91 protein-coding genes and 2 riboswitches (1 of these 93 cut by a window edge) are annotated in these 89,812 nt (G+C 62.3%); of the genes, 28 read left to right on the top strand and 63 right to left on the bottom strand.

What is annotated here, in order from left to right; translation table 11 throughout:
- On the top strand, nucleotides 1-244 hold a 244-nt coding region (locus WOB96_RS05135), incomplete at its 5' end, for an SGNH/GDSL hydrolase family protein (protein ID WP_341370209.1).
- 151 nt (nucleotides 245-395) lie between these two features.
- Here the strand turns inward: WOB96_RS05135 and WOB96_RS05130 are convergent.
- The 9 genes from WOB96_RS05130 to WOB96_RS05090 all read right to left on the bottom strand — a co-directional run bounded on the left by WOB96_RS05130 (nucleotide 396) and on the right by WOB96_RS05090 (nucleotide 9,486).
- Nucleotides 396-1,103: a DUF305 domain-containing protein gene (locus WOB96_RS05130; protein WP_341370208.1), complete on the bottom strand. Its 708-nt coding sequence runs from the start codon at nucleotides 1,101-1,103 to the stop codon at nucleotides 396-398.
- A gap of 156 nt (nucleotides 1,104-1,259) precedes the next feature.
- Complete coding sequence (locus WOB96_RS05125; RefSeq protein WP_341370207.1) at nucleotides 1,260-2,642, bottom strand: NADH-quinone oxidoreductase subunit N; 1,383 nt, start codon at nucleotides 2,640-2,642, stop codon at nucleotides 1,260-1,262.
- 3 nt (nucleotides 2,643-2,645) lie between these two features.
- Complete coding sequence (locus tag WOB96_RS05120) at nucleotides 2,646-4,115, bottom strand: complex I subunit 4 family protein (protein WP_341370206.1); 1,470 nt, start codon at nucleotides 4,113-4,115, stop codon at nucleotides 2,646-2,648.
- 4 nt (nucleotides 4,116-4,119) lie between these two features.
- Entirely contained in the window at nucleotides 4,120-5,982 is a 1,863-nt protein-coding gene (locus WOB96_RS05115) for an NADH-quinone oxidoreductase subunit 5 family protein (RefSeq protein ID WP_341370205.1), read from the bottom strand.
- Nucleotides 5,982-6,287 carry an NADH-quinone oxidoreductase subunit NuoK gene (gene nuoK / locus WOB96_RS05110; protein WP_341370204.1) on the bottom strand — a complete coding sequence of 102 codons (306 nt, stop codon included), beginning with the start codon at nucleotides 6,285-6,287 and terminating at the stop codon, nucleotides 5,982-5,984. The genes WOB96_RS05115 and nuoK overlap by 1 nt, the downstream gene beginning before the upstream one ends.
- Nucleotides 6,277-6,933: an NADH-quinone oxidoreductase subunit J family protein gene (locus WOB96_RS05105; protein ID WP_341370203.1), complete on the bottom strand. Its 657-nt coding sequence runs from the start codon at nucleotides 6,931-6,933 to the stop codon at nucleotides 6,277-6,279. The genes nuoK and WOB96_RS05105 overlap by 11 nt, the downstream gene beginning before the upstream one ends.
- Nucleotides 6,930-7,895, bottom strand: a complete 966-nt coding sequence (locus WOB96_RS05100; RefSeq protein ID WP_341370202.1) for a complex I subunit 1/NuoH family protein — start codon at nucleotides 7,893-7,895, stop codon at nucleotides 6,930-6,932. Before WOB96_RS05100 ends, WOB96_RS05105 begins: the two co-directional genes overlap by 4 nt.
- Nucleotides 7,892-9,133, bottom strand: a complete 1,242-nt coding sequence (locus WOB96_RS05095) for an NADH-quinone oxidoreductase subunit D-related protein (RefSeq protein WP_341370201.1) — start codon at nucleotides 9,131-9,133, stop codon at nucleotides 7,892-7,894. Before WOB96_RS05095 ends, WOB96_RS05100 begins: the two co-directional genes overlap by 4 nt.
- Nucleotides 9,133-9,486 (bottom strand): NADH-quinone oxidoreductase subunit A, encoded by a 354-nt coding sequence (locus tag WOB96_RS05090; protein ID WP_341370200.1) that lies wholly within the window; start codon nucleotides 9,484-9,486, stop codon nucleotides 9,133-9,135. Before WOB96_RS05090 ends, WOB96_RS05095 begins: the two co-directional genes overlap by 1 nt.
- A 1,402-nt stretch (nucleotides 9,487-10,888) precedes the next feature.
- On the opposite strand from WOB96_RS05090, the gene WOB96_RS05085 reads away from it, so the two are divergent.
- Nucleotides 10,889-11,581 (top strand): cytochrome b/b6 domain-containing protein, encoded by a 693-nt coding sequence (locus tag WOB96_RS05085; protein ID WP_341370199.1) that lies wholly within the window; start codon nucleotides 10,889-10,891, stop codon nucleotides 11,579-11,581.
- 75 nt (nucleotides 11,582-11,656) lie between these two features.
- On the opposite strand, the gene WOB96_RS05080 is transcribed toward WOB96_RS05085, so the two are convergent.
- From WOB96_RS05080 to WOB96_RS04930, 31 genes are all read right to left on the bottom strand, one after another.
- A complete protein-coding gene (locus WOB96_RS05080) occupies nucleotides 11,657-12,280 on the bottom strand; it encodes a copper-binding protein (RefSeq protein WP_341370210.1) in 624 nt (207 codons plus the stop codon).
- An 85-nt stretch (nucleotides 12,281-12,365) separates the two neighbouring features.
- Entirely contained in the window at nucleotides 12,366-13,085 is a 720-nt protein-coding gene (locus WOB96_RS05075; protein WP_341370198.1) for a potassium channel family protein, read from the bottom strand.
- Between the two features lie 211 nt (nucleotides 13,086-13,296).
- Nucleotides 13,297-13,491: a copper-binding protein gene (locus WOB96_RS05070; RefSeq protein ID WP_341370197.1), complete on the bottom strand. Its 195-nt coding sequence runs from the start codon at nucleotides 13,489-13,491 to the stop codon at nucleotides 13,297-13,299.
- A complete protein-coding gene (locus tag WOB96_RS05065; RefSeq protein WP_341370196.1) occupies nucleotides 13,488-13,667 on the bottom strand; it encodes a hypothetical protein in 180 nt (59 codons plus the stop codon). The genes WOB96_RS05070 and WOB96_RS05065 overlap by 4 nt, the downstream gene beginning before the upstream one ends.
- Nucleotides 13,668-13,779: 112 nt before the next feature.
- Nucleotides 13,780-14,226 (bottom strand): helical membrane plugin domain-containing protein, encoded by a 447-nt coding sequence (locus tag WOB96_RS05060; protein ID WP_341370195.1) that lies wholly within the window; start codon nucleotides 14,224-14,226, stop codon nucleotides 13,780-13,782.
- Between the two features lie 12 nt (nucleotides 14,227-14,238).
- Nucleotides 14,239-15,375 (bottom strand): NAD(P)/FAD-dependent oxidoreductase, encoded by a 1,137-nt coding sequence (locus WOB96_RS05055; RefSeq protein ID WP_341370194.1) that lies wholly within the window; start codon nucleotides 15,373-15,375, stop codon nucleotides 14,239-14,241.
- Between the two features lie 30 nt (nucleotides 15,376-15,405).
- Nucleotides 15,406-15,636: a sulfurtransferase TusA family protein gene (locus WOB96_RS05050; RefSeq protein WP_341370193.1), complete on the bottom strand. Its 231-nt coding sequence runs from the start codon at nucleotides 15,634-15,636 to the stop codon at nucleotides 15,406-15,408.
- Between the two features lie 144 nt (nucleotides 15,637-15,780).
- Complete coding sequence (locus WOB96_RS05045) at nucleotides 15,781-16,011, bottom strand: SHOCT domain-containing protein (protein ID WP_341370192.1); 231 nt, start codon at nucleotides 16,009-16,011, stop codon at nucleotides 15,781-15,783.
- A gap of 146 nt (nucleotides 16,012-16,157) precedes the next feature.
- Nucleotides 16,158-16,628, bottom strand: coding sequence for a hypothetical protein (locus WOB96_RS05040; RefSeq protein WP_341370191.1), 471 nt, complete (start codon nucleotides 16,626-16,628; stop codon nucleotides 16,158-16,160).
- A gap of 31 nt (nucleotides 16,629-16,659) precedes the next feature.
- The gene (locus tag WOB96_RS05035; RefSeq protein WP_341370190.1) at nucleotides 16,660-17,028 is read right to left on the bottom strand and encodes a copper-binding protein; all 369 of its coding nucleotides are present in this window, start codon (nucleotides 17,026-17,028) and stop codon (nucleotides 16,660-16,662) included.
- A gap of 94 nt (nucleotides 17,029-17,122) precedes the next feature.
- Entirely contained in the window at nucleotides 17,123-17,671 is a 549-nt protein-coding gene (locus WOB96_RS05030) for a c-type cytochrome (protein ID WP_341370189.1), read from the bottom strand.
- A 17-nt stretch (nucleotides 17,672-17,688) separates the two neighbouring features.
- Nucleotides 17,689-18,309 carry a DUF2231 domain-containing protein gene (locus WOB96_RS05025; RefSeq protein ID WP_341370188.1) on the bottom strand — a complete coding sequence of 207 codons (621 nt, stop codon included), beginning with the start codon at nucleotides 18,307-18,309 and terminating at the stop codon, nucleotides 17,689-17,691.
- Nucleotides 18,310-18,367: 58 nt separating this feature from the next.
- A complete protein-coding gene (locus WOB96_RS05020) occupies nucleotides 18,368-19,150 on the bottom strand; it encodes a copper resistance protein B (RefSeq protein WP_341370187.1) in 783 nt (260 codons plus the stop codon).
- 3 nt (nucleotides 19,151-19,153) lie between these two features.
- Nucleotides 19,154-21,082: a copper resistance system multicopper oxidase gene (locus WOB96_RS05015; protein WP_341370186.1), complete on the bottom strand. Its 1,929-nt coding sequence runs from the start codon at nucleotides 21,080-21,082 to the stop codon at nucleotides 19,154-19,156.
- Between the two features lie 21 nt (nucleotides 21,083-21,103).
- Entirely contained in the window at nucleotides 21,104-24,253 is a 3,150-nt protein-coding gene (locus WOB96_RS05010; RefSeq protein WP_341370185.1) for an efflux RND transporter permease subunit, read from the bottom strand.
- 1 nt (nucleotide 24,254) lies between these two features.
- Nucleotides 24,255-25,778, bottom strand: coding sequence for an efflux RND transporter periplasmic adaptor subunit (locus WOB96_RS05005; protein ID WP_341370184.1), 1,524 nt, complete (start codon nucleotides 25,776-25,778; stop codon nucleotides 24,255-24,257).
- A complete protein-coding gene (locus WOB96_RS05000) occupies nucleotides 25,775-27,109 on the bottom strand; it encodes a TolC family protein (RefSeq protein ID WP_341370183.1) in 1,335 nt (444 codons plus the stop codon). The genes WOB96_RS05005 and WOB96_RS05000 overlap by 4 nt, the downstream gene beginning before the upstream one ends.
- Before the next feature lie 61 nt (nucleotides 27,110-27,170).
- Nucleotides 27,171-27,569 carry a hypothetical protein gene (locus WOB96_RS04995; RefSeq protein ID WP_341370182.1) on the bottom strand — a complete coding sequence of 133 codons (399 nt, stop codon included), beginning with the start codon at nucleotides 27,567-27,569 and terminating at the stop codon, nucleotides 27,171-27,173.
- 80 nt (nucleotides 27,570-27,649) lie between these two features.
- A complete protein-coding gene (locus tag WOB96_RS04990) occupies nucleotides 27,650-28,096 on the bottom strand; it encodes a type I restriction enzyme subunit R domain-containing protein (protein WP_341370181.1) in 447 nt (148 codons plus the stop codon).
- Nucleotides 28,097-28,180: 84 nt separating this feature from the next.
- Nucleotides 28,181-28,702 (bottom strand): hypothetical protein, encoded by a 522-nt coding sequence (locus WOB96_RS04985; RefSeq protein ID WP_341370180.1) that lies wholly within the window; start codon nucleotides 28,700-28,702, stop codon nucleotides 28,181-28,183.
- 14 nt (nucleotides 28,703-28,716) lie between these two features.
- A complete protein-coding gene (locus WOB96_RS04980; RefSeq protein WP_341370179.1) occupies nucleotides 28,717-29,838 on the bottom strand; it encodes a helix-turn-helix domain-containing protein in 1,122 nt (373 codons plus the stop codon).
- A 209-nt stretch (nucleotides 29,839-30,047) separates the two neighbouring features.
- On the bottom strand, nucleotides 30,048-30,674 hold the full coding sequence (locus tag WOB96_RS04975) for a V-type ATP synthase subunit D (protein WP_341370178.1): 627 nt from the start codon (nucleotides 30,672-30,674) through the stop codon (nucleotides 30,048-30,050).
- Entirely contained in the window at nucleotides 30,667-32,055 is a 1,389-nt protein-coding gene (locus WOB96_RS04970; protein WP_341370177.1) for a V-type ATP synthase subunit B, read from the bottom strand. Before WOB96_RS04970 ends, WOB96_RS04975 begins: the two co-directional genes overlap by 8 nt.
- Nucleotides 32,045-33,829, bottom strand: a complete 1,785-nt coding sequence (locus WOB96_RS04965; protein WP_341370176.1) for a V-type ATP synthase subunit A — start codon at nucleotides 33,827-33,829, stop codon at nucleotides 32,045-32,047. Before WOB96_RS04965 ends, WOB96_RS04970 begins: the two co-directional genes overlap by 11 nt.
- Before the next feature lie 8 nt (nucleotides 33,830-33,837).
- Entirely contained in the window at nucleotides 33,838-34,467 is a 630-nt protein-coding gene (locus WOB96_RS04960; protein ID WP_341370175.1) for a hypothetical protein, read from the bottom strand.
- Complete coding sequence (locus WOB96_RS04955; RefSeq protein ID WP_341370174.1) at nucleotides 34,464-34,760, bottom strand: V-type ATP synthase subunit F; 297 nt, start codon at nucleotides 34,758-34,760, stop codon at nucleotides 34,464-34,466. Before WOB96_RS04955 ends, WOB96_RS04960 begins: the two co-directional genes overlap by 4 nt.
- A gap of 15 nt (nucleotides 34,761-34,775) precedes the next feature.
- Nucleotides 34,776-35,120 (bottom strand): ATP synthase subunit C, encoded by a 345-nt coding sequence (locus WOB96_RS04950; protein WP_341370173.1) that lies wholly within the window; start codon nucleotides 35,118-35,120, stop codon nucleotides 34,776-34,778.
- Entirely contained in the window at nucleotides 35,107-36,939 is a 1,833-nt protein-coding gene (locus tag WOB96_RS04945; protein WP_341370172.1) for a V-type ATP synthase subunit I, read from the bottom strand. Before WOB96_RS04945 ends, WOB96_RS04950 begins: the two co-directional genes overlap by 14 nt.
- A 9-nt stretch (nucleotides 36,940-36,948) precedes the next feature.
- Nucleotides 36,949-37,710, bottom strand: a complete 762-nt coding sequence (locus tag WOB96_RS04940) for a hypothetical protein (RefSeq protein WP_341370171.1) — start codon at nucleotides 37,708-37,710, stop codon at nucleotides 36,949-36,951.
- Between the two features lie 4 nt (nucleotides 37,711-37,714).
- Nucleotides 37,715-38,050 carry a hypothetical protein gene (locus WOB96_RS04935; RefSeq protein ID WP_341370170.1) on the bottom strand — a complete coding sequence of 112 codons (336 nt, stop codon included), beginning with the start codon at nucleotides 38,048-38,050 and terminating at the stop codon, nucleotides 37,715-37,717.
- 165 nt (nucleotides 38,051-38,215) lie between these two features.
- Entirely contained in the window at nucleotides 38,216-39,430 is a 1,215-nt protein-coding gene (locus WOB96_RS04930; RefSeq protein ID WP_341370169.1) for a zinc-dependent alcohol dehydrogenase, read from the bottom strand.
- A 59-nt stretch (nucleotides 39,431-39,489) separates the two neighbouring features.
- Between WOB96_RS04930 and WOB96_RS04925 the strand changes: the two genes are divergently transcribed.
- Nucleotides 39,490-39,783, top strand: coding sequence for a hypothetical protein (locus tag WOB96_RS04925; protein ID WP_341370168.1), 294 nt, complete (start codon nucleotides 39,490-39,492; stop codon nucleotides 39,781-39,783).
- 49 nt (nucleotides 39,784-39,832) lie between these two features.
- Here the strand turns inward: WOB96_RS04925 and WOB96_RS04920 are convergent, their stop codons facing one another.
- The 4 genes from WOB96_RS04920 to WOB96_RS04905 form a co-directional block, all read right to left on the bottom strand.
- Nucleotides 39,833-42,931 carry an efflux RND transporter permease subunit gene (locus WOB96_RS04920; RefSeq protein ID WP_341370167.1) on the bottom strand — a complete coding sequence of 1,033 codons (3,099 nt, stop codon included), beginning with the start codon at nucleotides 42,929-42,931 and terminating at the stop codon, nucleotides 39,833-39,835.
- Nucleotides 42,928-44,121 carry an efflux RND transporter periplasmic adaptor subunit gene (locus WOB96_RS04915; RefSeq protein ID WP_341370166.1) on the bottom strand — a complete coding sequence of 398 codons (1,194 nt, stop codon included), beginning with the start codon at nucleotides 44,119-44,121 and terminating at the stop codon, nucleotides 42,928-42,930. Before WOB96_RS04915 ends, WOB96_RS04920 begins: the two co-directional genes overlap by 4 nt.
- Nucleotides 44,118-45,533 (bottom strand): TolC family protein, encoded by a 1,416-nt coding sequence (locus WOB96_RS04910; protein WP_341370165.1) that lies wholly within the window; start codon nucleotides 45,531-45,533, stop codon nucleotides 44,118-44,120. Before WOB96_RS04910 ends, WOB96_RS04915 begins: the two co-directional genes overlap by 4 nt.
- Nucleotides 45,534-45,656: 123 nt before the next feature.
- Nucleotides 45,657-46,145, bottom strand: coding sequence for a Spy/CpxP family protein refolding chaperone (locus WOB96_RS04905; protein WP_341370164.1), 489 nt, complete (start codon nucleotides 46,143-46,145; stop codon nucleotides 45,657-45,659).
- 157 nt (nucleotides 46,146-46,302) lie between these two features.
- Between WOB96_RS04905 and ompR the strand changes: the two genes are divergently transcribed.
- The 12 genes from ompR to WOB96_RS04845 all read left to right on the top strand — a co-directional run bounded on the left by ompR (nucleotide 46,303) and on the right by WOB96_RS04845 (nucleotide 60,336).
- Nucleotides 46,303-47,019 carry an osmolarity response regulator transcription factor OmpR gene (gene ompR, locus WOB96_RS04900; RefSeq protein ID WP_341370163.1) on the top strand — a complete coding sequence of 239 codons (717 nt, stop codon included), beginning with the start codon at nucleotides 46,303-46,305 and terminating at the stop codon, nucleotides 47,017-47,019.
- On the top strand, nucleotides 47,016-48,359 hold the full coding sequence (locus tag WOB96_RS04895) for an ATP-binding protein (RefSeq protein ID WP_341370162.1): 1,344 nt from the start codon (nucleotides 47,016-47,018) through the stop codon (nucleotides 48,357-48,359). The genes ompR and WOB96_RS04895 overlap by 4 nt, the downstream gene beginning before the upstream one ends.
- A gap of 121 nt (nucleotides 48,360-48,480) precedes the next feature.
- Nucleotides 48,481-48,933: a DUF4383 domain-containing protein gene (locus WOB96_RS04890; RefSeq protein WP_341370161.1), complete on the top strand. Its 453-nt coding sequence runs from the start codon at nucleotides 48,481-48,483 to the stop codon at nucleotides 48,931-48,933.
- A 42-nt stretch (nucleotides 48,934-48,975) separates the two neighbouring features.
- Nucleotides 48,976-49,314: a winged helix-turn-helix domain-containing protein gene (locus WOB96_RS04885; protein WP_341370160.1), complete on the top strand. Its 339-nt coding sequence runs from the start codon at nucleotides 48,976-48,978 to the stop codon at nucleotides 49,312-49,314.
- A gap of 107 nt (nucleotides 49,315-49,421) precedes the next feature.
- On the top strand, nucleotides 49,422-50,165 hold the full coding sequence (gene modA, locus WOB96_RS04880; protein WP_341370159.1) for a molybdate ABC transporter substrate-binding protein: 744 nt from the start codon (nucleotides 49,422-49,424) through the stop codon (nucleotides 50,163-50,165).
- Nucleotides 50,166-50,840 (top strand): molybdate ABC transporter permease subunit, encoded by a 675-nt coding sequence (modB, locus tag WOB96_RS04875; protein WP_341370158.1) that lies wholly within the window; start codon nucleotides 50,166-50,168, stop codon nucleotides 50,838-50,840. It begins immediately after the preceding gene.
- The gene (locus WOB96_RS04870) at nucleotides 50,837-51,856 is read left to right on the top strand and encodes an ABC transporter ATP-binding protein (protein WP_341370157.1); all 1,020 of its coding nucleotides are present in this window, start codon (nucleotides 50,837-50,839) and stop codon (nucleotides 51,854-51,856) included. Before modB ends, WOB96_RS04870 begins: the two co-directional genes overlap by 4 nt.
- A gap of 597 nt (nucleotides 51,857-52,453) precedes the next feature.
- On the top strand, nucleotides 52,454-53,710 hold the full coding sequence (locus WOB96_RS04865) for a YeaH/YhbH family protein (protein ID WP_341370156.1): 1,257 nt from the start codon (nucleotides 52,454-52,456) through the stop codon (nucleotides 53,708-53,710).
- Complete coding sequence (locus tag WOB96_RS04860; RefSeq protein WP_341370155.1) at nucleotides 53,707-55,203, top strand: SpoVR family protein; 1,497 nt, start codon at nucleotides 53,707-53,709, stop codon at nucleotides 55,201-55,203. The genes WOB96_RS04865 and WOB96_RS04860 overlap by 4 nt, the downstream gene beginning before the upstream one ends.
- A gap of 88 nt (nucleotides 55,204-55,291) precedes the next feature.
- Nucleotides 55,292-57,211, top strand: coding sequence for a PrkA family serine protein kinase (locus WOB96_RS04855; protein WP_341370154.1), 1,920 nt, complete (start codon nucleotides 55,292-55,294; stop codon nucleotides 57,209-57,211).
- Between the two features lie 187 nt (nucleotides 57,212-57,398).
- Nucleotides 57,399-59,414 carry a hypothetical protein gene (locus WOB96_RS04850; RefSeq protein ID WP_341370153.1) on the top strand — a complete coding sequence of 672 codons (2,016 nt, stop codon included), beginning with the start codon at nucleotides 57,399-57,401 and terminating at the stop codon, nucleotides 59,412-59,414.
- A gap of 115 nt (nucleotides 59,415-59,529) precedes the next feature.
- Nucleotides 59,530-60,336, top strand: coding sequence for a uracil-DNA glycosylase (locus WOB96_RS04845; protein ID WP_341370152.1), 807 nt, complete (start codon nucleotides 59,530-59,532; stop codon nucleotides 60,334-60,336).
- Here WOB96_RS04845 and WOB96_RS04840 read toward each other — a convergent pair.
- The gene (locus WOB96_RS04840) at nucleotides 60,317-61,141 is read right to left on the bottom strand and encodes a cytochrome C assembly family protein (RefSeq protein ID WP_341370151.1); all 825 of its coding nucleotides are present in this window, start codon (nucleotides 61,139-61,141) and stop codon (nucleotides 60,317-60,319) included. The genes WOB96_RS04845 and WOB96_RS04840 overlap by 20 nt on opposite strands.
- Nucleotides 61,142-61,274: 133 nt before the next feature.
- On the opposite strand from WOB96_RS04840, the gene ffh reads away from it, so the two are divergent.
- The 7 genes from ffh (at nucleotide 61,275) to WOB96_RS04805 (ending at nucleotide 66,492) form a co-directional block, all read left to right on the top strand.
- Nucleotides 61,275-62,663: a signal recognition particle protein gene (gene ffh / locus WOB96_RS04835; protein WP_341370150.1), complete on the top strand. Its 1,389-nt coding sequence runs from the start codon at nucleotides 61,275-61,277 to the stop codon at nucleotides 62,661-62,663.
- A gap of 119 nt (nucleotides 62,664-62,782) precedes the next feature.
- Nucleotides 62,783-63,040 (top strand): 30S ribosomal protein S16, encoded by a 258-nt coding sequence (gene rpsP, locus WOB96_RS04830; protein WP_341370149.1) that lies wholly within the window; start codon nucleotides 62,783-62,785, stop codon nucleotides 63,038-63,040.
- A 13-nt stretch (nucleotides 63,041-63,053) separates the two neighbouring features.
- Complete coding sequence (rimM, locus tag WOB96_RS04825; RefSeq protein ID WP_341370148.1) at nucleotides 63,054-63,566, top strand: ribosome maturation factor RimM; 513 nt, start codon at nucleotides 63,054-63,056, stop codon at nucleotides 63,564-63,566.
- Nucleotides 63,566-64,378, top strand: coding sequence for a tRNA (guanosine(37)-N1)-methyltransferase TrmD (trmD, locus tag WOB96_RS04820; RefSeq protein WP_341370147.1), 813 nt, complete (start codon nucleotides 63,566-63,568; stop codon nucleotides 64,376-64,378). Before rimM ends, trmD begins: the two co-directional genes overlap by 1 nt.
- 10 nt (nucleotides 64,379-64,388) lie before the next feature.
- The gene (rplS, locus tag WOB96_RS04815) at nucleotides 64,389-64,736 is read left to right on the top strand and encodes a 50S ribosomal protein L19 (protein WP_341370146.1); all 348 of its coding nucleotides are present in this window, start codon (nucleotides 64,389-64,391) and stop codon (nucleotides 64,734-64,736) included.
- 27 nt (nucleotides 64,737-64,763) lie between these two features.
- A complete protein-coding gene (locus WOB96_RS04810) occupies nucleotides 64,764-65,993 on the top strand; it encodes a hypothetical protein (RefSeq protein ID WP_341370145.1) in 1,230 nt (409 codons plus the stop codon).
- On the top strand, nucleotides 65,971-66,492 hold the full coding sequence (locus WOB96_RS04805) for a methylated-DNA--[protein]-cysteine S-methyltransferase (protein ID WP_341370144.1): 522 nt from the start codon (nucleotides 65,971-65,973) through the stop codon (nucleotides 66,490-66,492). The genes WOB96_RS04810 and WOB96_RS04805 overlap by 23 nt, the downstream gene beginning before the upstream one ends.
- Here WOB96_RS04805 and trxA read toward each other — a convergent pair.
- A complete protein-coding gene (gene trxA / locus WOB96_RS04800; RefSeq protein ID WP_341370143.1) occupies nucleotides 66,484-67,353 on the bottom strand; it encodes a thioredoxin in 870 nt (289 codons plus the stop codon). The two genes, WOB96_RS04805 and trxA, sit on opposite strands and share 9 nt — an antisense overlap.
- Before the next feature lie 97 nt (nucleotides 67,354-67,450).
- On the opposite strand from trxA, the gene WOB96_RS04795 reads away from it, so the two are divergent.
- Nucleotides 67,451-68,083 carry a 2OG-Fe(II) oxygenase gene (locus WOB96_RS04795; protein WP_341370142.1) on the top strand — a complete coding sequence of 211 codons (633 nt, stop codon included), beginning with the start codon at nucleotides 67,451-67,453 and terminating at the stop codon, nucleotides 68,081-68,083.
- 4 nt (nucleotides 68,084-68,087) lie between these two features.
- Here WOB96_RS04795 and WOB96_RS04790 read toward each other — a convergent pair whose 3' ends face one another.
- From WOB96_RS04790 to WOB96_RS04745, 10 genes are all read right to left on the bottom strand, one after another.
- A complete protein-coding gene (locus WOB96_RS04790; RefSeq protein ID WP_341370141.1) occupies nucleotides 68,088-68,642 on the bottom strand; it encodes a hypothetical protein in 555 nt (184 codons plus the stop codon).
- A 145-nt stretch (nucleotides 68,643-68,787) separates the two neighbouring features.
- On the bottom strand, nucleotides 68,788-70,245 hold the full coding sequence (gene gcvPB / locus WOB96_RS04785; protein WP_341370140.1) for an aminomethyl-transferring glycine dehydrogenase subunit GcvPB: 1,458 nt from the start codon (nucleotides 70,243-70,245) through the stop codon (nucleotides 68,788-68,790).
- Between the two features lie 2 nt (nucleotides 70,246-70,247).
- Nucleotides 70,248-71,615, bottom strand: a complete 1,368-nt coding sequence (gene gcvPA, locus WOB96_RS04780) for an aminomethyl-transferring glycine dehydrogenase subunit GcvPA (RefSeq protein WP_341370139.1) — start codon at nucleotides 71,613-71,615, stop codon at nucleotides 70,248-70,250.
- 8 nt (nucleotides 71,616-71,623) lie between these two features.
- Complete coding sequence (gcvH, locus tag WOB96_RS04775; protein ID WP_341370138.1) at nucleotides 71,624-72,013, bottom strand: glycine cleavage system protein GcvH; 390 nt, start codon at nucleotides 72,011-72,013, stop codon at nucleotides 71,624-71,626.
- A gap of 25 nt (nucleotides 72,014-72,038) precedes the next feature.
- A complete protein-coding gene (gcvT, locus tag WOB96_RS04770) occupies nucleotides 72,039-73,142 on the bottom strand; it encodes a glycine cleavage system aminomethyltransferase GcvT (RefSeq protein ID WP_341370137.1) in 1,104 nt (367 codons plus the stop codon).
- Between the two features lie 15 nt (nucleotides 73,143-73,157).
- Nucleotides 73,158-74,051, bottom strand: coding sequence for a lipoyl synthase (gene lipA / locus WOB96_RS04765; protein WP_341370136.1), 894 nt, complete (start codon nucleotides 74,049-74,051; stop codon nucleotides 73,158-73,160).
- A 40-nt stretch (nucleotides 74,052-74,091) separates the two neighbouring features.
- Nucleotides 74,092-74,170, bottom strand: a riboswitch (glycine riboswitch).
- Between the two features lie 5 nt (nucleotides 74,171-74,175).
- Nucleotides 74,176-74,270: riboswitch (glycine riboswitch) on the bottom strand.
- A gap of 115 nt (nucleotides 74,271-74,385) precedes the next feature.
- Complete coding sequence (sodC, locus tag WOB96_RS04760) at nucleotides 74,386-74,937, bottom strand: superoxide dismutase [Cu-Zn] SodC (protein ID WP_341370135.1); 552 nt, start codon at nucleotides 74,935-74,937, stop codon at nucleotides 74,386-74,388.
- A 92-nt stretch (nucleotides 74,938-75,029) separates the two neighbouring features.
- A complete protein-coding gene (locus tag WOB96_RS04755; protein ID WP_341370134.1) occupies nucleotides 75,030-75,617 on the bottom strand; it encodes a cytochrome b/b6 domain-containing protein in 588 nt (195 codons plus the stop codon).
- Nucleotides 75,618-75,682: 65 nt separating this feature from the next.
- Nucleotides 75,683-76,054: an MAPEG family protein gene (locus WOB96_RS04750; protein WP_341370133.1), complete on the bottom strand. Its 372-nt coding sequence runs from the start codon at nucleotides 76,052-76,054 to the stop codon at nucleotides 75,683-75,685.
- A complete protein-coding gene (locus tag WOB96_RS04745; RefSeq protein WP_341370132.1) occupies nucleotides 76,051-76,230 on the bottom strand; it encodes a hypothetical protein in 180 nt (59 codons plus the stop codon). The genes WOB96_RS04750 and WOB96_RS04745 overlap by 4 nt, the downstream gene beginning before the upstream one ends.
- 148 nt (nucleotides 76,231-76,378) lie before the next feature.
- On the opposite strand from WOB96_RS04745, the gene WOB96_RS04740 reads away from it, so the two are divergent.
- Complete coding sequence (locus WOB96_RS04740; RefSeq protein WP_341370131.1) at nucleotides 76,379-77,245, top strand: phosphoribulokinase; 867 nt, start codon at nucleotides 76,379-76,381, stop codon at nucleotides 77,243-77,245.
- Nucleotides 77,246-77,310: 65 nt separating this feature from the next.
- Here WOB96_RS04740 and WOB96_RS04735 read toward each other — a convergent pair whose 3' ends face one another.
- Nucleotides 77,311-77,685, bottom strand: coding sequence for a hypothetical protein (locus WOB96_RS04735; RefSeq protein WP_341370130.1), 375 nt, complete (start codon nucleotides 77,683-77,685; stop codon nucleotides 77,311-77,313).
- 168 nt (nucleotides 77,686-77,853) lie between these two features.
- On the opposite strand from WOB96_RS04735, the gene WOB96_RS04730 reads away from it, so the two are divergent.
- The 3 genes from WOB96_RS04730 (at nucleotide 77,854) to WOB96_RS04720 (ending at nucleotide 81,510) form a co-directional block, all read left to right on the top strand.
- The gene (locus WOB96_RS04730; protein ID WP_341370129.1) at nucleotides 77,854-78,459 is read left to right on the top strand and encodes a hypothetical protein; all 606 of its coding nucleotides are present in this window, start codon (nucleotides 77,854-77,856) and stop codon (nucleotides 78,457-78,459) included.
- A gap of 337 nt (nucleotides 78,460-78,796) precedes the next feature.
- Nucleotides 78,797-80,623 carry a SulP family inorganic anion transporter gene (locus tag WOB96_RS04725; RefSeq protein ID WP_341370128.1) on the top strand — a complete coding sequence of 609 codons (1,827 nt, stop codon included), beginning with the start codon at nucleotides 78,797-78,799 and terminating at the stop codon, nucleotides 80,621-80,623.
- Entirely contained in the window at nucleotides 80,620-81,510 is an 891-nt protein-coding gene (locus WOB96_RS04720; RefSeq protein WP_341370127.1) for a tetratricopeptide repeat protein, read from the top strand. The genes WOB96_RS04725 and WOB96_RS04720 overlap by 4 nt, the downstream gene beginning before the upstream one ends.
- A 145-nt stretch (nucleotides 81,511-81,655) precedes the next feature.
- Here the strand turns inward: WOB96_RS04720 and WOB96_RS04715 are convergent, their stop codons facing one another.
- From WOB96_RS04715 to WOB96_RS04695, 5 genes are all read right to left on the bottom strand, one after another.
- Nucleotides 81,656-82,468: a 5'-nucleotidase gene (locus WOB96_RS04715; protein ID WP_341370126.1), complete on the bottom strand. Its 813-nt coding sequence runs from the start codon at nucleotides 82,466-82,468 to the stop codon at nucleotides 81,656-81,658.
- Entirely contained in the window at nucleotides 82,408-83,541 is a 1,134-nt protein-coding gene (locus WOB96_RS04710) for a bifunctional metallophosphatase/5'-nucleotidase (RefSeq protein ID WP_341370125.1), read from the bottom strand. The genes WOB96_RS04715 and WOB96_RS04710 overlap by 61 nt, the downstream gene beginning before the upstream one ends.
- A gap of 457 nt (nucleotides 83,542-83,998) precedes the next feature.
- Complete coding sequence (locus tag WOB96_RS04705; protein ID WP_341370124.1) at nucleotides 83,999-85,747, bottom strand: bifunctional metallophosphatase/5'-nucleotidase; 1,749 nt, start codon at nucleotides 85,745-85,747, stop codon at nucleotides 83,999-84,001.
- A gap of 170 nt (nucleotides 85,748-85,917) precedes the next feature.
- Nucleotides 85,918-86,394 (bottom strand): YiiD C-terminal domain-containing protein, encoded by a 477-nt coding sequence (locus tag WOB96_RS04700; RefSeq protein WP_341370123.1) that lies wholly within the window; start codon nucleotides 86,392-86,394, stop codon nucleotides 85,918-85,920.
- A 64-nt stretch (nucleotides 86,395-86,458) separates the two neighbouring features.
- Nucleotides 86,459-87,637 carry a pyridoxal-phosphate-dependent aminotransferase family protein gene (locus WOB96_RS04695; RefSeq protein WP_341370122.1) on the bottom strand — a complete coding sequence of 393 codons (1,179 nt, stop codon included), beginning with the start codon at nucleotides 87,635-87,637 and terminating at the stop codon, nucleotides 86,459-86,461.
- Nucleotides 87,638-87,871: 234 nt separating this feature from the next.
- On the opposite strand from WOB96_RS04695, the gene WOB96_RS04690 reads away from it, so the two are divergent.
- A complete protein-coding gene (locus tag WOB96_RS04690) occupies nucleotides 87,872-89,695 on the top strand; it encodes an ATP-binding protein (protein WP_341370121.1) in 1,824 nt (607 codons plus the stop codon).
- Nucleotides 89,696-89,808: 113 nt separating this feature from the next.
- Here the strand turns inward: WOB96_RS04690 and WOB96_RS04685 are convergent, their stop codons facing one another.
- Nucleotides 89,809-89,812, bottom strand: partial view of a TlpA family protein disulfide reductase gene (locus WOB96_RS04685; protein ID WP_341370120.1) — the 3' end only. The gene runs 509 nt beyond the window's last position; 4 of the gene's 513 nt are visible here — the last part of the coding sequence; its start codon lies beyond the right edge, outside the window; it ends in the stop codon at nucleotides 89,809-89,811.

Genomic DNA, 89,812 nt, shown 5'->3' with positions numbered 1-89,812 from the left:
CGCCACTGTCTATGTCATGACCATCCTGCCGCGCAAGGACAGTGTTGATGCCCGCAATCAGCGGGTGAACCAGCAACTACGTGACTGGATCGCCGCCCAGGGCAACAGCCGCATCAAGCTGTTGGACTCGGAAAAAGACTTCCGGGCCCTGAGCAACTGGTCCAGTCTGGTGGGGTCGGATGGTGTGCATTTGGTTCCGCAAGGCTATGCGGAACTGGCGAAGATCATCAACAGGTATCTTTAGATCGCTAGACCACCTGACACCTGCGAAGCTTTCATAAGCAGTACAGACACCCCGGGCGTGCCCGAACAGTCCGGGGTTGTGTATTTAGCAGCTGTGCCCGGCAAGTCTCAGATCTTTTGCGCAAGGCTTGCGGTTAGCGGCATTCGCATACTTACCCCCGATGTTCTGACCCATATTGCCTGGCGTGTTCACCTCTGGGGTTCGGCTGCAGAGTACTCTCGGGCACTAGGTCGCAGACCTTGTACCAATCGCAGAGCCAGCCGCGCATTTGCTTGATTTCCGGTGCCTGCGCGCCGATAACATCCAGGCCCAGCGTCACGAGTTGAGGCGTTTTGAAATGTGGTAGGTCGCGTACCGTCATCTCGATAGCCGCCCAGTGATGCTGGATCATCTGCTGCATGAAGGCCTTTTCATAGGCGGCGCCATTCAAGGCGGCCAGTGCGCGCATGTCACTCATTTCCTGCGCGCTCATTTGCGCCTTGTAGGTGATCTGGTATTTCTGGGCGAGCAGGTTCTTGAGTATCTGGATTTCCTGTTTCTGGCTGGTAACGATGTTCTGACAGAGCGACTTCAACTCTGCATGGCTGGCCTTGCTCAGGCAGGTCTGGGCCATCTCAACCGCCATGTTGTGATGGTCGATCATGTTTTCCATGTACATGATTTCGTAGATGCGCGTCTTCTGAGCCGCAGCACCATGTGCGGGGTTGCCAGAAACAGACGCCGCGGTGCCGGCTGGCGCTTTCTGGTTCCCTTGGGCACTGGCTAAAGTTGGGCTGGCGAAAGCTAGGCAGGCGGCCAGCAGACTGAATCTGACGATGTACTTGCGGGTATCTGTATGGGGCGGATGCTGTAGGGGCATGATGAACTCCAGTGTCAGATAATTGACGGAGTTTCAGGGTAGCAGCACCCGCTTGTGCGCCTATCCGGCAAAGTACCTAGCACACGGACAAAGCAGCCGTCTTTGGGGAGGGACTACTATTTTACGTCAGGATAGCCTGCTTCACTGCATGAAAGCTCAGGTTGCAGGAAAATCCAGGAACAGGTAAACACCCAATCCCAGCAGGAGACTGGCCAGGGCACTAACAGCAGCGACGATTACCGCCCAGGGTTCGGGCTTGCCAGCGTACGCCGGTGGCTGCAGGTACATGGGGGCGATGACGCGCAGGTAATAGTACAGGGACAGCACCGAGTTCAGTGCCGCCAGGATGGCCAGCCATTCATAGTGGGCCTCGAAGGCCACCGTAAAGAGCAGAAACTTGCCGACAAAGCCTGCCAGCGGCGGCAGGCCCATGAGCGACAGCAGCGATACCGCCATCGACAGGGCCAGCAGTGGGTGCCTGCGGGCGAGCCCGGCGCCGTCGCAAATGTTCGGTTTGCCCAGCGCGCCGACTACCGCGAAGGCCCCGAAGTTGGCCGCGAGATAGGCCGCGAAGTAAAACAGCAAGGCGGGCAAGGCCAGCGACGAGTCGGGCAGGGCCACCAGGGCCAGCAGCATGTAGCCGCTTTGGGAGATGCTGGAATAAGCCAGCAGGCGTTGCAGGTTCTCTTGGCGCCAGGCAGCCAGATTGCCCCAGCTCATGGTGACGGCGGCGATGATCGCCAGTACCAGCGGCCAGTCGATGCGCGCCAGCGGCAGCGCCTCCATGACATGCGCCAAGGCCAGGAGGGCGGCCAGTTTGGGCGCCACGGAGAGCAAGGCGGCCACCGGTGTGCTGGCCGCCTGGAGGGCGTCGGGCATCCAGAAGTGGGCCGGCACGAAGCCCGCCTTGAAGCCGATGCCGACCAGCACCAGCACCACGGCGATACTCAGCAGCAGCGTGCTGCCGGGCGCGAGTTGTTCTCCCATTGTGCCCAACTGGGTTGAGCCGCTCAGGCCATATAAAAGTGCAAAGCCGAAAATCAGCGCCATATTGGTCAGGGCACCCACCAGATAGTATTTCAGGACCGCTTCCAGGGCCAGCGGATCGCTGCGCCGGTAGGCCACCAGCACATAACCGCCGATGGAACTGAGCAGCACCCCGAGCACGATCTCCATCATGTCGGCGGCACCTGCCAGCACCACTGTGCCGATCACCGTAAAGAGCAGCAGGCTGTAGAACTCACCTTCCCTGGCGTCATTGCGGAACACCGGGATGGCCAGCAGGATGCTTGCCGCAGCGGTCGCGAACAGCATGAGCTGGGTCCAGACAGTCGCTTCGTCCACCACGAAGCTACCGTCGAAGATCAATGCGTGCGTGCCCCTCAGGGTCAGTGCGGCCACGCCAGCAGCGCCCAGCACCAGCAAGGCGAGCCCGGCGTTCCAGCGCTGCTTGTCGCGCGGCAGAAAGATGCCCACCAGCAGGGTGAGCACCGCCCCAACCAGCAGGATCAGCAGCGGACTGATCAGATCCAGGCGCAAGGTTCAGCTCCCTTTCCAGTGCATGGCAGCATTGATCAGATCGATCAGCCAACCGGGCAGGATGCCGATCAGGATCACCAACAACAGGAGCGGCGCCAATGCGATCAGCTCATGCGCCTTGAGGTCCGCCATGCCCGTCCACTGGGCATTGACCGGGCCAAGAAAGAGCCGCTGCAAGGCACGCAGGAAGAGTGCGGCGGTGATGACGATGCCGAGCAGGGCCACAGCGGCGGCCCAGGGATAGACGCTGAAGGTGCCGACAAAAATCTGGAATTCGGCGACAAAGCCGGACAGACCGGGCAGGCCCAGGCTGGCGAAGGCCAGCAGACCGGTGACTGCGGTAAACACCGGCACGATGCGCCCAAGCCCGCCGAAAGCGTCCATATCGAAGCTGTGGGCACGGGTCCACAGCATGCCACTGATCAGAAACAGCGCGCCGGTGATCAGGCCATGTGAGACCATCTGCAGCACGGCGCCATTATAGGCCAGGGTCCTGGCGGCCTCGCTGCCCTGCCAGACACCCAGGGCGCCAATCCCCATCATCACATAACCCATGTGATTGACGCTGGTATAGGCCACCATGCGTTTGAAATGCGTTTGCGCGAGGGCCGCCAAGGCGCCGTAAATCACGCTGATCACGCCCAGCAGCACCAGCGCCAGCGCGTACTGCCGGAAAGTGTCTGGCAGCATGGGCAGCAGAATGCGCAGGAAACCATAACCGCCCATCTTCAGAAGTACCGCAGCCAGGATGGTCGAACCCGCCGCCGGCGCCTCGGTGTGTGCCAGCGGCAGCCAGGTGTGAAAGGGCACGAGCGGGAGCTTGATGGCGAAACCCAGGAAAAAACCCAAAAAAACCAGCTGCGCCAGCCAGCCGCCAGCCAGAGGCTGCTGCCGGATGATCTCCAGCATGTCCATGCTCAGCGGCTGGGTATTCAGGTAGAGCCCAATGATGGCCAGCAGCAGGGCCAGAGACCCCACCAGCGTGTAAATAAAAAACCAGGTGGCTGCCCGGCGGGCCTGCTCGTGGCCCCAGATGGCGATGATGAAGTACATGCCCACCAGGGTGAGATCCCAGAAAATATAAAAAAGGAAGAGGTCCAGGGCGGCAAAAACACCAAGGCAGGCGCTTTCCAGAAAAAGAAACCAGGCGAAGTACTCCTTGGCCCGCTCTGTTTGCGTCCAGGAAAACACCAGCGCCGACCAGAACAGCAGGGCAGTCATGAGCAGCAGCGCCAGTGACAGGCCATCCACGCCCAGGTGATAGCTGATGCCAAGGCTTTTGATCCAGGGCAGGAATTCCACGAACTGAAACCCTCCGTCGAGCCGGAAATTCAGGCCGATCGTCAGCCACAGTGCAAGTGTCAGGCTGGTGGTAAGATTGGCCGTGTTGCGAATGACCTTTACCCGCGACGCCGGGATCAGCAGAATCAGCAGTGCCCCGAGCAGCGGGAGAAAGATGGCCAGACTTAGCATGTGTTCAGACTCCGGCGGTCCAGAAGGTGAGAGCGAGCAAAAGCAGCATACTGACTACCATCCAAAGGTAATAGCGGTGCAGCAATCCGTTCTGCAGATCGCTTAGAACACGTGAACCACTGCTCAGGGAATTCGCCATGCCTTCGATCAGGCGGTCCCAGCCTTCCCGGTCGGCTCGGCGTGACCATTCGCCCAGATGCAATGTCAGCTTCGGCAACTGCTGCACGCCCCTGGCGAGCAACTGATCATCTGCCTTCGCCAGCTGCTGGGCCAGACGCAGGCCCAGCCGACCCACACCATCACTCAATTGCAAGAGGCCGAACCACTGGCCTGCTGCCGCCCCAAGAACGCCAAATTTCGGCAGGTGCAGGAGTCGACCGCTGACATGGCGGCGCCAGCTCCACAGCAGGCCCAGCAGGACCAGACCCAGAGACAGCATGGTTTCGGCTGACATGATCTGAATGGCGGCCGAGACCCCGGAGGCCCCGGCAATCGGAGGCCAGGCCAGCAGGCCCGAGAAAAGCACCAGCACAATGAGCACACCCATAGCCAGGCGCATGCTCGTGTCCGCCTTTTGTGGATTCGATGGATTGACGGGGGTGTTGCCGGCGAAGGCCAGCAGCCAGGCGCGCGCTATGTAAACGGCCGTCAGAAAGGCACCAAGCATCAGGAAGATACCCAGCAGCCGGTTTTGCTCGCTGACGGCGGCCAGTATCAGTTCCTTGCTGAAAAAGCCGCCCAAGGGGGGAATGGCCGCCAGGGACAGCGCGCCGATGCCGAAAGCGGCAGCCGTCCAGGGCATGGGCCTGCGCAGGCCGCCCATCTCCTGCAGACGCTGCAGACCGCTGTGTACCAGCACGCCTGCGGCCAGGAAGAGCAGGGCCTTGAACAGGGCATGGCTGAAAAGGTGCAGGGTGGCGGCACCTGCATCCGCCGCGCCCAGTGCGGCGAAGATGTAACCATATTGGGACAGGGTGGAGGCAGCCAGGATCTGCTTGATCTCATCCTGGTACAGGGCAATCAGGGCTCCCGTGAGTACTGTCAAGCCACCAACCCAGAGCAGCAGCGGCTGCGCCCAGGTGGTCAGCATCAGCACGGGCAGGAGCTTGGTCAGCAGAAAGGCGCCCGCCGCGACCATAGTGGCCGAGTGCAGCAGGGCGGAGACCGGCGAGGGCCCCAGCATGGCGCCGGATAGCCAGCCGGAAAAAGGCAGTTGGGCCGACTTGCCGAGCGCGGCCAGGATCAGGCCGCCAACCACGAGCTGCAAGGGCCAGCCACTCAGGGTCGCCAGACTGGCAAAGGAAAAACCACCCGTAACGGCGAAGGCGGCCATTGCCGCCAGGTACAATCCGATATCTGCGAAGCGGGTGCTGAGAAATGCGCGGTTGGCGGCGGGCGGGCGACCGGCCTCCGTATACCAGAAGCCGATCAGGGCGTAGGAGCAGGCGCCCACGCTCTCCCAGGCGATCAGCAGCGCGAGCAGATCATCGGCCAGCACCAGCAGCAGCATACTGCCCAGAAACAGGCTCATCAGGCCGAAAAACCGCGCCCGGGACGGATCCTTGGCCATGTACGCCAGGGCATAGATCAGTATCAGGGTGGCCAGCGCCGATACCAGCACCGCCATCGCGGCACTCAAGGGCGTCGCCGCAAGGGTCAGCGGCAAGCTGCGATTCCCGAGCGGCAGCCAGGGCCAGACTGCTGTCGGGTGCGCCTGCAACGCCCAGAGGGCCAGGAGCAGGGTGGAAAATGCGCCGATGGCGCTCAGGATGCCGGCCAGACGATCGAAACGATGTCCGCCCGCCAGCAGAAGCACCCCCAGGCCGAGCGGCAGGGCTGGCAAGAGCCAGAGCAGATTGGTGACCATCAGCCGCGCAGGTCCTTGGCGCCGTCAACGGTGTCCACCATCCGCGCCCGGTAGAGGGCGATCAGGATGGCAAAACCCATGGCCGCCTCGACCGCCATCAAGGTCAGGCCGATGATGGCGAAGATCTGTCCCTTGGCGGAGTAGGGTGCCACGAAGTGCCAGAAGCTCAGAATGCTCAGCAGGATGCCGTTCAGGATCAGCTCCAGTCCCATCATGACCATGACGATGGACTGCTGACTCAACGCGCCGTACAGGCCAATGCCGATCAAGGCAGCAGCGACAATCAAAAAGGCCTCAATGCCCATGCTCGCCTCCGGGTTTTGCCTGTGCGCTGTGGGTGGCGTGGGAGTCCTGGTGATCCTGCGGGTGGGCGGCGGCCTTCCCGTGATTCATGCCCCCGTGGCCACCATGATTTGGCATCGACCGTTTTCCCGGCAGCAGCACCGCATCATTGAACCGGCCGCGCCGAGCCGCCAGCGCAATCACGGCGATCATGCCGGCCAGCAGGGTGACGCCGGCGGTCTCGAAAATCAGCATGGACGAGCCCAGCAGCTCAAAGCCGATGGCGGCGGTGACATCGGCAGGCGCGGTGGCGATGGGCTGCGGGAAGTCTGCTGTCAGGATGGCCACTGTGAGCAGCGCAAAGACACCAAACCCGGCAAACGCCGCGATGCGCGGCTGGTGCACCATGTTCATCGGATTCAAGCCGGCCGGATTCATCATGAAAGCGATCATGAACATGACCATGATGACCATCTCGCCGACCATCATCAGAAAGCTGATGGCGAAGAGGAACTCGCTATCGAGCAGTAGAAAGAGTCCCGAGGTGGCAAGGAAGGACAGCAGCAGGGCATAGGTGGCGCGCACCATGGAATTGAAACGAAACACCAGCCAGCCGGAGACGATGACGAATGTGGATAGCACAATGAAAGCGAGTGTTATGCCACTCATGGTGCCACCCCACGCAGGCCGGGCCAGATCAGCAGTATGCCGCCGACCAGAAAGATGTTGAGCAGGGCCAGGGGGATCAACAGGATCCAGGCCCATTTCATGAACTGTTCCAGCGCGATGCGGGGCAGGCGATGGCTGATCCAGAGCAGGAGCGTGGCAATCAGCAAGGTCTTTAGCACGGTCCAGAGCGGGCCAGGCAGCCAGTATCCCGCCGAACCGCCCAGAAACAGCGGCACGGCGAAGGCGCTCACAGCCAGGAGCAGGCCGTAGTGCCCGAGCTGCCAGACCAGCAGGGGGGCGCCGGACAGCTCGACGTCGACGCCCCCGGCCAGGTCGCTGCTGGACACCACGTTCAAAGGTCCCCAGAAGGCGATGCCTAGCGCGCAGATCAGGTACAGCAGAAAGCCCAGCGGTTGCAGGACAATATTCCATAGATGGCTCTGTGCCGCGACGATGGCGCCCACTTGCAGCGAGCCGGCCGGCAGTGACACGGCAATGATGGTGATGGCCCAAGGCATCTCATAAGCCAGCATCAACCCGATGAAGCGGTAGCCGGCGATCAGCGGATACTTGCTGTTAGGCCCCCAGCCCGCCAGGTAGACCGCCGCCGCCACCAGGGTGAACTGCGCGGTAAAAAAGACGATACCGACCCGCAGATCGGCACCGATCCAGCCTGGCGACAGTGGCATGACCACCAGTGCCGCCATGACCGCACTCAGCAGCAGCACCGGCGCGGTCAGCCAGAGGGCGAGGTCGGGGTGCTCGGTAGGACGGAACTCCTTGAAAATGCTGCGAAATGCTTGCCGCAGGGGCCCTGCCAAAATTCCGCTCTGCCAGCCCTGACCTGCCAGCCGGGCCCGCAGGGCGGCATCCAGCATGGCCAGCAACGCGATTCCGGCCAGTACCAGCAACAACGCCGCTGGCGCGGCCCACCAGACGCTGGCGTGCGCCACGGGGCTCATTGTTCGGCCCCCATGTCCAGACCGAGACTGGCCACGAACAGCACCGCTTGTGACCACTCCAGGCTGGCGAGTTTATGGCGCAGGAGTTCGAGTGTGGCGGGGCTGGGCGCATTGGCCGGGAGACCGGATTGCGCCGCAGCCGGCAGGCGCATATCAGCAGCGCGCTCGATCAGGTCCAGTGATTGTCGGCACTCCCGTGCCCGCACCCGCCAGCGCGCCCAAGTGTCACCCTGCGTTTCGGTGTGCACTTCGAAACCCAAGGCCTGATAGGCGGGCTCACTGCGCCTGCTGTCATGATCCACGCCGCTGGCCTTGGCGGCTGAATCCGGCAGGCCCGCATGCAAGGCTTCTTCCTGCGTGATCACCCCCAGCCCCCGGCAACGGCGGCGCAGCAAGCCACCCCATTCCGCCTGCGCGATCAGACGCTGCACGGCCCGGCGCTCCGGCCGCTCAGCCAGGCGCCGCGCCCGCGCACCCAAGGCCGCCAGACCGGCGAGCTCCAGGAAATCCGCCATCCAACGCAAGTGGCCGCGCAGCCGTTCATTTTCACAGGCTGCCACGCTTGCCGGCGCCGGTGCATTTCCCTGCGGCGCTGCGCCATGCGGGAAGCTGTTTCGCGCAGCCACGCATTCCCGGATACGGTCGCCCTGCACTCGCAGCTCCAGGCAAAGTCCACTGGGCAGGCCGGGAAAATGCGGCCCGAGATAAGTCGGTACATCGTCCAGCATCAATCCGTCTGGATCGTCGGCGTTCATCGCCATGGGCCGGCCGTAGGGTACGCCTCCCATCATCCCCTTGCCGCCCTGCCCATGCGGGCCGATCCCGCGCCAGGGTGCTGGGGGCTCATCCGCCAGTAGCGGCGCATTGGCCGGGTTGCCGGGGGCCAGCAACTGTTCCACAAGTTCAGTCCAGTCGATCTGCATAATGGCCTCGGGCGCGACACTGACCCCTACCGGCAGGCCACTGATCGGCGTGCAGGGCCAGGGCGGCTGCAGCCACAGTATCAGGCGGGGCAGGGCCAAGGTTTCGAACAGGGCGATTACATTCGCCTGCCAGCTCGCCGGGATCTCGCCGGCCAGGACCAAAAGGTCGGCATTGCGCGGCGCCGGTGCCGCCTGGATGCGGTCCCCGGCGCGCAACTGATGCCAGAGCGCGCTACCGCCCCAGCCCAGCACAGGAAAGGCAGTCGGGTGGCCAAAGGCAAAGTGCTGTAGTCCTCGCCGGAGCGCCACGTGCATCAATCCCAATCGAAGGCGCGCTCGCGCCAGGCATACAGAATGCCCAGCACCAGGATGGTGATGAACATGCCCATTTCTGTGAATGCCTTCCAGCCCTCGTCCAGAAAGACCACGGCCCAGGGATACATGAACACCATTTCCATGTCGAACAGCAGGAAAATCAGGGCGTAATTGAGAAAACGCACATGGAAGCGACTCCAGGCGTGCACTTGCGGTGCTTCGCCGGATTCAAAAGGGCGCCTAGCCGGCTCGGTATTGAGCCGGGCGTTCACATAACGCCCGATTCCAAGGAGCACGAGTGCGGTCAGCAACCCGGCCAATGCGAAAAGCAGCACCTGCTGATATGCCGACATGGGTGTTCTCCTTGATTTTGGTTACAGAGTACGGGTAATTCTCCTGCCGCGGTGAGTGTATTTTGTCGGATGTTGTATTTCATGTCGGTTGCTACGGACGCACGTATCAATACCGCTCCGCATACCATGCCCTTGCCCTGAATTGCTTGGAATCCGTATCTCCAGGGAACTTTATGGCGGCTGGGGGGCTTCTAATTGGTGTTCCCTCGCAATAATGTAGAGGGTAAATGCAAAGTTTCTTCCACATTGTTCTGGTCTTGGCAAGGAGAAAAATATGGGATGCTGCAAGAAAAACGAAGAGTACCGGTGTGGTAAGTGCGGTTGCGGTATGCGTGTCACGGAAGAGCCCCGGGAAGACGCTTCCGCTAATCAGGGTGGTGGGCAGGCGCCCAAATGCCCCTGCTGCGGGAGTGGCATGGAGAAGAAAGACTGACCTCAAGCACTGCCGATGGCGGAGCACCCCGGCCGAATGTAATCAACAGCATCTCTACAGCCGGGTTCTGCTCCGCATGGCGCCAAGCGGGATCACTCAAGGTCCCGCTTTCTCTGTTCGTAGCCGAGTAATGCAGCATGGCGATCTCCATGGCCATCAAGCGAGAAATTTGTCGACCGCCCCCTCTTTAGTAGCATCCTGGTTTGGAGTCATTCTGCCAATGTAGCCGACTTTCTGGCCAGCTGCTCTGCAGATCGGCTGGTGCCAGGCCGCCCAGGATCTTGTGCCGCACGCGCACTGTTAGCGGATGCTTGACATGGCTTCTGTTATTTTTAATCATCACCGGAATGAAATGCTCACATAAGCAACAACGCCGGTTTGCGCCCTATTTTTTAGGGTGGTGGACTCTTTTTGTCCTCATGTCCGTCTACTTGCCCTGTAAGGCGCTTGCCAGCGAGTTCTCCAAACCAGCCTGCTTTGCTTCCACCAGCCTGCCTTCCATGCACCGGATGACACCATCTGGCAACGCGTGTGTTTCGATGCATACTGGTGATGCTGATAAATCTCGTATTGACAATTGCCGCAAGAATGACCTCTGCCTTCTTTGTGCTACCCCAGATCTGGCTCAGGAAAGCTTCCAGGTGGAAAGCGGGGAGCATCTGCCAATTTGGTTGCCTGTCGTCACCGGTCTGACAGTGCCTCTATCCAGTATCCAATTTCACGTTCTTGCATCCCTTGCCAAGCCTCCCCGGTATCCTCAAGCAGCCACCCTCCAGCTTCGGCTTTTGATTTAAAATTGTGTCAGGCAGGCGTGCCTGCGAAAAACTTCCCTTCTTGTTCCGTAATCAGACACACGCGCATCGGGCACCGATGTGTCCCGGAACAGGTTTCCAACTGGCACGACAACATGTTCTTTGTGTGGTCATGCCGGTAGCTAATGTTGGTGGTTGATGTTTGAGGAGAGCCATTGTGAAAGCAGCAGAGAAAGACCTGCATTACCGCCTTTATCCCGTATGGGATCCCTTGCTTCGCCTGCTCCATTGGTGGATTGCGTTTACGCTTTTGGCGCAGTTCATCTCTGGATCGATCCTGCTGATTTTGGGCGACAGCATGAGCGATCAGCTCATGGAGAGTTTCGATCTGGTGCACATTTATACCGGTTATGCGCTTGCGGCTGGGCTTGCATTGCGTCTTGTATGGCTGTTCGCGGGCCCCGCTGAAGCGCGCTGGCGCGATCTTTTGCCGCTCACGGCCAGGCAGCGTCGGGTCTGGCGACAAACTCTATCGTGTTATTTGAGTGGATTTCGTCGGCCTGTCGAGCCCTATCGTGGACATAATGCCTTCGCCGCTCCGGCATATCTGGCCTTTTACGGCATTGCTGCCGCGCAAGTCACGCTAGGCTTGATTTTGTCGCGCATGTCAGATGACGAACGCATGAACTCGGTATTGATGAACTGGCACGACTGGGGGTTTTACCTGCTGTTGGGGTTCGCTGTCATTCACATTCTGATGGTCGTCATGCATGAAATAAAGGGGCGGCACAACATGGTTTCCGCCATGATTCATGGCCATAAGGCATTTACGGAGGCTGAAACCCGACAGATGAATGATTCAGCAAGTGCTGGTGCGGATGCAGCTACGAGGACGGCGCGCAAACCTTGAGGTAAATCGTGCCAGAAGGAGCATTGCAAAACTTGGAAAAAGGGCCACGGAATTGCAACCCGTGGCCCACCTTGTTCAATGGCCCATTTGCATGCCGCCCATATCCCCGCTATTTTTCGGAGACGCTGAATTCATCGATTTGCCGGGCTCCATATTACTCTGTCCCTGCATGTTGCCCATTCCGCCCATGCCTTCCATCCCGGATTTCATCTGCTTCATGCCCATCATGTTTTTACGCATCACTTCACGTTGCTCAGCTTTCAGACGCTCTTTTTCTTGCGGTGTTTTGGCATTCTCGATCTGATGCATGAATTCATGCATTTTGATCATGTTATCCTGCATCTGTCGCAAATGCTGGTCCATATTCATCCCTGACATGTTGCCTGACTTTCCAGTCGAGCCCGACATTTCGTGATTGTTGTCCGCTGCCTGAGCGGCAGGGATGATGGAAAGTCCGGCCAGGAGCGCGATTCTTTTCCAGGAAATTAATTTTGACATTTTCTGCCTCCTTGATTGTGATAAGAAATGAAGCTGGCAAGTCACTTGCTTCGCAGGTGCCAAGCGGGTGATCAGATACTGTCCGTTATTACCTTTGATTAAATCAAAGGTAACTTTCTGAGGCGGTTCCAGACCCTGGAGTTCCGCCTTGTGCTTGGTCTGGAAGTCCATGGTCATGGCCGACCAGCCGAGGCTCGGGATGGGCCGTGGGTGATGTGGATCTTTCCGGTGTTCATGTCGAGCAGGTTTGCATACGGGCTCAAAGCAGGTCCTTGCGACCCTCGGCTCAGAAGGGTTTTTCAGGGCTGGAGTGCAAGGTATAGCCGTGATCGGTGCTGACGGCTTCGAATATCTCCTTTGTGGATTTGCCGCTTATAGGGAAGTTGTCCCGCATGTACGCACCGAGCCTGTCAAGTGCGGATGAGAGCAGAATGCCACTGCGCTGGACATCCGTTCTGCTTGATCGTAGTGCCGTACTGCTGAGCTCCAGTGCATAGTGGACGGAGGTGGCCAGGGATATCTGGGGATCGCTTTCGCGGAAATAGTAGAGCTCCGCATTTTGGGTCAGATCGATGCGGATCCGGATGAAGTCCTCGGCCAGAGAATCGAGACTCCGGCTTACCGTGGCTGCCTCAAGCTCATCGAGGCAGCTGGCGTAGCGAGCATCTTCCAGGGCACGCAGCTTCAGGGCAAGCGTGCGGCGACGGGCCTGTATTGGGTACATCTGTGAAAACCAGGAAAGGGCTGCGGTCAACAGGGAGAACCCGATAAGTGCCTCGGCTGGGGAGAAAAGCCGGACCCACTTATCCGCCGCAACGACGTCGCCATAACCTAGGGTTGTCAGCGTCACAAGGGAAACATACAAGGCTTCGGCGAAATCATTGTACTTTGACGGATCCAGGCCTGGTGAGTAAGTGAATCCTTCCGGCATGTGGGGGTAGTAAATCAGGGCCCATCCCAGAACTTGCAGAATCGCCCAAAGTGCGATTACCAGAACCATGCTCATAGGTCCTGCAATGTAACCAAACCTGTGATGCAGACGTTTTGATGCCCACCACATTGCGCTGAAAACCCGATGACTCAGCATTCCTCTCCCGCTTGGATGAAGCAGGGTGTGGAAGACGTCGTTCAATCCCACTGCGATGATTGCGATTCCAAGTACTGTTAACAGAGGGTCGCTCACGGTCTGGTTTCATCCTCGATGCAGTTGTCCGGATTCAGGATTTGGCCGGGCTGATGCGGGTAATCAGATACTGCCCATCAGCACCCTTGATCAGCTCGAAGTTTACTTTTTGTCCCACCTTGACATTGCTCAACTCCGCTTTGTTCTTGGTCTGGAAGTTCATGGTCATGGCCGACCAGCCGAGGCTCGGGATGGGTGCATGGGTGAGATTGACCTTGCCGGTATTCATGTGTCGATGCGGTTGACCGTGCCGGTACCGTGATGAATCTCGGCGCTGACGGCTCTGGGGCTTTCCACGGGCTTGCTGCCCAAGGCTTTGGCGGCTGCTGGGGTATCATCGGCCTTGCCGCAGCCCGCCAGCAGCACGACTGTGCATGCAGCGATCAAGCGTGAATATTTTGGCATCTGCCCTCCAGGTTTCAGGATGCGTCTTTTCGCCATAATAGATCAGAGTCCGTCGGGCAGCTTGAGTTGCCGCCGCTTCCAGTGTCTTGCTGGTGACTCCCGTATCTGCGCCCTAATCTGGCTCCGTTCCAGAATTTCTAAAATGCTTTCCGAAATTCAGGAAGAAGCGGATGGTCTCCTGGTTTTCTGGCTCGCGCAGAATAGCCCAGAAACCGCCCACGCCACCGAGAGCCGCCGGGGCCTCTGCACTTTCCTGCCGCGCTTGCACGAGGCTCCGGCTCAAGCCGTCCAGCAGTTCCCGGTCCAAGCCTTCCATCAGATCCAGCATGCGCGGCAGGAGTCGCTGCAGTCGTTCCAGATCGCCGCTGCCGATCAGCCGTTCCAGGACGGGAAGGGCGTCCAACACGCCGCTGCGGTTCAGTCGATCGAGCAGATCCAGGCTGCCGCTCAGGGTGCCCGCCAAGCGCACGATCATCTCATCACTGAGCGTGTCGCGCACCGCTTCCAGGAGATGCTCCAGATCTGTTCCCGTAGTCAGATCCTGTATTTGTGTGTTCATGGCTGATTCCTCCTAGAGTAGGCCGCGCACGCTGTTCCAGTAGAGCCTGTTGTAGGCCATCTTGAACCAGTGCACGGCCTGGGTCGGCGGCTGCGGTTGCGGTGGATGGTTATAGTCAAAGCTCGCATAGGTGGCGCGGTCCTTGCCCGCCTCGATAAAGCAGAATACCTTGCCTTCATAGGTCTTGACCTCGCTGCCAAGTTTCACCAGCGCCGCGAGGTTCTCGCCCAGGACCTCGGCCTCGTAATGTGCGGTTGAGCCGGCCTTGCTGGTGGCGATATTGGTGGTATCGCCAAGCACAAAGACGTTGTCGCGGTTCTCCATGCGCAGGCTGTTGCGATCGGTGGGGATCCAGCCACCTTTGCCGAGATTGTTCTTCTCGATGACTTCCATGCCCTTGTGCGGTGGGATGGCGATCAGGAGGTCGTAATCCACGCTACTGCCTTCCTCGCTCAAGACCTGCCGTTTGGCGCCATCCACTTCCTTGACATTGAAAAGCGTCTCGTAGCTGATGCCCAGCCGGTCAAATTCCGGGGCGGCCCACTTGGCGACGTTTTCGAGGCTGTGCACGCGGTTGATCGGATAGGTATAGTGGATCTTGACCTTGTCGAGCAGACCCCGATCCTGAAAGTAGTCGTGCAGCAGAAAGGTGATCTCCAGCGGCACCATGGGGCACTTGTGCGGCACCGCAGCGGCAACCACGATCTTGCCGCCCTGGAAGTCGCGCAGGGCCTGAAAGGTCTTGAGCGCGGCGGCTTCCGTATACACATGATGCGCGTGTTCCGCCAGGCCCGGGATGCTCTCCGCTACCGGCCGCGAGCCGGTGGCAATGGCGAGATAGTCATACTCGAAGCTTTTGCCGCTTGCGGTACGCACTGCGTTCGCTTCGAAGCGGAACTCCTCCACAGGATCGACGTGGAACGCGATATCCGGTTCCAGGAGACTCGCCTGATCGCGGTAGATCTCGTCGGGGGTCATGCGGCCGAAGGCGACATAGAGCAGACCCGGCTGGTACATATGCCGGTCGGAGGCCGAGAGCAGGGTGATGCCCACATCTCCGCTGTGCAACTCGTGATTGAGGCGTCGGGCGAGGTTATTGGCCAGGATGGTGCCGCCGATACCGCCGCCGACGATCAGGATGCGTTTCATGGAGATCTCCTTGAGTAGTGGATTGAGCCATTACTTGGTCTTGCGTACCCGAATGTGGTACACGCCCGCGTCCTCGCGCATATTGATGCACTCATGCCCGACCTTGCGCAGCCAGATCGGGATATCGGTGGCGGAGCCTCTATCGGTAGTCAGCACTTCGACTTCCTCGCCAACGTCCATGAGCTTGATGTGAGCAATAAGCTCCATGAGTGGTCCCGGACAGGTCGCCCCTCGTGCATCCAGGATTTGTGGATCTTGCATAGGCAACACCTTGTTCCCACGTTTAACCCGTTTTCCAGGGCATGGCCTCGGCCCGATATGAAACCAGGTATCTCGTAAATCAGGTCTAAGGATCTTCGGTGCCTGCCAAGATGTCCCCTGGCTGGGTTGCTTGATTGGCAATGTTTACTGGAGATCCCGTTTCTTCTGCTCAAACTCTTCGCGGTTGATTTCGCCGCGCGCGTAGCGCTCCTTCAGCACATCCAGGGCCGAAGAAATGTTCTGTCCGCCGCCGCGATTCCGGGTCAAGGCGACAATCAGCCAGACGATGCCGCCAATGATCAGAACCCAGAACAGCAGCATGATGAGTCCGCCCATAGCTCCCATGCCGCCCATGCCGCCAAATCCGTTCATCATTGTCGCCTCCTTGTGGATTGGGTCTCCTAAATCGCTTACAGGGCCGACAGTCGAGCCGGGGATTGCAGCCCCCGGTAACCACATAGGGCTGCGCGTATTCGGCTTTTATCTGCACAGGCCGCGACCTGAAGCCGCGGCCTGCCTGATCAGTGGGCGCCTGAGTTGGACCCGGAGTTCCCGGTGCCATTTGGCATCGGGCTCATGGGCATGCCGCCCATGCCGCTCTGGCCATTGCCTTGCATACCGCCTTGGCCACCGCCCTGCATGCCGCCACCCATCATGCCTTTCATCATAGGCATCATCTGCTGCATGTTTTCGCGCATCATCTGTCGTTGCTGCTGCATGAGTTTCTGGCGTTCCGCGCCCTGCGCCTTCTCGATCTTGTGCATCATTTCATGCATGCGCATCATGCGTTCCTGCTTTTGCTTCAGCATCTGATCGGACATCATCCCGGATTGGCCCTGCATTCCGGATGATGGCGCTTGTTGCCCCGCAGGATGCTGTTGCATGTGGTTCTGGTCGCCTGCCCCGGTCTGCGCTTGGGCGGCTGGCAGGGCTAGCGCCAGGAATGTAGCTGCGATGATCCGGCTCAGTGCTGAAGATTTTGGGTTCTGCATGGTACGCCTCCTTGGGCTAGGGTGGATCCGGTCAGGATTGGACTGGGGTGATGCGGGTAATCAGATACTGTCCATCTGACCCCTTGATCAGCTCGAAGTTTACCTTTTGTCCCACTTTGACATTGCTCAACTCCGCCTTGTTCTTGGTCTGGAAGTTCATGGTCATGGCCGACCAGCCGAGGCTCGGGATGGGTGCATGGGTGATCTTGATCTTGCCGGTGTTCATGTCGATCCGGTTGACCGTGCCGGTGCCGCGGTGAATCTGGGCACCAGCCATACTGGGACTGTGGGCGGGCTGGCTGCCCATGTCCATACCCATGGGCATGGCCTGGGCCCCCAGTGGCAGGAAGCCCACGGGCGCGAGCAGGGCCAGCAGGATAATATGATGCGGTGCTTTCATGTTGATGCTCCTTGATCCAGGTGAATGAAATTAGCAGAAATGTTGAAACGCAAAATCACTTGGCCCTTTTTATAGGACAACGGATGCTTTTGGCTTACTCAGCCTCCGGGTTTTCACGAGTGATGTCCTTCTGAGTGCGCCAGGCTTCATCCGGCCAGAGACTCTTCAGGTACTGGAGAATGGCCTGGCGCTCGGCAGCATTGACCATCTTGCCCATGGGCGGCATGGCGCCTTGATAGGTCGGTCCGTAACTTTGCCCACCATCGCGCATGATGCGCAGCAACAGCTGATCCGGATGGTGCCAGGTGTGGGCCGTACCGTTCAGTGGGGGCGGCGGGAAAGTGCCGTCCGCAAGGCGCTTGCGCCAGTCCGGGGTGCCTTCGCCGAATGCACCATGACAACGCGCGCAGTTTGCCGCGAACAGCTCACGGCCACGCACCACCACGGCAGGGTCGAGATTGCGGGCGCGCAAGCGATCCTGATAGGCCCGCGCATCCAGATTCACACCAAGCTGGGCGGGGTTCGCGAGCGTGGTCGTGGTGCGCACGGGCGGGGCCTTGGCAGCGCCAGAATCAGGCCCGCTTTCGCAGGCTACCAGCACCATGCCCGCGAACACGGCTATCAGGGCTGTAAGCTTAGACATGCATTGCTACTCCACTATTAGGGCGCGTTGTGCGTATGGTTATGTCCATCCTCAGCTGGGGCCTGAGGCATGTTTTCGGCTTGTCCTCCAGGAGGGGTTTCATTCATTTGGCCTGTTGGATTCAAGGTATTTCCATTCGACGCGGGATGCTCGTGCGGTGCTTCTCCGGCTTCATGTTGATGATTACCGGCATGGGGCAGGGACATCACGCCGAGCCCATGACGAAAGACCAGCTCGCCGCCGCGCCAGGCAGTTGAGCCCAAGAGGCCCAGGCTGAGCAACAGGGCAAGCGTCAGCGGCCAGTTGATGGGCTTGCGCGCGCGGTAGCGCAGGATCGACCAGGCGGTCAGCGCCAGGAACACTGCGAAGGTCACCAGGGCCCAGTTGCGGTGATCGGTCATGGCCAGATGGGAAGGCGTGTCATGGGCAACCGTGTTGTAGGCCTGGATACCGGTCGCCACCGTGAGTGCGGCAAAGGCTGTGCCCAGCCAGAGATTCCAGCGCGCTATTGCCGCCCACTGGCATCGCAGGTCTTCGCTGCCCGCCAGTAGCGAGATCGGGTGGAACAATACGCCAATGACCAGCAGTGCTACGGTGAAATGCACGAAGATCGGATGCCAGTTGGGGATGATTTCCACTGCTTTTTCTCCTGTTTGAATGAGTACCGATGAAAGAGGGTACGACTATGTTTGCGCTTCAGTACCAAACCCGCAGGCCGGCAACGATGGCGGTGTTGTCGACATCATAACCGCCCTGACGAGCCATGTCGGCGGTCTGGCCGAACTTGCGATTCCAGGAAATGCCGACATAGGGCGCGAACTCTCGCCGGATCTCGTAGCGCAGGCGCAAACCAAGATCCATGTCGTTGATGCCGGATCCGATATCGAATTCATCCACTTTGCGGGCGGATGCATTCACCTCCAGGCGCGGCTGAGCAATCAGGCGCTGGGTCAGCAGCAGGTCGTACTCGGCGGTGAGCCGGGCGGAGAGATCGCCGTCCTCGCTGATGAACAGGGTCGGCTCGAGATCGAACCAGTAGGGGGCGAGTCCCTGGATACCGAGCACGGCAAAGGTGCGCGAAGAATTGGGTCCCCTGCCAAAGCGCCTCTCATGACGGATGCCGGCCTGAAGATCCCAGTAGGGCGCCACCGACCGGCTGTAGAGCGCCTGTAGTTCGGCTTTGCCCTCGGCGCGCGTGGCCAGGGTATCGCCTTCGGTCTTGAGCCAGAGCTTGTTGTAGTCACCGCCGTACCAGCCCTGTGCATCCCAGTAGACGGTATTGGCTCCCCGGCTCCAGCCGTGCTCCAACTGGTCGATCAGCAGAAACGTGTACGGCTTTTGGTCCATGACGGCCTCGCCGTTCCCGGTCCCGGAATCCTGGGCTGCTGCGGCCATAGGCAGGATCGCCCCCAGTGCGATGGCCCCGGCGAGCAGCCGGCCGAAAGGGGTAGCAAGCTTGTGTTTCGCTGTTTTTGCCATGACTCAGGCCTCCTGCTTGTCGGAAATTTCCACCACCCGGAACATACCGGCTTCCATGTGGTAGAGCATGTGGCAATGGAAGGCCCAGCGACCAGGCTCATCGGCAGTGATCAGCAGGGACAGGCGTTCGGCGGGCTTGACGATGATGGTGTGCTTGAGCGGCCCGTACTCGCCGTGGCCGTTTTCGAGCACCATGAACACGCCATGCAGATGCATGGGGTGCTCCATCATGGTGTCGTTGACCATGATCAGGCGCAGGCGCTCGCCGTAATGGAAGGGGATCGGCTCGGCCTGGGAATATTTCTTGCCATCAATCGACCAAATGAAACGCTCCATGTTGCCGGTCAGATGCAGTTCGATGTCACGCCCGGGTTTGCGCTGATCATGGTAAGGCTTGGGGCTGCGCAGATCGGTGTACACCAGTACGCGCCAACCATCCTGGCCCAGACCGACACCCGGTTCGTCGAGCCGGTTCTTGGTTTCCATTGGCGAAACCTGATTGGCCACGCCCACATCATCCCGTGTGTGCTTGACCGGCGGGTCGCCGGGCAGCGTCTGCGCAGGATCGGCCTGGGTTGAGGCCTTGCCGCCTGCGGCCTTTGCCGCATGGTCGCCAGAGCCCATGTCCATTCCAGCCATGCCGCCACTACCTGAATCCATGCCTGGCATGGCTTCCATGCCCTGTTGCCCGGCTTGCATCTTGGCGCCTTGCCCCTTTGGCTCCATGCCAGACATCTGGTCCGCACCGCCTGGTTTGGCGGCTGTTTGCTGGCCCATGTCCATGCCCGGCATGGACCCCATGCCTTGCATGTCAAACATGCCCATGTCGGCCATGCTGCGTAGCGGGCGCGGGCGGCGCTTCGGGATCTCGGAACTCATGCCCAGCCGTGGTGCGAGCGTACCGCCGGCATAGCCACTGCGGTCCATGGATTCGGCAAAAATGGTGTAGGCCTTGTCTTCGCGGGGTTCGACGATCACATCATAGGTCTCCGCCACACCGATGCGGAACTCATCGACCTCGACGGGCTGCACGTTCTGGCCGTCGGCCTGAACCACGGTCAGCTTGAGGCCGGGGATGCGTACATCAAAAAAGGTCTGGGCCGAGCCGTTGATGAATCGCAGCCGCACCTTTTCTCCCGGCCGAAACAGCGCGTTCCAGTTGGATACCGGTCCCAGTCCGTTCATCAGATAGGTATACGTGTAGCCGGTCACGTCCAGGATGTCCGCCGGGGACATGCGCATGCCGCCCCATTGCAGGCGGTTTTTAATGGTCGCCTGCCAGCCGTCCTTGCCGATATCATGAAAGAAGGTCCCCAGGGTGCGCTGCTGAAAGTTGTAGTAATCCCCCTGCTTCTTGAGATGCGCCATCACACGCTCCGGGTCCTCGAAGGTCCAGTCCGAGAGCATGACCACGTACTCACGGTCATGTTGCACCGGGTCGGGCTCGCTGGGGTCGATGATGATGGGGCCGTACAGGCCACTTTGCTCCTGAAAGCGGGTGTGGCTGTGATACCAATAGGTGCCACTCTGGCGAATTGGATATTGATAAATGAATGTCTCGCCGGCCTTGATGCCGGGAAAGACAACGTTTGGTACGCCGTCCATCCGGTTGGGCACGAGCAGGCCGTGCCAGTGGATGGAGCTGTCGACATCGAGTTGGTTGTGCACGCGCAGGGTGACGGTTTCGCCTTCGCGGAAACGCAACAGCGGGCCTGGTACGCTGCCGTTGATGGTGATGGCGCTGCCATTACGACCATCAAAAGGGTAGGCCTCCTGGCGCAGTGTCAGATCAAACACATTGCCGGGCTGTCGCGGCTGGAAAACCGCGGGGCTGGTGGATTGTGCCCAGGCATAGGCCGGGGCAAAGCGTTCCAGGCCAGCCAGCAAGCCCAGGGCGCCGGCCTGTTGCAGAAAGCGACGTCGAGTGACCATGAATCTCTCCTAGGGTCGGGGTTAAATTGCACTTTGGGAGCGCGGCATTGACGCCGGCCCGTCCGGCAGTTTCAGCTGCCGCTGCTTCCACATGGCGTAGAGCGCCGGAATCACCAGCAGGCTCAGCAGGGGGGCTGTGATCATGCCGCCGATCATGGGCGCGGCAATGCGCTGCATCACTTCCGAGCCGGTGCCGTGGCTGAACATGATGGGCAGCAGCCCGGCCACGATCACCGCCACGGTCATCATCTTGGGCCGCACCCGTAGCACCGCGCCCTCGATGATGGCCGCCTTGAGATCCGCCCGGTTGTTCATGCGCCCTTCGGCCTGATAGCGCTTGAGGGCCTGATCGAGATACAGCAGCATCACCACGCCGAACTCCGCCGCCACCCCTGCGAGCGCAATGAAGCCCACCACCACCGCCACCGAGAGCTGATAGCCCAGCAGGTAGAGGATCCAGATTCCGCCCACCAGGGCAAAGGGCAGGCTGAGCACGATCATCAGCACTTCCGTGACATTGCGGAAATTGAAGTACAGGAGCAGAAGGATCAGCGCCAGCGTCAGCGGAATCACAGTCTGCAGGCGCGCCTTGGCGCGTTCCATGTACTCATACTGCCCAGACCAGATCAGGGAGTAGCCCGGTGGCAGCTTCACCTCCTGCGCCACCGCCTGCTTGGCGCGCGCCACATAGCCCCCGATATCAACCTTGCCGACGTCTACATAAACCCAGCCGTTCAGGCGGGCATTCTCGCTCTTGATCTCGGACGGGCCATCCACCAGACGGATCTTCGCGACCTCGCCCAGGGGGATCTGCGCGCCACTTGGAGTGGCCACGCGGCTGGCCGAAAGATCCGCCAGGGACTGGCGCAGCGCACGCGGATAGCGCAGGTTCACCGGGTAACGCTCGCGGCCTTCCACCGTGCGCGTGGCGTTCTCCCCGCCGATGGCGGCGCGCACCATGTCCTGCACGTCCGCGACATTGAGCCCGTATCGCGCTGCCGCCACGCGATCGATGTCAATGTCGATGTAACGCCCGCCGGTCACGCGTTCGGCGAAAGCCGAAACCGTGCCGGGCTGCTGCTTCATGACCGCCTCGATCTGCGCGCCCACCCGTTGGATGCCCTGAAGATCCGGCCCGGCGATCTTGATGCCAATCGGGGTCTTGATGCCGGTAGCGAGCATGTCGATGCGGGTGCGAATCGGCATGGTCCAGGAGTTGGCCAAGCCCGGAAACTGCACGACGCGGTTCAGCTCATCCTTGATCTTTTCGATGGTCATGCCGGCGCGCCACTGCGATTCCGGCTTGAGCTGTATGGTGGTTTCGAACATCGACAGCGGGGCGGGGTCGGTGGCTGTCTCCGCCCGTCCGGCCTTGCCGAACACGCGCGCCACCTCCGGCACGCTGGCAATGAGCTTGTCAGTCTGCTGCAATATAAAGCTCGCTTCGCCAATAGAGATCGAAGGCAGGGTAGTGGGCATGTACAAAAAGTCCCCCTCGTTCAAGGGCGGCATGAACTCCGAACCAAGCCGGCTCAAGGGATACCAGGCGCTGGCCAGCAGCAGCACTGCCAGCAGGATGGTCAGCCAGCGTAGGCGCAGCACGCCATTGATTATGGGTTGATAAGCTGCGATCAGCAGCCGGTTCAGCGGGTTCTTATGCTCGGGCAGGATGCGCCCGCGGATGAAATAGCCCATCAGCACCGGCACCAGGGTCACCGATAACCCTGCCGCTGCCGCCATGGCGTAGCTTTTGGTGAAAGCCAGTGGCGAGAAAAGACGGCCCTCCTGGGACTCCAGCGTAAAGATCGGCAAAAACGACACGGTGATGATCAGCAGCGAGAAAAAAAGCGCCGGCCCGACTTCCTGTGCCGATTCCCGTACAATGACCCAGCGGTCGGCCTCGGGCCCGGCCCGCTCCAGATGCTTGTGCATATTCTCGATCATCACGATGGCGGCATCCACCATGGCGCCGATGGCGATGGCGATGCCGCCCAGCGACATGATGTTGGCGTTGATGCCCTGGTAGTGCATGACGGTGAAGGCCGCGAGAATGCCCACCGGCAGGCTGATGATGGCCACCAGCGAGGAACGCAGGTGGAACAGGAAAAGCAGCACCACCAGCGCCACCACCAGTGATTCATCCAGCAACTTGCTCTTGAGATTGTCCACGGCGCGCTCGATCAGGGTCGAGCGGTCATAAGTGGGTACGATCTCGACGCCCGCTGGCAGGCTGGATTTCAGTTCCGCCAGCCGTGCCTTGACCCGCGCGATGGTCGCCTGCGCGTTCTCGCCATAACGCATGACGATGATGCCGCCCACCACTTCGCCCTGGCCGTTGAGTTCGGCGATGCCCCGGCGCAGCTCCGGCCCTAGCCGGAGGTTCGCCACATCCCCCAGCGTCACCGGCGTGCCGCCCTGGGTGACCGTCAGCGGCACTTCGCGCAGATCGTTGAGCGAACGGATATAGCCGCGCACACGCACCATGTACTCGCGTTCCGCCATCTCGATCACCGAACCGCCGGTTTCGCTATTGGCGCGCTGGATGGCATCCTTGACCTGCGCGAGCGTGATGTTGTAGGCCAGCAGCCGGTTGGGATCCACCACCACCTGATACTGCTTGACCATGCCGCCGACCGTGGCCACTTCCGCCACCCCCGGCAGGCGTTGCAGCTCGAACTTCAAAAACCAGTCCTGCAGGGAGCGCAATTGCGCCAGATCATGCCGCCCGCTGCGGTCCACCAGCGCGTATTCATAGATCCAGCCGACCCCGGTGGCGTCCGGCCCCAGCGTTGGCACCACCCCCTCGGGCAGCCGGCCCTGGGTCTGATTCAGGTATTCCAGCACCCGCGAGCGCGCCCAGTACGGGTCGGTGCCATCCTGAAACAGCACGTAGATATAGGAATCCCCGAACATCGAGTAGCCGCGCACCGTGGTGGCACCGGGTACGGACAGCAGCGTGGTGGTCAGCGGATAGGTGACTTGATCCTCCACCACCTGCGGCGCCTGGCCGGGGTAGCTGGTCTTGATGATGACCTGCACGTCCGACAGGTCCGGGATGGCGTCCACCGGCGTGCGCGCCAGGGCATAGAGGCCCCAGGCAACCAGAAAAGCCGTGGCCAGCAGCACCAGAAAGCGGTTGTGCAGGGACCAGTCGATCACGCGGCGGATCATGCTAATTCCCCCCGTGCTGCATGCTGCCATGCGTCTTTGGCGCGGGCGCTGGTGTCGGACTGGTCTGTGGCATGGTCGCGCTTGGGGCCGGCACCGTATCCATGCCCGCCGGCGGGGTGGCGCTTTCAGCCGGGGCCGCGTCGCCAGCCTGCAGACGGTTCAAAAGGCCCTTGAGGCTCGCCTCCGAGTCGATCAGGAATTGCCCACTCACTACCACTTTCTGGCCCGCCTGCAGGCCGTCGAGGATTTCGGTAAAGCCGCCACTTTCTGCGCCGATCCTGACCACCACCGGGCGGAAGCGGCCCTCGCCCTCGGCAATCAGCACGACATTGCGGTTCGATCCGCGCAGCACCGCCTCGCTCGGTACCACCAGTCGCTCGGCCTGCGTGCCGGCCTGAATGCGCGCCGTGCCGTACATGCCGGGGCGCAGCACGCCATCGGGGTTGGCGAAGGCCAGCCTCGCCTGCACCGTGCGGCTTTGCGTGTTCAGGGTGGGGTAGAGGTAATCGATACGGCCCTGCCATTGGCGCTCCGGCAGGGACGGGATGCTCAAGGTCACTGGATCATTGGGCCTGATCCAGGGCAACTGGCTGGCATAGATATCCACATTGACCCAGACTCTGGAGAGATCCGCCAGCGTATAAATGCGGGTGTCCGGCGTGACATAACCACCCTGGCGGGCATTGAGTTCGGTGATGATGCCGCCCTGTGGCGCGCGCAAGGGCACGGTGCGTTGCGTCTTGCCGCTGCGCTCCAGGGTCCGGATCTCGGCCTGCGGCAGATTAAGCAGGCGCAGGCGTTCTCGCGCGGCGTCCAGCAGTGCCCGGTTTTCGCTCGCAAGCTGCGGGTCAGCGGTGCGCTGCCGCACCCCGCGCAGGGCCACCAGAAATTCCTCCTGGGCACTCAGCAGGTCCGGCGAATAGATTGTCGCCAGCACCTGCCCGCGCTTGACCGTGTCGCCCACTGCCCGGGCCCGCAGCGTCTCCAGCCAGCCACTGACGCGCGGATTGAGATAGCTGATGCGATGCTCGTCCACCAATACGGTACCAACGGTTTCGATGGCCTGGCCGATGTTGCGGCGCTCCACGGATGCGGTCCGCACGCCGAGATTCTGCACCAGACGCGGATCGATCTTCACCGTGCCGCTGTCCTCGGCTGAGGCGTTTTCATCGGCATAGACCGGGATATAGTCCATGCCCATATCATCTTTCATCGGCACGGGTGAAGTATGGCCGTTGCCCATGGGGTTCCTGTAATAGAGGATCTTGCGATCGGCAGGCTTTTTCTCCTCATCGGCATAGACCGGTATGTAATCCATCCCCATATCGTCCTTCGTCGGTACAGCGGAGGTCTGTCCCGTACCCATCGGGTTTTTGTAGTAAAGAATCTTGCGCTTGGCCGGTTCGGTGCTAGTCTGCGGCATGTCCGCGTGCCCAGAACCCTTGATCCACCAGCCTAGTCCCGCGCCAAGGCTCGTGCTCAGGAGCAACGCGGCGGCAATCAGGATGCTATGTTGACCGTTCATGGCGTCTCCTGGGTCGTACTGGCCAGATAATCGAGATCGGCGGCGGCACTGGCAAGATCCACCCGCGCCCGCCATAACCGCAACTGATAATCCAGGCGCTCCCTGCGCGCCTGTAGCACGCTGGCCATGCTGCCCTTGTTCACGCGGTAGTCGGCCAAGGTTGCGGCCGTGGTCTGTTCTGCCTGGGGCAGCAGACGGTCCTGCAGGAGCTGCACGCGCTTTTGCAGGCGATCATAGCTGGCATAGCTGCTTTGGACTTCCTCGCGCAACTGCAGCAGCATGTCATCGTGCTCGTAGCGTAGGGCAAGTGCCTGCGCCTGACGTTCCTGCAGGCGGGCATCCTGACGTTTTTCAGAAAAGAGGGGCAGGCTCAGGGTGATGCCGGCCGAGACCATGTCCGGCAGCTTTTCGCCATTGTCGCGGGCGAACCGCAGGCCGTAGCTCGCCTCCACGCCGAGTTCGGGGTAGTAGTCGCGCTTTGCCGCCGCCACGTCGATCTGGCGCGCCCGGATGCGCGCTTCCATGGCCGTGGCCTGGGGATGCCGCGCCACCTGGTCCAGCAAAATCGCTTGTGAAGGCAATGCGGGCAGGGGCGGCAAGGTGTCTGGCAGGCGGATGCCGTCCGCGGGCAGTTGCAGCAGCCGGGCAAGCCGGCTACGGGCCGTATCGCGTGCTGTCAGCAGCGTTTGTTCCTGATCGAGCAGGTCATCGCGTGCCAGTTGGGCCCGCAGCACTTCGCTCTCCGGAATGCGATTGACGCGATACTGGCTCAGGTTCGCCCGCGTGATCTGATCCAGCAGTTCGCGATCGTTCTGCAGGACTGCCAGGGCCCGTTCCTGATAGAAGGCATCCAGCCAGGCCTGGCGCACCTCGCGGCGGATCTGCGCGGCGAGATCCATCCGGTCGGCGCGCAGTGCGGTGGTTTCCTCGCGCGCGCTTTGCTGACTCAGGGCCAGTTTGCCGCTCGGGGGAAAGCTCTGGCTGATGCCGCCGACCACCTGCGTCATGCTGTCGCGATCCAGCGCAAAGCGATTCACCGGTACGCTATTGACCCCAAAGCGCAATTGCGGGTCCGGCAGTTCGCCGGCATAGACGGCGCGCGCTTCGGCCGCCTTGATATCCGCCTGACGCTGCGCCAGTTGCGGATGCAGGCTCAGGGCCCGTTGTTCGGCGTCCGCCAAGCTCATGACGGAGACCGCTGCGGGATCGGCGGCAGCAGGGGCCAGCCCGGCATGTAGCACGAGCAGCAGACCGCCTAGCAGCAGCCAGTGTGTTTTGGCCCGTCGCGCCGCAATGCGCGGCAGACAGCCGAAAGAAAACAGCTTGGGCATAATCCCTCCAGGATTGATCTACCAGGCCATACGAGGCCTGACCAGACAAGCGGAGGGTGTGTTAAATCAGCAGGCGAAAGCCCGAGGAGGCGTCGAGAGTAAGGTTCTGGGGGGGAGCTTCAAGGGGAGAGGAGCCTGCGGGCGTCTGCCAGAATGACACAGGCAGGATCAGCGCGGAAAATTGGTTCAGGATCAGCGGTGTGAAGGGCAGGTGAGCCCCGAGCTGCGGGCCATCGGCGGCCACGTCGGGCAGATTGCAGTGCACGTAGCCGTGGGTATGCTGCTGCGTGGGCATCGCTTCCGGGCAGTCGGCCATCTGCGCCATGGCCGGGGCGTCGACCAGTGCATCGGCCAGCACCGTGCAGGGCTGAAAGCCCATGAACAGCACGAGCCCCACCCACAGGCCCATCAGGCCTGGGGTCAGGCGGCGCAGTCGTCGCAGTGAGAAGAGTCCGCTCATGAAGTTAACGTAGTGGAGTATGGGGTGGCTGTCAATATGCTGCATTATCTTATCCAAACAGCTTGGCACCCAAAAAGCCGTTATGGAATATCTACCCGTCCACTGCTGATCGAGAAGCGCTCGTAGACTTGACTGCCGAGCCATTTTGAAACCAGATCCTGCATATCCGGCTTGCCCATATAGTCAGTGAACAGCTCCTCGTTCATGACCAAACCTTCGTAGTCCTGGTGGAAGGCTTCCTGGATTTCGGCGGAATCATTCACGAAGTCCAGGACGAAGGTGTCGTCCTTGAGCGGGTGAATCCGGTTCAGGCGCGAGAGCGTCTGCACGGCCTGAATGCCCGCCAGACGCGTATCCACAGACATCGTGTGCAGCAGCGGCTGATCAAAGCCGGTCTGGTATTTCTCGGCCACTAGCAGCACGCGGAATTCCGGTTTGGCAAAGGTATCGGGCAGGGCCGACTCCTTGAGGCCGCCATTCATTTCGGCCTCCGTGTAGGACTTTTCCGTGATCTTTCCGTCTTCCACCGTGCCCGAGAACGCGGCTACAGGGGCAAACGGACTCTAAACTGCTCTGCTACTCAACATGGGGGGACGTCGTATGTAGGCCCCCTAAGGAATGATTCCAAGCCGGATTTTTACCCGGATCTCATCCAGCCAACCCGCGCGATAGTGACGGGCCAGGGAGTTGAGTTGACCATGTGTTACGCCGGATTCATTGGCCAGATGCTCCAGGGAGGTAAGCGAGTCGAGCCAACCGATATTACCGGTGGCCACGATGGCCGCCTTATCGGCCGTGGAAACGAGGATAAGGGCGTTTGGAAGCAGCCCTTGGGCATCGAGCCAAGCGAGGAGATGCAGTTCGCCATCATCGAGGCCGTGGCATGAAGGATGGGTAAGGACAAGCTTCGCCAGCTCTAGCTTCCCTACCTGGTGCCGGTCGGTAAGTCCTTCCAGAAGGGCGTCCCTGTCGATGTGCACACGCCCGGGATCATCGGGGTTGCCGGTGAGGGCCTCTTCGACGCATTTGTCGACGGTCTCGATAGCGAACTTGTTGCAGATCGCCGTCCAACAGCCCGTCCGGAATGCCTCGATGATGATGTTTGTGTCGATGAATACCCGCGCCTTTGCCATGCCCGGCGCACCCCTTACAGTTCGAAGGGGGCGGGTAGGGAGTGCTCGGCAAACAGGTCCACAAGCTGCGTCAAGGTGGCACCCATGGCTTTTGCCGCCTTGCGAGCGGACAGGTGGCCTCTATCGATTGCGCGGTGCAGCATGTTGATGAAGGCCGGGGAGAACCGCTTCGGCGTACCGGCCACGGATGGGCGCTGGTGCTCCTGTTGAAGGGCATCGCGTGTTTCCGCGCAGATCCAGGTCAGATTGAACAGTCTCCAGGCAAGGGCCACCGGCGCGACACGCAACTGCATGGCCACGTCGGCAAGATGGCTTACGTCATCAATTCGACGTTTGTCGATCAGATTCGCCAAAGAAGCCTGGGGCATCAGCAGAGCAGCGGCAAAGTTGTTGGCCAGCTGCTCGATGCGTTTGCCCTTGGCCCGGTCTTCGATCGAATTGGATTCGCGGTGATCCGGCTTCATGGCATCCCAGGTCAGGGCGTGGAACAGTTCATGGGCCAGGTCGAAGAAGCGACGGGCCTCCGGCTCGTTGCGGTTGATCAGGATCATACCCATGTCCTGGAGATGACAGGTCGCACCGGAGATTGAATCTCCCTCCGGGGTTTCGATCGTGTCGACGTACAGGACCGGGATGTCGAGCTCCTGCTCGATCTTCTCGGCCAGCCGCTCGGCCGGAACAACACCCAGGTCGAGCGCCTCGACCAGGCTTTCGGCACGGGCGATCGCATCCTCGTATGAGGATTGCGCGGTAAGCCGCAGGGTGTGCTTGAGGGGGTTGGGCCGGTCCTGCTCCTTCTCACGCAACCAGCGCAGCAGTCCGATCCACTGTCCGGCCCTCAGCTCGAAACCGTCCAGGCTGTGCTCGGCCAGTCCGGGGGAGGCGCGCCAGGAGAACTGGGCCTCGCCCGCTACCTGGAATGGATCGAGGAAGAAGTCGAGTTCGCGATCCAAGGTGTCGGTCAGCAGGACGAGTTCATCCGGTTTGAGCGCCCGCTTGCCATTCTCGATATCGGAAACGCTCTGGCGGTCTTTCAGGCCCATGGCCTCAGCCAGCCGGTCCTGCGTCCAGCCGGACGCCTCGCGGGCAGCTTTGACGCGATAGCCGATGAGTCGCTGTGACAGATTTTCTAGCATGGCAGGCTCCCTCTTTAAGGGAGGGAGTATAATCTTGCGAAACGTAATTCGCAAGAATTAATTGCATATTTGAGCTTTGCGTAAATCCCCTCGTATATGAGAAGGAATTTTCTTTGCCTGCCTGAATGGTATCGCATTGATAGAGGTCCCCTTAATCAATGTGTCTGTGAAACCCGGGTAAAACCCCACTGCCACAAAGAAGCTGGCGATCACTCGGTCCTCGATCTGGCTCCCAGCCGCACACGCACGATATCCTCCTGATCCGCTTCTTCAAGCTGCGCGGCCATGTAGTTCAGACCGGCCTCCAGTTCGGGCAGGATGACGTCCGCGAGGGCGCGCGCCCGCCGCTCGGTGCGGTGGTACTCATTCAGCAGACGATGCAGGTTGCCGGAGCGGGCGGCGAGAGCGGTGGCGCGGGAGACGAGTTCCTGGAAGAGGGGCGTGCAGCGTTCGGCCTCCGGCGAGGGATTGATCGGCGACGGCGCGTCCGTGGCAGATCCCGGTTGCAGCTCGGCCGTCAGCAGGTGAACACCCAGGAAGTTCCTGGATTTGATGTTCAGCCCGGCATCCCCACTGGCGGGCGCCGGGTAGACTTCAAGCCCATCCAGCCCATGGCGCAGCAGCGCTTCCCGAAGTGCGGTCGCAGCCCTCCGGTGCAGCTCGTGGAATGCCTGCATCTCGCTTTCATAGGCTTGCGTCTGCCGGAGGACCTCAGCGGCAAGGAGCAGCCGTTTTTCGTCGAGGAAACCGTAAGCCTCGCGAACCAGCCGGCGCTCCTCCCGCAGGCGCAGGAGGGCGGTGGGGCTGGGGGGCTCGTTATAAGCGCCATCAGGCATGATGCTGTGCCTTGATATGCCGGTCGATCTGGGCCTCGCTCAACCGGCTCAGTTCGCTGGCAGGCAGACTGCGCAGGATGTCCCAGCCGATATCCATGCTTTCCTGGAGCGAGCGCGCTTCATCCTGGTGGATCAGTTCCTCCTCGAAACGCTTGCCGAAATCGAGATAGATGCGATCCAGATCCGAGAGCCCTTCCGGCCCCACGATGCTGGACAGGGTGCGCACCTGCACGGCCCGGGCATAGGCGGCATACAGTTGCGTGGCCAGGGCCGGATGATCCTCGTCCGTGTAGCCTTCGCCGATGCCGTCTTTCATCAGGCGCGACAGGCTGGCCAGGACATTGATTGGCGGATGGAGGCCGCGACGGTTCAGATCCCGGTCCAGCACGAGCTGGCCCTCGGTAATGTAGCCGGTCAGATCCGGTATGGGGTGGGTGATGTCGTCGCTGGGCATGCTCAGGATGGGGAGCTGGGTCAGGGTGCCCGGCAGATCTTCGATGCGCCCCGCACGCTCATAAATGCTCGCCAGATCGGAGTACATGTATCCGGGATAGCCTTTGCGGCTCGGGATCTCGCCGTGGCTGGCGGAGACCTCTCGCAAGGCCTCGCAGTAGTTGGTCATGTCGGTCATGATCACCAGGACATGTCGCCCCTCGTGAAATGCCAGGTATTCCGCCGCTGTCAGGGCAAAGCGGGGGGTCAGCAGGCGCTGCGTGCTGGAATCACTGGCGAGATTCAGAAAAAGCGCGGTGCTTTCCAGGGCGCCACTCGTCTCCATGGCGCGGCGGAAGTGTTCCGCCGTATCGTGGGAGATGCCGATGCCGGCAAACACGATGGCAAAGGCTTCCGCCTCCGCGCCCAATAGCCGCGCATTGCCCGCGATTTCGATGGCGATCCGGTCGTGCGGCAGCCCGCCGGCGGAAAAGATCGGCAGTTTCTGCCCGCGGATGAGGCTGTTCATCAGGTCCACAGCGGTGATGCCGGTTTGAATGAAATCCCTGGGCATGCCGCGCAAGGCCGGGTTGATGGGCCGTCCCTCCACCGGCAGGTCCTGTTCGGCGGGGATGGGTGGCCCGCCATCGATCGGGCGCCCCACGCCACTGAACACACGGCCGAGGATACCCGGTCCCACGCTGAAGTGGATCGGCTCGCCCAGAAAGCGCACCCGGGTATCCGGCAGGGAGAGCCCGGCGGTGGGCTCCAGCACTTCAATGGTCATGAACTGGGTGTCCAGCGCGGAGATGCGCCCCAGCCGGGGGCGGCCATCCACGCCAATGACTTCAACCGCCTCGTTGAGGCCCACATCGAGGGTCCGGCGCAGGAAGAGTAGTGGCCCCTCGATCCGGGTGGCCGCTCCTGCCACAGTGAGATCAGCGCGCATGATCGCCTTTCTCCAGGAGTGTGGCGAATGCCGATTCCATCTCCGCGGAAAGCTGCCGGAACTGGTCTTCGCTGCCCTCCGGAATCTCCTCCGCCATGCGCTCGAGCTTGCGGAAAACCGGCAGGCCGCCGATTTCATCGGCGCTGGCACCGGCATCGACTGCCTGCTCGGCCAGCTCAGCGAGCCGGACGATGATTCGCATCATGGTGCCTTGACGCGCCGGCGAGGCAAAGCGATCCACCGGTGAGTAGGCCGACTGTCTGAGAAATCCCTCATTGATCAGGCTGGCGGCGAGCAGGGTGACCTGCTGGCGCGGTGGGAGGACATCCTTGCCGATGATGCGCGCCATGCGCTCAAGGTGCGCCTGCTGTTCCAGCAGAGTCAGGAAACGGCGCCGGTCGGATGCCCACTGCGGATTGCCGTTATCACGCCACCACGATTCAAGTACGGGGATGTCTTCGGAGTAGGATTGCAGCGGATCGATGGCCGGGTAGAAGCGGGCATGGGCCCGGCCGCGGTCGAGGGCCCAGAAGGAGCGTACATAACGTTTGGTATGCATGGATACGGGCTCGGACAGATCGGCGCCGGGTGGACTGACGGCGCCGATGATGGTGAGCGATCCTAGGCTGCCATCCAGGCAGCGGACGTGCGCGGCACGCTCGTAGAATTCCGCGAGCCGGCTGCTGAGATAGGGCGGGTAGCCCCCTTCGCCGGGCAGTTCGCCCAGACGACCGGAGATCTCGCGCAGGGCTTCCGCCCAGCGCGTCGTCGAGTCCGCCATCAGGGCAACGTGCAAGCCCTGATCGCGGTAGTACTCGGCCACGGTCACACCGGTGTAGATACTGGCCTCACGGGCGGCGACGGGCATATTGGAGGTATTGGCGATGATGACCGTCCTTTCGAGCAAGGGGCGATTGGTCTTCGGATCCTGAAGTGCCGCGAACTCATGCAGGATGCCTGTCATCTCATTGCCCCGCTCACCGCAGCCCACATACACGATGATGTCGGCCGCGGCCCACTTGGCGAGCGTCTCCTGGAGCACGGTCTTGCCCGTGCCGAAACCGCCCGGTAATACAGCCCGGCCGCCCCGGGCAATGGGAAACAGGCTGTCCAGCACCCGCTGGCCGGTGATCAGCGGACTGTCAGCCGGCAGCCGTTCGGTGATGGGGCGGGGCAGGCGCACCGGCCAGAGATGGCTCATGGCAATGTCATGCTGCCCCCCGTCCGTTGCCTCAAGGGTGCCGATGGCCTGCGTATCGCTGTAATCGCCTTCGGGCAATATTTGCAGCACCCGGCCCTGCAGATCAGGGGGCAGCAGGCAGTATTGCGGCTTGCCCTCCGCAGCGCGCAGCTCCCCGACCCGGCTCCCCGGATCAAGCTGTTGACCATTTTGGACCAACGGCTTGAAGTGGAAGGTTTTGCCTGGCTGGGTGTACATGCCCGCTTGAACATAGTGCGACTGCGCCCCGAACAAGGGCCGCAGCAGGCCGTCGAAAATCCCGCCAAGCAGGCCCGGCCCAAGCCGGATGGACAGGGGCAGCCCGGTCCCCTGAACCAGCACGCCGGGACGCAGGCCACTCGTGCTTTCATAGATCTGGACCACGATCTCCGCACCCTGGATACGAATCACCTCCCCGAGCAGACGCCTGTCTCCCACCAGGACCGCCTCATTGATCTGAAACGGGTCCTCGCTTCGGGCCCGCAACACGGGCCCGCTGATCCACTCGATCAGGGCCGTGGCGTTTTGCCTTTCACTGCCGTTCTGGCTCGCCATCGCTTGCCTCAGTGTGCATCCAGCGCCCGATTGATCTCCCCGAGCAGTCTCGCCTCCACCCAGGCCCGATTCGCCAGGAGGCCCGGGATGCTGCCGTCCACGCAGGTACCATCCAGGCGAATGCGGATGCCTGCCGCTATGCCTTGATCCGCCTGAAATCGCGGGGTCTTGCCGATGCGCTGGACGACGAGTTCCCCGACTGCCTTGATCTCCTGGGCGGACCATGCGGGTGCGTGATGGATGGTCCATTCGCCCGCCGGGAGCACGGCCAGCGCCTCGCGCAGCAGCGCTTCCACCCAGGCCGCACGGCTCGCATCCTGCTGCCATCGCCGCTCCAGCGCCTTGGGGAGCAGTTCCCAGCCACGCTCCAGCCGCAAGCGGCTCAAGCGCAGCTCGCGCTGACGCTGACCGGTCCTCACCTGGGCCTGGGCCATTTCGATCTGACGCTTTGCGCGGGCGCGTTCCTCCCGGATCGCCAGACCCAGGCGCTTGCGGGCGTCCCGGTAAGCCTGTTCGAGCAAGGCCGCGCATTGCTCGTCCGCCTGTTTGCGGGTGGCCTCACAACGCTGATCCCGCTTCGCTTCAAGGATGCGGATCAGCGCCTGCTCCTGGGCGTTCGGATCTGAGGACTGGTTCATAGCCCGATGCCGAGTTGCGCCCGCATGCCCACCACAAGATCAGGCATCTTCACGCGGTGGCGTGCATCGGGGATGACCAGTACCAGGGGCGCGCGGGCGGAGAGCGCGGCCTTGAGCTGAGAGGCCGGCAGCATGCTGGCGTATTCGGCGGTGATCAGCACCAGTTCGGTCTCCGTGCAGGCCTGATGCAGGGCTTGCGCGACGCCTGAGGGCTCGGGCAGCAGAATGCGCAGGCCGGCCAGCCGGTAGCCGGCGGCGGTGACTTCATCCCCGATGAAGATTGGCGCGGGCATGCTCCCTCCTTCGGTTTAAATGCGATTCAGGATCAGGATGGAGATGATCAGGCCATAGATCGCGATGCCCTCCGCCAGGCCGATGAGGATGAGCAGGCGCCCCAGAAGCTCCGGCTTTTCAGCCATGGCGCCGACCGCCGCACTGCCGACCGCGCCGACCGCATAGCCCGCACCCAGGGTCGAAAGCCCGGTGGCCAGGGCGGCGGCCAGATAGCCCCAGTGCGTTGCGCTACTTCCCGGGCTTGCCGGAACCGGGCCCTGGGCATGGGCGCTGGGCATGGAGAAGAGCAGGATAGTTGCGACTGCGGCAAGGGCGAAGGCCAGCACGATGACAATGGTCAGGGCTCTAGTGGATGTCATATCTCGCGCCTCTTTCCCTTAGGTCAGGCGGCAGGATGGGGCGAAATGCGCGCCCCTGCCCACGCCAGAAGCGAATAAAGAACTCGAAAAGAATCAGGCGGGTGGTCTGCACCGACACCACCGCACCCTCCAGGACAATGACCAGGACGTTGCCCAGAATCAGCACCAGCAAGCGGGCCAGCGGATGAGCGCTTGCCTCCGCCAGCAACACGATGGCCAGGGAAAGCCCCGCGTGCGCCAGGGCGAAGGCCCCCACGCGGGCGAAGGAGAGCGTGTTGATGACTAGTTGCATGGTGTTTTCCACGAGCCTGCCCAGCGCGAGCGCCAAGCCTTTGAGGCGCCCGCCAGACTGCAGTGCCCCGATGAGATACCAGAGCAGGCCGATGAAAGCCGGGGCTGCGGCCAAGGGCTCAAGGAAACTGGCGAGGATGCCCAGGTACAGCAGCAGCATGGGTGCGCCCTGCCATAGCCACTGCTCCCAGTCGCCACGCCATAGCCCCTGATAGGCGTCGAGAATCATGCCCAGCACGAGAATGCCGATGCCGCCGATGAGCGGTACCAGCAGCACGGTCAGCGGCGCTTCGAGCGGATGCAGCCAGAGGGGATTGATCAGATTTTCAAGGCTGAAGACGCTCCCGAAGAGCAGGCCGAAAATCATCGAAAAGATGCCCGCCGGAATCAGCAGGCGCAGGGCGGGCCAGCGGGATTTGAGCAGAAAGCCTGCCAGCAGCAGCACAAAGCCTTGCCCCAGGTCCCCAAACATGTAGCCAAAGAGGAGTGGCGCCAGCAGCGACAGGATCGGGGTCGGGTCGGCCTCATTCTGTCCTGGCGTGCCGAGCAGCCTGGTCAGCAATTCAAAGGGTCTGGCCCACCAGGGATTCGCGAAAATCATGGGTGGCCGTTTCCCTTCAGGCGGTGGCGGAAAGCGCAACAGGGCCGGAATCCTTGCCGACTGCAGAGCGGCTTCGAGCCGGGTGCCACTGAGATCATTCGTCCATCCGCTGACCCAGGAAAAGTTTTCGCTTTGCGCCAGGCTCCCGATGGTGGTGTGAAACCACTCGACGCGCGCGATGATGCCCAATGCCTGGGCGAGCTGGTGCTTGCTGTCCAGCGCTTCCAGCTCGCTTTTCAGGTCGGCGATCCGGGCGGCCAGGATCTGCATGCGCTGTTCCACGGCGGCGAGGGCAGTGCTGGCATCCCCGGCAATCCAGGCAGGCAGGGAAATATTCCGGGCTTGCTGTGCGCTCAGTGCCTGTTCCAGTTCCGCCAGGGCCTGGTTCGGCCCGATGACCAGCAGGAACTGATGAGAGGTCCCCTGCACCTGCCTGCTGATCAGGGTGGCGGGTATCGCTGGGATAGGGGCATCCAGCGGAAATGCCCAGCACCGGACCCCAAGCGCTGAATGCGCCAGCAGCCTCAGGTCCAGCGGTGATTGCGCGAGCCCCCGCAGCATCTCCCGCAGAAGTTGCAAGGTATCTCGCTCGCCTTGCAGCGCTTCCAGCTCCCGAATGCGCGGGGCTGCCTCATTGCACCAGGCGCGCAGTTGCTCCAGAGCGCGCGCCAGCAGTTCGGCCGGCTGGCCGCGCCTGCTGACGGCCCAGCCCCCGGCCTGCGGCCAATAGGCCTGATAACGCTGGGCAAGCCGATGGTATTCGTCGAGTTGATCTTGTACGGCGGCCATTGCCGAAGGCCTTGGCGCCTCCTCGAAGAATTCGAGTTCAATGGCGCCCGTTGCAGCCAGGACTTCCAGGGCATGGGCCACCTGCTCCCGTGTGGTGAGCAGCTCGAACCATCTGGCGGGCACTGGCCGCAAGCTCATGCGGGCTCCTTATTCCGTGGCGGGGAAGAGCGCGCGTTCCACCAGCGCGGCACGTAGCCGCTCGAGATCCAGGGCAACGAGGGCAAGGTGCAGGAAAACCGCCATCGGCTGCTGAATATGATGGTGAAATGCCAGGGAAAGTTGCGCTTCCATTGTCTCCCGCAAATGCCAGCCGTCGGCGTCCGCCTTGTCCGCCATGGCGGCCAGGTGATTCTCGATCGCATCCGCCAGCGCATCGAGCCGCGCGCCAAGCGCCTTGGGCGCGGGTGGCCAGAGCCTTCGCCAGTGCTGGCGCCAGCCGGCCAGCAAGGGGATATCCGCCCGCCAGGCATTGGCCAGGGGTGCCAGACCGGATTGCTGGAGCTGCATCAGGCGAGCGCCCGGCTCCGTTTGCGCGTAGGGTTTCAGGGCCGGGTCGTCCGCCATCCAGGGATAAGCGTTGTTCCCGGAGAGGAGATGCTGCAAGGCCGGCAGCAGGGGCAAATGCTGCACCCAGCATACGGCTGGCCGCCAGTCCCGCGGCTGCCAGGAAGCCGTCATGGCGACATGGCGCCGGAATGCCTGGCGCAGGGCCGCTTCCAACTGGTGCACGGTGAATCCAGCTTCAAGCGCCAGGACCCAGGGGCGCAGTGTCGTCTCCCGGGCCTCCCGCAGGAGGGCGGCGAGATCGTGGGTGGCACTCAGGCGACGCCAGGTGTCGGTATCCGGCCGCATTCCCTGGCGCGCCTGCAAGCGGGCCTGGGTGTAGGCAAAGGCCGAGATCCGGTCCATTGTGTTAGCCCGACTCGGCTGGCGCGGTGTCGCTGCTCAGGGTTGCGGCCAGGCGTTCCACCGCCACCGTGATGCCTTCCAGCTCGGCGTCCGGGATCTGCGGCGCACCGGCATCCGCGTTGTCATGCAGCAGCATCTCCACCTGTAATGCGCTCGATTGCGCGCAGCAGGCGCGGATCCTGTCGATTCTGGCATCCGCCTTGTGAGTGATTTGCTGCGCCCGCGCCCGCGCGGTCTCCAGGCGCTGCCGGGCTTCCTGCCGGCACCGCTCAAGCTCCTCCTGCGCCTTCCGCTCGGCGAGCAGGACGGCGTTTATCGCCTCGTCCAGCGATGCTGGCATCGGTGTTTCGTCGGGCAAGGTGAAACCCCCTGACGGTGAACTGCGGCCTTGATGTGTGCTGGGGCATATGACCCTCATGCCAATGATAGGCCGGTTGGCAAGGGGGCTCTATCAGATCAAGGTTTGGGCTGGCCCAGCAAGGCACGCCAGTTCCTGGGGGGCATTTCAATGCACGGGCTGCAGCTCCACCTTGATCCAGCCTGGCTGACGGGTATCGAAGGCCCGATAGGCATCGATGGCATTGCTCAAGGGTTCCTGCTCGGTCAGGATCTTCCCGGGATCGATCACGCCGGTAGCCACCAGCTCCATCAGATGCGGCAGATATTTACGGTGGTTGCAGTTGCCCATCTTGATGGTGAGATTCTTGTTCATGGCCTTGCCCAGCTCGAAAAAGCGGTGCGCCGGCGGATAGACGCCGATGACCGACAGTGTGCCAGCCTTGGCGACGGATTCCACCGCCCAGTCCAGCGCCTGCGAGGGCGCATCACCCGGATGCCAGTTGTCGCCATCGGGCCGGCTTTGCTCAATGATGGCCTCGCGCTCGGTCGCGAACTGCTGCTCCATCTTCGCCGCCTTTTGCGCTGCTGGACCCCGGTGCGGATGATTGGCGTCCACGCCAACGGCATCTATCACCCGATCCGGGCCGATGCCGCCGGTCAGCTCGCGCAGCACTTCCACAGGATCCTCCTCATCGTAGTTGATCACTTCCGCCCCCTGCATGCGCGCCATGTCCAGCCGCGAGGGAATGACGTCGATGGCAAAGATCCGACCGGCCCCCATCAGCTTCGCGCTGGCAATGACAAATTGCCCGACCGGACCACAGCCGAACACCGCCACCGTGTCGCCCGGCTCGATCTCCGCCATTTCCGCGCCGAAGTAGCCGGTGGGAAAGATGTCCGAGAGCATGATGGCCTGCTCGTCACTGACATTGTCCGGAATCCGCACCGGCCCGACATTGGCATAGGGCACGCGCGCGAATTCCGCCTGCAGACCCTGGAAGGGCCCACTGTCCCTGGGCCCACCGAAAAAGGCCGTGCCGGCCAGCTTGCCCTGTGGATTGGCGTGATCACACTGGGCGTAATAACCGTCCCGGCAGTAGGAACAGTAGCCGCAGCCAATCGTGGAGGGTATGACCACCCGGTCGCCGCGCCGCAGATTGCGCACGCCCTTGGCCATTTCCTCGATCACGCCCACGCCCTCATGGCCGAGGATCGTGCCGGGTTCGATGCCGCTGAAGGTGCCCCGGATGAAGTGCAGGTCCGTGCCACAGATCGCGCTTGCCGTGAGCCGTATGATGGCATCGTTGGGGTCCTGTAAAGTCGGTTCGGGGACGTTGTCGAGCCGGATGTCGCCGGTACCGTGGAAAACCACAGCTTTCATGATGACCTCCTGTAGAAGCGGGCCAAGCCGAGCGCCAGCCCTACAGGGTTTAACCGTGGATGGCGAACGAAGTTCGCCGGACTGAGACGGAAGGCGGAGGGGGCTGGATTGGCCTGCGTGGCACGACGGAGCAGGATTTTAAGGGTTCAGGGAAGCGGCTGGTTTCGGCAATACGCCCAAATGCGCTTCATGTGGCGCCTGTCCGCGCACGGATCTCCTCTTGGGGCATGATACCGATCACTAGGCTGGGCCTTGAACACCAGACGAAGCCGGATCACTCCAGCCGTAAGCAGGCTGAGAAAATCGGCAAACGCTTGCCCGAGGAAAAAGCCGCGTTGATGAATGAGACCTGATCTGACTCAGGGCTGATTGCTAGCTTTTGCAGCAATCACGCCCGTTCCCTCAGGATTCCGCCGGCGCCGCCTCCGCCCGCCCCTGGCGCCGCCTCACCCAGCGCAGGCCGTTTTCCAGGCTCACGTAAAAGGCCGGGGTGATGTAGAGCGTCAGCAACTGCGAGAAGATCAGCCCGCCCACCACGGCGATGCCCAGCGGCCGGCGCGCCTCGGCCCCGGCCCCAAAGCCGAGCGCGATGGGCAGGGTGGCGAGGATGGCGGCGAAGGTGGTCATCATGATGGGCCGGAAGCGGATCACGCTGGCCTCGACGATGGCTTCGGCCGGCGGCAGCTTGCGTTCGCGCTGCAACTCCAGGGCGAAGTCCACCATGATGATGCCGTTTTTCTTGACCAGGCCCACCAGCAGGATGATGCCGACGAAGCTGAAGATGTTGAGCTCCTGATGGAATAAAAGCAGCATCAGCAGTGCGCCGAAGGCGGCCAAGGGCAGGGCGGTGAGGATGGTCAGCGGGTGGCCGAAGTGCTCGTAGAGGATGGCGAGCACCAGATAGATCACCAGCACGGTGATGAGCAGCAGCACGGGCAGATCCTGCATGGACTGCTGGAAGCTCTGGGCACTGCCGGTGAACTGGCCGGAGACATTGGCCGGCAGGGTCTGGGCGGCCAGGCTCTGGATGCGCTGGGTGACATCGCCAAGTGCCACGCCAGGGGCGAGATTGAAGGAGAGCGTCACCGAGGGCAGCTGGCCGAAGTGCGCGATGGACAGAGGCCCGGCGCCGAGGTTGAGCTTGACCACGCTGCCCAGCGGCACCATGGCATCGTTCGTTCCCTTGAGATAGATGCCTTCCAGGGCGCTCAGGTCCTGCTGATAGCGTGGATCGACGCTGACCAGCACCGAATACTCATCGGTGGGGCCGTAGATGGAACTGACCCGCCGTTCACCAAAGGCGCTGTTGAGCGTGCTTTCGATCTGCGCCGGGGTGATGCCGAACGCGGCGGCGCGGTCGCGCAGGATCTCGACGTTGATCTGCGGATTGCGCAGTTCCAGGTCGGTATTGACGTCCTGCACGCCGGGGATGCTGCGCAGGCGCTCCTCCAGCGCGCTTGCCGCCTGTTGCAGGGTGGGCAGTTCCGCGCCCTGCAGCACGTACTGGTAGTTGCTGTTGGACTGCATGCCACCGATGTTGATGGCCGGCGGGTTCTGCAGAAATACCTGCACACCCTGCACCTTGCGGGTCTCGCGCCGCAGTTGCTGGATGACCTCGTCGGCGCTCAGTTCGCGCTGATCGGCGGGTTTGAGGCGGATGATGAGTCGGCCGATATTGCCGCCGGTGACGCCGCCGCCACCTTGGCCGGCACTCGACATCACCGCCTGCACGTTCGGGTTTTTCTGCACGATGCCCGCGATCTGCTGCTGTTTGGCGACCATGTCTTCAAAGGCAATGCCCTCGGCGTAGCGGGTGCCGCCCTGAATGAGCCCGGTATCCTGGGTCGGGATGAAGCCCTTTTGCACCACGCCGAACAGCGCCGCGCTCAAGAGCAGCACGCCGCCGGCCACGGTGAGCATCAGGCCGCGGTGGTTCATGGCCCAGACGAGGCTGCGGCGATAGCCCTCGGCACTGCGCTCGAAGCCGCGTTCCAGAAAGCGGGTCAGGGGGTTCTGGCTCTCGCGCAGGCTGAGAAAGCGCGAGGCGAGCATGGGGGTGAGGGTCAGGGACACCGCGCCCGACACCAGCACGGCCACACCGATGGTGACCGCGAACTCGTGAAACAGGCGACCGAGAATGCCGCCCATGAAGACGATCGGGATGAACACGGCAGCCAGCGAGATCGTCATCGAGATCACGGTGAAACCGATCTCGCGCGCGCCTTCCAGCGCCGCTTCCCAGCGGGTCCGGCCCATCTCCATGTGGCGCACGATGTTTTCCAGCACCACGATGGCGTCGTCCACCACGAAGCCTACCGCCAGGGTCAGGGCCATCAGGCTGAGATTGTTGAGACTGTAGCCGAGCAGGTCCATGACGATGAAGGTGCCGAAGATCGAGGCGGGCAGGGCCAGCATGGCAATGATCCCGGCCGAGAGATTGCGCAGGAAGGCAAACAGCACCAGGGCGACGAGAAACACCGCGAGGATCAGGGTGAATTCAACCTCGTGAATGGAGGCCTGGATGAACTCGGAGCGGTCATTGAGGATGGTGAGCCGCGCGCCGCCCGGCAACTGCTGCTCGATCTCGGGCAGGATCTCGCGGATGTGATCGACGACCTCGACCGTGTTCGCCCCCGGCTGGCGCTGGATGGCCAGCACGATGGCGCGATCGCCATTGAGCCAGGTGCGGGCCTTGTCGTTCTCGACGCTGTCGAAGGTATGCCCCAGCTCATCGAGGCGCACCGGGGCGCTGCCGGTGTAGGCCACGATCATGTCGTTGAAGGCCTTGGCGTCTTCGAGCTGGCCATCGACCTCGATGTTATAGGTGCGGCTTTCGCCGCGCAGGGTGCCCGAGGGCTGGTGGGTATTGCCCTGGCCAATGGCGGTGACGACCTGATCGAGTCCGAGCTGGTGGTTGGCCAGCGCGCGCGGGTTGAGATAGACGCGCACGGCATACTTCTGGGCACCGAAGACCAGCACCTGCGCCACGCCGGGCAGGGTGGAGATGCGCTGGGCGATGCGCGTGTCGGCGTACTGGTCGAGCTCCTGCATCGGCAGATAGGGCGAAGTCAGGCCGATGTAGAGGATGGGCGCGTCGGCCGGGTTGACCTTGCGCAGGGTCGGCAGGTCGGTCATCTCGTCGGGCAAGCGCCGGGCCGCCTGGGCGATGGCGGTCTGCACGTCCTGGGCGGCGGCGTCGATATCGCGTTCGAGGCTGAACTGGATGGTGATGCGGGTCGAGCCGCTGCTGCTCACCGAGTTCATCGAGTCGATACCGGCGATGGTGCTGAACTGGCGCTCCAGCGGCGTCGCCACGGCGGTGGCCATGGTATCGGGGCTGGCGCCCGGCAGGCTGGCGTTGACCGTGATGGTGGGGAAGTCCACGTTGGGCAGGTCGTTGACCGGCAGGCCGCTGAAGCTGAACCAGCCGAAGATCAGCAGTGCCAGGGTCAGGACCGTGGTGCTGACCGGACGATGAATGAAGAGGCTGGAGATGCTCATGGCCGCGCCTCTGGCCGCTGGGTTGCATTGGGTCTGGCGCCATCCCCGCCGCCGGCGCCCTGGACGCGGATTGATTGTCCAGGCGCGAGGTTGCGCGGGATCTGGGTGATCACCTGCTCGCCGGGACGCAGGCCCTTGGCGATGACGACCAGCTCACCAATCTGGCGGTCCAGGGTCACCGGTCGCATCTGGGTCTTGCCCTGGGCGGCGACAAAGACATAGCTGCCATCCTGGCCAGTGCGCAGGGCCACGGTCGGGATCACCAGGGCCTCGGGCTGCACGCGCAGGATCATCCGCACCGCCACGAACTGGCCCGGCCAGAGGGTTTGATTCTGGTTGGGCATCTCCGCCTTCATCAGCACCGTGCCGTTCGCGGCGTTGACGGTATTGTCGATGAAGACCAGCGGACCCTCTTCCAGCAGCTTGCCCGTATCCTGGCTCAGTGCCTGCACGCGCACGCTGCCCTGGGCCTGCGCCGCACGCACGCTGTCAAGCTGTTCCTGGGGCAGGTTGAAGGCCACGCGTACCGGCGTGATCTGATTGATGACCACCAGCGGCGTGGTGTCATTGGCACCGACCAGGTTGCCCGCGCGCACCGCGAGATTACCGGCCACGCCACTGATCGGCGCATGGATGCGGCTGTAACCAAGCTGGATTTCGGCCTGGCGCAACTGGGCACGATCGGCCGCCACCGTGGCGGCCAGGGCGCTGGCATTGGCCTGGGCCTGCTCGTACTCCTGGCGGGTGATGTATTCGCGGCTGGCCAGTGGTTGCAGGCGCCGGGCCTGGGCCTGGGCCTCGCGCAACTGCGCCTGATCGCGCTGCAGTGCGGCACGTGCCTGGGCCACGGCCGCCTCGAACAGCGCGGGATCGATGCGAAACAGCAACTGGCCTTCACGCACGGTCTGGCCCTCGGTGAAGTTCACCGACGCCAGCGTGCCGCTCACCTGCGGCCGGATCTCGACCCGATGACCGGCCTCCACGCTGCCGATGGCGTCCAGCGTGACCGGCATGGGGCGGGTCACGGCCTGGGTCACCTGTACCGGCATCGGCCCGCTCATGGCGCCGCCACCGCGGCGGGATTGCGGTCCCTCCCGAGCCGGGGCATCGGGCTTGGTTGCCCACCAGATGCCAAATCCCAGCGCGCCGAGCAGGGACAGAACAAGCAGCGTGATCAATATTTTTTTCATGGATGGGGAGTTTCCGGGGCTTGAATGGTACCGGCGGCATGGGCGAGCGCGGCAAGCGCCGTGTACCAGTTGAGCCGGTTCTGGATGAACTGCGCCTCGGCATTGGCCTGCGCACCCTGGGTGCTCAGCACCTCCAGGATGCTGCCGACGCCGGCGCGATAGCGGGCACGGGCGACCTCGGCGGCCAGGCGTGCGCTGCGCAGCAGTTCCTGGCTGGCGGCGATCGTGTCGCGCGCGGTCTGCTGCTGGTTGTAGCTCTGCCAGATCTCCAGTGCCGCCTGCTGCACCAGGTCATCGCGCTGCGCCGCCGCCTGCGCGGCATTGGCCTGGGACTGACGCACGGCGTAGCGGGTGTTGAAGCCGGTAAAGATCGGAATCTGCAGGCTCAGGCCATAACTGTAAGTGGGAAAGGAGCCGCGTTCCTCGATGGTGCTGCGTGCGGCATTGGCGTTCAGGCTGATGGTCGGCCGGCCCTGGGCGCGGGCGATGCGGGTCTCGGCCTGGGCAGCGCGCACGCGGGCCTCGGCCGCCACCAGATCCGGACGCCGGGCCCGGGCCTGATCGAGCAGACGCTCCAATTCGCTGGCCGCCAGGCCTGGCGGGTCCTGATCCGGCCAGGAGGCAATCGCCAGCGCCGTGTTCACCGGCAGGCCAACGGCGCGGGCGAGCTGTCCGCGGGCATCCAGCAACTGGTTCTGGACCGCTTGCAAGTTGATCCGGCTTTGCGCTCTGGCACTCTCGGCCTGATACACATCGCCCACCGTGGCCACCCCTGAGCGGCGGCGCAACTGCGCGGCCTCGAGATTTTGTTCCGCTTCTTCCAGCAGTTGGCGGTTGGCGGTCTCCAGGGCCTGGAAACCAAGCAGCAGGTAATAATTTTGCTCCACCTGCAGGATCAGGTCCTGAATGTTGCGGTTATAGGCGAGATTGCTGGCCAGCAGGGTGTATTGTGCCGCCTCGCGCCTGCCGGCACGCGCGCCGAAATCCCATAAAAGATAGGAAAGGCTCACCGCCGGGCCATAGCGGGTCAGCAATGGCACCGGATTGCCGGCGGTCGAGGCCGCCTTGCTCTGGGTGTAGTTGAACTGGCCGTTGATCTGCGGCAGATAGGCCGCGCGCGCGAGCCCGACCCCGGCCGCCGCACTGCGTGCCTGCAGCCAGGCGGCACGAGTGGCGGGGTTGTTCTGCAGTGCCAGATCCGTGAGCTGCGCCAGGGTGAGCGGCTGCGCCGGTAGGGCTGCAGGTGCCGGCGATGCGGGTACTGTTGGCAAGGGCTGATCGGGCTGCCAGGGCTTGCCCGGTGACGGCGCGGTCAGCGCATCGGTATGCCAGGGATCTTCCAAGCCATCCGGCAGATGCAGATCAAGCGCCTGCGCGGCCGGGCTGAAACCGCTGGCGACCGTCAGCAGCATTCCAGCCAGCAAATGTTTGCGGCACGAGATTATTGAATGGGGATTCATCCGGTACTCAATGTTGTTGCGCCGGCATGAACTGGCCGGCGCATTGTACTTATGCCATTCTAACTCAACTGACCATCAATTGGCGGGCGGCACCGGTGCCTGATGCTTGTGCGCCTTGCGCTTGTCATCCCAGCGCGCCATACGTTCCTGCATGAGCTGCTTGACCACACCCTTCTGCTGCGGGCTCATGCCGGCATAGAGGGCGAGCGCGTCGTTCTGGATGGCCTGCATGCCCTGATGACGCTTGTTGAACATCTGTTCACGCAACTGCGCCAGATGCGCAAGGTCCGGCGCGGGTTTGGCCATCTCGGCCTGCATGGCCTGACGGAACTGCTGGCCTTCCTGACGCATGCCCTGGCGCAGCTCCTTCATGCGCGCGCGAATGCCCTCCAGTTGCTGGGCCTGTCCGGAAGTCAGTTGCAGTTTCGCCTGCGCCTCGGGGCTGAAGATGCCGCCCATGATACCCATGCCGCCGTGCGCTCCGCCATGCCCCTGTGCCTGGGCAATGCCCAGCAGGCTCATGGAAAGTACGGCGGCGCCCAGAAATGTCTTTGCAATGTTCATGAATGCTCCTTGGTTTGTCTGACTGCCTGGTCAGTCTAGGCCGGGCGTGTTAACGGGGTATGTCAGTCGGGGGGGCAGTTTGTAACGGCATGTTTCAAACACCCTGCCTGCAACATGCTGAAACACGGGCCCGCGCCTCGGAGGGTATGATGAGCGCATGGAAATGACCCAGACCCGAATTCTTGTAGTGGATGATGACCAGCGCCTGCGCGCCCTGCTGGAGCGCTATCTCTCCGAGCAGGGTTTCACGGTGACGCTGGCCGCTGATGGTATTGCCATGGACCGCCTGCTCGCGCGCGAACCCTTTGATCTGATCGTCCTTGATCTCATGCTGCCCGGCGAGGATGGCCTGGCCATCTGCCGGCGCCTGCGTGGCGCGGGGGAGGGGCCGCCCATTCTCATGCTCACCGCCCGCGGCGATGAAGTGGATCGCATCGTGGGTCTTGAAATCGGCGCCGATGACTACCTGCCCAAGCCCTTCAATCCGCGTGAGCTGGTGGCGCGCATCCGTGCCATCCTGCGCCGCCAGGCACCCCGCGTACCTGGTGCGCCGCAGGCCGGCGAGATCCGCTTCGGCGACTTTCGTCTCGATCTCTCGCAACGCGTGCTCTGGCGGAATGATGAGCGCATTGCCCTGACGCAGGGCGAGTTTGCACTCCTGGCTGCGCTGGCCGGCCACCCGCGTCAGCCCATGTCGCGCGAGAAGCTGCTGAAGCTGGCGCGCGGGCGTGATTTCGAGGTCTTCGACCGCAGCATCGACGTGCAGGTCTCGCGGCTGCGCCGCCTGATCGAGGCCGATCCCGCCCAGCCCCGCTATATACAGACCGTGCGCAATCTCGGCTATGTCTTCGTACCCGACGAGGATGCATCGTGACCCTGCTCCCCCGTACCCTGCTGGGCCGCACCGCCTGGGTGATTGCCGCCATCCTGATCGTGAGCCAGCTCGTCTATGCCGAGTTGTTCCGGCTCTATTACAATGACCTGCGCGCCCAGCATACCGCGAACCTGCTGCTGTCCAGCCTGAGCAGCATCGAGCTGGCCCTGGATAACCTGCCGCCGACCGCGCGCCAGCACTATCTGCAGCAATTGGCCGCGCGTGAGGGCCTGCGCCTGGCTGCTGAACCGCCGCGCCCGGTTGCCCGCCCTTCGCCCTTTCTGAGCAGCGTCCAGGACGAACTCCGCACCCGCTTCTCGCAAGCCATGCGGATCTCCCGCGCGGCCGGCCAAACCGTGGTCTGGGTGCGACTCGATCCCACGCCGGCAACGCCCTGGGTGGGTTTGCCTCTGCGCCGCGCCGAGCGGCCCTTCCCCTGGCCACGCATTGGCTGGCTGTTTCTGGTGACGCTCTTGTCCGGGCTTGGGGCCTGGTGGCTGGTGCGGCGCATCAATCAGCCCCTGCAGTCCCTGGCCCTGGCGGCCGGGCGAGTGGGGCGCGGCGAGTTGCCCCCGCGCCTGGACGAAAATGGCCCGCGGGAACTGCAGATGGTGAGCCGTGCCTTCAATCGCATGGCGCAGGACGTGGCCGCCCTGGAACGCGACCGCAAGCTGCTGCTGGCCGGCGTTTCCCACGACCTGCGCACGCCGCTGGCGCGGCTGCGCCTCGCCATCGAGATGCAGCAGGCCGACGCCGAACTGCAACGCGGCATGATCGAGGATGTCGAGGAAATGGACGCCATCCTCGGCCAGTTCCTGGCCTTTTTGCGTGAGGACATCGACGAAAGCGCCAGCCTCGGTGACCTGAACGCGCTGGTGCGGGACGCCGTGCAGCGCTTCCAGCGTCAGGGCGCGGAGATCAGCCTGGATCTCGGGGAGCTGTCGCCACTGTGCTTCCGGCCCCTGGCCATGCAGCGGCTGCTCGGCAATCTGCTGGCCAATGCCCAGCGTCACGGTGGCGGAAAAATCACGGTACAGACGCGCCAGCAGCATGGCGCCGTGGAACTTTGTGTGCTGGATCGCGGACCCGGCATTCCGGCGGATCGGCGCGAGGATCTCATGCAGCCCTTCACGCGTCTGGATGCCGCGCGCAGCGGCAGCGGCGCTGGCCTGGGGCTGGCCATCGTCGGGCGCATTGCCACTGCGCATCAGGCCCGATTCGAGCTGCGCGACCGCCCCGGTGGTGGTCTGGAGGCGCGGCTGATCCTGCCGGCAAGGAACTGTCGAGACAAGGTCAGCCAGACAGCATCCGATGAATCCCGCATGTCGCCTGCGCTGTGAAAGCCTGTTCGACCGGACACTCCCCAAAGGTCCATGGGCCCATGGACCTTTGGTACTTCTCCTTGAAAGTCAGGTTGTTATGCTCGCTGACGGGCACTGACCAATTCCAAGGAGACCTGAAATGCGAACGATGACGGATGTGCATACGGTTCAAAAGGCAGCGTTTTACTTCGGTGTGGCCAACTTGGCAGTCGGTATTGCCGGATTCATCGGACCATTTGTCACTGGCAACGATGACGGTATCATCAACATCAGCCCGGGATACCTGTTTGGAATTCTGGGCATCAACTGGCTGCACGCGGCAACGCACATTCTCTTTGGTGTGGCCGGCATGGCAGTCCGGGCCAGGTATGACTCCTCTGTCGCCTACATGTGGGTGGTGGCCGTGGTCTTCGCGGCGATGGCGGCCATGGGCTTCATGCAGTTTGGCATGCAGCCGGGACTCTATTCCGTCATGGGCATGACCGTGGACCGCAACGGTAACGTGGTCCATACTGTTCTGGCCCTGATTGGCCTGTACTTTGCCCTGCGCCCGCATGCCGGTGAGACGCGCCACCGCGCAGCCACCTATTGAACGGAGACGAGTATTTCACAGGCGGAAAAAGATCAGCCGCGGTTGCGAATCCTGCTGGGCGAGGCCATAGCCATGGGCCCGGGCAAGGCCGAACTGCTGGAACATATTCGTGATACGGGGTCGATCTCGGCAGCGGCGCGGCGCATGAAGATGAGTTATCGCCGCGCCTGGCTGCTGGTCGAGGCCATGAATCAGTGCTTCAGGCAGCCGCTGGTGGAATCCAGCAAGGGCGGGGTGCATGGTGGCGGCGCGCAGTTGACCTCTTTTGGCGAGGAGGCTCTGGCCCGCTATCGCGCCATGGAGGCCGAGGCCTATCAGGCCGTGGCCGCCCGGATGGATGAGTTCAGGATGCTCCTGAGTGGACAGGCGCCGGAGGATTGACATGGCCTTGGGGCCGTGTTTTTATTTGCGTACCGTTATGTACGGTCATATATATCGGTTCGGGGGGTAATTTGCGTCGCCATTTCATTCAATTCTGGCTGTCTCTGATGGCCTGTCTCAGCCTGGCTTTGCCGGTCCAGGCCGCGGAGCAGCTCACCGTGGCGGCGGCTTCGGACCTGCAGTTCGTGCTCGCGGAGCTGAACCAGGCCTTCACGCGCGCGCATCCCGGTGTCAACATCAAGGTCAGCACCGGCTCGTCGGGTAACTTCTTCGCCCAGATCAGCCAGGGCGCGCCCTTTGACCTGTTCCTGTCGGCCGATGTGAAATACCCCAAGTCCTTGGTGGACAAGGGCCAGGCCCTGCCCGACAGCCTCATGCCCTATGCCGTGGGCCGGCTGGCGCTCTGGACCATGAATCCACGCCTCGATCCCGCTCAGGGCTTGAGCATGCTGCGCAATCCCGCCGTCAGGCGCATCGCCATCGCCAATCCGGCCCATGCCCCCTATGGCCGTGCGGCCCGCGAGGCTTTGAGCGAGGCCGGCCTGCTGCCCGCCCTGCAAGGCAAACTGGTGATGGGCGAGAACATCTCCCAGACCGCCCAGTTCGTGCAAAGCGGCAATGCCGATGCCGGCATCGTGGCGCTGTCGCTGTTGCGCTCGCCCAAACTGCAGGGGCAGGGACGCTACTGGCTGATCCCGGCCGATAGTTACACGCCCCTGGAGCAGGCCGCGGTCATCACCCGGTACGGCGCCAAAAACCCTGTGGCGCGCGAATACATGGCCTTTCTGAAGAGTCCGGCGGCGCGTCAGGTCTTTATCCGCAATGGCTTCCTGCTACCCGGAGAGCACTAGTTGCCCGACTTTGCCTCCCCACTCTGGACCGCGCTGGCCCTGACCCTCAGGCTGGCAGCGGTAAGCACCTTCCTGCTCCTGCTGATCGGGCTGCCCGTGGCCCATGCCCTGGCCTTCCGGCGGGGAGCCTTGGCGCGCTTCATTGAGGCCCTGATTGCGCTGCCTATCGTCCTGCCGCCCACCGTGCTTGGCTTCTATCTACTGTTGGCCCTGAGCCCGGAAAGCCCGCTGGGCGCGGCCTGGCAGGCCCTGTTTGGTTTTACCCTGCCGTTTTCGTTTGCGGGCCTGGTGCTCGGTTCGGTGATCTACAGTTTTCCCTTTGCGGTGCAGCCCTTTCTGGCGGGTTTTCGCGGAGTGGACCGCCGCCTGCTGGAAGCCGCGGCCACGCTCGGCGATGGTCCGCTGCGCCGCTTCTTCCGGGTACTCCTGCCGCTCAGCCTGCCCGGCATTGGCGTGGGCGTGGTGCTGGCCTTCGCCCATACCCTGGGTGAGTTTGGCGTGGTGCTGATGATTGGCGGCAACATCCCCGGCCTGACGCAGGTGGCGTCGATTGCCCTCTATGACGAGGTGCAGCAGCTCAACTATGCCGCCGCGCACCAGTACGCGCTCCTGCTGCTGGGGATTTCCTTTTTCATCCTCTTGCTGATGACCGGACTGCAGGGCCGCCGGCGATGAGTGGCCTCTCGGCTCGCTTGAAGTTCTCGCGCTCGGGTTTCGGTCTGGATCTTGATCTTGAACTGCCGGAACGAGGCGTGACCGCCCTGCTCGGGCCCTCGGGGGGCGGCAAGAGTACCCTGCTGCGCCTGCTCGCCGGGCTGGAGCGACCGCAGGCGGGATTCATCCGCTGCCTGGGCGAGGCCTGGTTCGATGCCGGCCAGCAGATCTGGCTGCCCGCCGAGGGCCGGCGCGTTGGCATGCTGTTTCAGGACTATGCCCTGTTTCCGCATCTGAACGCCCTTGAAAACGTCGCCTTTGGTCTGCGCGGTCGGGACCGCCTCGTTCGTGCCCGCGACTGGCTGGCGCGCCTGCACTTGGCGGATTTCGCCAGGCGTCACCCACAGGAACTGTCAGGCGGTCAGCGTCAACGCGTGGCCCTGGCCCGGGCCCTGGCCCGCGAACCCAGGCTGTTGCTGCTGGATGAGCCGCTGTCAGCCATCGATGCCCATCTGCGCCGGCGTCTGCAGGAGTATCTGCGCGAGGACCTCGCCACGCTGGGCATTCCCGTGCTGCTGGTGACCCATGATCTGGCCGAGGCGCGGGTGCTCGGGGATCAACTGGGCATCCTGGCCGATGGTCGCCTGCGCCAGTTCGGCAGTCCCGCCGAGGTCTTCGCACAACCGACCGACCGCGCCTGCGCGGAGATCCTTGGCTGGCAGAATTTCCTGCCGGTCGCCAATTGGCAAGGGTGCAGGGCCTCAGGGGACTGGGGGCGGCTCCAGGTTGCTGAGGCACAGGCCGGCAGGGGGCAGTGGCTAGGCATCCGGCCCGAATCCATCCGCGTGGCCTCTGGGCCCGGATCAAATCATCTGTCGGCGCAACTCTTGCACAGCACCGATTTCGGGGATCACTTCGAGACGCTCTGGCAGATCGGATCGCTGCGCCTGCTCGCGCGCCAGCCGACCCGCATATCGCATGCCCACACCTGGCTGGCCCTGCCAGAACAAGCCCTGCTGGTATTCAGCGAAGACTGAGACGCTCAGACATCAGAACCCTGCTCCAGGGTGAGTGGAAGGTGGCGCCCTGGCCCATGCCGCTCTGCCCGCCATTGCACCACGATGGTGCGGATGTCCTGAAACGGACAGTGGCAGGTTCTTGTCTGGCCCGCAAGTCCGGCATCTGCTGTCGTCGAGCCCTGGCACGAAGAATGCTAGAACCTTGAAGAAAGCCGGTTTTCATATACGGTTTTGAGGGAACCCGGGCACTGATTTTGGACTCTGATATTAGTCGGACCTGCAATGCTTGCTATCCGGAGGCAATGGTTCTAGCTTTAAAACTGCAGGCGCTCATCCGGCAGGGAGGCCAGGCGGTCCGGTCTGATAGTAGTGCTGCTCAGCCCAAGGGGCCAACCGGAGAGCCCTTTTTCTTCCACGTTTTCGGGTAGCGTTTCTACCCATCGGTTGCTCTTTCATTCTGGATCGCTGACTGACGGCAGGCTCTAGTCCCGCTGTCTTTAAAAAACAAGTCAAAACCAGCGCCTTTTCCGTTTTTCTTGGTCTTCCGCCAGCCAGGTCGTGCTTCACCATCAACCAGTGTCAGCCACCTGGCGAGCGGGCGACGGAAGGCAACATATGAAAAAAGTGATTATCGACAGGCGACAGAACGGGGCCGGCAAGAGTGTCGACAACCGTCGCCGCTTCATCCAGCGCTACCGCGAGGCCATCAGCCGCGCCATGGTGGACCTGGTGGATAAGAAGTCCATCAAGGACATGGGCGAGGGCGGCAATGTCCGCATCCCGCGCAAGCTGCTGGAAGAACCGAGCTTCCGAAATGCCCGCGGCGGCCTGCACGAGAACGTGCTGCCGGGCAACAAGAAGTTCCAGACGGGTGACCGCTTGCCCCGGCCGCCAGCTGGGGAGGGCGAGGGGCGCGGGCAGGCCTCGGATGATACCGGCGGCGAGGACGATTTCGTCTTCGAACTCAATCGCGAGGAGTTCCTGCATTTCCTGTTTGACGGGCTGGTGCTGCCGGATCTGGTGAAAAAGCAGCAGGCCAGCATCGAGGAGTGGAAACCGAAACGCGCCGGCTGGGCCACGTCCGGCGTGCCGTCGCAGATGGACATCGTGCGTACCCTGCGCCAGTCCCTGGGCCGCAACATCGCCCTGACCAGCCGCGAGCGGCGCCAGCTCTCCGAACTGCAACGCAATCTGGAGGCCGGGCAGGAGGCTGGTGACAGCGCCGAAACCATCAAGGGCATCGAGGCCGAGATGCAGTCCCTGCGCGACCGCATCAATCGTGTGCCCTTCCTCGATCCGGTGGATCTGCGCTATCACAACCGCGTGAGCGTGCCGGTGCCGAGCACCCGCGCCGTGGTGTTCAACATCATGGACGTGTCCGGGTCCATGGGGCAGCAGGAAAAGGACATGGCCAAGCGCTTCTTCGCCCTGCTCTATCTTTTCCTGCAGCGGCGCTATGAAAGGATCGAGGTGGTCTTCATCCGCCACCACGCCATCGCCCAGGAAGTGGACGAAAACGAGTTCTTCTACGGCACCTCCAGCGGCGGCACCATGGTCTCCAGCGCCCTGCAGCTCACCCGCGGCATCCTCAACGAACGCTATGGCAGCGACTGGAACGTCTATGTCTGCCAGGCCACCGATGGCGACAACTTCATCCAGGACAATGGCACCGCCGTGCGCCTGCTGCGCGAGCTGCTGCCCGCCGTGCAGTACTACGCCTATATAGAGATCGGCGACAAGGCCGTCTCGGACCTCTGGCTGCCCTATGCCCAGGTGGCGGGGGATCATCGGCAACTGCAGATGCGCCGGGTGCGCGAGGTGGCGGACATCTATCCCGTGTTCCGCGAGCTGTTCACGCCGGAGGCCGCATGAAGTATCCCTTCGAAACCGGTGACTGGACCTTCGAGCAGCTCGATCTCGCCGTCAGCGTCATCGGAGAGATTGCCGAGGAATATGGCCTCGATACCTATCCCAACCAGCTCGAAGTCATCAGCGCCGAACAGATGATCGACGCCTACACCTCCATCGGCCTGCCCATCCACTATGGGCACTGGAGCTATGGCAAGGAGTTCATCCGCACCCTGCAGTCCTACCGCCGTGGCGAGATGGGGCTGGCCTATGAGATGGTCATCAACTCCAATCCCTGCATCAGCTACCTGATGGAAGAGAACACCATGGTGCTGCAGACCCTGGTGATCGCCCATGCCGCCTTCGGCCACAACGCCTTTTTCAAGAACAATTATCTGTTCAGGATGTGGACCGATGCCGATGGCATCATCGACTACCTGGTCTTCGCGCGCGACTACATCCGCCGCTGCGAGGAGCGCCACGGCGAGAAGCGGGTGGAGTTCCTGCTCGATGCCTGCCATGCCCTGGCGCCCTATGGCGTGGACCGCTACCAGAAACCCAAGCCCCTGTCCGCCGAGGACGAGGAGCGCCGCGCCATGGAACGTCTGGAGTTCGAGCGCGAGAGCTATGATGAGGTCTGGCGCACCGTGCCCATCGCCATGACGCCTTCGACCAGGCAGCCGATGGATACGCCCGAGGAGAATCTGCTCTATTTCTTCGAGAAAAAGGGCATGAAGCTGCGGCCCTGGGAGAAGGAGATCATCCGCATCGTGCGCAAGCTCCAGCAATACTTCTACCCCCAGGCCCAGACCAAGGTCAGCAACGAGGGCTACGCGAGCTTCTGGCACTACACCCTGGTCAATGCCCTCTATGATCGCGGGCATGTCAGCGAAAAATTCATGCTGGAATTCATGAAGCACCACTCCAACGTGGTCTTCCAGCCCGATTACGACGACCCGCGCTACAGCGGCCTCAACCCCTACAAGCTCGGCTTCTCGATCTACAGCGATATCCGCCGCATCTGCGAGCAGCCCACCGAAGAGGATGCCCACTGGTTCCCGGAGCTGGTCGGCAAGCCCTGGACCGAGGCGGTGCATGAGGCCATGCGCGACTACCGCGACGACAGTTTCATCGCCCAGTTCCTGAGCCCCAAGGTCATTCGCGACCTCAAGCTCTTCATCGCCGTGGATGATGACCGCGATGACAGCGTCGAGATCGGCGCCATCCACGACGAGCGCGGCTACCGCCAGGTACGCGAATCCCTGAGCCGTCTTTACGAGCGCAACAATTTCGTGCCTGACATCCAGATCATTGGTGCCAACTGGGACAGCGACCGCGTGCTGACCTTGCGTCACACCCGGTACCAGCGCCGCCCCCTCGACGAGCGCCAGGCCCAGGATACCCTCCAATACGTGGCCGACCTCTGGGGCTTTCCCGTGGTGCTGGAAAGTGAGGAGGAGGGGCAGGTCATCGAGATGCTCAGCGCCGAACCTGACAGGTCGCTGGACCGGGATTAGGGATGCAAAAGGGGATGAAGCAGTTCGAGGCCCGGCGGGGGGCCGGGTCCCCAGGAATCGCCAAGGCGGCAACAGACGGAGACATCACATGGAAGCATTATTGAGCAGCATCAAACGCAAATTCTCCGAACCGGAAGAGTCCTATACCATCCAGGAATTCCTGGAAATCTGCCGCGAGGACCCGACCGCCTACATCACGCCGGCCGAGCGCATGCTGCTGGCGATTGGCGAGCCGGAACTGGTGGATACCAAGGACGACCCACGCCTGAGCCGCATCTTCTCCAACAAGGTCGTCAAGATGTATCCCAAGTTCCGCGAGTTCTACGGCATGGAAAGCGCTGTCGAGCAGATCGTCGGCTTCTTCAAGCATGCCGCCCAGGGCCTGGAGGAACGCAAGCAGATCCTCTATCTGCTGGGTCCGGTCGGCGGCGGCAAGAGCTCGCTGGCCGAGAAGCTCAAACACCTGATGGAGACCGTGCCCTTCTATGCCATCAAGGGCTCGCCGGTCTTCGACAACCCGCTTTCGCTCTTCGACCCCGAGGGAGATGCCGAATCCATTGAGCAGGAATACGGCATCCCGCGCCGCTATCTGCGCGGCATCATGAGTCCCTGGCTGATCAAGCGGCTCAAGGAGACCAAGGGCGACATTTCCAAGCTGCGGGTGGTCAAGCTCTACCCGAGCATCCATCACCAGATCGCCATCGCCAAGACCGAGCCCGGCGACGACAACAATCAGGACATCTCGGCCCTGGTCGGCAAGGTGGACATCCGCAAGCTCGCCGACTATTCCCAGGACGATCCCGACGCCTACAGCTTCTCCGGCGCGCTGTGCCGGGGCAACCGCGGCATCATGGAATTCGTCGAGATGTTCAAGGCGCCCCTGAAGGTCCTGCATCCGCTGCTCACCGCCACCCAGGAAGGCAACTACAACGGCACCGAGGCCATCAGCGGCATTCCCTTCGAGGGCATCATCCTGGCCCACTCCAACGAAAGCGAGTGGCTGCAGTTTCGCAACAACAAGGCCAACGAGGCCTTCCTCGACCGCGTTTACACCATCAAGGTGCCCTACTGCCTGCGGGTGGACGAGGAGGTCAGGATTTACGAGAAGATGCTCACCCAGTCCTCGCTGGCGGTCTCGCCCTGCGCGCCGGGCACCCTGCGCATGCTCGCCGAGTTCTCGGTGATGACGCGTCTGGTCAAACCCGAGAACAGCTCCCTTTATTCCAAGATGCGCGTCTATAACGGCGAGAACATCAAGGAGACCGACCCGCGCGCCAAGTCCGCGGCCGAGTACCGCGAGCAGGCCGGCGTCGCCGAGGGCATGAGTGGCATCAGCACCCGCTTTGCCTTCAAGGTGCTGTCCAAGGTCTTCAACTATGATGCCACCGAGGTCGCGGCCAATCCCATCCACCTCATGCTCATCCTGGAGCAGGAGATCGTTCGCGAGCAGTTCAGCGAGGAGGTGCAGAACCGCTACCTTGAAATCCTCAAGGAACTGCAGCAGCGCTATGTGGATTTCATTGGCCACGAGATCCAGACCGCCTACCTCGAAAGCTATTCCGACTACGGCCAGAATCTCTTCGATCGCTATGTGCTCTACGCCGACTACTGGATGCAGGACAACGAGTTCCGTGATCCCGACACCGGCCAGGTCTACGATCGCGCCGCCCTGAATGCCGAGCTCGAAAAGATCGAGAAACCCGCGGGTATCGCCAATCCCAAGGATTTCCGCAACGAGATCGTCAACTTCAGCCTGCGCTACCGGGCCAACCACGGCGGCAAGAACCCGCGCTGGGATGCCTACGAAAAGATCAAGACAGTGCTCGAAAAACGCATGTTCGCCAATACCGAGGAGATCCTGCCCGTCATCAGCTTCACCAGCAAGGGCAGCCAGGAGGAGCAGAAAAAGCACGATGCCTTCGTCGAGCGCATGCTCGATCGGGGTTATACGCCGCGCCAGGTACACCTGGTGGTGGACTGGTTCATGCGCGTGCGCAAGAGCTCCTGAAACAGTTTCACTGGCGCTTGGCCGGCCCGTTTGGGCCGGTTTTTTTATCCCTTCCATGTCACTGGCGAGTCTTTCCCGAATAGCCCTGTCCTGATCGCCCGTACTTGACACTCGGCGACCTTGCCACTCATTCTGCCAGCCTGCATTCCCAGACCCGAGAACGTGCATGACTACGCCACTCAAGCAAATGAAAGATATCCTGGAACAGATTGCCGAGGATCCGGCAAGCGGCGATACCGCTCTGCTCCAGCGTCTCTTCGGCCTGTTGAGACCGCGTTACAGCGATGATGTGGAAGCGGCCGCCATGCGCCTGGAAGCTCTCGCGGAGTTGCTGGAAGCTCAGCCGAGCCATGCTGATGCACTGCGCGAGCGTCTGATAAACATGCTGAATCAGCGGCGGCCCTTTCGTTTGCTCATCGACGCCGGGATCCTTTCCGAAAGGGGCTTTCGTCTGGAATTGGGCCGGCGCATTCGCTACAAGCTGCTGCCGCCCGCGCCGAACTCGGACTCCCTGCGCGACTGGCTGGATGGTCTGTTGCGGCCTGGCGACAGACAATGGATTGCCGGGATGGATCAGTCTCTCTGGGTAAGGCTGCTGGCCGCCCTGCATTTCGAGAAGCTGAGTCCTGAAGGCTACGATCGCTTGCAGGATACCATCACGACAGCCATCCGTTCCCTGTCGCACCGGATCGCTTCCGGCGGCCTGAACCCGGAACTGCTGCGCCTGGACCCTTCGCTGGACGCCCATGCCTCGCCATTTCTGTCGCAATACGAAGAAATTTCCTGCTTCCTGAACAGGTGCCAGGAATATGGCGTGAGTTCAGATGATGACGCGGCGCACGCCCTGGTCCTGCTGGAACAGTGTGAGGAGGCCCTGGACAGGGTGCGTCGCCGTGCCCATGTCGCCGGGATCAGCGTGGAGCTGACCTATGTGTCCACCCGGCTGGGGCAGGAAATCGGTCGCCTGAAACAACTCCTGCACATGATGGAGGACAGGCCCCTTGCCGACAAGCTGACCACGCTGGCTGGGCTCATCGTGGAGCTTCTCTCGGTTTCCGAGTCCCGGCATGATGTCCGGGCACTGTTGCGTACCACCACGGGTCGTCTGGCCAACAGGATCAGCCAGCACGTCGCCCATGCCGGCGGTCATTACGTCGCCGAAAACCGCAAGGAACTGTGGGCAATCTTCCGCGCGGCCGCCGGTGCCGGCCCCATCATCGCCATCATGGCGCTGATAAAGATCCTGCTGATGAGTGCCGGCATGGCGCCGCTGACCCAGACCTTCTTCGTCGGGCTGAATTATGCGCTGGGCTTCGTCGTGATCTACATGCTGCATTTTACCGTCGCCACCAAGCAACCCGCCATGACCGCCACCTTCATGGTCAACACCCTCACCCGCATTCGCGGCAGCAGTACGGACAAGCGCATGCTCGGCTGCTTCATCGGCCGGGTATTCAAATCGCAGATGATGTCGATCCTTGGCAATCTGCTGCTGGCCTTTGCCACGGCAGTGGCATTGAGCTATGGCGCAGCATGGCTCCTGGACTGGCACCCGGTTTCGCCTGACGAGGCGCTGCACCTGATCGAGGAGCTCGATCCCTTCGGCTCCCTGGCGCTCTTTTACGCCGGGGTCGCCGGGATAGGACTCTTTCTCTCCGGCATCGTGTCCGGCTATTATGACAACAAGGCCGTCTACGAGCGCATCGCCGAGCGGCTGGCGCGTCTGCGCGGTCCGCAACGTCTGGTGGGCGGGCGCATCTGGAAACGGGTGGCCGATTACATAGGGGATCACCTGGGTGGCATCGCCGGCAATGTCTTTTTCGGCTTTTACTTGGGTATTGTTGGCGCCCTGGGATTTCTCACCGGCCTGCCCCTGGACATCCGCCACATCGCCTTTTCCTCGGCCAATTTCGGCTATGCCTGGCAGGCGCTCGATTTTGCCCTGACGCCAAAGGTCTTCCTGCTGACCACGGCAGGTGTGCTGCTGATCGGTTTCATGAACCTGATGGTCAGCTTCGGGCTCGCCTTCTATGTCGCCCTGCGCGCCATCAATATTCCGCCATTGGCCGCCCGGCGTCAGCTCGGCCGGGCCCTGCTGGGCTTGCTGGTGGCACCCGTGCGCCTCATCGTGCAGCGGGGAGATCTGTGCAGTGAAGCCGCGGCGGAAAAAGTGGCCAATGTCCAGGAATCGGCAAGCAAATAGCCTGACATGACTGGTTGCCCTGAGCCCACCTGCTGAAACTGAGATTTTCGAGTATGCAGAGGGTTGGACCAACAACATTCTTGGCAAGCCCGCCGGGCTGGACTACCATCGCCCCATGGCACGCAAGACGACTTCAGCGGATCGCTGGTCCGCACTACTCAAAACCCTGGAACTGGACCCGCTCTGGACACCGCGGCCGGGTGGCGTTCTGGATCAGTCTGAATCAATCCAGGCAGCGCAGCCGCTACAGGCGACCCCCATCGGGGAGCCTGGCGCGCCCATGGCGGCATCGATGGATGTCGCCGATGCCGCCAGTAAGCCCGATACGCCCAACCGTGCGGAGCTGATCGCCAGGATGGACTGGGCCACGCTGGAGGCCACGGTGGCCCAGTGCGTTGCCTGTCCGCTCTGGGAGACCCGTACGCAGACCGTGTTTGGTGTCGGCGACCGACAGGCGGCATGGATGTTCGTCGGCGAGGCACCGGGCGCGGAGGAGGACAAGCGGGGTGAACCCTTCGTCGGGCGGGCAGGGAAACTGCTGGATGCCATGCTGGCCGCCATGGGCCTGCATCGCGGCGAGAATGTCTTCATCAGCAACGTGCTGAAATCACGGCCGCCCAATAACCGGGATCCGCTGGGGCCGGAGGTGCAGCAATGCGAGCCCTATCTCAAGCGCCAGATCGCCCTGATCCAGCCGAAGGTGATCGTTGCGCTGGGGCGTTTCGCCGTGCAGAGCCTGCTGCATGCCCACACGCCCCTGAGTGAGTTGCGGGGAAGGCCCCATGCCTACGAAGGTATCCCGCTCATCGTCACCTATCATCCCGCCTATCTGCTGCGCAGCCCGCTTGAAAAGCGCAAGACGCTTGAAGATCTGCGCTTGGCCCAACGGGTGATGGCGCAGTTCAGGGACGCTGCAGAATGAATTCCAGCACGAGTTTGACGCCGAAATAGGCGAGCAGGATGATGCCGTAACCCGAAAGAGTCCAGCGCACCGCGGTCTGGGCCCGCCAGCCGAGCTGCGTTCGCCCCCAGAGCAGGATGGCGAACACTGCCCAGGCAAGCAGCGACAGCACGGTATGGTGATCCCAGACGAAGGGCCTGCCGAAGATCTGGTCGGCGAAGAGCAGCCCGCTCAGGAGGCTCAGGCTCAGCAGCACGAAACCGGTCCAGATGATCTGGAACAGCAGGCCCTCCAGTTCGCGCAGCGGGGGCAGGAACTTGAAACTTGTCCCGAAGTGCTTCAGGCGCAGGCTGCGCTCCTGCACCCAGAGCAGCACGCTCTGCACCGCGGCCAGGCTGAGCAGGGCATAGGCCGTGGTCGCCACGAGGATGTGGCCGAGCAGATAGGGGCTGCCCTGCACCCGCACCGGCACCACTGAACTGCCAGTCCAGACCACCTGGCCGAGCAGCACCAGCGCCGCCGCTGGCATCACGCCCAGTCCCAGCAACACCAGTGGCCGCCAGACGCTGGCAATCAGCAGGATCATCACCGCCAGCCACACGAACAGCGACAGCGACTGGCCCAGGTTGAGGTTCAGGGCCCCGCTGGGCAAGATGAGGTTTGGAAACAGCGCGGCGCCATGCAGGGAGGCGGCGACGATCCCGAGCGGCAGCAATTGCCGGCGGGTTGGCGCGCGCTCGCTGCGCACGCGGCGGTATTCGAGCCAGGTGACGCCAAGATAGGCCAGTAGGGCGCCGAGCTGGAGCCAGAGCGTGGATAAAGGCATGCAGGACTTTGTCGTCTCTTGATTGAAGACCTTGTATCATCGGGTTTTGGCCTATCAAGATCAAGCGCTTGCGTCTGTTCCGGACAGCGCTTTTCCTCTAAAATACCTTTTCCACTCGTGCACGGGCACCGATATGTTCGAAAATCTTTCCCAGCGACTCACCCAGACCTTAAAGAACATCCGCGGCCAGGCGCGCCTGAGCGAGGAGAACATCCAGGGCGCGCTGCGCGACGTGCGCATGGCGCTCCTCGAAGCCGATGTGGCCCTGCCGGTGGTCAAGGATTTCGTCAGCCGCGTCCGCGAACGCGCGCTTGGCGAGGAGGTGGCGAAGAATCTCACCCCGGGCCAGGTCTTCATCAAGATCGTCAATGACGAGCTCACCCATCTGATGGGGGATGCCAACGATCGCCTGCAGCTCAATGTCCGGCCGCCCGCCGTGGTATTGATGGCCGGTCTGCAGGGCTCCGGCAAGACCACCACGGTGGGCAAGCTCGGACGCTGGCTGCGTGAGCGCGAGAAGAAAAAGGTGCTGGTGGTCAGTGCCGACGTCTACCGCCCGGCCGCCATCGACCAGTTGAAGACGCTTGCCGCCGAGGTCGGTGTCGAGTTCTTCCCCAGCCGTCCCGACGAGCAGCCGGTGGCAATTGCCGAGAAGGCCCTGGATCATGCCCGGCGCCATGGTTTCGATGTGCTGCTGGTCGATACCGCGGGTCGCCTGCACATCGACGAGCGGCTCATGGCCGAGATCCAGGACCTGCAGAAGGCCCTGAACCCCGCCGAAATCCTCTTCGTGGTCGACAGCATGACCGGCCAGGATGCGGTCAACACCGCCAAGGCCTTCAACGAAGCATTGCCGCTCACCGGCGTGGTGCTCACCAAGACCGATGGCGATGCGCGGGGCGGGGCGGCGCTGTCCATTCGCGCGGTCACCGGCAAGCCCATCAAGTTTCTCGGCGTCGGGGAAAAGACCAAGGCCCTGGAGCCCTTCCACCCCGAGCGGGTGGCCTCGCGCATTCTCGGCATGGGCGACATCGTCACCCTGGTGGAAGACGTGCAGCGCCAGGTGGACGAGGAGCAGGCCATCAAGATGGCCGAGAAGCTCAAGAAGGGCAAGGGCTTCGATCTTGAGGACTTCCGCGATCAGTTGCGCCAGATCGAGAAGCTCGGCGGTGTTGGCTCCCTGCTGGACAAGCTGCCCGGCATGAACGAGGTACCGGCCGAGGCGATGGCGCAGATGAAGGACAACAAGCAGTTCAAGCGTCTGGAGGCCATGATCAACTCCATGACGCCCCAGGAACGCCGCTTCCCCCATATCATCAAGGGCTCGCGCAAGCGCCGCATCGCCCAGGGTTCCGGCACCAGCGTGCAGGAGATCAACAAGCTCTTGAAGCAGTTCGAGCAGATGCAGCGCATGATGAAAAAATTCAGCAAGGGGGGCCTTGGCAAGCTCATGGGCCGCTTCAATCCACGCGCCATGCTGCCGGGCCAGGGGGGCGGCGGCGCGGGCCCCGGTCCTTTTTGAATTCGCAGCCGGTGATAGGGCTTCCAATCCCGGTCGGCTTCAGGGTAAAATGCGCGGTTTCTTGCTGGCCCGGACTCGCATTGTCCGGGTCTTGAATGTTTCTGGGAGATAATGGATTCATGGTAACCATTCGCATGGCTCGGGGCGGCGCCAAAAAGCGGCCTTTCTACAACATCGTCGTAGCCGACAGCCGCAACGCCCGTGATGGTCGCTTCATCGAGCGCGTCGGTTTCTATAACCCGGTGGCCAAGCCCAGCGAGCTGAATCTCGACCGTGAACGCATCCAGTACTGGCTGAGCAAGGGCGCCAAGCCCTCCGACACGGTGGCCGGTTTTCTGAAAGCCGAAGGCATCAAGGCCGGAGCGGCCGAAGCCTGATCCCGGAGCCGGTATGACGACAAGCCCAGAAGACGCGGACTGGGTCATTCTCGGCCGCGTCGAAGGGATCTTTGGCGTAGCTGGCATGGTCAAGGTGTTTTCCTATACCGAGTACCGGCCGGATATCCTGGAATATCCCACCTGGTGGCTGGGGCAGCCAGGCAACTGGCAGCCTTATACGGTGGTCGAGAGTCGTGAGCAGGGCAAGACCCTGGTCGCGCAGCTTGAAGGGGTGGGTGATCGGGAGCAGGCGCGCGCCTTGCTGGGGCAGTCCATCGCCGTACCGCGCGAGCAGTTGCCGGCCCTGGATGATGACACCTACTACTGGTCGCAACTGGTCGGACTGCAGGTGCTCGATCCCGAGGGCGAGCCGCTCGGCATCGTGGATCATCTCTTCGAGACCGGCGCCAATGATGTGCTGGTGGTGCGCGCAGGGGGTGGGGAGATCCTGATTCCCTACACGGCCGTGCTCGAAGTGGATCTGGCTCAAAAGCAGATCCGGGTGGACTGGCGGGCCGATTACTGATGCGCTTCGATGTGCTGACCATCTTTCCCGACATGGTGCGGTCGGCCCTGCGGGAAGGGGTGGTTGGAAGGGCGGTGCAGCAGGGCCGCATCGAGCTGCATTGCTGGAACCCGCGGGATTTTACCCAGGACCGGCATCGCACCGTGGATGACCGCCCTTTTGGCGGTGGCCCGGGCATGGTGATGAAGGCCGAGCCCCTGATGGCGGCCGTGGCCGCCGCCCGGCAGGCCAGCCCCGGGGCACGGGTGATCTATCTCTCACCCCAGGGCCGCGTGCTGGACCAGGCCGCCGTGGCGGACATGGCGCAGGCACCAGGCCTGATCCTGATTGCCGGGCGCTATGAAGGCGTGGATGAACGATTCATCAATGCCTGCGTGGACGAGGAATGGTCCATCGGCGATTACGTGCTCTCGGGTGGTGAATTGCCGGCCCTGGTGTTGATCGATGCCGTCAGTCGGCTGTTGCCGGGAACGCTGGGACATGACGAGTCCGCCGCCCAGGATTCATTCAGTGCGGGCTTGCTGGATTACCCGCACTACACGCGCCCGGAAGAGTTGCAGAGGCAGCGGGTACCTGCGGTTCTGATGTCGGGCGATCATGCCAGGATCGCCCGTTGGCGTAAAAAAGAAGCCCTCGGGCGTACCTGGGAGCGCCGGCCGGATTTGCTGGCCAGGCGTGACTTGACGCCCGAGGAGGCAACCCTCCTTGCCGAATACCGGCAGGAGTGGGAAGCCATGGAAGATTCGCAGCGGAGCGGGGTCGGTCCTTGCGAGCAGAATGCTGAACAGCCGAACCCCGAGCATGGGTTTTAAGGAGAAAATCATGAGCAATATCATTGACCAGTTGAACCAGGAACAGATGCGCAGCGACATCCCCGATTTCGGCGCCGGCGACACCGTGGCTGTCCACGTGCGCGTCCGTGAAGGCGACCGTGAGCGCATCCAGATCTTTGAAGGCATCTGCATCGCCCGTCGCAACCGCGGCTTCGACTCTGCCTTCACCGTGCGCAAGATCTCCAATGGCGAAGGCGTGGAGCGCGTTTTCCCGATGCACTCCAAGCTCATCGACAAGGTCGAGCTCAAGCGTCGTGGTGACGTGCGCCGGGCCAAGCTCTACTACCTGCGCAATCTCAGCGGCAAGGCTGCCCGCATCAAGGAAAAACTTGGCTGATCCGATTCGGATCATGAGCTGCGCCATATGCTGAATCTTCAGCAGTGGCTGGAACTCGATGCCGGGCAGCAGCTCGGCGTGCTGGCTGATGCGCAACAAAGGCAGGCAGTGCTGCAAGAGGCGCTGCCTGCCTTTGCGCGTCGGGTGCTCTGCCAGCCTCTGGGCGAAGCCGGCTGGCTGGACTGGCTGGATTTCCTGGCCCTGGCAGGCCTCTCCGGCGAACTGCCGTCCACGCTCCTGCAAAAAGCGCTGCAACGCCTTGCGCCTGCCCTGGAGTCCCTGCCGCCCTGCATCGCCGGCTGGCCGGATTACAGCCGGTTTCCAGAACCACAGCCGCTGGACATCGAGCTCGACCTGCTGAATCAGGCGCTGGATAACCGTGATCTCGATACACTCGCGCCCCTGGCGCGCAGCATGGCCGAAGAAGCGGACCCGCGCCAGATGATGATGCGCCGTCTGGCGGTGATGGTGGCGGCTGACAACTATGCCAACGGCGAGCGCCTGGTGCTGGCGGATCATGTAAGCGATTTGCAGGAGGTGCTCCCGGCGCCGGCGTTTACCGCGCTCTTTGTCAACGCCGCCTATCTGCATTTCCAGGCGCCACCTGGCCCTTCCGTGGTCGTGCCCGAGGGCAAGGTCAGCCTGACGGCGGACATCCGCACCCCGCTTCTCGTGGCCCTGCGCGAGCGCAATCTCCAGGCTTACATGCATCGTCTGCGAGCCCTGGGTGATGATCCCATCGGCGCTCTGCGTCAGTTGCTGCTGGCTTTCGGATTGTTGATTCTCGAGCGTGGCATCCGCGGCGAGGGGGATCAGCGCCGGCTGGCCATGATCTATCTGCGTCTGGTGGCCTTGCTGAAGATGCATCACTCGAGCCGCCGCCTGGCGCGCCGGGCCTTCTTTGCCGCCGCGGTACAGGTGTTCGAGCTGGCCGGCTGGACTCATGCCGGGCCCTGGCCGGATTACGCCGGACTGCTGCATGCCTATCAGGCTGCGGTCGGGGCGGGGAAGCACGGCAAAGAGGTGCTGAGCTGGGAAACCGGCCTGCATCAGTTGCGCACAGGTGCTATGCAGGACTGGATGCTGGCCATGGCAGGCGAGATAGAGTCCGCGAAGCCCGACCCCCTGTTCTGGAATGTCTGGGGGGCCGCACAACGGGCGCGGGTGCTGACTGCCGGGCCTCTGGCCTGGATCAATGCCCTGATCCCTCTGCGACTCTATGGCGACAAGGCAAGTGGCAACGCACAGGCCGGCTGAATCGGCCATCCAGTTGCTTCATTTCCAGTCACCCCTGGGCTGGCTGGTGTTGCAGGCCAGTCAGGCGAGTATTCACGCCCTCGACTTTCTGGCGCAAGCGCCCACTAGTATCCAGCCGGCACAGACGCCGCTGCTGCAGGTCGCCTCGCAAGCCCTGAGCACCTATTTCGCCAATCCCGACCATGCCAGACCTGCCCCGAATCCCTTCCCAGCTCTGCCACTGGTCCCCTTGCCGGGTACTGCCTTTCAGCAGGCCGTCTGGGCTTACCTTTCAGACATTCCCTTAGGCGAGACGCGCAGCTATGGCGAAGTCGCTCGAGCCCTGTCCAGCAGCCCGCGGGCAGTCGGCCAGGCCTGCCGCCGCAACCCGCTGCCCATTCTCATACCCTGTCATCGCGTGGTGGCCCGGACCGGCCTGGGCGGCTACAGTGGCGCGACCGAGGGCCCGGAAATGCAGCGCAAGGTTTGGCTGCTGGATCACGAAAAAACTTCAATATAGCGCCCGCGCCAACTGGGCGCGGTAACGGCTGACCAGTTCGCCCTGATTGCCGAGCATTGTGAACACCTTCAGCAGGGTCTTGCGTCCGGCGTCATCGCCGTAACTGCGATGCTCGCGCACCATCTCCAGCAATTGCTGCATGGCACCCTCATAGTCATTGCGCAAGACGCGCTTTGCGGCGAGCTGCAGCATGGCCTCGGCACGATTATCGCCCTGGGTGGATTCGATGGTCTTGAGCAGGGTGGCCTCATCCGGGGCCTGAGCGGCCAGGCGCACGAATTCGAGCGCGGCCTGCAGGGCTTCCACTTCGGGCTCCATGCGAAAGGTCGGCTGCATCTGCTCGATCATCGCCGTCGCCTCGGCTTCGCGGCCGGTTTCCACATAAATCCGGGCAAGATCGAGCCGCACCCGATCATTGCGCGGGTCGGCCTGCAGGGCGGCGTGTAGCAGCGATTCGGCCTCACCGGCCTGACCGGACTGGCGCAGCACCGCCGCCTGGGCACGCAGCTTGTCGCCTTCCGAGGGGATGAGCTTGTCCAGGAACTGGCGCACGGCGGATTCGGGCAAGGCGCCGGTGAATTCATCGACCACGCGCCCGTCCAGGAAGGCCTTGACCGCCGGAATGCCGCGCACGCCATATTGCACCGAGAGTTCCTGGTTCTCGTCGGAGTTGACCTTTGCCAGCAGGAATTTCCCGGCGTAATCAGTGGCGAGCTTTTCGAGCACGGGACCGAGGGCGCGGCAGGGGCCGCACCAGGGCGCCCAGAAGTCCACCAGCACCAGCCGTTCGCGGGAACCTTCGATGACGACCTGGTCGAAGCTTGAAACATCGACATCCTGTACGTATGGGCCTTGCGCCATGTTGCACTCCCTTTTGCATTCAGTGGAATATCAGTGGATGATTTAAGAGAATATGGGGACACCGGGCAACTGAGGCAAGCCCCGCGGGAGAGAGTGCATGCAAAACCCTGAATGGATCGATCAACTGGCGGACAGCGGCCTGGTGCTCTGGGATGGCTTCCTGGGCGAGGCACTGGCGCGGCAGGTGCGCGCCGAGGTCCTTGCTCTTTTCGAGGCCGGTCTGGGGCGCCCGGCCCGGGTGGGCCGCAACAGTGGCGAGGCCCTGGCGCCGGCCGTGCGCAATGACGAGATTTTCTGGCTGGATGCGACGCAGGCCTTGCCAGCAGGCATACAGCAGTTCTTCGACAGGATAGAGGATCTGCGCGAACAGCTGAACCGCGAGGCCTTTCTCGGCCTACGCGGCTTCGAGTGCCATGCTGCCCGCTATCAGCCGGGCGCCTTTTACAAGGTGCACCGGGACGCCTTTGCCGAGGGCAGCAACCGGGTAGTCAGTTGCGTGTATTTTCTCAACCCTGACTGGGTGTCGCAGGATGCCGGGGAATTGCATGTGCTGACCCCCGGATCTCGGCGCATCGAACCCCTGCTGGACCGGCTGGTGCTGTTTCGCAGCGCCGACATTCTTCACGAAGTGCTGCCCACCAACGCGGACCGCTACACCCTCACCGGCTGGATGTATGGCGTGGACGAGGGCCGGCGGGAGCAGGGCGGCATTCTCGCCGATCTCGATTGAACCTTTACTGAGGCTGCAGCCGATCGAGTTCCTTCAGAATCGAGAGCACCAGTGTTTCTCCGGTGCTGCTCATGCCCTTGCAGAGCCTGTCGGGGTCGCGCTCGCCATTGACCAGGGGGCGCATGATGGCGGCCAGTCGCGCCATGTCCCCACCGGCGGCCGACATCTGCTCGGCCATGCCGCCGAGCACTTGCAGGGCCTGGGCATTGCCGCGTCCCGCCTCGAAGATCATGCTCGCAAGTCCGGGTGCTGCGAGTGTCGGGTCTGGCTTGGCGTTGAGATCCGGTAGGCTGTTGGGGTTCTGAATGCCCCGCAGGATGGTCTCCACCACCACACGATCATCCTCATCGAGTCCTACGAAGACCCCGGCGTCGCGCCGGCCATTGAGCACCCGGCGGATGGATGTCACCAGTTCGGCCCAGCCATTGTCGCTGGCGATCTGCAGGACCTGCTCCAGATCCGGGACCTGACTGCGGTTGTGGCAGGCGATCACCACGCGGTGGATGAGGCCGGCGTGCGCCTGGATGATTTGCTGGGATTTCTCGGGCAGTGCGGACATGGGCATGCCACTCCTGGGCGGACAATGAAGGAAAGAATTGGCCCATTGTAAGGCGCAGCGGGGCGGGCGCAAACCCTCCATGAAAAAGGCCCGGGTTTTTCCCGGGCCTTTTTCTGAGGACCTGACTGCTAACTCGCGCAGTCATTCAAACACTGGTCTGCCTGTAAGCCAGATCCAGTTGCTTGGCCGCTTTGACGTCGTCCAGTCGCCGTACCGGCAGGGTGTAGGGCGCACCCTTGACCAGTGCCGCATCATTGCGCGCTTCTTCCAGAATGGTCTTCATCACGTCCACGAACTGGTCCAGGGTTTCCTTGGCCTCGGTCTCGGTGGGTTCGATCAGCAGGCACTCGGGCACCAGTAGCGGGAAATAGGTGGTGGGCGCGTGCATGCCGTAGTCGAGCAGGCGCTTGGCCACATCCATGGCGCGCACCCCATACTGCTTGGCTTCCTTCTCAAGCGTCAGGATGAACTCGTGAGTGGCGCGGCGCTCGGGATAGGCCATGTCGAAACCGGCCTTCTTCAGTTCAGCCATGAGATAGTTGGCGTTGAGCGTGGCGAATTCGGCCACCCGGTGCATGCCCTCGCGGCCCAGCAGGCGGGCGTAGATGTAAGCGCGCAGCAGCACGCCGACATTGCCGATATTGGCGCTCATGCGCCCGATGCTCTGCGGCCGGTCGGCCTCGTTGAGCAGGCGGTAACTGCCATCGCTGTCCCTGCCGATCATGGGGATGGGCAGGAAAGGTTCGAGCCGCGCCGAAACGCCCACCGGACCGGCGCCGGGACCGCCGCCGCCGTGCGGGGTGGAGAAGGTCTTGTGCAGGTTCATGTGGATGACGTCAAAGCCCATGTCGCCGGGCTTGACCTTGCCGAGAATGGCGTTGAGATTGGCGCCATCGTAATAGGTCAGGCCACCGGCATTGTGGATGACCTTCTGGATCTCGCGGATGCGCCGCTCGAATACCCCCAGCGTAGAGGGATTGGTGAGCATCAGTCCGGCGGTCTGCGGGCCGACAGCGGCTTCGAGCGCCGCCAGGTCGACGTCACCGTTTTCGTCTGTCGGGATCTCGCGCACCGTGTAGCCGCACATGATGGCGGTGGCGGGGTTGGTGCCGTGGGCGGCATCCGGGACCAGGATCTCGCTGCGCACAGTGTCGCCGCGCGATTCATGGTAGGCGCGGATCATGGCCACACCCGCGAACTCACCCTGGGCGCCGGCGGCCGGCGTCAGGCTGACCGCCGCCATGCCGGTCACGTCTTTCAGATATTCCTGGAGTTCAAAGAGCGTCCGCAGCAGCCCCTGACCGGTGCTGTCCGGCGCATGCGGATGGCGGCCGGTGAAGCCCGGCAGCAACGCCAGCGTGTTGCAGGCGCGCGGGTTGTACTTCATGGTGCAGGAACCCAGCGGGTAGAACTGGGTGTCGATGGAGAAGTTCTTCTGCGACAGGCGCGTGTAGTGGCGCACCGCCTGCAGCTCCGAGACTTCCGGCAACAGGGGCTTGTCCTGGCGGCGCATGGCGGCCGGGATGTCGGAGATGCCAGGATTCCCCGTCAGGGCCTGGGCGCTGTTGACGCGCTTGGACCGGCTGTGTTCGAAAATGAGCATGATCAAACCTCTTGAACGTTGTCCAGCGCCTGGCGCAGCGCTTCGACATAGCGCGCCAGGTCCGCATCGGTCTTGGTCTCGGTGGCGCAGACCAGTAGCGCCTCGCCAAGCTCGGGATAGAAGGGCTTCAGATTGAAGCCGCCGAGCACGCCCTGGGCTTCCATGGCCTTGAGCACGGTCTCAGCACTGCGCGGCAGGCGGATCACGGCCTCGTGGAAGACCGGCCGGTCAAAGGCCACTTCCACACCGGGAATGGCCCTGAGTTGCTCGACCAGCTTGCGGGTCTTGGCATGGCTGGCGGCGGCGACCCGCTCCAGGCCCTCGGGCCCCATCAGGCTCATGTAGATGGTTGCGGCGGTGACCATCAGGCCCTGATTGGTGCAGATGTTGCTGGTGGCCTTGGCGCGGCGGATGTGCTGCTCGCGCGCCTGCAGCGTGAGCGTATAGCCACGCTTGCCATCGAGATCGGTGGTGGCGCCGACGATGCGACCGGGCATCTGGCGCACCAGTGCCATCTTGCAGCTCATGAAGCCGAAGTAGGGGCCGCCCGAGGACAGCGGAATGCCCAGCGGCTGGCCTTCGCCGACGCAGATGTCCGCGCCCTGGCCGCCCCAGTGGCCCGGTGCTTTCAGCAGGGCCAGGCTGGTGGGATTGGCCACGGCAATGGCGAGCATCTTGTTGGCATGCGCCCAGTCCGTGAGCGCATCCATATCTTCCAGCACGCCAAAGACATTGGGCTGCGGGATGACCAGGGCCGCGAAGTCCTGGCCGGCGAAGGCCTCGAGTGCGGCGGGATCGGTAAAGCCACCCTGGCGGTCATAGGGGACTTCGACCAGTTCGATGCCCTGATTCCTGACGATGGCGTGCACCACGCGCCGCCAGATCGGGTGTACCGTGGCGGGCATCAGCACCCGGCGCGCGGACTTGTGCGCCCGCACCGCCATGAGCACGGCTTCGGCCAGGGCCGAGGCGCCATCGTAGAGCGAGGCGTTGGAGGCATCCATGCCGGTCAGGCTCGCGATCATGCTCTGGTATTCATAGATGAGCTGCAGCGTGCCCTGGCTGGCCTCGGCCTGATAGGGCGTGTAGGCGGAATAGAACTCGCCGCGCGTGGTGATCTCCCAGACCGCCGCTGGGATGTGGTGCTCGTAGGCGCCGGCGCCAATGAAAGACAGGGGATGACCGTCCTGCTCGGCGCGCTCGCGCATCAGCCGCTGGACTTCCATCTCCGACAGCCGCTCAGGGACTTTTTCCAGCTTGCCGGCGCGCAGCTCGGCCGGGATCTCGTCAAACAGCGCCTCGATGCTGGGGGCGCCGATGGCGTCCAGCATGGCGCGAATTTCATCTTCGGTATGCGGAATGAAGGGCATATCTACATCTACTCGCTTTCGATCAGGTTCTGATACGCCCCGGCATCCAGCAGATTGTCGTAATCCGCAGGATTGCTGGCCTTGATCTCGAAGATCCAGCCTTCGCCATAGGCGTCCTGGTTGATGGTTTCAGGCGCCCCGGCAAGGGCCTCGTTGCCGGCCGTGATCTCGCCCGCGATCGGGGCATAGACGTCGCTGGCGGCCTTGACCGACTCGACCACGGCGGCGTCCTGCTTGGCATTGAGCTGCTTGCCGACCTGCGGCGCCTCGACATAGACCAGATCCCCCAGAAGGTCCTGGGCGTGGTCGCTGATGCCGACGCGAAACACGCCTTCACCCATGGGTTGGACCCATTCGTGTGTTTCGGTGTAACGGCGGTCGTTGGGGATATTGCTCATCGGGTGCTCCTTTTGAAATGGTTATTCAAAAATTCTTCTGTCCCTGCTTCACGAAGGGTGGTTTCACCACCTGTACCGGCACGGCCTTGCCGCGAATCTCAAGCGCCAGCTCGGCGCCGGGCTCGAACTGGCCCTGCACCCGCGCAAAGGCAATGCCCAGCCCAAGCGTGGGGGAGAAGGAGCCGCTGGTCACTTCGCCGATCCTGTCGCCCTTGCCGTTCAACACGGCCTGATGCCCGCGCGGGATGCCGCCGGCGGGCACCACCAGCCCGATCAGGGTGCGCGGTATGCCATGGGCAAGCTGCTCATCGAGCACCTTGCGGCCGATGAAGTCGCGCCCATCCTTCATCGCCAGCGTCCAGGCGAGATTGGACTCCAGCGGCGTGGTGCTCTCGTCCATGTCCTGGCCATAGAGGTTCATGCCGGCTTCCAGGCGCAGGGTGTCGCGCGCGCCAAGGCCGGCGGGTTTGATACCCGCGGCCAGCAGCCGGTCGGCCAAGGCCGGGGCCTCGGCAGCCGGCAGCATGATCTCGAAACCGTCCTCGCCGGTGTAACCGGTGCGGGCCACAAAGTATTCACTGCCATTGACATCGAAAAAGCCACCGACGAAGGGCTTGAGGGCATCGAGCGCGGGCAGACCCAGCACTTCGATGACCCTGGCGCGGGCCTCGGGGCCCTGCACGGCGAGCATTGCCAGATCCTTGCGCGGCTGCATGGAAACATCCGGCGCGAAGCGGGCGCGCTGCTGTTCCATCCAGGCCAGATCCTTGTCGGTGGTCGCGGCATTGATGACCATGCGATAGAAATCCGGGCGGATGAAATAGACGATGAGATCATCCACCACACCACCGCTTTCATCGAGCATGCACGAATAGAGCGCCTTGCCAGGCGTCTTCTGGATCTTGGCAATGTCATTGGCGAGCAGCTTTTGCAGGAAGGCGCCGGCCTGCTCGCCATTGAAATCCACGGGCGTCATGTGTGACACATCGAAAATGCCGCCACTGCGGCGCACCTGATGGTGTTCTTCGAGCTGCGAGCCGTAGTGCAGGGGCATGTCCCAGCCGCCGAAATCCACCATCCTGGCGCCCTGCGCCACATGCCAGTCATAAAGGGGGGTACGCAAGCCCATCGGTCTTCCTCTTGTTCAGTCTTCGGCGTGATAGCTGGAACGTACCAGGGGGCCGGCCTTGACCCAGGAGAAACCCATCTCCCGGGCGGCCTGCGCCAGGTACTCGAATTGTGCGGGTTCAATGTAGGCCCGGACCGGAAGGTGCTGCATGGAGGGGCGCAGATACTGGCCCAGGGCCAGGCGCTGCACGCCAATGGCACGCAGGTCGCGCAGCACGTCAAGGACCTCATGCTCGGTTTCGCCCAGGCCCAGCATCAGCGCGGTTTTGGCCTCGATTTCGGGAAGCCTTGCCGCGGCTTCGAGAAGACGCAACGAACGCGCATAGTCCGCGCCGGGGCGCACGGTTTTGTAGAGATTCGGGGCGGTCTCGACATTATGCCCCCAGACCAGGGGTGCAAGTGGCGCGATGCGCGCCAGGGCTTGGTCCTGGCAGTTGCGAAAGTCGGGGGTGAGCAGTTCGATGCCGATCCCGGGATTCGCGGCGCGCAGCAAACGCACGGTCTCGGCGAAGATGCCGGTCCCACCATCGGGCTGGTCGTCGCGATTGACCGAGGTCAGCACGACATATTTGAGTGCCATGCGGGCCACGGCCTCCGCGACTCGGCGGGGTTCATCACTATCGGGCGCGTGTTCGGGCCTGCCGGTCCTAACCGCGCAAAAGCCGCAGGCGCGGGTACAGGTGTCGCCAAGGATCATGAAGGTGGCCGTGCCGCGGCTCCAGCACTCGCCGCGATTGGGGCACTTGGCTTCCTCGCAGACGGTGTGCAGGGCATTTTCCTGGACGGCGGTCCGGGTCAGGCCGAAATGGGGATCCTGGCCAAGGGGCTGGCGAATCCAGGCGGGCATGGGGCCGCAGTTGGGCTGGGTTGCGCGCCGGACTTGAATGGGGATGGCTTTCTGGGGCGGCATGCGCACTCCGGACAATGGGTGACAGGCGGCTTTGGCCGCGCATCTCCCCTCTGTCCCTGAACCTGAGAGCTTGAGCCCCGTCGGTGCCCCGCAAGCGGGGTCTCTCCAGAGTGCCGATGCCTGTTGGCTGCCCGCGGTCCTTTTGCCTGAGATTTTTCGGGAGGATTTGATCCTTCGGCGCTCCAGCGTGTGGTCTGGAGTCTCTCCCGCGGGGTTCGGTGGACTAAATTTAAACGACTCGGTGGCAAAATGCCAGTGAATCTTTGGCACCGGTTCGCGTCTCTCAAGAAGCAAAACGCCCCATTAAGGGGCGTCTGCTCGATGCAGCCAAAGCTTATTTCACGACGCCGCAGACCACGCGGGCGCCACCGCCGCCCAGAGGCTTGGGCTGGTCTGAAAAGTTATCGCCACCGGCATGGATCATCAGGGCGTGATCGCGGATGTCGGCAAGCTTCAGGCGCGGCGCGGTGACGCTCATGTTCACGCTGCCATCGACATTGGCGTTGAGCGGCGGCAGGTCCCCCAGGTGTCCCATGCCGATGGGGCCTTCGTGCTTGCCGCTGTGCTGCGGATCATAATGTCCGCCGGCTGCCAGTGCGGGTTCCGGCTTGCCATCCTTTTCCTTGGGGTCGCAAGAGGGGTTCTCATGGACATGGAAACCATGTACGCCGGGTGTCAGGCCCTGCAGTTTTGCCTGTAGTACGAGGCCGTTGCCACTATCCATGGCGTGAATGATGCCAACTTGCTGACCGGGGCCCGTGGGGGTGGCCGCGTACATGGGAACGTCAAGTGCCTGACTGCCAGCCATACCGCCATCCGGCGAGGTCGTGCATCCAGCGGCCAGCAGGGTGAGCAGGGAGGTTGCTGCAAGTAAGGTGATTTTCATGCCAGGCTCCTTGGTATGCGAGTTTTGGGTTTGCGTCGGCAATGCCCTTCCATGATATCCCGCCTGATCGTCCCTGCAAGCCTGATGAGTAATCATGGCTTGATGCGTTCGAAGATCCGGTGCCCCATGAGCCGGTGCAACAGCGCCATGCCCACGTGACCGCCCCAGTAGATCCACACGAAGGTGGACATGAACTCGTGAAAGCCCATGGCGGATCTGACGAAGTCCGGTGACCTGCCGCCGCCTTCCGGGGCGAACAGGAAGTAGATGAATCCGCTTATGGCAGAACCAAGCACGGCGAGCAGCCCCAGGCCATGGGTCAGGGCGGCGAGCCCGTCATGCTCATCCCGCAGGGGCAGGCGCAGGCGTGCGATCGAGCGCAGGTCGTTACCCAGCACCCGCCACTGCGCCGGTCGCCAGGGAATCATGCCGGTCCAGCGCACCGCGGCCGGGCCGATGAAGCTCCAGATCACGTGCGCGACAACGATGGCGAAAGCCGTTACCCCGACCCATTCATGGGTCTCGAAGATCAGGGCGGCAGTGCCGGTCAGCGGGCGGTCGGGCCGGGGGTGGTCCATGATCAGGCTGATGAAAAGCTGATAGGTGACCGTCAGGGCGAGGCCGAGATGCAGCCAGCGGGTGGCGCGGTCATAGGCAAAGGGGTTTGTTGGTGCTTTCATTGTTGTCCTCCGGACCAAAAGATAGCCCTATGTTGGTGCAATCAGCTTAAGTCTGGCTTAAACGCTCAGGCGGCGATGACGAACAGGCCGATGACGCAAAGAAAGCCCCCGGCCCAGGCCAGGGAGCGCAGGGTCGGCCGGTCCAGAATGTAAAGCACGAGGTGCAGAAGGCGAAAGCCGACGAACAGTACCGCCAGCAAGTCGATCCGATCCTGAGGCGCATTGAGCTGGTGCGCGATGATCACAGCGGCGGCAAAAGGCGGGAAGGCCTCGAAGGCATTCATCTGCGCCCAGTTGGCGCGCTGGCGCCAGCCGCTCGCCTTCTCGAGCTGGGCGCGCGGAGCGCTGTTATCGTATTTGCCGCCCGATTTTGCTGCTGCGGCGGCAATGTAGGGCAGGAAAATGGCAATCAAGACCATCCAGTAAGCAAGTGTCATGTATCTTCCCTGTCAATGCGCCGGCTGGCGTGCATGGCCATCAGTCGGGGCGGGATATTGTTGATATGGTGCAAAGCGATTATAGTTGACTTTTGCGGCAGGTTTTTGCTGCCTTTGCCCGGCCAGTTCCCATACGCGGTTAAAGACAGATACCAGGTCGCGGCCGCCTGGCTCATTACGGTTTGCCAGCCTGCTGCTGGCAGCCTCCGATCATGCGAAGCGATATTGCCTGCACTGAATTCTGATCCGTCCCGCCCGGCGGATCATCCCTGCGCCTACCTGGCTGCAGAGGCCGGTTTTGAATATTAAAGACAGGAGATCAGTATGTCCAAGAAGCACCCCATCGTTGCGGTAACCGGCTCCTCCGGCGCGGGCACTACCACCGTCAAGCATGCCTTCGGTGATATTTTCCGTCGTCAGAAACTGAATGCCGCCGTAGTTGAAGGCGACAGCTTCCACCGTTACAACCGCCTGGAAATGCGCGAGGCGATCAAGGCGGCTGCTGTTGAGGGCCGCAATCTGAGCCATTTTGGCCCGGAAGCCAACCTTTTTGCCGAACTGGAAGCGCTGTTTCGCCAGTACGGCGAAAACGGCACGGGCAAGACGCGCCTTTATCTGCACGATGAAGATGAAGCTGCACCCTACAAGCAGGAGCCGGGCACCTTCACGCCCTGGCAGGACATTGACGAAGGCACCGACCTGCTTTTCTATGAGGGCCTGCATGGTGGCGTTGCCGACGGCGATGTCGATGTGTCGAAGTATGTCGACCTGCTGATCGGCGTCGTGCCCATCGTCAACCTGGAATGGATCCAGAAGATCCATCGCGACTGCAAACAGCGTGGCTACACCGCCGAGGCGGTGACCGACACCATCCTGCGCCGCATGCCGGACTATGTGCAGTACATCACGCCGCAGTTCTCGCGCACGCACATCAACTTCCAGCGCGTGCCGATCGTGGACACATCTAATCCCTTCATTGCCCGCGACATCCCGACTCCGGATGAAAGTTTCGTGATCATCCGCTTTCGCGAGCCGAAGAAGCAGAACTTCCCCTTGCTGCTGCAGATGATCCACGGCTCCTGGATGTCCCGTGCCAACACCATCGTGGTACCGGGTGGCAAGATGGGCTATGCCATGGAAGTGATCCTGACCCCGATCATCGAGCAGATGATGGAAAGCAAGAACCGCTAGGCGCCAAAGTCTCCGCCAGCCGCCGTACCCGCGAGGGGCGGCGGTTTTGTTTGCCAGCCCTGCGTTCAGGCAATTTTCAGTGGTTCGCGCTCATAGCCGAACTCGCCCGTCCACTGTCCGTTGCGGTAATCGATGTTGAGCCAGCGGGGCAGAAAACGGCCACGGTCCTCAATCGGAAAGTCGGTCAGCGGCGGTTCTTTCCCGGCGTAATCAGTCCCACAGACCCGGGTCATGACCGGGCGGAAGCTGACCCGGAGTTTGTCATCGACTTCGAGGCCATCACCAGCCTCCAGGAAACGCACCTTCTTGCGAATCAGGCAGCTGAAATAAAGTTCCATTTCTGCCAGCAGTGGCGTACTACGCTGCTTCAAGGCCTGCTCGGCCCGCTTGCTGAGCCGGATGCGCAAGATCCTTCCTTCCAGCAGTATTCCTGTATCCATGAACTTTCCTCAGTGTTCGAGCCAGTCTCAGCAGTATAGTCCGGCTTGCCGGCCAGCTCTATTGCGCCTGCATTTCCGACCTGCGTCCTAGGACAGGGGCTGAACTCCCACCCTTCCCGTGCTTACTAATCCATGTACGAGACGTCTTTTTCGCCATGGAGGTGGTTCATGAATCGCATGAAGCTGGAGGAGTTGCTCTATCAGGGCATCGAGACAGAGCTGGGCGGGATCAAGGTATATGAGAAAGCGCTGGCAGCATCCGTCACGCCTGAATTTCGCAAGGAGATGGGGGAATATCTGGAGCAGACCCGGGAGCATGAACGAATCTATCGGGATATGTTCGCCAATCTGGGGCTCGACCCCGAGCGCATGACCCCTGGCCGGGAAGTCGTGCGCGCCAAGACCGATGCCCTGGTCAAATCCATCGACATGGCCATCGAGGGCGCGGGTCCTGGAGGGGCGGAGCTGGTCGCCGCGGAAGCGGTCATTGATGCCGAGGCCAAGGATTATCAGAACTGGATGCTGATCGGCTTGGTCACTCATAAAGCCGATGACCTGTCCGATCACGAAAAACAGGTATTGTCCGATGCTTTCGACCGGGTGCATCAGCAGGAGCACCAGCACCTTTTCCATACCATGGGCTGGGCCCGCGAGCTTTGGATGCAGACGCTCGGTCTGGATGCTGAGATTCCGCCGCGTGAGGAGCGCATGGAGACCAAGTCTATGCTGGGTGCCGCCACGGCAGCAGCCAGCCGGACCCATAGCCGCATGTAGCCTGGCCGTAGCCGGGCCTGTGCTGACGGGGCCTCAGGGCCCCGTTTGTTCTGTCGCAGGCAGTAAATAATATAAAAATTCAATAGCTTGTCGGGAACCGATCGCGCAGCCGGAGAGCGGAAAAGCTGACAAATCCCGGCAAGTGCTTGATGGCTTTGTCTTTCTTCGTAATAATACACGGCTGATGTCACTCGAGGTCTGGGCAGCAAGTGAATTTGCTTGATGCCTGCTCTCGCGGAAGGCTCGGGCCATGCCCCCGTGCCAGAGCGCAAGATTTTCCTGCCAGTGTCTGGGTCCATTGGACCGCCACGATTAACGAAACCATCGAGATCCTGCCGTGAAAGACGTACTTGCATGTAATTTGTGGCTATACAAGGTGTTTGCCTTCCTGCGCTGGTGGCCCAACGTCAATCGGGGCAGCCTGCGGGATGATGCCCTTGCCGGACTGACAGGCGCCATCATCGTGTTGCCCCAGGGTGTTGCCTTTGCCACCATTGCCGGCCTGCCCCCCGAATACGGTCTGTACACGGCCATGGTCCCGGCCATCATCGCCGCCCTGTTCGGCTCGTCATGGCACCTGGTATCCGGGCCCACCACGGCGATCTCGATCGTGGTGTTCGGCGCCATCAGCCCGCTCGCGGAACCGGGTACTGGCCAGTATATCTCGCTGGTGCTGACCCTGACTTTCCTGGTCGGCCTGATTCAGCTGATCATGGGCATCGCCCGCATGGGTACGCTGGTGAACTTCATCTCGCATACCGTGGTGATCGGATTCACTGCCGGCGCTGCCATCCTGATCGCTTCCACCCAGATCAAGAATTTCTTTGGCGTGGAGATTCCCAGGGGGAGCACTTTCTATGAAACGCTGCATGCCTTTGCGCTGCAGGTCGGCAACATCAATCCCTATGTCACCGCCGTGGCGATACTGACCCTGGTGACTGGCATCCTGGTCAAGACCTATTTCAAGAAGATCCCTTACATGATTGCCGCCATGGTGGTGGGCAGCCTCGCCGCTCTGGTGCTGAACAACATGCTGGGTGTGGATGTGACCGGTCTTGCCACGGTAGGCGCCCTGCCGGCCAGTCTGCCGCCGCTTTCCTCGCCGGATTTCAGTCTCGATACCCTGAAAACCCTGGCGCCGACCGCTTTCGCCGTGACCATGCTGGCACTGACCGAGGCCGTTTCGATCTCGCGCGCGATTGCTGTGCGTTCGGAGCAGCGCATCGATGGCAATCAGGAGTTCGTCGGCCAGGGCCTTGCCAACGTGATCGGCAGCTTCTTTTCCAGCTATGCCTCCAGCGGTTCCTTCAACCGTAGCGGCCTGAACTATGAGGCTGGCGCCAAGACCCCGCTGGCCGCAGTGTTCGCCTCCATCGCGCTGGGTCTGATCCTGTTGCTGGTCGCGCCGCTGGCGGCCTACCTGCCGGTGGCGGCCATGGCCGCCGTGCTCGTCCTGGTGGCCTGGGGCTTGATTGATTTTCATCACATGGGCGCGATCTTCAAGGCGAGTCGTTCCGAAACCATCGTGCTGGCGACCACCTTTTTTGCCACCCTGTTCGTGGAGCTGGAATTTGCAATCTATGTCGGCGTGATCCTGTCCCTGGTGCTTTATCTGAATCGTACCTCGCGGCCAGCCATTCGCGACATGTCTCCGGACCTGTCCAATCCCAAGCGCCGCTTCGAGGCCGCCAATCAGAGTCAGGAATGCCCGCAGCTCAAGATCGTCGGGATCGATGGTTCAGTATTCTTTGGTGCGGTCAGCCATGTACAGCAGAAGCTGCAGGAAATCGATGAGCGTCGCCCGGAACACACACATCTGCTGATCCTGGCAGATGGCATCAACTTCGTCGACGTTGCCGGTGCGGAAATGCTGGTGCAGGAGGCCAAGCGCCGCCGTCGGATGGGGGGTGGGCTGTATCTTGCCAATGTCAAGGAAGGCCTGTGCAGGATGCTGCGCAAGGGCGGCTATCTTGCCGACATCGGCGAGGAGAATATCTTTGCTTCCAAGGCCGAGGCCATTGCCGCCATCCACAAGAAGCTCAACCCTGAGCGCTGTGAAACCTGCACGCGGCGAGTGTTCAGGGAGTGTGCGACTGACGCCACCCCGCTGGATGAAGGTATTGATGCCGGCAAGGTAACACCACTGAAGAAGCAGCCTTCATGAAGATCCGCAAACTTCTCGCGCCCGCCCTGCTGTTCACCACCCTGGTCAGCGCTCCAGGGTGGGCAGCGAACGACACCGAACACCTGATGATGTTGCGCAATGTCGCCGAGCGCGGCAACCTGGGAGCGCAATTGTTGCTGGGTCTTTCTTACCGTGAGGGCCGCTATGGCCTGGAACCGGACGAGAAGGCGGCCTTCTTCTGGCTGGAAAAGGCTGCCCGGGGTGGCCTACCCTATGCCGAGGATTTGCTTGGCCAAGCCTATGCCGAAGGGCGCGGAGCCCCCAAGGACCCGGCCAAGGCAGTGTTCTGGTGGCAGCAGGCCGCAAACAAGGGTTCGGCCGATGCGCAGCTCCGTCTGGGCGAGGCCTATCTGCACGGGCAGGGCGTCGGCCGTGATCCGCGCAAGGCGGAGTTCTGGCTTGGACGTGCCGCCGACCAGGGCAACGCGGATGCCCAGTTCCTGCTGGGGCGGATGTACCACGAGGGCTTGGGCGTTGAAAAGGATCTGCAGCGGGGCCGCAACTGGCTGGATCGTGCCGCCGCGCAGGGCCACTCGGATGCCGTGAAGCTGCTGCATTCCCTGGAAAGTTTTGGAATCGGAATCACGGAAGCCTTCCAGCAATCAGGCCATGAACTCGAACGCAAGGCGCTGGCTGGCGACCCGCAGGCCCAGTATCAGCTTGGCTTGCGTTATGAAACTGGTGCCTGGGGTGTTTCCCGGAACCGGGAACAGGCCCTGCACTGGCTGACCGAAGCGGCTGAGCGCGGCAATCGGCTGGCCATGCAGCGGCTGGTGGAAATCTATGGACGCGGCGAACTTGGCCTGGCGCCTGACAGGGAAAAGGCCCGCTTTTGGCAGGAGCGGGAGCAGGTCGGCAAGCCCTGACTTGTTGTCCCAATCGTGACTTTCCAGGCGGGCCTCGTGCCCGCTTTTTGCATGCTGACTGAAAAAATGCTGGCTTGATGAAAAAGGGGCGGTCCTTGGACCGCCCCTGTCTTATGCGCCCGAGACAATACGGTACAGCGCCTTGTTACCGGGCCGTGGCTACCTTGCTGCTGGTACTGCAGGGTTTGCATCCGGCATTGCCACCGTTGCTGGCCTGATTGCCAGCGCTATTCGGGGTGGATGTCGATGACCCGGGAGCCGTGCCGGATGATCCATTGCCGGCAGGGGCACGGCCGGGGCCGGACACATCGGGTCGGAAGACCCCGCGCAGAGGCTGGATCTCAAGATTGCCAAAGCCTGGCTTGGGCAGGGGTGCTGTCAGGTGGATCCGGTTCGGCTCGGGGTTGACGGTGCGGTTGGGCAGGCTGGCGAGATAGCGGGCCACGACTTCGGTGGCGTCCAGTGGCTTGCCATCCTTGTCCTTCAGGACCCGGATATTCTGGGCCGGGGTAAAGTTCACCTTGTCCGGATCCGTGTTGAAGTAATAGGAGGCATAGGTGTAGCTGGCGTCTGGATTCAGGGCTGTGCATTGCTTCGCATCGGCGCGCATGACCTGAATGCTGGAGAAGCGCTTGCCTTTCGCCTGATACGGGTCGAGATTGGCCTTGACACCGCTGTACCCGAACAGCCAGCCGCCCGACCAGGTGATGACATCCGGATTCAGTGAGCCATGGGCCGCGTTCTCCATCTGACCCTTCAGTTGCGCGCCCTTGATGGTACCCACTGCAATCTGCGGCCCAACGGGGATGTAATGATAGAGATCTTCCAGCGTGATGGGGCCAGGGCGCACATGCGTGCCATAGCGGAAACCACGAATGGCACCGATGTCGGCGCCGGTCATGCTGCGGAAGGCGTCGGTGAGGAAATCATGCGAGGAACCCTCGATGACACCGGGCACGTTCTCGTTTGAGAAATGCCACGCATCAGCGGCACCTTGGTATAGCCCACCACCGTATCCACCGGGCGGCTCAGTACGCTGCCATTCATGGGATTGGTGTGCTTCCTGAAGTCTTTCCCACTCACATAGGTCTTGCGCACTTCGCGCACCAGGGCGGCGATGTTGGGGCTTTCCGGCAGACGCTCGTCGATGATATGTGGCTTCCAGTCCCACTTGATCATCTTGCCGTTTCGTACCTGCAGGTTGAGTTCGCCGAGCAGGGTGCCGTCCTGGCCGACCTCGGAGATGACCGTGCCAGTCTTGGTGACGACGGGCTTCATGGTCATTTCATGCATGTCGGCAGACAGCACCACGTCCACGCCGGGATTGGCTTCCGCCAGGCGGATGTTGTCTGCCAGGCCCAGTTCGGAAATCATGACGATCAGGTCCACTTTCTCCTTGTTGCGCAGCACAGGAATGAACTGCTTGAGTTCCTCGTCACCCTCGGTGAACTTGAAGCCCTTGGTGGCGCCGCTGATGATGGGGACGCCTCGGGCCGTGGTGAAGCCAAGGAAACCGATCTTCAGATCACCGACCTTGCGGATGCTGTAGGGCGGCAATACCCGCTGGCCGGCCCTGTCGGCATAGGGCTCGCCGTCATAATAGAGGTTGGCGGCAACCGCACCCCAGGGAGCCTTGGGTGCCTTGCCATCGAACAGTTCCGTGAAGCGTTTGGTGCCGTACAGAAAATCCCAGTTGCCCGGCGCAAAGGCATCGATACCAAAGAAGTTCAGGACGTCCACCATGGCTTGTCCTTTGGTAAAGAGTGCTTCGGCAGAGCCCTGGATGGTGTCCCCGACATTGACCAGGAGGTTGTCCTTGTGCTGGCTGCGGATGCGGTCGATCTGCGTGTACATGCGTGCTAGGCCACCTTCCATGCGCCCTGTATTGGTACTGCTGACATTCGGCCGGGGTACCATGTGACCATGCAGGTCGCCGATCTGGATCAGGGTGAGATCGCCGCTGCCAGCAAAGGCAGTGGGGCTGAGTGTGCCCAGCAGGCAGACAGTCGAAGCGATTAGGGTACGATTCATGAAAACCTCACGGTGTCATTAAGTTGGCACATCCTTGGTGGTCATCCGACAAAAAAATGACTCCGGCATATAAGTATCTGCTAAGAAAGGCTTATAACCTTCGTCCGGTACTTCAGGGTCGACACCCTAAGTGATTGTTTCTGGAGTACAAAGCACCGAAGGTCCGATAGACCATGCCTCGGGTCTCTGCTCCGGATCGCGAAAATCGCCTGTAATCGAAGCGGGTTCTGGCTTTGAAGGCTGCCTGAGTGGACATTTCAGGTCAGTGGAAAAAAATTGCTACCGAAGTTGTGTCAAGAAGTTGGCGATGTGGGTAAGGCGAGGAAAATGCTCGGTGTGGCCCGGGCCGGTCCTGGGGTGATCTGCACCGGTGGCATGATTCAGGGGCCGGCGCGGGAACCGGACGTTTCTTTTTGCTGGAAAAAAAACGCCGGCCAGGTGGCCGGCGTGGAGTCCCTTAGTCGGGGTGAGCCCCGCGCAAGGGCTGTAGTTCCGGGAACCCGTATAGCGGTTTGGGAAGCGGTTGCATCAGCCGTATGCGTTTCAGTTGCGGGGTGACGGTCCTGTTAGGCAGGCTGGCGAGATAGCGGACCACGACCTCGGTGGCATCGAGCGCCTCGCCGCTGTCGTCCTTGACCACGCGGATGAAGGTGCCGGGCAGACGCGGGCACTCGCAGCCATTGACCATGTTCGGATCATTGCCATACCAGTAGCCTGCGTACTCGTAGGCGGCTTCCGGATCGAGCGGCTTGCCGTTCACACGAATGTTGCTGACCCGGAAGCCCGTAGCCTGGTAGGGATCAAAATCGAAGGTCAGTCCACTGACACCAAACATCCAGCCACCCGTCCAGGCGGAGGTGTTAGGATCAATGCTGCCCTTGGCGGAGTTTTCCAGCTGCCGCTTCAGAAAGCGCCCCTGGATGCGCACCACCCCGATCTGTGGACCGATGGGGATGAAGTGATACAGGTCTTCCATGCGGATCGGTCCCGGCGCGACCTGGGTTCCATAGCGGAAGCCGCGAATGACGCCAATGTCAGCCTGAGAGACGCTGCGGAAGGCATCCGTCAGGAAGTCATGCGAGGAGCCTTCAACGGCGGCTGGCAGGCTGCTCTGCGTAAAATTGGCGCGGTGCAGCGGAATGGTGGTGTAACCCACGACCGCATCGATGGGGCGTTGCAGGTGTGTACCGTTGAAGGGATTGACGTGGGCCTTGAAGTCGCGACCACTGACGAAGGTCTTGCGGGCATCGCGCACGGCGCGGGCAATCTGCCGGTTCTCAGGAACCTTGTCGTCGATGGCATGGGCCGTCCAGCGCCATTGGGTCATCTTACCGTTGTCGACCTGCACCTTGAGTTCGCCCAGCATCATGCCATCCTGTCCCTCTTCGACGAGCACCGTGCCGGTTTTGGTAACGACGGGTTTGCGGGTCTCCTCATGCATGTCCGAGGACAGAATGACGTCGATGCCGGGGTATTCCTCGGCCATGCGGATGTTGTTGGACAATCCCAGTTCCGACGCAACCACCAGCAGGTCGACCTTCTCCTGCTGGCGGAGCAGTTTGATATATTTCGGGAATTCGGAATCGCCGGTACTGAATACGAAGCCCTTGGCGACCATCCGGCCTACCGTCTGCGGGCCGCGTTCAGACGTGAATCCCAGGATGCCGACCTTGAGGCCATTGACGTTCTTGATCAGATAGGGCGGCAATACGCGCTGACCGGCCTTGTCCGGGAAGAAGGTGTAAGGATCTTCTTCTTTCGAGGCGTAGTACAGGTTGGCGGCTATGCTGTTCCAGGGCGCGACCGGATTCGGCCCGGCAAAGGTCTTGACGAAGTGCTTGCTGCCGTAGACATAGTCCCAGTTGCCGGGCGCGAAGGCATCAAACTTGAACTGGTTGAGCACGTCGATGATGGCCTGCCCGCGGGTGAAAAGCACCTCGGCCGATCCCTGGATGGTGTCGCCAGTATTGATCAGGAGACTGTTGGGGTTGCGGTCACGGATTTCCTGAATCTTGGTGTACATGCGCGCCAGGCCGCCGAGGGTGCCGCCGCTGCCGCCCTCACGGACGTCAGGCCTGGGCACGAGGTGGCCGTGCAAGTCCCCCAGATGGATCAGGGTGAGCTCCCCGCTACCTGCCAGTACCGGCGTGCTCAGTCCGGCAGCAGCGAGAAACAGCAGGGGTTTGAACCAGGTAAAAACGGGCATGTTTTCTCCAGCAATCAGCAAATAGACACACTTTAAGCATTTTCCGTGCCAGAAAAATCTGTCGAGACACTTGCATGAACTGCGGTCAGGAGGCTTTCACGAAACGCAAGTCCTGTCCCAAACGGAACAGTTCCTGCGCTACAAAGCGCACTCGCCAGCTTTGCGGCAGGTCAGGCCTGGCATGCCGGGGAAGAGGGTTCAAGGGTGGCAACATAGCGTCCGGCGAAAGTGGCCAGTAGCCGGCCATCCGCCTGGATTTCAGCGCTCAGCGACAGGCGTGCCCGCCCCTTTTGTGCTAGCGCGCGGATGAAGCGCTGGGCCTCGGATGGCTCAGGGGGCGGGCAGAAGGCGCTGAAATCCTGATGCACGGGCCACAGGTACTGGATCCGGCTGTCCTGGATCAGGATGGCGGCCTGCAGACCCGCCTCGCTGATCAGCGACCAGGTCATGCCCCAGCCGGCGAGGGTAACGAGTGCATTGAGAGAACCCGCAAAGGCACTGCGCTCCTGATTGAGATTGGGGAGCAAGGGGGCGCGCAGGCGCAGGCCCTGGTCATCCAGGGACTCCACCTGCAACTGCAAGGCCTGGGTGAGGGGAATTTCTGTGAGCAGCAATGTCTGCAGTAACTGCGCTTTGTCGTCTGGCACGGCATTTCTCCCATGAAAAAGGCCCGGGTGACCGGGCCTTTCCGCTATCGCTGTTCAAACGGGTTCAGCCAAGCACCCTATCCGCCGCCGCAAGTGCTGCGCCGCGTTCGATGGGCGCCTTCATCCGGCTCAGGACGTCTTCCAGGGCGCCCAGGCAGAGACGGACGTTCTTCGGGTTGGCACCAAAACCCATCAGGCCGACGCGCCAGATCTTGCCGGACATGGCTCCCAGCCCGGCACCGATCTCCAGATCATAGTCCTGCAGCAACTGGGCGCGCACCGCCGCCTCGTCCACACCCTGCGGTATGCTGATGGCGTTGAGCTGGGGCAGACGCTCGGCTTCCGGCACCACGAAGCGCAGGCCCATGGCCTCAAAGCCGGCCTTCAAGGCCTGATGCATCCGCGCATGACGTGCCCAGGCCTGCTCAAGACCTTCCTCCTGGAGGATGACCAGGGCCTCGTGCAGGCCATAGAGCGCATTGATCGGCGCGGTATGATGATAGGCGCGCTTGGCACCGCTGCCCCAATAACCCATCACCAGATTCAGGTCCATGAACCAGCTCTGCACCTTGGTCTTGCGGTGCTTGATGCGATTGAGCGCCTGTTCGCCGAAGCTCACCGGCGAGAGGCCCGGGGTGCAGGACAGGCACTTCTGGGTGCCGGAGTAGACGGCATCGATCTGCCAGTCGTCGATCATCACCGGCGTGCCACCCAGGCTGGTGACGGCATCCATGATCACCAGGGCATCATGGTTATGGGCGATTTCGGCCAGTGTTTTGGCATCCGACTGCGCGCCGGTGGAGGTTTCGGCATGGACGAAGGCCACCAGCCGGGCCTCGGGGTGGGCCTTGAGGGCGTCTTCGAGCTTGTGCGGGTCCACGGCCCGGCCCCAGGGGTCTTCCACCATCACGGCGGTTGCGCCACAGCGCTCGACGTTTTCCTTCATGCGTCCGCCAAAGACGCCATTCTGGCAGACGATGACGGTATCACCGGGTTCGACGAGATTGACGAAACAGGTCTCCATGCCGGCCGAGCCCGGGCCGGACACCGGCATGGTCAGCGCATTCTGCGTCTGGAAGGCAAACTGCAGCAGTGCTTTCATCTCATCCATCATGCTGACGAAGACCGGATCGAGATGACCGATGGTGGGCCGGGACATGGCTTCCAGGATGCGCGGATTGACGTCGGAAGGGCCTGGGCCCATCAGGGTGCGTACGGGGGGGTGAAAGGATGAGATCTGCATGCTTGGCCTATGAAGTGGTGTAGGAGAATGCGGGCTAGCATAAAGAAAGACGGGAAATCTGTCATCAGCCTGCCTTGCCCGTTGGCTGTGTCCGACCTTTGTCCATGGACCAGGGTCGGATGGCGGGCTTACATTTCCGCTTTGACCGGCAGGAGGGCTAGGCTGTCTGTCCGTGCCAGTTGCCACCCAAACAAAAAATGATCCGGCCTGGCTGATAGGAGAGCCGTTTCATCCATGTCCGCAGACAACGTCACCTTCACCAATGCCGCCCGGCCGATCGTCGCCACCTTCCGCCTGCTGGGCTTTCTGCTCATGCTGTTCACTCTGATCTATGGCATTTATGCCTGGTATCTCGAAAAGCAGCAGACCTTCGACAAACTCCAGGCCCTGAGCGCGAATTCCGCCTATTCCGCCCGGCAGTATTTTGATCATTACAAGCAGGGCATGCGCGGTCTCTCCCAGGATCTGCTCGCGGAGGGCGGCCTGGCCCAGCCACAACGGGCACATGTCCTGCTGAAGCGCTTCCAACTGGGGAATCCCGATCTCAACTCCGTCAATCTCGTCACAGCCGATGGCCAGATGTTTCTCTCGTCCCTGGTCCCGGTCGGCCAGCCTTTGCCCCATCTGCGCCGCTCGGCGGTCATCTGGCGGGGTTTCGAGGAAACCCTGCGCGGACAGGGTTTCAATGTCCTGCCTGCCTGCCAGGGACTGATCTCTGGCAATTGGGTGATCCCCATGCAGTTGCCGGTGCGTGACGCCAAGGGGCGTTTGCGTTTCGTGCTGTCCGTGTCCCTGCCCGTGGCGCGCCAGCAGGGGGCCTGGCGTGGCCTGACCCCAGAGAGCATGGTGCACGGGCTGATGCGCAATGATGCCTACCTGCAGAGCCGCTATCCCAACCCCGCCGATTTCGACTTTACCTTTGCCTCTCGGCGTCAGGGCCCGCTGGTGCAGGCGCTGCGCAGCAATCCGGGGCGCGCCTGGGGCACCTATCAGGGCACCACAGAGGTGGACGATGAATATCGCCTCGGCGCCTATACCAGATTGCAGGGATATCCACTCACGGCCTTTGTCAGCGTCCCGCTGAATCAGGTGTTCTCGGGCTGGATCGAGCGGGTCCAGGTGCCTTTCGCCATGTTCTTCCTGCTGGCGCTGGCCGGCATCGGTATCTATCAGCGGGGACTGCGCTGGCAGATGCGCATCGAGCGGGAACGTCAGCGCGCCGAGCGGGAGGTGCGGCAGCTCAATGCCGAGCTGGAGCAGCGGGTGGCCGAGCGTACTGCGGAGCTTCTGGAACTCAATGCCGAACTGGAGTCCTTCAGCTACTCCGTATCCCATGACCTGCGCGCGCCCCTGCGCGTGGTGGACAGCTTCAGCCAGATCCTGCTGCAGGATTGTGGCGAGCGCCTGCAGGAAGGCGAGCGGCGTCATCTGCGGCGCATCCATCAGGCCAGCCAGCGTATGGGCAACCTGATCGAGGATCTGCTTTCGCTTTCCAGGGTGACGCGCCAGGAAATGCGTTGCCGCCCTGTCAATCTCGGTGTGGTGGCACGGCAGATTGCCGATCACCTGCAGCAGCCGGGACTGACTGCCCGCCAGGTGGATTTTCGCATCGCGCCCGATGTGCCAGCCTATGGTGATGAGCGCCTGTTGCGCATCGTGCTGGAAAACCTCATTGGCAATGCCTGGAAATTCACCGGCAAACGCGCCGATGCCTGCATTGAGTTTGGCATGTTGCGAGAAGGCGAGGAGCGAATCTACTTCGTGCGTGACAACGGCGCCGGCTTCGACATGAATTATGCGGGCAAGCTGTTCAGCGCCTTTCAGCGGCTGCATTCGATGCAGGAATTCGAGGGCACGGGCATTGGCCTGGCCACGGTCGCCCGCATCATTCACCGTCATGGCGGAAAGGTCTGGGCCCAGGGCGGCGTGGATGAAGGCGCGACCTTCTTTTTCACCTTGCGTCAGCCGGCTATTCTGGTGCTTGCCGAAGACGCCCAGTGCGGCGATGCTGAGTTGTCCACCGAGGCGGATGAGAACTCCAGGCTTTTTGTGGGTTAACGGCTTTTGCCGGCTAATCCCCAAAAGCTGTGGATAAGTTTGGTGGTAGTAGAACCAAGGCCTGATCTTTTGGTGCCGTGCAGCCCCTGCCTAAATTTTAGGCAGGGCTGTGGTCAG

Origin of the sequence: Thermithiobacillus plumbiphilus (assembly GCF_038070005.1) — a bacterium.
GTDB lineage: Bacteria > Pseudomonadota > Gammaproteobacteria > Acidithiobacillales > Thermithiobacillaceae > JBBPCO01.
Note: the sequence above shows the minus strand (reverse complement) of the source record. Positions and strands in the feature narration are given on the sequence as shown.

What these genes read in the sequence shown, in the direction of transcription:
- WOB96_RS05090 (WP_341370200.1), bottom strand. Translation starts at nt 9,486, where the DNA reads ATGTCGGCATATCAGCAGGTGCTGCTTTTCGCATTGGCCGGGTTGCTG.
- WOB96_RS04865 (WP_341370156.1), top strand. Translation starts at nt 52,454, where the DNA reads ATGAAAAAAGTGATTATCGACAGGCGACAGAACGGGGCCGGCAAGAGT.
- WOB96_RS04735 (WP_341370130.1), bottom strand. Translation starts at nt 77,685, where the DNA reads ATGGATACAGGAATACTGCTGGAAGGAAGGATCTTGCGCATCCGGCTC.
- sodC (WP_341370135.1), bottom strand. Translation starts at nt 74,937, where the DNA reads ATGAAAATCACCTTACTTGCAGCAACCTCCCTGCTCACCCTGCTGGCC.
- WOB96_RS04750 (WP_341370133.1), bottom strand. Translation starts at nt 76,054, where the DNA reads ATGACACTTGCTTACTGGATGGTCTTGATTGCCATTTTCCTGCCCTAC.
- WOB96_RS05030 (WP_341370189.1), bottom strand. Translation starts at nt 17,671, where the DNA reads ATGTCTAAGCTTACAGCCCTGATAGCCGTGTTCGCGGGCATGGTGCTG.
- WOB96_RS04965 (WP_341370176.1), bottom strand. Translation starts at nt 33,829, where the DNA reads ATGGCGAGCCAGAACGGCAGTGAAAGGCAAAACGCCACGGCCCTGATC.
- WOB96_RS04740 (WP_341370131.1), top strand. Translation starts at nt 76,379, where the DNA reads ATGTCCAAGAAGCACCCCATCGTTGCGGTAACCGGCTCCTCCGGCGCG.
- gcvPA (WP_341370139.1), bottom strand. Translation starts at nt 71,615, where the DNA reads ATGCCCTTCATTCCGCATACCGAAGATGAAATTCGCGCCATGCTGGAC.
- WOB96_RS05120 (WP_341370206.1), bottom strand. Translation starts at nt 4,115, where the DNA reads ATGCTAAGTCTGGCCATCTTTCTCCCGCTGCTCGGGGCACTGCTGATT.
- ompR (WP_341370163.1), top strand. Translation starts at nt 46,303, where the DNA reads ATGGAAATGACCCAGACCCGAATTCTTGTAGTGGATGATGACCAGCGC.
- WOB96_RS04860 (WP_341370155.1), top strand. Translation starts at nt 53,707, where the DNA reads ATGAAGTATCCCTTCGAAACCGGTGACTGGACCTTCGAGCAGCTCGAT.
- WOB96_RS04720 (WP_341370127.1), top strand. Translation starts at nt 80,620, where the DNA reads ATGAAGATCCGCAAACTTCTCGCGCCCGCCCTGCTGTTCACCACCCTG.
- WOB96_RS05055 (WP_341370194.1), bottom strand. Translation starts at nt 15,375, where the DNA reads ATGAAACGCATCCTGATCGTCGGCGGCGGTATCGGCGGCACCATCCTG.
- WOB96_RS04950 (WP_341370173.1), bottom strand. Translation starts at nt 35,120, where the DNA reads ATGACATCCACTAGAGCCCTGACCATTGTCATCGTGCTGGCCTTCGCC.
- WOB96_RS04795 (WP_341370142.1), top strand. Translation starts at nt 67,451, where the DNA reads ATGCAAAACCCTGAATGGATCGATCAACTGGCGGACAGCGGCCTGGTG.
- WOB96_RS04755 (WP_341370134.1), bottom strand. Translation starts at nt 75,617, where the DNA reads ATGAAAGCACCAACAAACCCCTTTGCCTATGACCGCGCCACCCGCTGG.
- WOB96_RS04940 (WP_341370171.1), bottom strand. Translation starts at nt 37,710, where the DNA reads ATGGACCGGATCTCGGCCTTTGCCTACACCCAGGCCCGCTTGCAGGCG.
- gcvH (WP_341370138.1), bottom strand. Translation starts at nt 72,013, where the DNA reads ATGAGCAATATCCCCAACGACCGCCGTTACACCGAAACACACGAATGG.
- rimM (WP_341370148.1), top strand. Translation starts at nt 63,054, where the DNA reads ATGACGACAAGCCCAGAAGACGCGGACTGGGTCATTCTCGGCCGCGTC.
- modA (WP_341370159.1), top strand. Translation starts at nt 49,422, where the DNA reads ATGGCCTGTCTCAGCCTGGCTTTGCCGGTCCAGGCCGCGGAGCAGCTC.
- WOB96_RS04920 (WP_341370167.1), bottom strand. Translation starts at nt 42,931, where the DNA reads ATGAGCATCTCCAGCCTCTTCATTCATCGTCCGGTCAGCACCACGGTC.
- WOB96_RS05065 (WP_341370196.1), bottom strand. Translation starts at nt 13,667, where the DNA reads ATGCCAAAATATTCACGCTTGATCGCTGCATGCACAGTCGTGCTGCTG.
- WOB96_RS04845 (WP_341370152.1), top strand. Translation starts at nt 59,530, where the DNA reads ATGGCACGCAAGACGACTTCAGCGGATCGCTGGTCCGCACTACTCAAA.
- WOB96_RS05095 (WP_341370201.1), bottom strand. Translation starts at nt 9,133, where the DNA reads ATGCACGTGGCGCTCCGGCGAGGACTACAGCACTTTGCCTTTGGCCAC.
- WOB96_RS04985 (WP_341370180.1), bottom strand. Translation starts at nt 28,702, where the DNA reads ATGGCAAAGGCGCGGGTATTCATCGACACAAACATCATCATCGAGGCA.
- WOB96_RS04930 (WP_341370169.1), bottom strand. Translation starts at nt 39,430, where the DNA reads ATGAAAGCTGTGGTTTTCCACGGTACCGGCGACATCCGGCTCGACAAC.
- WOB96_RS04790 (WP_341370141.1), bottom strand. Translation starts at nt 68,642, where the DNA reads ATGTCCGCACTGCCCGAGAAATCCCAGCAAATCATCCAGGCGCACGCC.
- lipA (WP_341370136.1), bottom strand. Translation starts at nt 74,051, where the DNA reads ATGCCGCCCCAGAAAGCCATCCCCATTCAAGTCCGGCGCGCAACCCAG.
- WOB96_RS04970 (WP_341370177.1), bottom strand. Translation starts at nt 32,055, where the DNA reads ATGCGCGCTGATCTCACTGTGGCAGGAGCGGCCACCCGGATCGAGGGG.
- WOB96_RS05050 (WP_341370193.1), bottom strand. Translation starts at nt 15,636, where the DNA reads ATGCAAGATCCACAAATCCTGGATGCACGAGGGGCGACCTGTCCGGGA.
- WOB96_RS04745 (WP_341370132.1), bottom strand. Translation starts at nt 76,230, where the DNA reads ATGAGCCAGGCGGCCGCGACCTGGTATCTGTCTTTAACCGCGTATGGG.
- WOB96_RS04855 (WP_341370154.1), top strand. Translation starts at nt 55,292, where the DNA reads ATGGAAGCATTATTGAGCAGCATCAAACGCAAATTCTCCGAACCGGAA.
- WOB96_RS05015 (WP_341370186.1), bottom strand. Translation starts at nt 21,082, where the DNA reads ATGGTCACTCGACGTCGCTTTCTGCAACAGGCCGGCGCCCTGGGCTTG.
- WOB96_RS05045 (WP_341370192.1), bottom strand. Translation starts at nt 16,011, where the DNA reads ATGATGAACGGATTTGGCGGCATGGGCGGCATGGGAGCTATGGGCGGA.
- ffh (WP_341370150.1), top strand. Translation starts at nt 61,275, where the DNA reads ATGTTCGAAAATCTTTCCCAGCGACTCACCCAGACCTTAAAGAACATC.
- WOB96_RS05105 (WP_341370203.1), bottom strand. Translation starts at nt 6,933, where the DNA reads ATGAGTGGCATAACACTCGCTTTCATTGTGCTATCCACATTCGTCATC.
- WOB96_RS05115 (WP_341370205.1), bottom strand. Translation starts at nt 5,982, where the DNA reads ATGGTCACCAATCTGCTCTGGCTCTTGCCAGCCCTGCCGCTCGGCCTG.
- WOB96_RS04695 (WP_341370122.1), bottom strand. Translation starts at nt 87,637, where the DNA reads ATGCAGATCTCATCCTTTCACCCCCCCGTACGCACCCTGATGGGCCCA.
- WOB96_RS05035 (WP_341370190.1), bottom strand. Translation starts at nt 17,028, where the DNA reads ATGAAAGCACCGCATCATATTATCCTGCTGGCCCTGCTCGCGCCCGTG.
- WOB96_RS04910 (WP_341370165.1), bottom strand. Translation starts at nt 45,533, where the DNA reads ATGCTGCTGACGGTCGCCAGCGGTTTCAGCCCGGCCGCGCAGGCGCTT.
- rpsP (WP_341370149.1), top strand. Translation starts at nt 62,783, where the DNA reads ATGGTAACCATTCGCATGGCTCGGGGCGGCGCCAAAAAGCGGCCTTTC.
- WOB96_RS05040 (WP_341370191.1), bottom strand. Translation starts at nt 16,628, where the DNA reads ATGCAGAACCCAAAATCTTCAGCACTGAGCCGGATCATCGCAGCTACA.
- WOB96_RS04870 (WP_341370157.1), top strand. Translation starts at nt 50,837, where the DNA reads ATGAGTGGCCTCTCGGCTCGCTTGAAGTTCTCGCGCTCGGGTTTCGGT.
- WOB96_RS04995 (WP_341370182.1), bottom strand. Translation starts at nt 27,569, where the DNA reads ATGAGCGGACTCTTCTCACTGCGACGACTGCGCCGCCTGACCCCAGGC.
- WOB96_RS04850 (WP_341370153.1), top strand. Translation starts at nt 57,399, where the DNA reads ATGAAAGATATCCTGGAACAGATTGCCGAGGATCCGGCAAGCGGCGAT.
- WOB96_RS04705 (WP_341370124.1), bottom strand. Translation starts at nt 85,747, where the DNA reads ATGCCCGTTTTTACCTGGTTCAAACCCCTGCTGTTTCTCGCTGCTGCC.
- trxA (WP_341370143.1), bottom strand. Translation starts at nt 67,353, where the DNA reads ATGGCGCAAGGCCCATACGTACAGGATGTCGATGTTTCAAGCTTCGAC.
- WOB96_RS04905 (WP_341370164.1), bottom strand. Translation starts at nt 46,145, where the DNA reads ATGAACATTGCAAAGACATTTCTGGGCGCCGCCGTACTTTCCATGAGC.
- WOB96_RS04730 (WP_341370129.1), top strand. Translation starts at nt 77,854, where the DNA reads ATGAATCGCATGAAGCTGGAGGAGTTGCTCTATCAGGGCATCGAGACA.
- WOB96_RS05060 (WP_341370195.1), bottom strand. Translation starts at nt 14,226, where the DNA reads ATGAACACACAAATACAGGATCTGACTACGGGAACAGATCTGGAGCAT.
- WOB96_RS04925 (WP_341370168.1), top strand. Translation starts at nt 39,490, where the DNA reads ATGGCGAACGAAGTTCGCCGGACTGAGACGGAAGGCGGAGGGGGCTGG.
- rplS (WP_341370146.1), top strand. Translation starts at nt 64,389, where the DNA reads ATGAGCAATATCATTGACCAGTTGAACCAGGAACAGATGCGCAGCGAC.
- WOB96_RS05100 (WP_341370202.1), bottom strand. Translation starts at nt 7,895, where the DNA reads ATGAGCCCCGTGGCGCACGCCAGCGTCTGGTGGGCCGCGCCAGCGGCG.
- WOB96_RS04840 (WP_341370151.1), bottom strand. Translation starts at nt 61,141, where the DNA reads ATGCCTTTATCCACGCTCTGGCTCCAGCTCGGCGCCCTACTGGCCTAT.
- WOB96_RS04960 (WP_341370175.1), bottom strand. Translation starts at nt 34,467, where the DNA reads ATGAACCAGTCCTCAGATCCGAACGCCCAGGAGCAGGCGCTGATCCGC.
- WOB96_RS05130 (WP_341370208.1), bottom strand. Translation starts at nt 1,103, where the DNA reads ATGCCCCTACAGCATCCGCCCCATACAGATACCCGCAAGTACATCGTC.
- WOB96_RS04890 (WP_341370161.1), top strand. Translation starts at nt 48,481, where the DNA reads ATGCGAACGATGACGGATGTGCATACGGTTCAAAAGGCAGCGTTTTAC.
- gcvPB (WP_341370140.1), bottom strand. Translation starts at nt 70,245, where the DNA reads ATGCTCATTTTCGAACACAGCCGGTCCAAGCGCGTCAACAGCGCCCAG.
- WOB96_RS04955 (WP_341370174.1), bottom strand. Translation starts at nt 34,760, where the DNA reads ATGCCCGCGCCAATCTTCATCGGGGATGAAGTCACCGCCGCCGGCTAC.
- WOB96_RS05070 (WP_341370197.1), bottom strand. Translation starts at nt 13,491, where the DNA reads ATGAATACCGGCAAGGTCAATCTCACCCATGCACCCATCCCGAGCCTC.
- WOB96_RS04975 (WP_341370178.1), bottom strand. Translation starts at nt 30,674, where the DNA reads ATGCCTGATGGCGCTTATAACGAGCCCCCCAGCCCCACCGCCCTCCTG.
- WOB96_RS05000 (WP_341370183.1), bottom strand. Translation starts at nt 27,109, where the DNA reads ATGCCCAAGCTGTTTTCTTTCGGCTGTCTGCCGCGCATTGCGGCGCGA.
- WOB96_RS05010 (WP_341370185.1), bottom strand. Translation starts at nt 24,253, where the DNA reads ATGATCCGCCGCGTGATCGACTGGTCCCTGCACAACCGCTTTCTGGTG.
- WOB96_RS04935 (WP_341370170.1), bottom strand. Translation starts at nt 38,050, where the DNA reads ATGCCAGCATCGCTGGACGAGGCGATAAACGCCGTCCTGCTCGCCGAG.
- gcvT (WP_341370137.1), bottom strand. Translation starts at nt 73,142, where the DNA reads ATGGGCTTGCGTACCCCCCTTTATGACTGGCATGTGGCGCAGGGCGCC.
- WOB96_RS04945 (WP_341370172.1), bottom strand. Translation starts at nt 36,939, where the DNA reads ATGAGCTTGCGGCCAGTGCCCGCCAGATGGTTCGAGCTGCTCACCACA.
- WOB96_RS05020 (WP_341370187.1), bottom strand. Translation starts at nt 19,150, where the DNA reads ATGGCAAAAACAGCGAAACACAAGCTTGCTACCCCTTTCGGCCGGCTG.
- WOB96_RS04690 (WP_341370121.1), top strand. Translation starts at nt 87,872, where the DNA reads ATGTCCGCAGACAACGTCACCTTCACCAATGCCGCCCGGCCGATCGTC.
- WOB96_RS04710 (WP_341370125.1), bottom strand. Translation starts at nt 83,541, where the DNA reads ATGAATCGTACCCTAATCGCTTCGACTGTCTGCCTGCTGGGCACACTC.
- WOB96_RS05075 (WP_341370198.1), bottom strand. Translation starts at nt 13,085, where the DNA reads ATGAGCATGGTTCTGGTAATCGCACTTTGGGCGATTCTGCAAGTTCTG.
- WOB96_RS04915 (WP_341370166.1), bottom strand. Translation starts at nt 44,121, where the DNA reads ATGAAAAAAATATTGATCACGCTGCTTGTTCTGTCCCTGCTCGGCGCG.
- WOB96_RS05005 (WP_341370184.1), bottom strand. Translation starts at nt 25,778, where the DNA reads ATGAACGGTCAACATAGCATCCTGATTGCCGCCGCGTTGCTCCTGAGC.
- trmD (WP_341370147.1), top strand. Translation starts at nt 63,566, where the DNA reads ATGCGCTTCGATGTGCTGACCATCTTTCCCGACATGGTGCGGTCGGCC.
- WOB96_RS04980 (WP_341370179.1), bottom strand. Translation starts at nt 29,838, where the DNA reads ATGCTAGAAAATCTGTCACAGCGACTCATCGGCTATCGCGTCAAAGCT.
- nuoK (WP_341370204.1), bottom strand. Translation starts at nt 6,287, where the DNA reads ATGGGCATTGAGGCCTTTTTGATTGTCGCTGCTGCCTTGATCGGCATT.
- WOB96_RS04810 (WP_341370145.1), top strand. Translation starts at nt 64,764, where the DNA reads ATGCTGAATCTTCAGCAGTGGCTGGAACTCGATGCCGGGCAGCAGCTC.